Origin of the sequence: Rheinheimera mesophila (assembly GCF_000986865.1) — a bacterium.
GTDB lineage: Bacteria > Pseudomonadota > Gammaproteobacteria > Enterobacterales > Alteromonadaceae > Pararheinheimera > Pararheinheimera mesophila.
This window is the reverse complement of record NZ_LAVS01000002.1, coordinates 1-115,104: the sequence shown is the minus strand read 5'-3', so window position 1 is coordinate 115,104 and position 115,104 is coordinate 1. Positions and strand designations below refer to the sequence as shown.

At 47.9% G+C, this 115,104-nt stretch carries 112 protein-coding genes and 2 pseudogenes; 45 read left to right on the top strand and 69 right to left on the bottom strand.

Annotated features, from left to right (window positions below):
* Positions 1-90 precede the first annotated feature (90 nt).
* The 8 genes from SD53_RS01865 to SD53_RS01830 all read right to left on the bottom strand — a co-directional run bounded on the left by SD53_RS01865 (position 91) and on the right by SD53_RS01830 (position 7,355).
* Positions 91-582 (bottom strand): glutathione peroxidase, encoded by a 492-nt coding sequence (locus SD53_RS01865; protein WP_046518510.1) that lies wholly within the window; start codon positions 580-582, stop codon positions 91-93.
* 144 nt (positions 583-726) lie between these two features.
* Complete coding sequence (locus SD53_RS01860) at positions 727-1,140, bottom strand: ExbD/TolR family protein (RefSeq protein WP_046518509.1); 414 nt, start codon at positions 1,138-1,140, stop codon at positions 727-729.
* The gene (locus tag SD53_RS01855; RefSeq protein WP_046518508.1) at positions 1,141-1,869 is read right to left on the bottom strand and encodes a MotA/TolQ/ExbB proton channel family protein; all 729 of its coding nucleotides are present in this window, start codon (positions 1,867-1,869) and stop codon (positions 1,141-1,143) included.
* A gap of 10 nt (positions 1,870-1,879) precedes the next feature.
* Positions 1,880-2,551 (bottom strand): energy transducer TonB, encoded by a 672-nt coding sequence (locus SD53_RS01850; protein ID WP_052749213.1) that lies wholly within the window; start codon positions 2,549-2,551, stop codon positions 1,880-1,882.
* A complete protein-coding gene (locus SD53_RS01845) occupies positions 2,548-3,228 on the bottom strand; it encodes a Fe2+-dependent dioxygenase (protein ID WP_046518507.1) in 681 nt (226 codons plus the stop codon). The genes SD53_RS01850 and SD53_RS01845 overlap by 4 nt, the downstream gene beginning before the upstream one ends.
* A 53-nt stretch (positions 3,229-3,281) precedes the next feature.
* A complete protein-coding gene (locus tag SD53_RS01840; RefSeq protein WP_046518506.1) occupies positions 3,282-5,630 on the bottom strand; it encodes a catecholate siderophore receptor Fiu in 2,349 nt (782 codons plus the stop codon).
* A 163-nt stretch (positions 5,631-5,793) separates the two neighbouring features.
* A complete protein-coding gene (locus SD53_RS01835; RefSeq protein WP_046518505.1) occupies positions 5,794-6,393 on the bottom strand; it encodes a PepSY domain-containing protein in 600 nt (199 codons plus the stop codon).
* 56 nt (positions 6,394-6,449) lie between these two features.
* On the bottom strand, positions 6,450-7,355 hold the full coding sequence (locus SD53_RS01830) for a diguanylate cyclase domain-containing protein (protein WP_046518504.1): 906 nt from the start codon (positions 7,353-7,355) through the stop codon (positions 6,450-6,452).
* 321 nt (positions 7,356-7,676) lie between these two features.
* Between SD53_RS01830 and cobB the strand changes: the two genes are divergently transcribed.
* From cobB to SD53_RS01805, 5 genes are all read left to right on the top strand, one after another.
* The gene (gene cobB / locus SD53_RS01825) at positions 7,677-8,381 is read left to right on the top strand and encodes a Sir2 family NAD+-dependent deacetylase (protein WP_046518503.1); all 705 of its coding nucleotides are present in this window, start codon (positions 7,677-7,679) and stop codon (positions 8,379-8,381) included.
* Positions 8,382-8,631: 250 nt separating this feature from the next.
* Complete coding sequence (locus SD53_RS01820; RefSeq protein WP_082101749.1) at positions 8,632-10,233, top strand: tyrosinase family protein; 1,602 nt, start codon at positions 8,632-8,634, stop codon at positions 10,231-10,233.
* A gap of 66 nt (positions 10,234-10,299) precedes the next feature.
* The gene (locus SD53_RS01815) at positions 10,300-12,264 is read left to right on the top strand and encodes a multicopper oxidase family protein (RefSeq protein ID WP_046518502.1); all 1,965 of its coding nucleotides are present in this window, start codon (positions 10,300-10,302) and stop codon (positions 12,262-12,264) included.
* Between the two features lie 217 nt (positions 12,265-12,481).
* Positions 12,482-13,024, top strand: coding sequence for an SEL1-like repeat protein (locus SD53_RS01810; RefSeq protein ID WP_046518501.1), 543 nt, complete (start codon positions 12,482-12,484; stop codon positions 13,022-13,024).
* A 167-nt stretch (positions 13,025-13,191) separates the two neighbouring features.
* On the top strand, positions 13,192-15,195 hold the full coding sequence (locus tag SD53_RS01805) for a PhoX family protein (RefSeq protein WP_046518500.1): 2,004 nt from the start codon (positions 13,192-13,194) through the stop codon (positions 15,193-15,195).
* 76 nt (positions 15,196-15,271) lie between these two features.
* On the opposite strand, the gene SD53_RS01800 is transcribed toward SD53_RS01805, so the two are convergent.
* From SD53_RS01800 to SD53_RS01785, 4 genes are all read right to left on the bottom strand, one after another.
* On the bottom strand, positions 15,272-15,622 hold the full coding sequence (locus SD53_RS01800; protein WP_046518499.1) for a putative quinol monooxygenase: 351 nt from the start codon (positions 15,620-15,622) through the stop codon (positions 15,272-15,274).
* Positions 15,622-16,554 (bottom strand): pseudouridine synthase, encoded by a 933-nt coding sequence (locus SD53_RS01795; RefSeq protein ID WP_046518498.1) that lies wholly within the window; start codon positions 16,552-16,554, stop codon positions 15,622-15,624. The genes SD53_RS01800 and SD53_RS01795 overlap by 1 nt, the downstream gene beginning before the upstream one ends.
* A gap of 59 nt (positions 16,555-16,613) precedes the next feature.
* Entirely contained in the window at positions 16,614-17,168 is a 555-nt protein-coding gene (locus SD53_RS01790) for a cytochrome b (protein WP_046518497.1), read from the bottom strand.
* Between the two features lie 88 nt (positions 17,169-17,256).
* A complete protein-coding gene (locus SD53_RS01785) occupies positions 17,257-18,534 on the bottom strand; it encodes an MgtC/SapB family protein (protein WP_046518496.1) in 1,278 nt (425 codons plus the stop codon).
* 203 nt (positions 18,535-18,737) lie between these two features.
* Between SD53_RS01785 and SD53_RS01780 the strand changes: the two genes are divergently transcribed.
* Positions 18,738-19,724, top strand: coding sequence for an LLM class flavin-dependent oxidoreductase (locus tag SD53_RS01780; RefSeq protein ID WP_046518495.1), 987 nt, complete (start codon positions 18,738-18,740; stop codon positions 19,722-19,724).
* A gap of 285 nt (positions 19,725-20,009) precedes the next feature.
* Positions 20,010-21,815: a S8 family serine peptidase gene (locus tag SD53_RS01775; RefSeq protein ID WP_046518494.1), complete on the top strand. Its 1,806-nt coding sequence runs from the start codon at positions 20,010-20,012 to the stop codon at positions 21,813-21,815.
* Positions 21,816-21,848: 33 nt separating this feature from the next.
* Here the strand turns inward: SD53_RS01775 and SD53_RS01770 are convergent, their stop codons facing one another.
* Complete coding sequence (locus tag SD53_RS01770) at positions 21,849-22,835, bottom strand: DUF481 domain-containing protein (protein WP_046518493.1); 987 nt, start codon at positions 22,833-22,835, stop codon at positions 21,849-21,851.
* A gap of 120 nt (positions 22,836-22,955) precedes the next feature.
* Complete coding sequence (locus SD53_RS01765; protein WP_046518492.1) at positions 22,956-23,438, bottom strand: fasciclin domain-containing protein; 483 nt, start codon at positions 23,436-23,438, stop codon at positions 22,956-22,958.
* Positions 23,439-23,731: 293 nt separating this feature from the next.
* Between SD53_RS01765 and SD53_RS01760 the strand changes: the two genes are divergently transcribed.
* Both SD53_RS01760 and SD53_RS01755 read left to right on the top strand, forming a co-directional pair.
* Positions 23,732-24,037, top strand: a complete 306-nt coding sequence (locus tag SD53_RS01760; RefSeq protein WP_106693121.1) for an ArsR/SmtB family transcription factor — start codon at positions 23,732-23,734, stop codon at positions 24,035-24,037.
* Between the two features lie 10 nt (positions 24,038-24,047).
* Positions 24,048-25,103, top strand: coding sequence for an alkene reductase (locus tag SD53_RS01755; protein WP_046518490.1), 1,056 nt, complete (start codon positions 24,048-24,050; stop codon positions 25,101-25,103).
* Positions 25,104-25,197: 94 nt separating this feature from the next.
* Here SD53_RS01755 and SD53_RS01750 read toward each other — a convergent pair whose 3' ends face one another.
* Genes SD53_RS01750 through SD53_RS01740 form a run of 3 tightly spaced genes read right to left on the bottom strand, consistent with a single transcriptional unit; the run spans position 25,198 to position 29,983 of the window.
* Positions 25,198-26,154 (bottom strand): DUF4340 domain-containing protein, encoded by a 957-nt coding sequence (locus SD53_RS01750; protein ID WP_046518489.1) that lies wholly within the window; start codon positions 26,152-26,154, stop codon positions 25,198-25,200.
* A gap of 12 nt (positions 26,155-26,166) precedes the next feature.
* Positions 26,167-29,058: a Gldg family protein gene (locus tag SD53_RS01745; RefSeq protein ID WP_046518488.1), complete on the bottom strand. Its 2,892-nt coding sequence runs from the start codon at positions 29,056-29,058 to the stop codon at positions 26,167-26,169.
* Complete coding sequence (locus SD53_RS01740) at positions 29,048-29,983, bottom strand: ABC transporter ATP-binding protein (protein WP_046518487.1); 936 nt, start codon at positions 29,981-29,983, stop codon at positions 29,048-29,050. The genes SD53_RS01745 and SD53_RS01740 overlap by 11 nt, the downstream gene beginning before the upstream one ends.
* A gap of 463 nt (positions 29,984-30,446) precedes the next feature.
* Between SD53_RS01740 and fusA the strand changes: the two genes are divergently transcribed.
* Positions 30,447-32,552: an elongation factor G gene (gene fusA, locus SD53_RS01735; RefSeq protein ID WP_436197672.1), complete on the top strand. Its 2,106-nt coding sequence runs from the start codon at positions 30,447-30,449 to the stop codon at positions 32,550-32,552.
* A gap of 116 nt (positions 32,553-32,668) precedes the next feature.
* Here the strand turns inward: fusA and SD53_RS01730 are convergent, their stop codons facing one another.
* The 14 genes from SD53_RS01730 to SD53_RS01655 form a co-directional block, all read right to left on the bottom strand.
* Positions 32,669-34,834 carry a TonB-dependent siderophore receptor gene (locus SD53_RS01730; RefSeq protein WP_046518486.1) on the bottom strand — a complete coding sequence of 722 codons (2,166 nt, stop codon included), beginning with the start codon at positions 34,832-34,834 and terminating at the stop codon, positions 32,669-32,671.
* 127 nt (positions 34,835-34,961) lie between these two features.
* Positions 34,962-35,366 (bottom strand): DUF2784 domain-containing protein, encoded by a 405-nt coding sequence (locus SD53_RS01725; protein WP_046518485.1) that lies wholly within the window; start codon positions 35,364-35,366, stop codon positions 34,962-34,964.
* 37 nt (positions 35,367-35,403) lie between these two features.
* On the bottom strand, positions 35,404-35,904 hold the full coding sequence (locus tag SD53_RS01720; protein ID WP_046518484.1) for a DUF2937 family protein: 501 nt from the start codon (positions 35,902-35,904) through the stop codon (positions 35,404-35,406).
* A 325-nt stretch (positions 35,905-36,229) separates the two neighbouring features.
* Complete coding sequence (locus SD53_RS01715) at positions 36,230-36,532, bottom strand: type II toxin-antitoxin system RelE/ParE family toxin (protein WP_046518483.1); 303 nt, start codon at positions 36,530-36,532, stop codon at positions 36,230-36,232.
* On the bottom strand, positions 36,520-36,777 hold the full coding sequence (locus SD53_RS01710; protein ID WP_046518482.1) for a type II toxin-antitoxin system Phd/YefM family antitoxin: 258 nt from the start codon (positions 36,775-36,777) through the stop codon (positions 36,520-36,522). The genes SD53_RS01715 and SD53_RS01710 overlap by 13 nt, the downstream gene beginning before the upstream one ends.
* A 156-nt stretch (positions 36,778-36,933) precedes the next feature.
* Complete coding sequence (locus tag SD53_RS01705) at positions 36,934-37,395, bottom strand: hypothetical protein (protein WP_052749212.1); 462 nt, start codon at positions 37,393-37,395, stop codon at positions 36,934-36,936.
* Between the two features lie 67 nt (positions 37,396-37,462).
* Positions 37,463-37,807 carry a hypothetical protein gene (locus SD53_RS18785; RefSeq protein ID WP_206539882.1) on the bottom strand — a complete coding sequence of 115 codons (345 nt, stop codon included), beginning with the start codon at positions 37,805-37,807 and terminating at the stop codon, positions 37,463-37,465.
* A gap of 15 nt (positions 37,808-37,822) precedes the next feature.
* Positions 37,823-38,317 (bottom strand): DUF6236 family protein, encoded by a 495-nt coding sequence (locus SD53_RS18780; protein ID WP_206539881.1) that lies wholly within the window; start codon positions 38,315-38,317, stop codon positions 37,823-37,825.
* A gap of 67 nt (positions 38,318-38,384) precedes the next feature.
* On the bottom strand, positions 38,385-38,624 hold the full coding sequence (locus SD53_RS01695) for a hypothetical protein (RefSeq protein ID WP_046518481.1): 240 nt from the start codon (positions 38,622-38,624) through the stop codon (positions 38,385-38,387).
* 724 nt (positions 38,625-39,348) lie between these two features.
* Entirely contained in the window at positions 39,349-39,807 is a 459-nt protein-coding gene (locus SD53_RS01680; protein WP_046518478.1) for a nuclear transport factor 2-like protein, read from the bottom strand.
* Positions 39,808-39,913: 106 nt separating this feature from the next.
* Complete coding sequence (locus tag SD53_RS01675; RefSeq protein WP_125060972.1) at positions 39,914-40,192, bottom strand: hypothetical protein; 279 nt, start codon at positions 40,190-40,192, stop codon at positions 39,914-39,916.
* Between the two features lie 488 nt (positions 40,193-40,680).
* Entirely contained in the window at positions 40,681-40,986 is a 306-nt protein-coding gene (locus SD53_RS01665; RefSeq protein ID WP_046518475.1) for a hypothetical protein, read from the bottom strand.
* Positions 40,987-41,086: 100 nt separating this feature from the next.
* Positions 41,087-41,518 carry a hypothetical protein gene (locus tag SD53_RS01660; protein WP_046518474.1) on the bottom strand — a complete coding sequence of 144 codons (432 nt, stop codon included), beginning with the start codon at positions 41,516-41,518 and terminating at the stop codon, positions 41,087-41,089.
* A gap of 84 nt (positions 41,519-41,602) precedes the next feature.
* Positions 41,603-41,962, bottom strand: coding sequence for a hypothetical protein (locus tag SD53_RS01655; protein WP_046518473.1), 360 nt, complete (start codon positions 41,960-41,962; stop codon positions 41,603-41,605).
* Positions 41,963-42,521: 559 nt separating this feature from the next.
* Between SD53_RS01655 and SD53_RS01650 the strand changes: the two genes are divergently transcribed.
* Complete coding sequence (locus SD53_RS01650; protein ID WP_046518472.1) at positions 42,522-43,493, top strand: integron integrase; 972 nt, start codon at positions 42,522-42,524, stop codon at positions 43,491-43,493.
* A gap of 76 nt (positions 43,494-43,569) precedes the next feature.
* Here the strand turns inward: SD53_RS01650 and SD53_RS01645 are convergent, their stop codons facing one another.
* Positions 43,570-45,801: a S46 family peptidase gene (locus SD53_RS01645; protein ID WP_082101748.1), complete on the bottom strand. Its 2,232-nt coding sequence runs from the start codon at positions 45,799-45,801 to the stop codon at positions 43,570-43,572.
* Positions 45,802-46,013: 212 nt separating this feature from the next.
* Here SD53_RS01645 and SD53_RS01640 point away from each other — a divergent pair, with 212 nt between their 5' ends.
* Positions 46,014-47,024, top strand: a complete 1,011-nt coding sequence (locus SD53_RS01640) for a hypothetical protein (protein WP_046518470.1) — start codon at positions 46,014-46,016, stop codon at positions 47,022-47,024.
* A gap of 56 nt (positions 47,025-47,080) precedes the next feature.
* Here SD53_RS01640 and SD53_RS01635 read toward each other — a convergent pair whose 3' ends face one another.
* Positions 47,081-48,673 carry a peptide MFS transporter gene (locus tag SD53_RS01635; protein ID WP_046518469.1) on the bottom strand — a complete coding sequence of 531 codons (1,593 nt, stop codon included), beginning with the start codon at positions 48,671-48,673 and terminating at the stop codon, positions 47,081-47,083.
* Positions 48,674-49,049: 376 nt separating this feature from the next.
* Here SD53_RS01635 and SD53_RS01630 point away from each other — a divergent pair, with 376 nt between their 5' ends.
* Positions 49,050-49,460, top strand: coding sequence for a YccF domain-containing protein (locus tag SD53_RS01630; RefSeq protein ID WP_046518468.1), 411 nt, complete (start codon positions 49,050-49,052; stop codon positions 49,458-49,460).
* A 34-nt stretch (positions 49,461-49,494) separates the two neighbouring features.
* Here the strand turns inward: SD53_RS01630 and SD53_RS01625 are convergent, their stop codons facing one another.
* Positions 49,495-49,668, bottom strand: coding sequence for an oxidoreductase-like domain-containing protein (locus tag SD53_RS01625; RefSeq protein WP_082101751.1), 174 nt, complete (start codon positions 49,666-49,668; stop codon positions 49,495-49,497).
* Positions 49,669-49,739: 71 nt separating this feature from the next.
* On the opposite strand from SD53_RS01625, the gene SD53_RS01620 reads away from it, so the two are divergent.
* Positions 49,740-50,087: an MGMT family protein gene (locus tag SD53_RS01620; RefSeq protein ID WP_046518467.1), complete on the top strand. Its 348-nt coding sequence runs from the start codon at positions 49,740-49,742 to the stop codon at positions 50,085-50,087.
* A gap of 7 nt (positions 50,088-50,094) precedes the next feature.
* Here the strand turns inward: SD53_RS01620 and SD53_RS01615 are convergent, their stop codons facing one another.
* Complete coding sequence (locus tag SD53_RS01615; RefSeq protein ID WP_046518466.1) at positions 50,095-50,976, bottom strand: DMT family transporter; 882 nt, start codon at positions 50,974-50,976, stop codon at positions 50,095-50,097.
* 20 nt (positions 50,977-50,996) lie between these two features.
* Positions 50,997-52,241: an MFS transporter gene (locus SD53_RS01610; RefSeq protein ID WP_082101747.1), complete on the bottom strand. Its 1,245-nt coding sequence runs from the start codon at positions 52,239-52,241 to the stop codon at positions 50,997-50,999.
* A gap of 116 nt (positions 52,242-52,357) precedes the next feature.
* Here SD53_RS01610 and imuA point away from each other — a divergent pair, with 116 nt between their 5' ends.
* The 5 genes from imuA (at position 52,358) to SD53_RS01585 (ending at position 58,925) form a co-directional block, all read left to right on the top strand.
* On the top strand, positions 52,358-53,041 hold the full coding sequence (imuA, locus tag SD53_RS01605; RefSeq protein WP_046518465.1) for a translesion DNA synthesis-associated protein ImuA: 684 nt from the start codon (positions 52,358-52,360) through the stop codon (positions 53,039-53,041).
* A gap of 11 nt (positions 53,042-53,052) precedes the next feature.
* A complete protein-coding gene (locus SD53_RS01600; protein WP_052749211.1) occupies positions 53,053-54,522 on the top strand; it encodes a Y-family DNA polymerase in 1,470 nt (489 codons plus the stop codon).
* Positions 54,522-57,629, top strand: a complete 3,108-nt coding sequence (locus SD53_RS01595) for an error-prone DNA polymerase (protein ID WP_046518464.1) — start codon at positions 54,522-54,524, stop codon at positions 57,627-57,629. Before SD53_RS01600 ends, SD53_RS01595 begins: the two co-directional genes overlap by 1 nt.
* An 18-nt stretch (positions 57,630-57,647) precedes the next feature.
* Positions 57,648-58,046: a hypothetical protein gene (locus SD53_RS01590; protein WP_046518463.1), complete on the top strand. Its 399-nt coding sequence runs from the start codon at positions 57,648-57,650 to the stop codon at positions 58,044-58,046.
* A 78-nt stretch (positions 58,047-58,124) separates the two neighbouring features.
* Complete coding sequence (locus tag SD53_RS01585) at positions 58,125-58,925, top strand: ion transporter (protein ID WP_046518462.1); 801 nt, start codon at positions 58,125-58,127, stop codon at positions 58,923-58,925.
* 41 nt (positions 58,926-58,966) lie between these two features.
* On the opposite strand, the gene SD53_RS17880 is transcribed toward SD53_RS01585, so the two are convergent.
* The 4 genes from SD53_RS17880 to SD53_RS01565 all read right to left on the bottom strand — a co-directional run bounded on the left by SD53_RS17880 (position 58,967) and on the right by SD53_RS01565 (position 63,011).
* The gene (locus SD53_RS17880; protein ID WP_052749210.1) at positions 58,967-59,701 is read right to left on the bottom strand and encodes a helix-turn-helix domain-containing protein; all 735 of its coding nucleotides are present in this window, start codon (positions 59,699-59,701) and stop codon (positions 58,967-58,969) included.
* A gap of 106 nt (positions 59,702-59,807) precedes the next feature.
* The gene (locus SD53_RS01575) at positions 59,808-60,398 is read right to left on the bottom strand and encodes an HAD family hydrolase (protein ID WP_046518461.1); all 591 of its coding nucleotides are present in this window, start codon (positions 60,396-60,398) and stop codon (positions 59,808-59,810) included.
* Positions 60,391-61,863: a high affinity choline transporter 1 gene (locus SD53_RS01570; protein WP_046518460.1), complete on the bottom strand. Its 1,473-nt coding sequence runs from the start codon at positions 61,861-61,863 to the stop codon at positions 60,391-60,393. Before SD53_RS01570 ends, SD53_RS01575 begins: the two co-directional genes overlap by 8 nt.
* A gap of 221 nt (positions 61,864-62,084) precedes the next feature.
* Complete coding sequence (locus SD53_RS01565) at positions 62,085-63,011, bottom strand: LysR family transcriptional regulator (RefSeq protein ID WP_046518459.1); 927 nt, start codon at positions 63,009-63,011, stop codon at positions 62,085-62,087.
* Positions 63,012-63,192: 181 nt separating this feature from the next.
* On the opposite strand from SD53_RS01565, the gene SD53_RS01560 reads away from it, so the two are divergent.
* Positions 63,193-63,639, top strand: coding sequence for a DoxX family protein (locus SD53_RS01560; protein WP_046518458.1), 447 nt, complete (start codon positions 63,193-63,195; stop codon positions 63,637-63,639).
* An 88-nt stretch (positions 63,640-63,727) separates the two neighbouring features.
* A complete protein-coding gene (locus SD53_RS01555; protein ID WP_046518457.1) occupies positions 63,728-64,420 on the top strand; it encodes a pirin family protein in 693 nt (230 codons plus the stop codon).
* 176 nt (positions 64,421-64,596) lie between these two features.
* Here the strand turns inward: SD53_RS01555 and SD53_RS19040 are convergent.
* From SD53_RS19040 to SD53_RS01545, 3 genes and pseudogenes are all read right to left on the bottom strand, one after another.
* Positions 64,597-64,825: pseudogene (locus SD53_RS19040) on the bottom strand (methyl-accepting chemotaxis protein); the annotation flags it as partial.
* 321 nt (positions 64,826-65,146) lie between these two features.
* Positions 65,147-66,241 (bottom strand): annotated as a pseudogene (locus tag SD53_RS19035) (PAS domain-containing protein); the annotation flags it as partial.
* A gap of 146 nt (positions 66,242-66,387) precedes the next feature.
* Positions 66,388-67,230 carry an alpha/beta hydrolase gene (locus SD53_RS01545; RefSeq protein WP_046518455.1) on the bottom strand — a complete coding sequence of 281 codons (843 nt, stop codon included), beginning with the start codon at positions 67,228-67,230 and terminating at the stop codon, positions 66,388-66,390.
* Between the two features lie 163 nt (positions 67,231-67,393).
* Between SD53_RS01545 and SD53_RS01540 the strand changes: the two genes are divergently transcribed.
* Positions 67,394-68,260, top strand: coding sequence for a DMT family transporter (locus SD53_RS01540; protein WP_046518454.1), 867 nt, complete (start codon positions 67,394-67,396; stop codon positions 68,258-68,260).
* Between the two features lie 21 nt (positions 68,261-68,281).
* Here the strand turns inward: SD53_RS01540 and SD53_RS01535 are convergent, their stop codons facing one another.
* Both SD53_RS01535 and SD53_RS17875 read right to left on the bottom strand, forming a co-directional pair.
* Positions 68,282-68,668, bottom strand: a complete 387-nt coding sequence (locus tag SD53_RS01535) for a hypothetical protein (protein WP_046518453.1) — start codon at positions 68,666-68,668, stop codon at positions 68,282-68,284.
* 3 nt (positions 68,669-68,671) lie between these two features.
* Positions 68,672-69,301: a DUF2799 domain-containing protein gene (locus tag SD53_RS17875; RefSeq protein WP_052749209.1), complete on the bottom strand. Its 630-nt coding sequence runs from the start codon at positions 69,299-69,301 to the stop codon at positions 68,672-68,674.
* Between the two features lie 91 nt (positions 69,302-69,392).
* Between SD53_RS17875 and SD53_RS01525 the strand changes: the two genes are divergently transcribed.
* Positions 69,393-70,043, top strand: a complete 651-nt coding sequence (locus tag SD53_RS01525; protein ID WP_046518452.1) for an acyl carrier protein phosphodiesterase — start codon at positions 69,393-69,395, stop codon at positions 70,041-70,043.
* Here the strand turns inward: SD53_RS01525 and sixA are convergent.
* Complete coding sequence (gene sixA, locus SD53_RS01520; RefSeq protein ID WP_046518451.1) at positions 69,998-70,468, bottom strand: phosphohistidine phosphatase SixA; 471 nt, start codon at positions 70,466-70,468, stop codon at positions 69,998-70,000. The genes SD53_RS01525 and sixA overlap by 46 nt on opposite strands.
* Positions 70,469-70,474: 6 nt before the next feature.
* Positions 70,475-71,029: a hypothetical protein gene (locus SD53_RS01515; RefSeq protein ID WP_046518450.1), complete on the bottom strand. Its 555-nt coding sequence runs from the start codon at positions 71,027-71,029 to the stop codon at positions 70,475-70,477.
* Between the two features lie 170 nt (positions 71,030-71,199).
* On the opposite strand from SD53_RS01515, the gene SD53_RS01510 reads away from it, so the two are divergent.
* From SD53_RS01510 to SD53_RS01485, 6 genes are all read left to right on the top strand, one after another.
* Complete coding sequence (locus SD53_RS01510; protein ID WP_046518449.1) at positions 71,200-71,592, top strand: ribonuclease E inhibitor RraB; 393 nt, start codon at positions 71,200-71,202, stop codon at positions 71,590-71,592.
* Positions 71,593-71,623: 31 nt separating this feature from the next.
* Complete coding sequence (locus tag SD53_RS01505) at positions 71,624-72,325, top strand: YebC/PmpR family DNA-binding transcriptional regulator (RefSeq protein WP_046518448.1); 702 nt, start codon at positions 71,624-71,626, stop codon at positions 72,323-72,325.
* 73 nt (positions 72,326-72,398) lie between these two features.
* A complete protein-coding gene (yjjX, locus tag SD53_RS01500) occupies positions 72,399-72,908 on the top strand; it encodes an inosine/xanthosine triphosphatase (protein ID WP_046518447.1) in 510 nt (169 codons plus the stop codon).
* 65 nt (positions 72,909-72,973) lie between these two features.
* Complete coding sequence (locus SD53_RS01495; protein WP_046518446.1) at positions 72,974-73,522, top strand: NADPH-dependent FMN reductase; 549 nt, start codon at positions 72,974-72,976, stop codon at positions 73,520-73,522.
* Positions 73,523-73,673: 151 nt separating this feature from the next.
* Positions 73,674-74,642 (top strand): GGDEF domain-containing protein, encoded by a 969-nt coding sequence (locus SD53_RS01490; protein ID WP_241481738.1) that lies wholly within the window; start codon positions 73,674-73,676, stop codon positions 74,640-74,642.
* Between the two features lie 89 nt (positions 74,643-74,731).
* Entirely contained in the window at positions 74,732-75,127 is a 396-nt protein-coding gene (locus tag SD53_RS01485; protein ID WP_046518444.1) for a hypothetical protein, read from the top strand.
* Positions 75,128-75,130: 3 nt separating this feature from the next.
* Here SD53_RS01485 and SD53_RS01480 read toward each other — a convergent pair whose 3' ends face one another.
* The 3 genes from SD53_RS01480 to ahpC form a co-directional block, all read right to left on the bottom strand.
* On the bottom strand, positions 75,131-75,733 hold the full coding sequence (locus tag SD53_RS01480; RefSeq protein WP_046518443.1) for an excalibur calcium-binding domain-containing protein: 603 nt from the start codon (positions 75,731-75,733) through the stop codon (positions 75,131-75,133).
* A gap of 116 nt (positions 75,734-75,849) precedes the next feature.
* A complete protein-coding gene (gene ahpF / locus SD53_RS01475) occupies positions 75,850-77,394 on the bottom strand; it encodes an alkyl hydroperoxide reductase subunit F (protein ID WP_046518442.1) in 1,545 nt (514 codons plus the stop codon).
* A 164-nt stretch (positions 77,395-77,558) separates the two neighbouring features.
* Positions 77,559-78,125, bottom strand: coding sequence for an alkyl hydroperoxide reductase subunit C (gene ahpC, locus SD53_RS01470; RefSeq protein WP_046518441.1), 567 nt, complete (start codon positions 78,123-78,125; stop codon positions 77,559-77,561).
* Positions 78,126-78,411: 286 nt separating this feature from the next.
* Here ahpC and SD53_RS01465 point away from each other — a divergent pair, with 286 nt between their 5' ends.
* Together SD53_RS01465 and SD53_RS01460 are read left to right on the top strand one after the other, a co-directional pair.
* Positions 78,412-79,026 carry a lytic transglycosylase domain-containing protein gene (locus SD53_RS01465; RefSeq protein WP_241481734.1) on the top strand — a complete coding sequence of 205 codons (615 nt, stop codon included), beginning with the start codon at positions 78,412-78,414 and terminating at the stop codon, positions 79,024-79,026.
* Between the two features lie 144 nt (positions 79,027-79,170).
* On the top strand, positions 79,171-79,935 hold the full coding sequence (locus SD53_RS01460) for a DUF4097 family beta strand repeat-containing protein (RefSeq protein WP_046518439.1): 765 nt from the start codon (positions 79,171-79,173) through the stop codon (positions 79,933-79,935).
* Positions 79,936-79,957: 22 nt separating this feature from the next.
* Here SD53_RS01460 and SD53_RS01455 read toward each other — a convergent pair whose 3' ends face one another.
* Both SD53_RS01455 and SD53_RS01450 read right to left on the bottom strand, forming a co-directional pair.
* Entirely contained in the window at positions 79,958-80,578 is a 621-nt protein-coding gene (locus SD53_RS01455) for a DUF2238 domain-containing protein (RefSeq protein WP_046518438.1), read from the bottom strand.
* Between the two features lie 367 nt (positions 80,579-80,945).
* The gene (locus SD53_RS01450) at positions 80,946-81,827 is read right to left on the bottom strand and encodes a tRNA/rRNA methyltransferase (protein ID WP_046518437.1); all 882 of its coding nucleotides are present in this window, start codon (positions 81,825-81,827) and stop codon (positions 80,946-80,948) included.
* A gap of 169 nt (positions 81,828-81,996) precedes the next feature.
* On the opposite strand from SD53_RS01450, the gene SD53_RS01445 reads away from it, so the two are divergent.
* Entirely contained in the window at positions 81,997-82,839 is an 843-nt protein-coding gene (locus tag SD53_RS01445; protein ID WP_046518436.1) for a 23S rRNA (adenine(2030)-N(6))-methyltransferase RlmJ, read from the top strand.
* An 11-nt stretch (positions 82,840-82,850) separates the two neighbouring features.
* Positions 82,851-83,639: a S1/P1 nuclease gene (locus SD53_RS01440; RefSeq protein ID WP_046518435.1), complete on the top strand. Its 789-nt coding sequence runs from the start codon at positions 82,851-82,853 to the stop codon at positions 83,637-83,639.
* Here SD53_RS01440 and SD53_RS01435 read toward each other — a convergent pair.
* Together SD53_RS01435 and SD53_RS01430 are read right to left on the bottom strand one after the other, a co-directional pair.
* Complete coding sequence (locus SD53_RS01435) at positions 83,626-85,179, bottom strand: response regulator (protein ID WP_125060971.1); 1,554 nt, start codon at positions 85,177-85,179, stop codon at positions 83,626-83,628. The two genes, SD53_RS01440 and SD53_RS01435, sit on opposite strands and share 14 nt — an antisense overlap.
* Positions 85,180-85,315: 136 nt before the next feature.
* Entirely contained in the window at positions 85,316-85,648 is a 333-nt protein-coding gene (locus SD53_RS01430) for a DUF440 family protein (protein WP_046518548.1), read from the bottom strand.
* Positions 85,649-85,803: 155 nt separating this feature from the next.
* Here SD53_RS01430 and SD53_RS01425 point away from each other — a divergent pair, with 155 nt between their 5' ends.
* Positions 85,804-86,190, top strand: coding sequence for a VOC family protein (locus SD53_RS01425; RefSeq protein WP_046518433.1), 387 nt, complete (start codon positions 85,804-85,806; stop codon positions 86,188-86,190).
* A 14-nt stretch (positions 86,191-86,204) separates the two neighbouring features.
* Positions 86,205-87,011 (top strand): 23S rRNA (guanine(745)-N(1))-methyltransferase, encoded by an 807-nt coding sequence (rlmA, locus tag SD53_RS01420; protein ID WP_046518432.1) that lies wholly within the window; start codon positions 86,205-86,207, stop codon positions 87,009-87,011.
* Positions 87,012-87,043: 32 nt separating this feature from the next.
* On the opposite strand, the gene SD53_RS01415 is transcribed toward rlmA, so the two are convergent.
* The 5 genes from SD53_RS01415 to SD53_RS01395 all read right to left on the bottom strand — a co-directional run bounded on the left by SD53_RS01415 (position 87,044) and on the right by SD53_RS01395 (position 92,169).
* The gene (locus SD53_RS01415) at positions 87,044-87,925 is read right to left on the bottom strand and encodes a hypothetical protein (RefSeq protein WP_046518431.1); all 882 of its coding nucleotides are present in this window, start codon (positions 87,923-87,925) and stop codon (positions 87,044-87,046) included.
* A 536-nt stretch (positions 87,926-88,461) separates the two neighbouring features.
* Positions 88,462-89,931 carry a hypothetical protein gene (locus SD53_RS01410; protein ID WP_046518430.1) on the bottom strand — a complete coding sequence of 490 codons (1,470 nt, stop codon included), beginning with the start codon at positions 89,929-89,931 and terminating at the stop codon, positions 88,462-88,464.
* A gap of 78 nt (positions 89,932-90,009) precedes the next feature.
* The gene (locus tag SD53_RS01405; protein WP_052749208.1) at positions 90,010-91,227 is read right to left on the bottom strand and encodes a serine hydrolase domain-containing protein; all 1,218 of its coding nucleotides are present in this window, start codon (positions 91,225-91,227) and stop codon (positions 90,010-90,012) included.
* A gap of 4 nt (positions 91,228-91,231) precedes the next feature.
* On the bottom strand, positions 91,232-91,732 hold the full coding sequence (locus SD53_RS01400) for a gamma-glutamylcyclotransferase family protein (RefSeq protein WP_046518428.1): 501 nt from the start codon (positions 91,730-91,732) through the stop codon (positions 91,232-91,234).
* The gene (locus tag SD53_RS01395; protein ID WP_241481733.1) at positions 91,729-92,169 is read right to left on the bottom strand and encodes a M48 metallopeptidase family protein; all 441 of its coding nucleotides are present in this window, start codon (positions 92,167-92,169) and stop codon (positions 91,729-91,731) included. The genes SD53_RS01400 and SD53_RS01395 overlap by 4 nt, the downstream gene beginning before the upstream one ends.
* Positions 92,170-92,390: 221 nt before the next feature.
* Between SD53_RS01395 and SD53_RS01390 the strand changes: the two genes are divergently transcribed.
* Together SD53_RS01390 and SD53_RS01385 are read left to right on the top strand one after the other, a co-directional pair.
* The gene (locus SD53_RS01390) at positions 92,391-92,915 is read left to right on the top strand and encodes a SixA phosphatase family protein (RefSeq protein ID WP_052749207.1); all 525 of its coding nucleotides are present in this window, start codon (positions 92,391-92,393) and stop codon (positions 92,913-92,915) included.
* A 106-nt stretch (positions 92,916-93,021) separates the two neighbouring features.
* The gene (locus SD53_RS01385; RefSeq protein ID WP_046518427.1) at positions 93,022-95,244 is read left to right on the top strand and encodes a GspE/PulE family protein; all 2,223 of its coding nucleotides are present in this window, start codon (positions 93,022-93,024) and stop codon (positions 95,242-95,244) included.
* Between the two features lie 34 nt (positions 95,245-95,278).
* Here SD53_RS01385 and SD53_RS01380 read toward each other — a convergent pair whose 3' ends face one another.
* From SD53_RS01380 to SD53_RS01370, 3 genes are all read right to left on the bottom strand, one after another.
* The gene (locus SD53_RS01380; RefSeq protein ID WP_046518426.1) at positions 95,279-96,847 is read right to left on the bottom strand and encodes a methyl-accepting chemotaxis protein; all 1,569 of its coding nucleotides are present in this window, start codon (positions 96,845-96,847) and stop codon (positions 95,279-95,281) included.
* Between the two features lie 147 nt (positions 96,848-96,994).
* Entirely contained in the window at positions 96,995-98,131 is a 1,137-nt protein-coding gene (gene rlmC / locus SD53_RS01375) for a 23S rRNA (uracil(747)-C(5))-methyltransferase RlmC (RefSeq protein ID WP_046518425.1), read from the bottom strand.
* An 82-nt stretch (positions 98,132-98,213) separates the two neighbouring features.
* Entirely contained in the window at positions 98,214-98,996 is a 783-nt protein-coding gene (locus SD53_RS01370) for a dienelactone hydrolase family protein (protein ID WP_241481732.1), read from the bottom strand.
* Between the two features lie 119 nt (positions 98,997-99,115).
* Between SD53_RS01370 and SD53_RS01365 the strand changes: the two genes are divergently transcribed.
* Together SD53_RS01365 and SD53_RS01360 are read left to right on the top strand one after the other, a co-directional pair.
* The gene (locus SD53_RS01365) at positions 99,116-99,823 is read left to right on the top strand and encodes an SIMPL domain-containing protein (RefSeq protein ID WP_046518424.1); all 708 of its coding nucleotides are present in this window, start codon (positions 99,116-99,118) and stop codon (positions 99,821-99,823) included.
* A gap of 15 nt (positions 99,824-99,838) precedes the next feature.
* Positions 99,839-100,072 carry a YajG family lipoprotein gene (locus SD53_RS01360; protein ID WP_046518423.1) on the top strand — a complete coding sequence of 78 codons (234 nt, stop codon included), beginning with the start codon at positions 99,839-99,841 and terminating at the stop codon, positions 100,070-100,072.
* A 357-nt stretch (positions 100,073-100,429) separates the two neighbouring features.
* On the opposite strand, the gene SD53_RS01350 is transcribed toward SD53_RS01360, so the two are convergent.
* The 3 genes from SD53_RS01350 to SD53_RS01340 are packed head-to-tail and all read right to left on the bottom strand — an operon-like array spanning position 100,430 to position 106,470.
* Positions 100,430-102,307 (bottom strand): phytase, encoded by a 1,878-nt coding sequence (locus SD53_RS01350; protein WP_046518421.1) that lies wholly within the window; start codon positions 102,305-102,307, stop codon positions 100,430-100,432.
* Positions 102,304-103,692 carry a purple acid phosphatase family protein gene (locus tag SD53_RS01345; RefSeq protein WP_052749206.1) on the bottom strand — a complete coding sequence of 463 codons (1,389 nt, stop codon included), beginning with the start codon at positions 103,690-103,692 and terminating at the stop codon, positions 102,304-102,306. Before SD53_RS01345 ends, SD53_RS01350 begins: the two co-directional genes overlap by 4 nt.
* Before the next feature lie 9 nt (positions 103,693-103,701).
* Complete coding sequence (locus SD53_RS01340; protein WP_046518420.1) at positions 103,702-106,470, bottom strand: TonB-dependent receptor; 2,769 nt, start codon at positions 106,468-106,470, stop codon at positions 103,702-103,704.
* 215 nt (positions 106,471-106,685) lie between these two features.
* Between SD53_RS01340 and SD53_RS01335 the strand changes: the two genes are divergently transcribed.
* From SD53_RS01335 to SD53_RS01325, 3 genes are all read left to right on the top strand, one after another.
* Entirely contained in the window at positions 106,686-107,585 is a 900-nt protein-coding gene (locus SD53_RS01335; RefSeq protein ID WP_046518419.1) for a GGDEF domain-containing protein, read from the top strand.
* Positions 107,582-108,595, top strand: coding sequence for a helix-turn-helix transcriptional regulator (locus SD53_RS01330; RefSeq protein WP_046518543.1), 1,014 nt, complete (start codon positions 107,582-107,584; stop codon positions 108,593-108,595). The genes SD53_RS01335 and SD53_RS01330 overlap by 4 nt, the downstream gene beginning before the upstream one ends.
* 98 nt (positions 108,596-108,693) lie before the next feature.
* Entirely contained in the window at positions 108,694-109,086 is a 393-nt protein-coding gene (locus SD53_RS01325; protein WP_046518418.1) for a response regulator, read from the top strand.
* On the opposite strand, the gene SD53_RS01320 is transcribed toward SD53_RS01325, so the two are convergent.
* Positions 109,083-109,433 carry a HopJ type III effector protein gene (locus SD53_RS01320; RefSeq protein ID WP_046518417.1) on the bottom strand — a complete coding sequence of 117 codons (351 nt, stop codon included), beginning with the start codon at positions 109,431-109,433 and terminating at the stop codon, positions 109,083-109,085. The two genes, SD53_RS01325 and SD53_RS01320, sit on opposite strands and share 4 nt — an antisense overlap.
* 72 nt (positions 109,434-109,505) lie before the next feature.
* Between SD53_RS01320 and SD53_RS17870 the strand changes: the two genes are divergently transcribed.
* Positions 109,506-110,513 (top strand): SPM autocatalytic domain-containing protein, encoded by a 1,008-nt coding sequence (locus SD53_RS17870; RefSeq protein ID WP_052749204.1) that lies wholly within the window; start codon positions 109,506-109,508, stop codon positions 110,511-110,513.
* A gap of 86 nt (positions 110,514-110,599) precedes the next feature.
* Here SD53_RS17870 and SD53_RS01310 read toward each other — a convergent pair whose 3' ends face one another.
* From SD53_RS01310 to SD53_RS01300, 3 genes are all read right to left on the bottom strand, one after another.
* A complete protein-coding gene (locus SD53_RS01310) occupies positions 110,600-111,061 on the bottom strand; it encodes a VOC family protein (protein ID WP_046518416.1) in 462 nt (153 codons plus the stop codon).
* 68 nt (positions 111,062-111,129) lie between these two features.
* Positions 111,130-111,621, bottom strand: coding sequence for an STAS domain-containing protein (locus SD53_RS01305; protein ID WP_046518415.1), 492 nt, complete (start codon positions 111,619-111,621; stop codon positions 111,130-111,132).
* Between the two features lie 7 nt (positions 111,622-111,628).
* Complete coding sequence (locus SD53_RS01300) at positions 111,629-112,978, bottom strand: PP2C family protein-serine/threonine phosphatase (RefSeq protein ID WP_052749203.1); 1,350 nt, start codon at positions 112,976-112,978, stop codon at positions 111,629-111,631.
* 205 nt (positions 112,979-113,183) lie between these two features.
* Here SD53_RS01300 and SD53_RS01295 point away from each other — a divergent pair, with 205 nt between their 5' ends.
* A complete protein-coding gene (locus tag SD53_RS01295; protein WP_046518414.1) occupies positions 113,184-114,587 on the top strand; it encodes an AlkA N-terminal domain-containing protein in 1,404 nt (467 codons plus the stop codon).
* Positions 114,584-115,075, top strand: a complete 492-nt coding sequence (locus SD53_RS01290) for a methylated-DNA--[protein]-cysteine S-methyltransferase (RefSeq protein WP_046518413.1) — start codon at positions 114,584-114,586, stop codon at positions 115,073-115,075. Before SD53_RS01295 ends, SD53_RS01290 begins: the two co-directional genes overlap by 4 nt.
* Positions 115,076-115,104 lie beyond the last annotated feature (29 nt).

Sequence of the window (115,104 nt, the reverse complement as noted above, 5' to 3'; positions counted from 1 at the left end):
CTGGCGTTTTTTTTGAACGCTAAATGGGTTTGTGTGCGAAAACGGGCGACCATAGAGGTCGCCCCACAATTTTACGTTCATCCACAGCACTTATTTTGCCGCTAAAGCCTGTTGGATTTCAGCTTCTAAAGCTTCAGGTTTGGTCAGTGGCGCTGCACGTAAAATCACTTTACCGTCGCGTCCAACCAGAAACTTTGTGAAGTTCCATTTAATAGATTCTGAGCCTAATAAACCTGGTTTTTGTTGTTTCAGGCTTTTAAATAATGGTGACGCGTCCGGGCCATTGACATCAACTTTGGCAAACATCGGGAAAGACACCCCATAGTTCAGTTCGCAAAACTCGCTGATTTCGCTTTCATTGCCCTGCTCCTGCTTACCAAACTGGTTGCAGGGAAAACCTAAAATCTCCAGGCCCTGATCTTTGTATTTCTGGTACAGCTCTTCTAAACCTTTGTATTGCGGCGTAAAACCACATTTGCTGGCAGTGTTGACAATCAACAGCACTTTGCCCTGATAGTCTTTTAAATCCACTTGCTGGCCTTTAATGTTGGTCACTGCTAAATCAAAAATTGGGTTTGACATAAAGAGTTCCTCTGTTGCGCTCTGCTAATGGGGCTGCAGTAATAAACTGAAAGTGCAAACATAATGCCCAACAATTAAATTGCACGCAATTTAAATTTATCGATAAAGCTGATGCAAAAAAACGAACAACACTATCTAAACGGCCTAAGCGGCAGGCTCGCTGATAAAGCCTAATTTCAGCAAACCGGCTTGCTGCACAGCCGCCATAGTTTTTAATACATGCTGATAAGGCGCTGCTTTGTCACCACGGATATGCACTTCAGGCTGTGGCTGTTTTTGTGCCTGTCCAGCCAGTTTGAGCTCAAGTGCAGTAGCGTCAATAGCCAGATCATCCCAAAATACAGCACCATCGGCTTTGACTGTCAAAGTGATAGTTTGCGGCTTAATGTCCTGCTTTTCATTGCTGACCCGGGGTAAATCCACCTTCACACTATGCGTCAGCACCGGCACTGTGATAATAAAAATAATCAGCAGCACCAGCATCACATCGACCAGCGGTGTCATGTTAATTTCGCTCATTACTTCATTGTCTGAATCGAGTCCGCCACCAAAAGCCATTTATTTTGCCTCCTTCAAAGGCACGACCACTTTGCTGCTTTTCGGCGCAGCACCGGTCAAAAAATAGGCGTGCAACTGATGCGCAAAACGGTGCATCTTGTTCAAAACATTTTTATTGCCCCGTTGCAAAGCGTTGTAACCAAGCACGGCCGGAATAGCCACAGCCAAACCAAAAGCTGTCATGATCAGGGCTTCGCCAACAGGACCTGCCACTTTGTCGATACTTGCTTGCCCTGAGACGCCTATCCCCACCAATGCGTGATAAATGCCCCAGACGGTGCCAAATAAGCCAACAAAAGGCGCGGTGGAGCCAACAGAGGCCAGAACAGCCAGGCCCTTTTGCATCTGCTCCGCACTTTCATCTATAGCCCCCCGTAAACAAGAGGTCAGCCACTCAGCTAAAGGTAAATTGCCGTGTAAATCCTGCTGGTGACTTTGGTGATGATCCAAAGCCGCCTGACCTTCATCGGCCATATAACGGAACGGATTCATAGGCCCGCTAGCTGAATCGGCCGAACTTAAAATCCGCAACCCTTCAGTAAAACTGTGGGCATGCCAGAAATCATTACTGGCTCTGCTGATCCGTTTTAAACGCCACAAACTGACAGCACGGATCAGGATCACAGACCAGCTCGCGACAGACATCAACAGCAGCATCAGGGCCACCGCTTTGATCACAAAGTCACCTTGTGCCCAGAGGGCGGCAATACCATAGGGATTTTCTTGCATGATTTACTCGCTAATGAATTGAATTTAAATTAAAAACCACAGGCTGCACAAACCAGAAATCTATCGGCTGGCCAAGCTTGAGCGCAGGCTGATAGGTCCAGCCGCGCACAGCATTCAGGGCCGCTTGATCCAGCCGGGCAAAACCCGAACTTTGTTTTAGTTTTAACTGCCCTACTTTGCCGTTTTTTAACACCAGCACTTCTACATACACTGTGCCCTGCTCTTTTAACCGGCGCGATAACATCGGATACAAAGGCGCTTTATTCAGAGCTTTATTGGCTGAGGCCACAGGCGGAGTTGCCGCAGGTTCTGGCTCTACAGCTTTGGCTGCGGCTTTGGTTTTTGCGGTTTCGGCGACAGCTTCTGGTGCACTGACGGCTTTAGGAGATTCTTCTGCCACGGGAGCAAGTTTTACCGGAGCGGGTTCTGGCTTAGCCACGGCTTTTTTGGCTTCAGCTTTTTGTGTCTGCGGTTTAGGCTTTGGCTTTTTCACCACGTCAGGCTGAACAGCTTTTGGTTTAGGTTTTTCTGGCTGAGGGGCGACCGGAACCGGAATAATGACCCCTTCAATAGCTTTTTCGACCGCTTTGGCTTGAGGTTCACTGGTCTGACTGACCACAGCCGCAATTAAACTTAAATGCAGCATCAGTACCAGCACAAACAGCGGGGCAGATCGGTTCACAGCTCAGCCCATAAACGCACTAAGTTATGGTAATGCCCGGTCAGCGCCAGCACTTCTGCCGTGTCGCCATGCTGTGAGCGTAGCTGTTGTATGGTTTGATCCAGTTCAAATAACATAGAACGCTGCTGATCGTTACGCACCATACTCTGGGTCCAGAAAAAGCTGCAGACCCGCTCGCCACTGGTCACAGGCAAGACCTGATGCAAACTGCTGGACGGGTATAAAATCAAATCTCCGGCAGGCAGTTTTATTTCATGCAAACCAAAGGTATCCATGATTTGTAGCTCGCCGCCTTGATAGTCCTCAGGCTCAGATAAAAATAAGGTCGAAGACAAATCGGTTCTTAAACTCAAACCAGAACCAGGTAAACCACGGATAGCACCATCCACATGCAAACCATAATGTTCGCCGCCCTGATAGCTGTTAAATAAAGGTGGAACTGTGCGCAGCGGAATAGCAGCGGCCATAAAAAGCGGATGCTGATACAAGGCTTGTAAAATGACAGCACCCAACTGTTTCGCCAGTGGGGATTCAATGGGTAACTGCTTGTTTTGTTTTACCAAAGCACCTTGTGGCCCCACGGTCGCCCGGCCATCAGTCCAGTCGGCAGCGTCCAGCAACTGCCTGAAGTGTGCCACCTGGGCCTTAGTTAAAACTTCCGGAACATGGATTAACATAAAAAATCCTGTATCAAAGGCCTCATTGCTGAGGCCTTGTAGCAGTCAGAACCTCAGAATTGAACATTCACACCCAAACGGAACGAACGGGGTGTGCCCAGGTAATACCTTGAACCACCGTTGTTCAGAGCCGACATATAGTCTTCATCCAGCAGGTTATAGACGTTTAGCTGCACATCAACATAAGGAGTGACAGGATATGAAGCCATAGCATCCACCACCCAGTATTCCGGCACTTCCACCACTGAGGTTTTGGCCAGATTTAAGATAGTGCTGCTGGAACGGGACACCGTATCGACATAACGCACACCGCCACCTAAAGTCAGCCCCACCGGCAATTCATAGCTATTCCACAAGGTGAAGGTGACTTCCGGAGTCCACTGGATCACCCCACCATCTGTCAGGTTAGTGCCAGAGCGATTGCCTCTGGTGATTTCTGAGTCCATGTAAGCCGCACCAGCACTAATCTGCCAGGCAGAGGTGATAGCTCCGACCAGACCTAACTCGACGCCCTGCACTTCGCGCTCTCCCACTTGCACTGCAGTGCCGTCCGGGTCTGTGGCAATTTCATTTTCGTTGGTGCTTTTAAACACCGCAGCTGTCAGTGCCAGTTTTTCATTCAGCAGATCCCATTTGGTACCTAACTCTAAGTTGGTGCCTTTTTGTGGATCAAGATTTGGATTGTTAATGTTGCCTGCAGTTTCGCTTAAGGTGAAGTTAGAACCACCTGGTGGTAACTGGCTGGTGGCATAGGACAAATATACACTGCCGTTGCTGGCTGGTTTATACAAAGCACCCAGCTTGTAACTGGCCAGATTGTCTGAGGCTTCCACTGAAGATCCGAGCTTAGTGCCTACCGGAATTATTTGTGGTGTGGCGGTGCCCTGAATAGTCACTATATCGGTTTCGGTTTTATAGTGTTCAAAACGGGCACTGGCGTTGAATTGCCACTGCTCGTTTAAATGAATAGTGTCAAGTAAGTAGATACCCGAAGTTAAAGTGCTGCCATCAGTGCTGGCTCCGGTGTGAACCGGATTAACAAAAATATCGTCTGTGCTGGGGTTATATAAGTTAGCCGCCACCTGGGTGCTGCCAGTTGGTAAAGCTAAAGTATTGTTACGCTGACTTTCATAAATAAACTCGATCCCAGAGCTGATATCGTGGGTCAGACCCGCTACTTCAACAGAGCTATTTAACTGAGTCTGGTTAGTTAAGATCTGGTTTTGCTGATCTTTACCCTGACGGCTGCGGGCAATAGTCCAGTTGGCCGGATCGGCAATAGCTACCGCATCAGCGCCAGTACCTGTTGTTGTCGTAATAGCATTGACCCCTGTCAATACATAATCCTGGCTGGATTGACCAAAACGTGAAGTGTTGCGGATAGTGGTTTTGTCACTCAGGTCATGTTCAATTTTGGCGGTCACCATAGTGGCTTTAACATCGTCAAAGTCATTTTTTGAACCATAAAAATTGCTGCTATCCACTGGCGCCAGCGTTTTACCAGCGTTAGGACCACCATTAGGAAAAGTGCCACTTGGGTCGGCATCAAAAGCTGCGTTGTAATAACCTTCCAGACCCACAGTGGGAATACCACCATCCGGCAGATTAGTTTGATCAACATAAAACAGATTTAAATAAGTACGGGTGGCGGTCCCTAAACCTAAAGCGAAAGAAGTGGCTATACCAGTTTTATTGTCTTCCACTTCATCACGGTCGACCACGCCTGAATCCTGTTTTAACAGGTTCACCCGAATGGCAGAGGTATCAGACAACTGACGGTTTAAATCGACAGTGGCTCTTTTGTGCGAACCAGAACCTAAAGTCAGATTGCCTGTTGTGAATTCTTCTTGTGTGGCTTGTTTACTGGATAAGTTGATATAACCGGAAGAGGAACCACGGCCATTGTCAGCACCGGCGGGGCCTTTGGCGATTTCCACTTGTTCGGTATTAAAGGTATCGCGGCTGATGGTGCCTAAATCACGGATCCCATCGACAAAAATGCTGCCCTGGGTATCAAAACCACGCATAAAAATGGAATCACCTGTGGCTGTGTTGCCGTTTTCACCCATCAGCATCGTAATGCCTGGTGTGTTGCGTAAAGTGTCAGACAAGGTGGTTGCTGCCTGCTGTTGGAACAATTCCTTTTTCACTACAACCAGAGTTTGTGGTGTGTTGACTAAAGGCTGGGTCAGCTTGGTTGAACTGGCTTTTTCAGCTTTGTATTTTGCTTCCACTGCATCAGCGGTTACAACTACAGCATCCAGTTGAGTGTCATTTTTTGATGCAGCATCCTGCTGATCAGCAGTTGCTGTTGCCGGTAACGCCAAAGCGAAAGCTGAAGCTAACAAAGTGGTATTAAAACGGGCCACCTGCTGATGTTTTTTAGCGGTGATAAAAGCCATTGAATAAAGTCCTTCTATGAAAATAGAGTGTTAACAAGTAGTTTTTCGGCATCGGCGCAGATCCTGCTGCGCATGCTATCGAGAATCATTCTTATTTGCAAACAATTTTCATAAAGAAGGAACTTTTTTCTAATCTCCTTTTAGAAAAGCCGGAGCCAGTCCCTTAACGGCGTCGCAGCAACAAACGCATGCCCACTACTGTGGTTAGCATCAGCGCTATTAATCCAACTACACCCAATAGCTGGTCCACTGTCTTTTGCCCTGTCCATTGCAGGTAATGAGCTTTGTATAAATTGTTAATTAATTCAGTGTCTTTGCCTTGTTGTGACAAAGTTAAACTGGCCCAGTCTAGTTGGATCTGCACTCCGGTTTCGGTGATAAAACCTTGTGCTGTGGCTTGGAGCTGCTTACCATAACGCCCTGCATCCTGCGGCATCGCATCGAGGATCAAAAGCTCAAGTTCGGTATTGGAGGGTTCAGCACGCACGCTCATATCAGCAGGGTTCAGTTGCTGCCAACCTTCAGCGGTTTTCACTAATAAATGCAACCCCAGCACAGTTTGCAGCAGTTTAATTTCCTGCCACTGCGCCTGTGGCTTGATGTGAATGGGCTGACTGACAGGATAAGTTTTCACGCTCAGGGAAGCAAAGGCACCCTGATAACCAGGTTTAATAAAGAACACCAGACCAGTTAAAGCCCAGACCAGAAAGGGCACAATTAAAAACCAGCCGATGCTGCGATGGATACGACGGGACAAGGACATAAAATACGTTGCTCAACTAACGAAAAAACAATAGTTTAGCAGTCGAATGAGCAAAATTATCCGTAATTTTTTCCTGCGTCCTGCAGTAGCTCTGTAGCGATACAAAGCCTGTTGCCCCCTGCCTGTTTTGCCTTATACATGGCCATATCTGCTGCAGCTAGCAAGCTGGCCTGGTCCTGACCATCAGCAGGAAATAAAGCAATGCCAATACTGGCACAGATCTGTAGCGCCTGTTGCTTAAACATAAAGGGTTGCTGAATTTTCGCTAACAACTGATGCAAAGCAGAAAATACCGCCACTTCATCCGTTATAGCATCCATGACTAAGACAAATTCATCCCCCCCTAATCGCGCCACTGTGTCGGTTTCACGAATCGCCCCAAGTAAACGCTGAGCAACGGTCTGGAGGCAGGCATCCCCGGCAGCATGGCCGTACTGATCATTGATTTCTTTAAATTTATCCAGGTCAACAAAACATAACGCCAGTTGACTCAACTCTCTTCTGGCCCGTGCCAGCGACTGCTGCAACCTGTCTTCGAATAAAGCCCTGTTGGGAAGTTGGGTGAGCGGATCATAAAAGGCAATATGCTGTAATTGCTGTAATAACTGTTTATGCTTGGTGATATCACGGGCAACTGCCACCCGCACTTTTTGATCTTCAGACCAGCGTGCAGACCACTGAATATGAGCAATTTGCCCATCTTTGCGGATATAACGATTTTCAAAATCGATTTTATGCTCCCCAGCCATAATCTCACTGGCTGCAAGCAAAGTGCGCTCCCTGTCTTCTGGGTGCACCAGTTCAATCATGGGGCGGCCGATCATCTCTTCACTTTTGTAACCAAAGATCCGCTCACATCCTGAACTCAGGTAGACAAAACGGCCCTGCGCATCCACCACACAAATAGCTTCAAGTAACTGATCAATATAATCACTTAACGAGGTTAAGGACCGGCTTGGCATACCACTCCTGTTTGGCCTATTGAACAGCACCACAGGGTGCTTTTACACGTTCAGCCAAATGAACTGAAGGCCTTGTCACTATAGGCCAACTTTTATTCTGATAGTGATGAAAATAACAGAGTAGCGCGGAAGAAACAATCAATATGATAAAAGTGATACATTTTTCCAGCTAAGTGATGGTTCCTCACTGCACTCAGAGCAAAGCTCTCTGCCCCTGATACAAAAACGCCCCAGCCAACGAGGCTCTGTCTGCTCTGGTTCTTCACTTCGGTTGGCAGTAGGATATGAGCTCTGAGTAGGATAAACATAAGGCGCTGATTGATGCGATTTCACCATATTGTAGTGCTGACCGGGGCTGGTATCTCGGCTGAATCTGGCATCAAAACCTTTCGGGATCACAATGGCCTATGGGAAAACCATCGCATCGAAGATGTGGCGACTCCAGAAGGTTTTGCCCGTGATCCTGCTCTGGTGCATCAGTTTTATAATCAGCGCCGCGCTCAACTGTTAGACCCCAAATTAAAACCTAATGCGGCTCATCTGGCTCTGGCTCGGTTTGAACAACAGCACAAAGCCAAAGGCGGCCGCTTTTTACTGATCAGCCAAAATGTCGATAACCTGCATCAAAGAGCAGGCTCGGAGTCTGTGATTGCAATGCACGGCCAGTTACAAAAAATAAAATGTCCTGTGACAGGTAAAAATCAGAGCTGGTTAAAAGATTTAACAGCAGCGGATTTATGCCACTGCTGCAAAACTGCACAACCACTGCGGCCCGACATTGTCTGGTTTGGTGAAATGCCTTATCAGATGGATGAGTGTGTCGATGCGCTGATGCAGGCGGACTTATTTATCTCCATAGGCACTTCAGGCCAGGTTTATCCGGCTGCTGGTTTTGTGCAAATAGCGGCAGAGTCTGGTGCTCATACCGTAGAACTGAATATGGAACCGACCCGGGGTGATTTCGCCGAGGGCTATTACGGCCCTGCAGCAAAAATTGTCCCCGCTTATCTTTCTAAGTTAAGTTGAGCTGATTCTTCAGCGCTGCTCTGACAGTCTGTCGCAACACTGCAATCCGCTGTTGCACTGTGACTCGCTTCCCCCATCTTTTGGTGTAGTTGTGCAGTTCATCCTGCGATGACGTGGCTGTGCTATCGCAAAATAAATGTGCTGGCCGTTGATTTATCCAAAAAAGGGACTATGGTTGTGTAGCTTGTTCCAATAAATATCCAAATCAGAAACTACAACCTGTTGTCCAGACTACAAAAAGGATCCTTGTATGCCAGCCATTTTGTTAAAAAAATCGCTCCCTGTTGCAAAAACACTGACGCTCACTTTGTCTTTACTGCTATGCAGTGGCCTAGCGTTGGCCGAGGGCTCTTACCGTATTAGTGTAAAAGACTTTGCTTCCGATCCCGCCAGAGTAAAAGCCCTGCAACAAGGCATAGAGCGGATGAAAGCCAACAGCAAGGCGAATCCCATGTCAGCCGATTTTCGTACCAGCTTCGCGTATTGGTCCAATACCCATGGTTTCTTTGGTACGGGTAAAAACGCCACCAATCTGAAAGCCTATATAGCCTACCGGATGCCGGGCTGTTTAGAAGTGCTGGACAAAGCCACCTGCGATGCCTACTACCAACATATGAGTAACTCCACTGTGCCTCAGGATGGCTTTACCGACACTGTTTGGGGAACCTGCCAGCATGGCAACCTGAACTTTTTACCCTGGCACCGGATGTTTTTATATTTTTATGAAAAAACCTTAAGAAAACATGTCGGTGATCCACAGTTCTCTTTACCCTATTGGGACTATTTTCAGGAGCGTAGCCCAGACGGTAAAGGCTTAGCTTTACCGCAACTCGTCAGAGGACCCGCAGCAGGTTCACTGTACGATCAGTTCCGCACCCCCGGCCTGAATGACAATAAAACCGCCATAGATCCAGACAGTGCAAGTGCGGCTCAGGCGTTTGCGTTTACAGATTTCACTCACTTCTCCAACCAGCTCCAGGGACAGCCGCATGGAGCTATGCACTGCGCCGTTGGCACGGGCTGCGCCACACCTAATATGGGATTTGTCCCTATCGCAGGTTTAGACCCGGTGTTTTATATGCACCATGCCAATATAGACCGCCTGTGGCAGTGCTGGCTGAACAAAAAAGCGGCGGGGAAAACCATCGATCTGGCCTGGGCTAAAGCGAACCTTGGTATGCCGGATAGCTGGTATCAAACCAGTTACAGCTTTGCTGATGAAAATGGCAATCAGGCAACCATGACCATAGCGGATGTATTCACTCCGGGCAAAATTCCAGTGCGTTACAGCAACGAAATCGCCTGCGATATCCCAAAGGCAGCACCACAACCACTGGCACAAGCTCAAACCGGACCCAAAATGACCAAATTTAAAACTCATGCTCCGGTCAGCAGTAATAAAACTGTGGATTTACGCGGCACAACCACCAAAGTGGCATTGGATCCGCAACTTCCGGCCCAGCTAAAAGCCTCAGACAAAGTTGAGCTGCTGGCACAAGCCACAGGCGATACCTATCTGATTTTGCAGGACGTGAAAATGGTCGGAGCCCCGGCCACCACTTATAAAATTTATCTGAGCACTGAACAACACCCAGAGCAAAGGTTGTATATCGCGACTCTGAACTACTTTGGTGTCACCGACCATGCACATGCAGGTCATCAACCGGGAGATATGGGCGATCTGGTCTATAAAGTCACTGATTTAGCCCAACAGCTTGGTCATGCTGCTGCCGCTGACTTGATGGTGCACTTTGTGCCAACCAATTTGACCACAACAGAAGTAGCGGAAAAAACCAGCCAAAGCGGTATTACTGTAGGCCAAATCCGACTGGAAACAGCCCCGGCTCAATGAGGAAAGGACCAGACAACACCCGCACTGTTGCGGGTGTTGTGCCATGAGTACAACTGAGGAGTTTCTATGTCTGACACCACCTTTCGTTATCTGTCTCCACTGCCGCTGCTCTGTATCGCTGCAGGCAGTTTTGCCACGCTGGCAGAGCAACCCCGTCCCTTACAAGACCCCCCGTTGCTGGAGATAAACAGGACGCGACATGCGCCATTGACCAAAAGTCAACAACAAGCCGGAGCGCCACAACCGGATGAGGCCAGCCTGAACTGGACTGTTACTTTTACCCGCAGCCAGTTGTGGAATCCCACTATCGGCCGTTGGGACGCGGTCAATTTACGCAGCTACCAGGGCAGTCATGTTGACCCTAAAGCACCTTATGTTGCGCCGACGCTGCGGGTATTTCCTGGGGAAACCATCAGAGCGACTTTAGAGAACAAACTACCCACCGATCCGAGCTGCAGCAGTCATACTGCAGCAGTGAACAGCCCACACTGTTTCAACGGCACCAATATGCATACCCATGGTTTGTGGATCAATCCGGCTGGTAATAGTGACAACGTACTGATTTCTATCAATCCTACAGTGTCTTTTCAGTATGAATACAACATCCCGGCTGACCACCCGGCCGGCACTTTCTGGTATCACCCGCACCGTCATGGTTCTACCGCTATTCAGGTGGCCAGTGGTATGGCTGGCGCTTTAATTATTCAGGGCACACGGCAACCCACTAAAGATCAGCCCGGAGATCTCGATCTGCTGCTGACCAGTTCGGCCAATCAGACCTTTAAAGAGCGAACCATGGTGTTTCAACAAATTCAGTATGGCTGTTACACCAAACCAACCAAACCGGGTGAAAAGCCTGTGCTGAAAATGGATGCCAATGGTACTTATCTCTGCGATCCGGGTGATGTCGGCGAAATACTGGATTACTCAGGCTTTGGTCCGGGTGGCTGGAGTAAATCCGGCCGTTACACCAGCATCAACGGTGCAGTGCAGCCATTTTTTGCCGATGCCAAAGCAGGCCAAATCGAACGCTGGCGTATGGTGCACGCCGGGGTACGCGACAGTATCAACCTGAAAGTTGTTCAGTTAAAAGGTCAGCCGCTGCAAGGCCCGATTTTAGCAGCCGATGAGCAAAAGTTATTACAAAACGCCTGCACAGGGGCCATAGTGCCGCAGCATCAGATTGCGGCTGATGGCTTAACTCTCGCTGCAATCGACACTACAGAAGTGAGTGTATTTCAGCCAGGTTACCGCTGGGATACGCTCATGATGTTTCCTGAGGGCGGGCAGTATTGTGTCATAGATGATGCAGCAGCAGCTTCGGCCAACGTCGATCAAACCCCATCTGAACCCCAACTGCTGGGTATAGTGCAAGTGGCTGATGCTGCCGGTCCGGTGACATCTACGCTAGCGCAGCAACTGATCCAAAGCGCAAAAGTGAATATCAGTCCGGACATGCAAAATGCAGTGATCTCAGACTTACAAGCTGGGCTTAGATTACGTCACTTTGTGCCTCATCAGGACCTGCCAGAGACACCGAATAAGCAGTACCTGGAGTTTAATATTGATACCAGCGCCAGCCCTGTCCGCTTTGAAATTGATGGTGAACCTTATCAGCCGGGTCGTATTGACAGAGAATTGATTTTAGGCAACACCGACGAATGGATTCTAACCTCAAAACTGGCCAGCCATCCGTTTCATATTCATGTAAACCCGTTTCAGGTGGTGGCGGTATTGGATCCAAATGGCAAAGATGTCAGCACCTATGATGCCGTCGATGATTTTGACACCACGAAAAAATTCCCAGACCCACAATACAGGGGCCTGAAAGGCAAATGGAAGGACACCTTATGGGTGAAGAATGCACTGGGCAAATCCTACAAAGTCATAGTGCGGACTAAGTATCAACGTTACATCGGCGATTTTGTCTTGCACTGCCATATTCTGGATCATGAAGACCAGGGCATGATGCAAAATGTCCGCATCAGCCTGCCCGATGGCCAGGGAGGCGTCAGCAAGAGTCATCATTAAAACCCAGAGCGCAATGCAGAGCCTCTGCCTTGCGCTGTCAGCCCCCGCCAACCTTGGCAGCTCGGTCACCACACCCGAGCCGGATCGAGACAAAACCGCGGTCACTTTGAAATGAAAAGCGACATAGATGTTTACAATTTGTAACGACAGATGGGGGGAAATCTGCGACGAGTTCATTTATGCTCCAAACACTACATGAACCAGAAGGATGGACCTGATGAAAAAACTGACTCTGATGATAGCTGCGGCAAGCCTGTCACTGTTATCGACTCAAAGCATAGCCGCTGAAGGAAAAGTGGTGACGATGAATGAACTTGAATACGACACCAAGCTGGAGCTGGCGCTAAGAAATGCTCAGCAAAAAGATTATGAAAGTGCTTTTCCTGTGCTGCTGCAATATGCCAAGTACGGCGACAAGTTAGCCCAGAACATCGTAGGTACCTATATGCTGGCCGGAGTGGGCACCAAGGAAAATATAGCTGAAGGCCTGACCTGGCTAGGCCTGGCCATAGAACAGGAAGATCAAACCTGGATCAAACATTACAAGTCGCTGACTAAAAATCTCAGCCCTGAACATAAAAAAATGCTGGAAGAGCAAACCGAGCAATACAGAGCTAAATACGGTTATCGTGCTCAGTTTATGGCGTGTCGCCAGGAAGCAAAACAATTAGGTTCTAACTTAAAAACGCATCGCTGCAGAAAAATCAAAGACACAGAACGTCAGGTCAAAGTGAGAGTTTTTGACGACGCAAACTCCTGAAATCAGCCCACAGAATGAGGACGCCCCTCATTCTGTGATTGTCCGCTTTTGTCACAGAAATGTCGAATAGTCGTCTTTATTTTATCAACAAATAGTAACCTTACTGAAACAAGTAACAGCTCTAATGTCGCGTGCAGATTTTTAATTCAACCGACATCGGAGTCAAAATGCAGAACAACAATTTCCAGATCGACAATTCGGGTATAGATCCACAAACCAACTTTTCAGATAACCCTGATTTTCAATCTGTTCTGGCGTCCCGTCGCAGCTTCTTAAAAGGTTCATTAGGCGCAGCCATAGCAACCATTATGGGGACATCTTTAGTAGCTTGCAGTAGCGATACTGCAGAGCCAGTGACGGGCCCTGAAGCAGTAAAACCTGAACCTGCACCGGTTTTATTAGGTTTCACCGCGATAGCAGCCAACCGTTTAGATACAGTGACAGTTCCAGCGGGTTATACGGCACGCCCATTTTTACCTATGGGTACACCACTTTTGGGCAGCTACCCTGCTTATCTGGCTGATGGCAGCAACAGTGGTTCGGACATGGAACAGCAAGTGGGCGCGCATCATGATGGCATGCATTTTTTCCCTTTGGATGCCCGCAGCAGCAATACAAACAGCGATGAAGGTGTGCTGGTATTTAACCACGAATATCTGGATGCCAATGTATTGCATCCTATGGGGCCGACAGGTTTACCACGTCCGGCAGATGAAGTACGTAAAGAAGTGGCCGCACACGGCGTGACTGTGGCTCATATCAAAAAAGATGCGCAAGGTCAGTTCCAACTGGTTCAGGGTAGCCCACTGAATCGTCGTATTACCGGTGCTACGCCTATGGATATCACTGGTCCTGTGCGTGGTGATGCCAAAGTCGTGACTAAATATAGTCAGGACGGCACGCGCACCCGTGGCACTTTAAATAACTGTGGCAATGGTTTTACCCCCTGGGGCACCTATTTAACCTGCGAGGAAAACTGGGCAGGTTATTTTATGAATGCCGACGCCACTCAACCGCGTGAACATCAACGTTATGGTGTAGGTCGTACAAATGGCCGTTATTATTGGGAGACAGCAGATTCAGGCGCTGACCACTATCAACGTTTTAATGCATCGAGTTTAGGGGCGGACGCCAGCGAGGATTATCGTAACGAACCCAATACCTTTGGCTGGATAGTGGAAATAGATCCTTTTAACCCGGACAGCGTGCCACAAAAGCGCACCGCTTTAGGTCGTTTTGGTCATGAGGGTGTGATCTTTGCGCCTGTCGTCGAAGGCCAACCTATCACTGTCTATTCAGGCGACGATTCCACCTTTGAGTACATCTACAAGTATGTCTCCAAAGCCGCTTACTTTAAAGCCACAGCAGGAGGCCACTTACTCAATGACGGTACCTTGTATGTCGCTAAATTTAATGCCGATGGTTCAGGCGAATGGCTGGCACTGGATATCAATAATCAGGATCTGATGGCGAAAGCGGCTTTAGCTGGCGTTAGTTTCGACAGTCAGGCCGACCTGTTAATCAATACCAGATTAGCCGCAGATATTGCCGGAGCCACTAAAATGGACAGACCTGAATGGGGTGCAGTGCATCCGGTAACGGGAGAGGTCTATTTTACCCTGACCAATAACACCAGCCGCAAACCTGAGCAGATTGATGCTGCCAACCCAAGAGCGAGCAACGCTACGGGTCATATTATTCGCTGGAAAGAAAATGCTGCGACTCAGGGCCTGAGTTTTAACTGGGATATCTTTTTGTTGGCAGGTGATGTAGGAACAACAACACCGGGGACCAACCTGACCCTGACCGCAGATAACCATATGGCAAGCCCGGATGGTTTATGTTTTAGCGCCAACGGTTTGCTGTGGATCCAAACCGACATGAGTGGTTCACAACAAGGTGAAGGCCCTTATGGTAATAACCAGATGTTGGTTGCAGACCCAGTCAGTCGCACTATCAGACGCTTTTTTGTCGGACCAGTGGATGCCGAAGTCACAGGTTTAGCTTTTACCCCGGATTTAAAAACCATGTTTGTTAATGTGCAGCATCCGGGCGATCGTTCAACCCCCACCCAGTTTACCAGTCACTGGCCAGCCAACGACGGTAGCAGCAGACCCCGCTCAGCCACAGTGATCATCACTAAAGATGATGGCGGTGTGATAGGTTCTTAATACACTCTGCCTGAATAAAAAACGCCGGTATCAAAGCCGGCGTTGTTCTGGATACAACCTGAATTGTCACAAGCCGCTACTGTAATCTGGGTGCATCAAAATTTTCTGGCTCGTCGCTGTAAATACACACATTCCAGTCTGCAGCCAGTCCAGTGTCTGCCAGACAATACGTCTGGAAGAATTGGCTAATTTCATGGCGTTGACAATGCGCTTCAAAACTTGGCAGATCCGCCCAAATTTCGTTAAAAACGATGGGAAAACTATTACCCTCAGCAAAAGGGCTGGCGATTTGACGCGTGACTCTGTACTGCAAACACCCATCTTCACGCAAGGTATTTGCCTCTAAACTTTGCAACACTTTAAAAAGCTCTGCTTCTTTACCCGGCTTGGGTAAAAACTGAGCAATACAATACACTTTCTTCGACATTAATACTCCTTAGTTCCATCACTCACAGGCCAGCTCAATAACTGACGCTCTGATTCAAATTGATGCTTTAGTCCGGTTACAGGATCGGTAAAGCCTAACCCTCTGGCCACTAATTGCAGAGGCTGTGTGAAATCCAGTGGCTGATCAGACTGTTTTGGTAATAAATCCGGATAGTATTTATCAAACAGTATTGGACAGCCCAAAGACAGCATATGCAAACGCAACTGATGGGTTTTCCCTGTGTGCGGGCTTAATTCAAATAACCCAAGATCCGCTCTTTTATCGACCAGGCTCAGGCTGGAAAACGCATTCGCCTGCCCTTCCACCTGTTGCATTAAAAACGCCGGACTCGATTTTTCCAGACGGTTTTTTACCTGCCAGTGCTGAGGTAATTCCAGTTGCTGTAGCGTTTCAGACAGAGTAGCGACCGCACTATAGGTTTTCTGAACCAGACCATCCGCAAACAACTGATAATACAAAGGACGGCTTTGGCTATTGACCGAAAACAACACTAAACCTGCGGTTTCTTTGTCTAGTCTGTGTACCGCCACCACATCCTGCAATCCGGTATCCCGCTTTACCCGTTCCAGCAGGCATTCATTCACAAAGTCTCCGCCCGGTGTGACAGGTAAAAAATGTGGTTTGCAGGCCACCAGGATATGGTCGTCCTGATAAATCATCTGATGGGCAAAAGGAATTAAAGGTTCGGCCTCTACTTCGCGGTAATAACACACCCTGCGGCTGGGTAAAAAGGCAGTGTTGGCATGGATCTCTTCGCCACCAAACCAAAACACTTTGCCCTCTGCGACTCGTTGTCGCCAAATAGCAGCGTCGATGCGGTGAAATTTTTCAATCAAAAAATTCAGTACAGTGCCCCAGCCCAGATCTTTGGGCGGCAAGGTGATTTCAGAAGCTTGTTTTGCTTTACTCATAGGCCCTCACTCAAGAGGGCTCAGAGTTAAAACCTTTCGGGGATCCGCGTCAACCGCTTTTAGCCTTCAGCTTTAAATAATCCGGGCAACATGCGTTTTAAGGTGTTGTCTTTGAATCTGTAGTGATGAGCCAGTGCACCCAGGGTATGAACGGCAATCAACAGATAACCAGCCTTGCCCACTAATTCGTGAATTTCTTTAATGGAAGACGCCAGATCAGGATCCGGTCCTATCAAAGCTGGTAGTTGAAAGCCCCAGAACGGTATCACTTTATCGCCCGCACTTAATATCAGCCATCCAAGTAATGGCATCAGCAGTAAAAAGCCATAAAGTGCCAGATGCATCAGTGCTGATATTTTTAATGCTGTAGCTGAAGGCGCCGGTACTATGGGCGGTATAGGGCTAAAACGCCTGACCACAAGGCGCAGCAAGGTAATAAACCATACACTTAACCCCAACACAAAATGCACTTCTTTGATTAGATCACGCTCTGCGGTACCTTTTTCAAAAATGCCTCTGAATTCAATACTGGCGTAAATAGTGATCATCAGCAGCACGGTCAGCCAGTGCAAAGATACCATCCAGTTGCTGTAATTTTGTTGTGAAGCAGGCATAACAACCTCTGTTTTTGGTTTCTTTTTTAAATTCTGCCAGCAAAAACTTAAGGCAAGCTGAGCTGGTACAGGCTCAGTTTGACTTGTGTTAATTCAGGCTAAATAACAACAGACCAGCTAAACCCAAACCGAGTGTTGCCGCACTGATACGCAGCGCCAGAGTCCGGGTTCCTGCCACCCATACCATAGCTGTTTTCACCACTGAATTACTTAAGATGGCAATACCAAGAGCTGTGGCGGCCAGATCAAGAGCCTGACTGCGCGCCGCATAATCGGCTAAAGACAAACTAATGGCATCAACATCTGTTAAACCTGCCAGAGCAGCTAACCAATACAACCCCTGACCCGGCGCATAATGCTCCGCCAGTTTGACCAGCAGCAACACCAGCGCAAATAACAAAGCAAACTGAATAGCGGACCATAAGCTAAAAGGATTTTTTACCGGCAGCTCGGTGGCGGCAGACGCAGCTTGCAGCCTGTGTCCCAGCAGAAAAAATACGCTGCTCAAGGCGGCAGTTAACAATGCCAGCCCCAGCAAAGGCCAAAGTAATTGTTGCATTAGAGGCAGAGAAACAGCGGTGACAATTAATAAAACCCGGCCAAACATCACCAGCCAGGACAGTAAAATGCCAGCCACTAACCTGTTGGCTGCACCGCTGTCCGTTTCTGTTTTACTGCTGCGGGCAAAACTTAAAGTCATAGCGGTAGACGACACCAGCCCACCTGTCAGAGCCGTGATCATGGTTCCTTTTACTGATCCGAAGAAACGCACAGCTATATAACCAACCAGGGACAATCCAGAGATTAAAATCACCAGCAGCCAGAGTTTATAAGGATTCAGCGCCTGCCAGGGATCAACGCTATGGTTCGGCAACAAAGGCAACACAATAAAACTGGCAATCAAAAGTTTCAGGCCAGCATATAAATCGTCCGCCCCTATTTTATTAACCAGGCCATGCAACGGCTCACGAAACGCTAAAATGGCGGAGGTTAAAATAGCAAGAGATACGGCTATTTCGGCAAAGCCAAAGATGACAGCGCCACCTAATAAACAAACCGTCATCGCAGACAATTCGCTGGTTAAACCCAAAGCCACAGCTTTGGTTTTGTTTTCCAGATAATAGGAGCTCAGCACTATCACCGATACGGCCAGCAAAGCTGCGATAAAAAGCCAGGCTGTTTGTAAATATACCGACAACCAGGCACTGACAGCGCCAAGCTGAGCAAACAAAATATAGGTACGCACTCCGGCAAAAGAGCCGGGATGGTCATTGTTTTTATGCTTTTCCCGCTCAATTCCGACTAAAGCGCCAATCAGCAGCGCAATCAGAAAATTTTGCGCCAGGGTTACGTCAAATCCAGCCATTATTCATTGTCTTTGGTGTTTTTCTCAGCATAGCCGAATTTCAGCTTCGTCCCTTGATCCATCGCAAAAAACGCTGCGCTCAACGGTAAAATCCGCCGAAATACAACACAGCTCTTGAATCTGTCAAAGCCCGCACCCATTGCACATATAGTTTTATACCAGACGGTATTAAATGCCGATATGTATCTACCGACGGAGCCCTCATGATCCCTTTGTCTATTTTAGATTTAGCACCAGTCTCTGCAGGCCATAGCATCAGTGATAGTTTTGCCAGCAGTAAAGCTTTGGCGCAGCACGCTGATCGGCTGGGTTATCATCGTTACTGGCTGGCTGAGCATCATAATATGCCCGGTATTGCCAGTGCAGCAACTTCTTTGTTGATCAGCCACTTAGCCGCTGCCACCTCACGTATTCGGCTGGGAGCCGGCGGTATTATGCTGCCCAATCACTCCCCTTTGGTCATCGCTGAACAATTTGGTACTTTAGCGACTTTGTATCCACATCGGATTGACTTAGGCTTGGGTCGTGCGCCGGGCAGCGATCAGCAAACGGCACGGGCATTGCGGCGCAACCGGATGGAAAGCGAGGATCAGTTCCTAAGCGATATCATTGAGTTACAGCAGTATTTTGGCGAAGTACAACCGAATCAAAAGGTCCAAGCTGTACCAGGGCAAAGTCTGCAGGTGCCCTTGTGGATCTTGGGTTCGAGTTTATATGGAGCGCAACTGGCTGCTCATCTGGGGTTGCCTTATGCCTTTGCCTCACATTTTGCGCCTGCCATGATGGAACAGGCCGCAGCTTTGTATCGCAAGGAATTTAAACCCTCTGCTCAACTGGATAAACCCTACCTGATGCTGGCGCTGAATGTCTTTGCGGCCGATACCACTGCTGAAGCTCAACGCCTTTTCAGTTCGCTTCAGCAGCAGTTTGTCAACTTAGTCAGAGGTGTACCGGGTTTGTTGCCCGCACCAGTCGACGCTATGGATCAGATATGGCAACCTCATGAAAAAGCCTATGTCGACAAGGCATTAGCCTGCTCAGTCGTTGGCAACCCAACCGAGGTACAACAAGGCATAATAAATTTTATCGCGGCATACCAACCCGATGAATTGATGTTAACCAGCATGATGCACAACCCCGAAGCCAGACAACATTCCTTTCAAATTGCCGCCGGGTTGATTGCCCGTTAGAGCAACTGCTGCATTTTTTTTCTTCTGTCAGATCGCTTGACTTTAACCAGTCTACGCGGTCTGCAGTCATATTTCGTACAAATTGGTGTACAGCCCACCGCTTACATTTAATTACATTTGAAAACAAAATTTAATAAATTAATTGCTTTTCCCAGACAAAAAATGGCATTAAGGAGACGCTGATCTACAGCAAAAATGCGACAAGACTCCACCCTGGCGCGACAAAAGCACACAAGATGCAGAAGCCTGGTGGAGAATATAATAATAAGCAATGGGAACAACTCAATGAAAATCAGTAAGTTAAATAAAATCTCACTCGCCACTGTGATGGCTTTAGGCTGTACCACCGCAACTGCAGCGGATCGGGTCATCATTCAGGTCGATAATGCCAACAAAGGTATAGTGACCGCCTTAACAAAACAGCTCGGTGGCGAAGTGAAAGTCGATGCAGATGGTTTTATCGCTGCTCAGTTCAATGGTAAATCTGTTGATGAAATCAAAGGTATTCTGAAAAACCCTCATATCAAACTGATTGAAGAAGATTTAGTACGTAAACCAATGGCGTTATTTAACGACGACGCTGGTGATCCAATGCAACAACAAATCACCCCCTATGCTGTGTATCAATCTCAGGCCAATCAGGTGCAATTTAACCCTGGCGCAGGTATTAAAGTCTGTGTCATTGACTCAGGTTTAGACCAGTCTAACCCCGATTTTAACTGGGGCAGCATCACGGGTGACAACGACTCAGGCACAGGCAACTGGAACGTCAATGGTGGCCCACACGGCACTCACGTCGCCGGCACCATAGGAGCGGCAGACAACGGTTTTGGTGTAATAGGTATGGCCCCTGGCGTAGCTATGCACATTATCAAAGTATTTAACGCTGAAGGTTGGGGTTATTCGTCAGATCTGGCCTATGCCGCACAAAAATGTAAAAACGCAGGTTCCGACATTATCAGCATGAGCTTAGGCGGTGGTGGTGCCAATACCACTGAATCCAACGCCTTTAAAACCTTTACCGACGCTGGTGGTTTAGTTATAGCCGCAGCAGGGAACGACGGCAATAATGTGCGCTCTTATCCTGCTGGTTACCCTTCTGTCATGATGATAGGAGCCAACGACAATAACAACAATATCGCAGACTTCTCGCAATTCCCAAGCTGTACAGCCAACGGCAAAACAGACGAAACCATTTGTGTGGAAGCCACTGCAGGTGGTGTCGATACCTTATCCACCTACCCTGCCGATATGGCAACCAGCGCCACCTTAAGTGCCAATGGTACTGCTTATGCCACCTCTGCGATGGAAAACCCGGGTTCAGCCAGCGCTGCCACCTTTTTTATGGGCACAGCGGAAACTGTCAATTCAGGCGCAGCCGGTAAAATCTGTATGATTGACCGTGGTGTGATTTCTTTCCATGACAAAGTGAAAAACTGCCAAAACTCTGGTGGTGTAGGTGCTGTTATCATCAACAATACCGCAGGTATGTTGTACGGTACCCTAGGTGAAGGTTCAGCCAACACCACATCTATTCCTGCCGTAGGTGCGGCTTTTGAAGACAGAACTGCGCTGTTGGCCGCTACTACTGCATCCATCAACATCGGTACCAGCGATTATGGTCTGATGAGCGGTACTTCGATGGCAACACCGGCCGTATCAGGTATTGCTGCTCTGGTCTGGTCAAATCACCCAAGCTGTACTGGTACTCAAATCCGTAATGCGTTAAAAGCGACGGCAAAAGACGCAGGTGCTGCAGGCAAAGATGTCTACTTCGGTTACGGTATTGTGCAGGCCGCGGCTGCACATCAATACCTGACCACTAACGGTTGTGGTGGCGGCACAACCACTCCGGGTATCAGTCTGACCTTGCAAGGCGTCTCCAGCAAAGGCAAGCGTTATGTGGATCTAAGCTGGGCCAGTGCAACCACCAGTACCGTCGATCTGTACCGTAACAATGTGAAAATTCTGACCACGACCAACGACGGCAGCCATCGTGATGGTCCGTTAAACCGTGGCAGCTACAGTTACAAGGTATGTGAAGCCGCCAGCACCACCAAATGCAGTGCTAGCACTGCGATTAACCTGTAATAACTCGGGGGCTGAGTCTACTCAGCCCCACTTTTAAAACCTGGCGCCTAAGCTGAGTTTTTGATGCAAGTCGCGGCTATCGGCCGAAAGCCCCTGATAACCGGGTAAAACCACATCAATTTTTGACCAGTCTAAATCCACAGAAAACGATAACCGGATCTGCTCCGTCAAGTAATAGTGCACACCAGAGCTCAGATTTATTTCTTGTCTGAACTCGATGTACTGCACCGGCTGATTCACAGGTTTCAGATAACTGCCTTCGCTAAATACCTCAAAGCGGCTAGCAGGCCATAGATACCTTAGATCCCACTCCAGTTGTATATGCCGGAAATCCAACTGCTGTCTGTCACCAAGAAACAACTCCAGTCCTGCAGTTTCTTTAAAATGAGTACGCTTTAAACCCGCTAACGCAATCAGCTCCACCCGAAGTTCAGCAGTATCATAAAAGCTGTAGCCCAGGCCTGAGCTCAAGTCGATATTTCTGTAGTCGGATGCAAGAAAGTCCTGGGCGTAATCTACTTTGTTGCGCCAAAAAAGTTGTGGCTGGAAAAAATAGTCAGCGCCCGGATTGAGCAGATACTTATGGGTTTTCTTTAAGGAGCTGCTGGTCTCGTAATCGTATTTACCGTCAAAAGTCAGTCGCAGGTTGTTGTCGCGCTGCTCAAAGGAGCCTTTAAATCCAACGTTGTCTGTACTGCTGCTACTGCGTTTTTTTCCTGCAGTTAAATCCACGCTGTAGTGCCGTATCGGCTGGTTTTGAACGACAGCGCTGTGCGGTTCAGCGGTCAATTCGGGCACAGCAGTCAGCAGCTTTTGCTGCTCTATACGGTCGATCTGAGTTCGGGGGAGTTGTACCTGACCAGAATACGGTAGATTCAAAAAAACAATATCCTTGTCTTGCTGAGTGATAGCACCTGTTAATCTGTCTCCATTTTTCATCCAGACTACAACATGCTGCTCTGACGACGCATCAGAAAAAAAACAACAGAACAAAGCAACCAGCATCAGTGTTTTAGCCACAGGCACAGTCCTTAAAAACAGACCATCAAAGCGAATTACTGCAGTTTAACAGCGGATGAATGTATAAAGAATGGATAAAAGAAAAGGAGCACAAGGCTCCTTTTCTCTGACTACAAACGATTATTTAGGCAAGACAACAGAATCAATCACATGAATGACGCCGTTACTGGTTTCAATATCTGTGCTTATGACCTTAGCACCATCGACATAGACCACACCATCTTTCACGGCAATCTTTAAGTCCTGTCCCTGTACTGTTTTGGCAGATGTTAACTTCACCACATCAGAGGCCATCACTTTACCCGCCACTACGTGGTAGGTCAGTACCTTGCCAAGTGCCGCTTTATCTTTTAACAGCGCCTCTAAGTCGGCTGCAGGCACCTTAGCAAAAGCAGCGTCATTGGGTGCAAACACAGTAAATGGACCTGGGCCTTTTAAGGTATCGACCAGATCAGCGGCTTTCACTGCAGTTACCAGTGTATTAAAACTACCTGCAGCTACGGCTGTATCGACGATATCTGCTTTGGCAGAAGCATAAGATGCAGCGGAGACGGCTAAAGCTGCAGAGAACACGGTCAAATTCAATAATGAGCGAAATTTCATTCTGATTTCCTTTTAGTTGAACATAAAACCCGCAGTAAAAAACGCAGCGCACCGGTAAAAAGATCAAAAGTATATTTGTTTATTTTTTCTGAACCTGACGAAAAAATCACCGTATTACGTGCCGTAACCTTATTAGTTTTTTAGCTGTGAACATGCGATTTCCCGCTGCTGTTTCGTTCTTTTTACGGCTGTGCGCCTGACTAATGTACCGACCAGAATAAAATAAAAGTTGCATATCGCGATATGGCGATATATATTTCGCCATATCGCGATATATGGATATAAATGAAACTATGAGCTCTGCAGAACTCGACGAGATGATCAAAGCCCTGTCCCACCCGGTACGGCGGGACATTTTAAACTGGCTGAAACAACCTGAAGTTTATTTTGCCGATCAGGAACACCCGCTGAGTATTGGGGTTTGTGCCGGCAAAATTGACCAGAAGACCGGGTTGTCTCAGTCAACCGTATCTGCCCACCTGGCTACTTTGCAACGTGCTGGTTTTATCAGCAGTAAAAAAGTAGGTCAGTGGAATTTTTATTCGCGCAATGAAGCTGTGATTCAACAATTTCTGGCGCGCTTAGCCGATCAACTTTAAGGAGTTACAGATGCCAACTTTATTTGATGCCATCACGCTGGGTGATTTAACCCTGAAAAACCGTATTGTGATGGCGCCTTTAACCCGCTGCCGTGCTGACGAGGGCCGTGTGCCTAACGCCATGATGGCAGAGTATTACCGCCAACGCAGCAGCGCAGGTTTAATTTTGTCCGAAGCCACGTCCGTCACTCCGATGGGTGTCGGTTATCCCGATACACCGGGGATTTGGTCTGAAGCTCAGGTTGAGGGCTGGAAATTAGTCACAGAGGCGGTACACAAAGCGGGCAGTCGTATTTTCTTGCAACTCTGGCACGTAGGCCGTATTTCTGACCCGCTGTACTTAAATGGCGAAAAACCAGTAGCTCCAAGTGCTGTGCGTCCGGCTGGTCATGTCAGTCTGGTTCGTCCAATGAAAAACTTTGAAGAGCCACGGGCGTTAAGCTTAAACGAAATCAAAGAGGTAGTTGCAGCTTATCGCCAGGGTGCAATCAATGCCAAAGCCGCAGGGTTTGACGGTGTACACATACACGGAGCGAACGGCTATTTGCTCGATCAGTTCCTGCAGGACAGCACTAACTTACGGGATGACGAATACGGTGGCTCTTTGGAAAACCGTGCCCGTTTAATGCTGGAAGTGACCGATGCTTGTATTGAAGTCTGGGGCAAAGACAGAGTAGCGATGCACTTGGCGCCTCGTATGGATGCCCACGATATGGGCGACTCGAACCGCACGGCCACCTTTGGTTATGTTGCAACTGAACTGGGCAAACGTGGTATTGCCTTTATCTCTACCCGCGAACATCCGGCAGACGACAGCATTACGCCACTGATTAAACAGTTATTTGGTGGCCCTGTGATTGCGAATGAAAAATTCAGCAAAGCAGAAGCGAATCAATGGCTGGCCGAAGGCAAAGCTGACGCTATCGCCTTTGGTATTCCTTTTATCGCCAACCCGGATTTACCAAAACGTCTGGAGACAGATGCACCGTTAAATCAGCCACGCCCAGAACTGTTTTATGGCAAAGGCCCGGTAGGCTACACCGACTACCCGACTCTGGCCTCATAGGACTGATGAGATATGACAAAGGGCCTGACGGCCCTTTGTGTTATTTATGCAGTTTCCGGCAAACCGGACACTGAGTCGCGGACCAAAGCCCGGCTTAGTTCAACTCAGAGCGGCCCTCAGCTTGAACCTCACTTGCACTGGGCTTTTCGTTGCTGTTGCTTTGTCCTGACTGTTTAGCCAGCAGCTTTTCCGGCTCAAGTTCAAATAACTGCTTCGCTTGTTCTGCAGCCAGCGGGTACCAGACGGCCCTGTCATCGCGTTTGATCAAATAGTTGTCCTGCTGTTTTTGGAGCTGGTAACTATGTTTGGCACTCAAACTCTGAACCTCCACCTGAAGTTGTTGCTCAGGCTGTTTCAAAGCCAGCGGCTTGACTGGCGGACCACTGACCTGCAATGCGCTGAACAGTTGCTGCAATTGACCAGCCAGGGCCTTGTCTGCTATTTGCGTTTCTCCTTGAGCCGCGCGTACCTGCCATTGGCCAGCCTCTTTTTCTAGCTCTAGTTGCGGCAGTTTGATCCGGTTCACCTGGCTGATCTGCAGCAGGTTGCGGTCAAACCACTGCTCAGGCTCTGTGCTCCAATCCATAGTGCTGATCTGCTGCTGATAAATTTCCGTTTCTTTGTCACGTCGCAGATACAACTGTTTGAAGGCCGGACTGGAGCCCAGATAAATCAGTTGCTGTTGCTCGCCAGCCGCTAACGTTAGCTTCCACTGATATTTATCCTCTGCCACTTCAAATCTGGCCTGACTGGCAGTGGTTTCTGCCACTGGCCACTGCAAACGGGCTTTCTCCAGCTCAGTTAACAATGCGGTGACTTTGGCGGGTCGGGCTGGCTCATGCTGTAACGCAGGCAAGCGCCAGGCGCCATCCTGATACACCAGTTGCAGAGTCTTACCCTGATGTTCCAGCTTAATCTCTGTGAGCTGTTTTGGATGAAGCGCAAGCAAAGCACTCGCCTCTGGCTGCTGCTGATCTTGCCACCATAATGCCCCTGCCAGCAGCAATTGCGCCGCTGCAACCACAGATAATCCAATCGTCAGTGTTTTCATCAGCGTGCCTCCTTATTGTGCTGCCACTACTCGATACAGTTGCTGCAAACGGCGACGTTGCAGCCAGCGCTGAATCAGTGCAATACACAGAATCAATGCCAGCACCAGCGCATAATTCAGGTACTCCAAAAACTGCTGCTCAGCTCTGTCCAGCGGCGGTAAAGTGCGATTAAACTGACCACGAGCCCGGATATCTAACAAGGCAGGATCGGCCGTCGCCCAATCCACTGTATTGGCCAGTAACTGCAGGTTGTTCAGATACTCTGAGCCCTGTGCACCGCCAACCAACTGACTGACCGCATCACTGAACATATCGTTGGAGCCAAATAATATTAAACGGGCTCCGGCATTAGCCTGTTCGAGTACAGGATAAAGTTCAGTGCTGGTGTTGCTTTGCTCAGGCGCTGCGTTTTTAGCCTCGTCTTTTGCTTCATTCGTTTTCTGGGCCTGTAACGGTGAAGCTTTGCCACTAAACCAGGACTTAAACTGACCTTCCAGCATCACCGCCAGGGTCTGCGCCCCGCTGGTATCACCGGATGGGTAACTCACCTGCCCTGAGCTATCCAGAGTCGGCATCACAGTGCTTTGTGCCGTTAACCAACTACCTTTGGACGACTGCAGCAACGGTGTCGCTTTGATATGTTCTTTAGTTTGAATATCAAAGGGACTGGCCCAGGGCACCACCAACTGGGGCAACTGACTGAATAATGGCAGCTCTGCCATACCGTCCTGCCGGATGTCGGCAAACCATGGATAATCCAGCAGTCTCATATCCTGAAAGGTAAAACCACCGGCCTGACGTGTGACTGGTACAGGTAAAGCGGCATGCTGCGGATCCAAAAGCAGAGTGGAATTCTGCTGTACGCCATACTGCTCCAGCCACTGGTTCAGACCACTCTGATAAGGCCGCACCGCTAAGTTCTCTCTGCTTAAACTGGCTTTGAAAGGTGACGTAGCCATCAGTACTGTACCGCCCTGCATCAAAAACTGATCCACGGCAAAAAGTTGTGTCTGGGATAAATTCTCTGGCGCCATCACAAACAGCACATCGGCTTTAGCACTGACCTTACCGTCCGTTAAATCCTCCGGCTCGACGTTGAAATTATCGGCCAATAAAGCATTCAAACCGCTGAACTCATTGGCCGGATAACCATAACCACCGCTCCCCTGCGGCGTCACCAGCGCCACTGTTTTTGTGCCATGACCAGACAAACGCGATATACCGGCTTTGAGCTGACGCTCAAAACTTTCGACACTAAAATCATCCAGAGTCAGCGCTAATTGCTGTGAGCCCTGCTGCAACTGCATACTGAACCAGAAGCCCTCTGCGGCAAAAGGATCCAGCTTGACCTTACTCAACCCCAACTCTTGCTGCAGATTGTCTTTTAATGCGCTGTCTGCATCGGGGTCCAGTCGCTGCACACTAAACTTGCCTTCGGCTGTTTTAGCCAGTTGTTCCGCACTTTGCTGTAACTGGGTCGCAAAAGATTTCAGTTCAGCGGGTAACTGCGGATCGTCTGACCAATACAGCTTCAGACTGACAGGCTCGGTGACAGCAGCAAACAGATCATGACCGGCATAATAGTCCTGCTGTACTTTTTTCACCGCCCGGGTGATATCCAGTTCCGGATTTCTTAATAGCACCTCCAGATCATTTTCACCTCTGGATTTCACGTCAATCAGCTCGCGAAACCCCAATACCTGGTACTCAGAACCGTACTGGATCACCAGATTAAAGTAAGAGCTGACAATAGAAGACTGATAGCGGTCGGCAATCTGAAACGGGACAGGCGTGATATTAAAGCGCTGATTAGCCTCCTGTTCCAGCTCAGGCTCTGTGGTCGGGTCAATCCACTCTACTCTGACTTTGTTACCACCACTGATTTGATACTCTTTTAACAAATCCTGCAATTGGGGGACTAAGGGTGCCAATAACGGATGGGTTTGCCCGGAAAAATAGCCACGGATCAACAAAGGCTCCGTCAGGCTTTGCAGTTGCTGCTGGGTGGCTTCAGACAAGGAGTATTGTTTACCTGCCGTGCTGTCATAACGCAACTGAGTCAATTGCCCAAGCCATAGATTCGCCAACAACAGGTTCAGCACGGCTACTGTGCTGAGCCATTGCCACTGCCGGGCACTGTTGGATAAACGGCTTGAAAAACGTTCTTTTTCTAGAACATAAACATTTAACACTAAAAAGGTCAGCACCAGCGCCAGGTAATAATACAGATCACGAAAATCCAGTACTCCTCGGGTGATCGCATCAAAACGCGACCCTGTGCCGATGAAATTCAGGTAAGAGGCGACAGACTGACTGAATAAGCCCGTGATCAGCGGATGCCCAACCAAATAGAGTGCACCGCACACAGCGATACTCAGCAGCAAACTGACAATCTGATTATCCGAGCGGGCTGACACAAACAGGCCTATGGCCAGATAACAACTACCCAACAGCACTGAAGCCAGATACCCCGCCATTACAGGCCCCCAATCCAGTTCAGCCAGCAAGGCTACGGTCACAGGCAAAGGCAAGGTGATCAGTAAGGCCAGCAGAAGCAAAACAAAACAGCCCAAAAACTTACCGAGCACAAAATGCCAGACCGGAGAACCTTGAGTCAGCACAGCTTCCAAAGTACCACTGCGGCGTTCTTCACTCCAGACTTTCATCGTCAGCGCTGAGGTTAAAAACAGCAACAACAGCGGCATCCAGCTAAACAGCGGCCGGACATCGGCGATATTGCGGGCAAAAAAAGCTTCACCCCAGAAAAATACAAACAGCTCAACAGCGGCAAAACTGGCTAAAAATAACCAGGCCACAGGCGAGGCAAAAAATAAGGTCAATTCTTTACGCGCCACAGACCAGATTAAATGACGGGTCTTTGTTGCATTCACATCAGGCTGCATCTTTCACCTCCGTTTTCTGGTGATGTGAACTAAATAAGCTTTGTAAATCCTGTTGCTGCAGGTGGAGCTGATACAAGGCATGGCCTGCATTAACCAGACGCTGAGCCACTTGAGCGCACAAGGCTTTGTGATCACTATCGGCAGCCAGCTCCAGTCTGAAGCAGTGTTCGCTTTGCGGCTTCACCGCCAGCACCTGCGGCATGTCACAGAGTAGCTGTTTTAGTGCCTCAAGGGGGATGTCGCAGCCCAACTGCAGCACACTATCCGGTGTCAAAGCATCCAAAGCCCGGTCCAGTACCAGACGTCCTTGCTGGATCAGCAAGACTCTGCTGCACAACGCCTGCACTTCCTGCATGATATGGGTAGAGAGGATCACTGTTGCATCCTGTGCGATCTGCTGGATCAGCTCGCGCATCTGCAAGGTCTGGCTTGGGTCCAACCCATTGGTTGGCTCATCGAGGATCAACAGCCGTGGTTTACCCAAAATAGCCTGAGCCACACTTAAACGCTGTTTATAACCACGGGATAAGGTTTCTATCTTTGCTTCGAGTTTGTCCTGCAACATGGTTGCAGCCACCACCCTGCGGATCTCCGCAGCACGACTTTCACTGCTCAATGCCTTCAGGCTGGCGGCATAATCCAGATAATCCAGCACTGTCATGTCCGGATACAGCGGTAAGTGTTCAGGTAAATAGCCTAACTGCTGCTGAATTAACCGCCTTTGCTGCTGAATGTCGAGACCATCCAGCAGAATTTGACCGCTGTCAGCCTCAAGATAGCCGCTCAGCATCTTCATGATGGTGGTTTTCCCTGCGCCATTGTGGCCAAGCAAACCAATAATCTCGCCTTTTTTAATAGTAAAACTGACATCATCTACCGCCAGATGGCTGCCATACCGACGACTGATGTTCTGAACCTGCAACATGTTCAATATCCTCCCCTGATGAACTGCAAGTGCATAACGGAACGAGTGAACCGGGAAGGCATCCGCAAGCCGAGCATTCTGAGAAGGACCTCAGTCGTACAAAACTTGTTCTTAACCCGACTTGTGTTCGATAAGTCCGGGGGCAGGATGCCGGATAAATTCCCGTAAAAACAAAGTGTCAGACGATTGACAAAGCAAAATATAGGGGCAGTTTTTTTAATCCCAAGGGGGATATGCGACACAAAAGCGCGACGACGAAGTGCAGGCATGATCAGGACAACAGCAGACGGCTAAATTGCCAAAAAACGCCGTTCAAAGCACTCTGACATGGATTTCAGCTCCGGTCTTGCTGACTGTTCAACAGGAGATAAAAAATTCATAAAGGCAGTTGATTTTTTTTCGGGCAAATTAAAATAAATTCCTGTATATTGTCGCCCTATTTTATAACCACTAGCTAATCGAGATGACTATGTCAGCAGATTTATCCTTATATAGAAACATTGGTATCTTCGCCCACGTTGATGCCGGCAAAACCACTACCACCGAACGTATCCTGAAACTGACTGGTAAAATCCACAAGTTGGGTGAGGTTCACGAAGGTGAATCAACCACAGACTTCATGGAACAGGAAGCTGAACGTGGTATTACTATTCAGTCAGCGGCAGTTAGCTGCTACTGGAAAGGTCACCGCTTCAACGTGATCGATACACCAGGTCACGTTGACTTCACGGTAGAAGTGTATCGTTCTCTGAAAGTATTAGATGGTGGTATCGGTGTATTCTGTGGATCTGGTGGTGTTGAACCTCAATCAGAAACCAACTGGCGTTATGCCAACGACGCAAAAGTATCGCGTCTGATTTTCGTAAACAAACTGGACCGTATCGGTGCTGACTTCCTGCGCGTAACAGAACAAGTGAAAAAAGTTCTGGGTGCAAACCCGCTGATCATGGTTCTGCCAATCGGCCGTGAAGACACCTTCGTCGGTGTAGTTGACCTGTTAACTAAAAAAGCTTACGTGTGGGATGAAACTGGTCTGCCAGAAAACTACACAGTGACTGACATCCCGGCTGACATGGTTGATGATGTTGAAATGTACCGTCAACAACTGATCGAAACTGCATTAGAGCAGGACGATGACCTGTTAATGGCGTACATGGAAGGCGAGGAGCCATCTATCGAAGACATCAAACGCTGTATCCGTAAAGGTACACGTGACCTGGCTTTCTTCCCAACTTTCTGTGGTTCAGCCTTTAAAAACAAAGGTATGCAGTTAGTACTGGACGGCGTTGTTGATTACTTACCATCTCCAACTGAAGTAAATCCACAGCCGCTGACTGACGAAGAAGGTAACGAGACGGGCGAATACGCTATCGTTTCTGCTGACGAGCCGTTCCGCGCTTTAGCATTCAAGATCATGGACGACCGTTTCGGCGCCCTGACCTTTATCCGTATTTACTCTGGTGTACTGAACAAAGGCGACACAGTTCTGAACTCTTACACCGGTAAAACAGAACGTATCGGCCGTATGGTTGAGATGCACGCCAATGACCGTACTGACCTGACCACAGCTCAGGCCGGTGACATCATCGCGCTGGTTGGTCTGAAAAACAACACCCAAACTGGTCACACCTTATGTGATCCTAAAGCCCCATGTACTTTAGAACCAATGGTATTCCCAGAGCCAGTAATCTCTATCTCTGTCACACCAAAAGACAAAGGTTCTGTTGAGAAGATGGGTATCGCTATCGGTAAGATGGTGGCAGAAGATCCAACCTTCCGCGTTGAAACTGACGTAGACTCAGGCGAAACTATCCTCAAGGGTATGGGTGAGCTGCACTTAGATATCAAAGTAGATATCTTAAAACGTACTTACGGTGTTGAGTTAGTCGTAGGTCAGCCGCAGGTTGCTTACCGCGAAACTATCACTCGTGAAGTAGAAGACAGCTATACGCACAAGAAGCAGTCTGGTGGTTCAGGTCAATACGGTAAAATCGACTACCGCATTCGTCCGGGCGAGCCAAATTCAGGCTTCAAGTTCGTTTCTACTGTAGTGGGTGGTAGCGTTCCGAAAGAATTCTTCCCAGCGATTGAGAAAGGCTTCGCCTCTATGATGTCAACCGGTACTCTGGCTGGCTTCCCTGTGTTAGACGTAGAAGTTGAACTGTTCGACGGTGGTTTCCACGCCGTTGACTCATCAGCTATCGCGTTCGAAATCGCTGCCAAAGGTGCATTCCGTCAAACTATGCCTAAAGCTGGCGCTCAGTTGTTAGAGCCAATCATGAAAGTTGACGTGTTCACACCAGAAGACCACGTAGGTGATGTGATCGGTGACTTAAACCGTCGTCGTGGCATGATCTCTGGTCAGGAAGCTGGTGTCACTGGCGTTCGTATCAAAGGCGACGTACCACTGTCTGAGATGTTCGGTTACATCTCTACTCTGCGTACTATGACGTCTGGTCGTGGTCAGTTCTCTATGGAATTCTCTCACTACTCACCATGTCCACAAAACGTGGCTGATGCAGTGATTGCAAAAGAGAAAGAAAAGAAAGCTGCCGCTGCTAAGAACTAATTAGCCGCTCAGATAAAAAGCCCCGCTGGTGCAAACCGCGGGGCTTTTTTTATCTGGCAAAATAAAACCCCGGTTCTATCCGGGGTTTTGCACAGTAACTCATCTGAGTGTTTTGATCAGAACTTATAACGTAAGTTAGCGCTGACAGAACGGCGCTGACCATAGAAACAGTCACCCCGCACCAGACAGGAGGTGATCACTGTTTTGTCGGTCAGGTTTTGCACCTGCAGGCTTAGATCGTAATCGCCCAGCTCATAGCCCAGCATGGCGTCGAACAAGGTGTAAGACGGAGTGAGCAGCGGGTCGTTCAGCACCACACCATTCATCGCGACATAAGCGCTGCCATCTGAGGTTTTGCCTACATGGCGCACACCACCACCCAGTTTCAGACCATCCAGCATCGCCAAACGCCAGGTCGCCCAGACTGAGGCTTGTTGCTCCGGCACTGCAGATAACGCAGCCCCCTTTTCGCCTAATGTATTACTTTGGCTGACATAAGCGTCGGTGTAGGCATAGCTGGCATAAACATCCAATTGCTGCCACGCCAGTTGAGCTTCCAGCTCTACCCCTTTGGCTGTGACTTCCCCACCCTGAATTTGACCATTAGGGTTAATCAGATCCGGGTCATTCAATTGATCGGCCGCTAAAGTGGTAGTACGGTTTTGCTCTTTAATCTGATAGACAGCCGCAGTTAACAAATGCTCAGTGTTGTCAGGCTGGTATTTTACACCCGCTTCCCACTGCTCACCTGTTTTAGGTTGAAACGCTTTGCCATAGGCATCAGAACCCAGCAGCGGCTCAAAAGACTCGCTATAGCTAATATAAGGTGAAACACCGCCCTCCATCAGATACATCAAGCCTAAGCGTCCGGTCGTGGCATACTGCAACTGGGCATCAGCCCGCTCTGTGCGACTGACAGTGCGGTCACGGCGCAAAGCTGCTGACAGCATCCAGGTGTCAGCAATTTTCATAGTGTCCTGCAGATACAAACCACTCTGGTACACCTTAGTGGCCGCATAGTCCACTGCATCAGCATCCGTTGGCAAATCTGTCACCTGACCATACACAGGGTTGTATAAATCCAGCAAACCGCCGCCGGTTGGCGAATAAAAGGAATCATTGTCGGTATAGGCGTTCTGGTAATCAAAACCCATTACCAGTTGATGCTCGACTACGCCGGTTTGCAGGTTGCCATGCAGTTGCGCATCGCTGGTGATAGCCCGGGCATCGGCGTTACTGACATAAGCCACACGCGAAATAGTGCGGTTATCCGCCTGCAACACCGGCGGCCAGCCATACATAGTGTCGTAATCGGCATGACTGTCACTGTAACGACTGGCGACACGTAAATCCCAGTCATCCGTCAGACTATGCTCAATAATCACAGTAGCGGCCTGTTGTTCTGTGTCATAGCGGTCAAAACCTGGTTCAGACACAAAACGGTTGCTTGGGATCTGACCAAATTCGTTGGGTAAAATAGTGCCCTTATGTGGGAAAAACTGCGTACTGGAGCCGGATTCTTTTTCCTGCCAGTTGCCAAGCACTGTCACTTTAGTATCGTCACTGGCCTGCCAGCTAAAAGACGGCGCTAAAGCCTTGCTGTTATCTGGCACAAAATCTGTCTGAGTATCACTGTCGCGCCAGACGCCGACTAAACGGCCTTGCAGTGTTTCATCCTCAGTTAATGACCCTGTGATATCGCCCGCCAGTTGTTTACGTGAATAATTCCCCAACTGCGCCCATAACTGACCGCTGGTAGCCGCTTCAGGTTTTTTACTGACTAAATTAACGATACCGCCAATAGAACCCTGTCCATACAGCACAGAGCTTGGGCCTTTGAGTATTTCAATTTGCGACAGGCCAAAGGGCTCGGTGCGCACGTTGTTGTAATAACCAAACAAAGATTTCAGACCATCCAGATACTGCACCGGCGATACACCACGGATCACCGACCAGTCACCCCTGGTGTCCAAACCATAAGGGCCATTGTACAAACCCGACACATAACCCAAGGCATCCTGCACCGTCAGCGCGCCTAAATCGGCAATACGCTCTTCGGTCAGCACAGACACAGACAACGGAGTTTCAATAATGGGCGTGTCTGACTTGGCGCCTGAAGCACTGACATAAGAAATTAAACCACTTGTACTTTTGACCGTGATCACCTCAATTTCTTCTTCAGCTTTGGCTTTGCTGTCATCGGCCAACAGGCTTGTAGAATAACAACCTGTGGCTACAGCCAGCGCAACTAAGGACATTTTATGGAGCTTAAACAACGACATGGCACTTTCCTCTGAATACAGTGCCACAATTTTAAATGAAAATTGATCTCAATTGCAAAGCAATTAGCAACTATTCTCGTTTGTGTTTAAGCAGATTTAGACGAAGACAACCAAAGGAGTTTGTCTACTAACGTGACCACGAGCCTGGGCGAACCACAAACCAGCTCGCCAGCACTAACAGGCCAAAAGCACTATACAACAGCATAAAAGCCCAATCCGGCGCGCTGTAATACAATAATTGATGTAACCAATGCTGAATAAAAGAACCAGCATACGTACCTGCACCAGCTTGTTTTCTTAATGCCATCTCCCAGACAGTTAATGGGCAAATCATACCAAGCCATGATTGCACTACGACTATGCCGATAGCGACCAAATGCAGCAACCTGAACCGAAGATTACGAACCCATTGCCAGCTCAGCGCATAGCCCAGATAGATAGCCAGCAGGCCAAACACAACAAAGCAGACAAAAAGCACATGCACAACCAAAATTGCATCCGCCAGCAGTAACAACACAGAGGCCCTGGACATGATCCTTCTCCGTCAGACTGAACTAGTAGCTGTGTCTCTAACGCTGTTCAGCCAAAGGACGCGCCCTGAATAGCCTGAACGGCAACATAATGAGAGCATTCAGTAAAAGAGCACAGAGCACGGCAAAAACCAGACCACCGGCATCGAGCGGAATACCGGGTTTGAAGTTCTGAACAACATCTTTGAGCAGATGAATTCGGTTCGGCTGAAGCATAAAGCCCATTTTTTCCAGTAAATTGCCTGTGGCAAAAATATCCATCCCCACACCAAGCTCAGCAAGCAGACTTATCGTTGCCAGCTTTTGCTCCGCATCAGAGCGCACGCTGGCGTCAGCGTTGTTCTGATGATGCTTGATCATGGCCTGAGCGTCAGCAAACTGATGAGCTTTGGCTGTCGCTTCATAACCGTCCACTTGTTGCTCAGTCGCCTGATACCAGCCGGATAAATACTGATGATAATGATCAACCAACAGCGGCGCTTGCAGCGCCAGGATAAGCGCTGTCGCAAAAACTAATTTATCAAATAATTTTCCAATCAAAATAAACCGTCCTGTTCAATTCAGCGTGACCAACTTTGCTACAGTGTCTGGTATGGTGACTAGTTTTTTCTCTTGATTGCTCAGACTATTCCTACTTGATATCTCATAAAAATCATCACGCTCTAAACCCGCTAAAGTGGCAAGTACCAGCCGTCCCTGATGCTGCTCTTGATATAGCTCGAAACTGGCTGATATCAACATAACCAAAACGACTAAAAAATTATATATCTCGCCAATTAATGTTTCCTGAGAAAGCTAACGCCCCGAGCATGCGCGCGAACTTGTGAGCGTCGCTGGGGCCACAGGCCACGAGTGACGCGGATTGTTAGCTGTGTCCAAGCATGAATGCACGAAGCTGTCGCTCCTCTCGCATGACAAAGAGGATCAAAACCCGCTGCTCATCCTCACGATAAAAAATGCGACAGAGTGGAACCAGCATCTCCCTGTATACCGAATCTGGCAGCTCAGGAGGAATCCGACCGGATTTGGGGAAAGTTTCCAAACGTTCTGTCTTATCGAAAACTGCCTTCACGAGGTCGCTTGCAGCAGCAGGATTGTCCAAAGCAATATATTCCGCAATGGCATCCAGTTCTTGAAGGGCTGGCTCTGTCCAGATTACTTCAGCCATTTACTCATTTTTTCTTTGGCCTCATTTTGGCTATAGGTTCTTCCCTCAAGTACAGCACGCTCTCCCCGGGCAAGCCCCTCAAGCAGCTCAAGCCGACGCTGCATGAATTCATAATCCTGCACATCAACAAGGTATGCGGATGGCTGGCCATGCTCCGTAATCAGTACAGGTTCTTTCGACAAGTGCAGATCTGCCAGAATCTTTGTCGCCTGACGCTTGAGGTTCGTAACTAGTTCAACTTTCATGGGTTCCCCCTGATGCACACTTCAAGTGATACTATAGTATCACTTTACAGGTAAGGCAATCCCAGCTAACGCTTTGCTAATTGGCTGCCGCAGCGTAGCGTAGGCAGTCCAGTGGAGGCCACGCTTTTTGTGGCCGGAACGAAATTAAGCAACTTGTTAGTACTCTTTACGCCAAAGGTCATGTCGTTTTGGCCATAACTCAGAATACATTTTGTACGTACCGTATGGCATGAATATAAACATCAAAAGCGTCAATATAGCCATGAAATCCGAACCGATTTGAGCGGAGTATATTTCAAATAGTCCGTCTTCAGATGTACCCAAAATTGCTTCTCTTTTGTCATCTAGAAACAAAATTTTATAAGTGCTGCCTTCTGACAGCTTAAACCTAAAGCTTTGGATGATTTTTTGACCATCAACATTCAAATTGTAGTAATAACTGTTGCCGCCTTTTGCTGAGCCGCTGACATGATCTAAGCTCAAAACCACTGCAGTAGTTTCTCTACCATTTTTCCAAAACGCATAACTACTATTGCCCAAAGAAAATGCTGACCAGAAAATGGCACCAATACCAAAGGTCAAGAAAGCGATAACAAAATAGCTAAGTAATTTCTTCATAGAGTACTAACGTCCAACTCAGCGGGCAATTGGAGCGGAGCGTAAATTGATCCGCTGCAGTTGTTTGTTATACAAGTTCATTTCGGATAGCTGACAAGTACGCGAAATGTCGAAACTCATCTGGTATAGACTTGCCTACTGATAGTTCTTGGTATGCAAATTTCAGAGCGCAAGCACCTAAAGCAGCAACATTCAACCCTTGAACATATGGTTGATAATTTTCAGGGAGGTAATCTTTTACTAGCGCACCAGCCCCCGCAACTCCAAACCAAGGATCTGTTGCAACAGATGTAAGTGAACGCTTAACACGCTGAAATTTAGTCTCTTTCATGACCCTGTTGAAATCGTTCAAATCACGATGCAGTTTATTAAGTGCTTTGTTTTTTCTTTTTGGTATATCTTGCGATGACATTATTTGATCCACTATTTAGTCCATTGAGTCACGCAACGCGAGTAATTCAGCATTCCTACGTATTTTGAACTCGACAACTTCTGGAAGTGGGACATCAGCCGTTGGAATTTGCACAGCGTTATACAGCTCGAACTCAAGACAACCTTGTCTTTTCGAGTATTCTTGAGGAACGATTAGCCTTTCTGTAGGTTGAGCAATGCTCCATTCTTTATCTTTGGATTGATTGTTCTGTTCAAAAGCAACCATTTGGGAAGCGAGAAATAATAACCCATTTTCATGTGCTTCCATTCTTTGGAATCTGACCTCGGTAGACGTAGCAATCCCTTCTTGTATTAAAAATTCAATATCAGGCCCGCCGCCGATATGAATCATGTTATTCACGGGATAATCGATTTTATCCCAAAACAACAGATACTTGCGAAGGTTTACAGCTTCAACACCACCCGCTAGCCGAAGGCCGCCACCATCCAGTACTTTATAATTTGGTGTGATAATTATGCCGCGCTCCATAATGCCTCTTCACTTGTATAACGCCAAAAGCAGCCGCGCGCTGTTAAGCGTCGGCTGACTTTTTTTGTTATGTTTTTTTGTGTCGTATTTTTTTCCACAATGCTCTCAGGTTAATACCGAACCCCATAAAGTTTGGTTTTAATTCTACTATTTCTTCTTCAAGCTTAGGTTTTTCGGGATTTACTCCTGCCTCGTTACCTTTAGCTTTAAAGCCTTCAACATTTTTAATCTTAGCTAGGGTCTCTTTTGAGGTTTTATTGTTTTCTAAATCAACATCTTTTGAATCTTCTATATCGAACATTGGCATACGCTACCCTCTACCATTCAAGTACTCTATATACCATCTGACTATTTTTGCACCAACAGATAGACTGAACGATGTGTTCGTTTGGCTAGCATCATCTGTACAGTTGGAGGCTTTTAATCCTCTAACTCTTCTAGCCTTTACCCCTGTATTAACATTCAAAAATCTTGCGCCCGTGATTTGAATATCATCACTATCAGAAACATCAATACCGGTTCTAAGGCCAGAGAATCCGCAATCAATTATTTTTGCGCCCCTACAGTTGTCAATTTTTATCCCAGTCGACACCGGTCTCTCCTTAAAACATAACGCAAAGCTTTGTGGCGGCTGGAGCGCAGCGTAAGCCGTCCAAGCCGCACTAGCGGCGATAATAGCGCCTTGTTATGTGTTTGATAAAGCATTGAACTTTTTGATTATGTAGAAAACCACAGCAATATTTACAGTACCCACAATTGCTAGAAGCTTAACTAAAATGCCAATTTCTGGCGCTTGAGCATACACAAGACCAATTACAAAAAATGATATAGCCACGAGGCAAAATGCCAAAACAACCAACATTTTGAAATCCGATTTTGCATTCCGTAACCTAACCACATTTAAGACGTTTGACATTAAACTAATACCTCTGAAAACACATAACGCCCAAATTTAGCGCGGAAAGCCGCGCAGCGGATTTACGTCGCAGCCAGTGCTTTTTGCTGGCGATAAAATTTGATTGTTATGTGAATTATTCACTGTATTGACGGATAACGGAGACTTTACCGTTTTCAAGCTCAAGTACATCCAGCGCTACTTTACTGTAACTAAAGTCTGACCCATCTGCCCTTTTACCTTTCCCTGAATACTTACGCTTGATAGTAATTGCGTTATGACCGTATTGGTAGTCAATAAGCTCTGACAGATATTCCGTATGAGCACCGAGATAATGAGTCATTCCCTTACGCATCATGGCCTTGCCATTTGGTTCACGCGTATCATCAGGCGCATTCGGAAAATGTTGGTATCCAATGTCCTCAGTCAGAAAAGACAAATAATGCTCAACATCTTCTTTTGTTGCGTTCGGTTGCTGAGTCATCACCTGTGCATGGTAATAAGCTTTAACGAAAGCATCGTAGTCAAATTCTTCAGCCAAAACATTAGAGCTGAAAAATACAAAACCCATCAGGGCGATAAATAGTTTTTTCACACGAACTCCTTTCTAAAAGATTCACATAACGCCCGCCACAAACGCGAGCAACTTGTTGCGAGTCGAGCGCCCAACGGGCGCGTTTTTGATGGCGTTTGTTATACATTTATAAGGATGCTGCATAAAAAATAGTACCGATGCCGCACAAAGCTGATGCAAAACCTAGAATACGAATCCGATTATTAAAAATATCCTGATCTACAGAAAAGCGCTCAGTGCGCTGCAGCCCCACGACAAAAAGCAAAATTGACAGCGCTAATAGCCCAAACATGGCAAACGGAGCTTTATCAAAAAGTGCTACATAGCTTGCTAAAGCAACCAAAACTGACAGTGACATCCATAGCGCAGCGAAGAAAATGCTTTTGGGTGGCTTTACAGAACTCAAACTAAACTCTCCTAAATGTATAACTATCGCCTAAACGGCGAGCAACTTGTTGCGAGTCCAGCGGCCGCAGGCCGCGATGTTTAAGGCGCTTGTTAGGCATTTGTGCCACGTTTAGTTTTGGGCTTTGTTAAAACCACTGCCAATAGAAAAATGCAAAAAAGCAAAGTAAAAAATGCGGTACCATTTCCCCAGACTGAGTGGACTAGAAAATCGTAAGTTGGCGAAGATATATGTATAAGCACCCAAAACATTGCGTTTTTGCCTGCTACGTAATTTACCAGTACAAGTAACTCACCAAATTTTGGATGAAAGAAACCAATTGCTCCGCGAAGAATTAATAGATACGACGCGACAATGGCTATAACCAAAAGCGATCTTTTAAATAATGACTGGCTTCGAGTCAGCATTTGTAACTGCCTAATCGCCCCGCGCATGCGCGCGAACTTGTGAGCGTCGCAGGGGCCGCAGGCCCCGAATGCCGTGGTTTGTTATGTGTTTGGGTAGTAAACAATTGAGCTACCCTCGTTTAATGCTTCTTCGTAGAAACCAGTAAAACCGCGAAAACTGTCTGTATTCAGTACATCAACCTTTAGCGGCTTACCAGTGAGATTTTTCAAGTTGGCAAAGCCAAACTTTGAGCATTCCGTAGTCGCGAATTCAAAATCCGGATTTTCATTGTCCTGAGCCAAAAATAATATGCATTTATGGACATGATGCAATTCAGGATGGTTGTAATCGTATTCATTACCACCTACAAACTGACCTTCAAATCCGTATAAAACTACGGTCTTCACGAAGCATCCTTACACATAACTACCAAATTTAGCGCGGGAAAACGCGCATGCGTTTTGCCGTCGCAGCCCATGCGTAGCGTGGGCGATTAACATTTGCTTGTTAGGCATTAGTTGATGCACTGCTGCCCCTCGCTGACCTTAACAATTTTCGATGTTTGAGACTTATTCCAGCCTTGATACCTGCGAATAGCACTCCAAGCAAAGAAATGTATTCGAATACCAGAAATTGAAGCGGTCGAATAGGCTCCGGTTCAGCTCCCAAATACGATAGTGAAAACGCCAATAGTGCAGATGCGACTTCATCGCTAAGCAAAAGAGCAAGAAGCGTATGAGCGACAGGATACTGATCTGTTCTGTAAGTGATGTGAGCAAAGATAGCCATGTACACGAGCAGCATGATGCAATGATTCAGAAAGTAATTGAACAACACCGCATCAGGAGAAAATGATGATGGATGAAATTCAAAGATGCCGGAAGCGATACCGGCCATCAGTAACAGAAGAGCGTGGATAACAATAATCTTCCAGTTCAATAATGGCTCCTTACTGCCTAACGACAAGGTAATGGGCAAAGTGCACAGCACTTTGTCCAGCCGTAGGCGCCATTGACCGCCTTGTTAGGTGTGTTTTTCGTGACTTTCATACTTTTGCTTCAATGATTGTGCAGCCTTAATAGCCGCACTATGCCATGCGTTCTCAACCTCTGCGATTTTTACATCTTCTCTTTGCAGTGCAGATTGCGCCCAACGCTGACGCTCTTGGCCTGCCGGAAGATGAGCACTATCAGAGTCGATATCCCGAAAAACCTTAAAGTCTTGATCATCTTCTGCGCGTAACCAAAACGCTAACTTACACATTTCGCGAGCACAGACAATTACACCGATTCGGTTTTCTTCTAAGTCCCGGGCACGCGCCACGACCTTTTTGCAAGTCTTTATCCACGATGCTTCATTCGTTACCCAATCTGGCTTATCCATGCGACCTATTTCACACACCTAACGTCCCGCGCAAGCGCGCGAACATGTGAGCGTCGCCGCAGCCGAAGGCTGCAAATGACGCGGCTTGTTATGTTTTATGGTGTAGTTCACAAACGATTACCCTTTGCTAAAGATTTTAGTAAGCGCCACTTTGGTACAAGGAAAAATGGCTGTAAAAAAACGAATGTAAACAACCAGACCTTAAACGAGACCCAAAGATCGTACTTAAACAAATGGATTACGCCTAAAAACAGACATAAAACAAAAGGGGTCATTTCAATCCAAATCAAAGCTTGGAAAAACTGTTTGCTAAACAATGGCCCCTCTCAAACATAACAATTTAATAGAAGGTTTTCTGCCCGCAAGTCGAACATTTTTCTGCCTTCTTTCCTGATTTTTACTCATACCAAACTAACGCTGATGTATCTCTATTTCAACAACTTTTTCTAAAATCCATAAATTTATCCCCGACAAAATCTATACAGCCTGTACGCTAGTTGGTGGATTTTTTACTCAAACTGAACCACTGTTTATTTAAACAGTTATTCAGGAGGAAAAAATGGCATCGCCTTTTTTGGATTACGTCAGAGAGTTTATGGTGTCGCGGCGTTATGCCAAGCGTACAGTGGAAACCTATTTGTATTGGATTCGGTTCTACATTTTGTTTCATCACAAGCAGCACCCGAATCAGCTATCTGATACCGATGTAGAAAACTTCCTATCTTACCTCTCCAATCAACGCACTGTGGCTATTAAAACTCAGGCTACTGCTTTAAATGCACTGAGTTTTTTATACCGGCATATTATTTTGCGGCCACTGTCGCTAAACCTTAATTTTAATAAAGCCCAAGTTGCACAAAAACTGCCTGTAGTACTAACCCGCGTTGAGGTTCAGCAGTTACTTGCTTTGATTGAGCCCAAATACAAGTTATTAGCGCAACTGATGTATGGCAGTGGCTTGCGTTTAATGGAAGCAGTTCGGCTGCGGGTGCAGGATATTGATTTTGATTATTTGTCTGTGCTGGTGTGGCAGGGTAAAGGTAATAAAAACCGCAGAGTTACCTTAGCGCCTGAGCTTATTCCTGCTTTGAAACTGCAAATAGAACATGTAAAACAGCATTTTCAGACTGATCTGCACAACCCATCTTATGCCGGAGTCTGGCTGCCTTTTGCTTTGGCCAGAAAATATCCGGCAGCACCAAAAGAAATTGGCTGGCACTATTTATTTCCGTCCAACCAGCTTAGCCTTGATCCCGAATCTAAACTTATCCGTCGGCATCATCTGGATGAAACTACGGTGCGCAGGGCTATAAAAGTGGCGGCTCGATTGGCGAAAGTATCAAAGAATGTGACGTGCCATACATTAAGGCACTCGTTCGCCACCCACCTCTTAGAGTCCGGTACTGATATTCGTACAGTACAAGAACAACTCGGTCATAGCGATGTGAAGACCACACAAATTTATACCCATGTATTAAATCGAGGTGGTAATGCGGTGAAAAGTCCGTTGTCTTTGTTGCTGAATGGGTGAAGGTTCTGATGGTTATGCGTGAATATGAAACGGGAGGGCATAAAGCCCTCCCCTACAGTAAATATGGTTCTGATCCTTAGCGGACTATTTCCATCTCCGCCAATAAATTATCAGCGTTATCAACGTATTGCATCATCCACAATACGTAGCGAATATCGACATGGATAGCGCGGGTGATTTCCGGATTGAAGTACCAGTCTTTGGTGATGGACTCATAAGTAGAATCGAAGTTTAAGCCGACTAATTCGCCTTTGCCGTTCATTACTGCTGAGCCTGAGTTGCCGCCTGTGGTATCGGCACTGGATAAAAAGTTGACCGGTACTGAGTTAAAGGCTTTAACATCGGTTTTTGGACAGTTAAAAATGCCGCAAAACCACGGCTCTTTGCTTTGGGCTGCCAGGTCGGCATAAAAATAACCTGCAGTTTTACCAGACTGATAGGCATCCACTAAGTTTTGTGGTGCGTTAAAGGGGTAATCTGCCTGGCGTTTGGCGATTAAGCCTTTGACCGAAGTAAATGGCGTTTTATACACACCGTCTTTGGCCGGATAACCGTCGACTGTGCCATAGGTAATACGCAAAGTGCTGTTGGCATCCGGATACACTGGTTTTCCCTGCGCTTTGTTGTAAGCAATAATGGCCTGCATATACGCCGGGCGTACCTGGGATAATTGGCCTTTTAACTCTTTCTCCTGTGCCTCTAATGCCAGGTTTTTGTCAGAAATAGCCACTGCAATACGAATAAAGGGGTCTGCACTTTGGGCAAAATCGGCCGGAGCTTTACCCAGCCAGGCTTTACGGCCTTCGGTGCTGGTTAAACTGCTTTGTGGGTACAGCGCTGTAATTTTTTCTGCCACCTGTGCTTGCGTCATGCCAGCAGTTAATCCTAAAACGGCGTCTAATTCGGCAACACGTACTGCATCAGGCTGAGCTAAATACTCGGCTAACTGTTCGGACCAAATGGCGATATCCATAGTAGGGTGGAAACTTTTTTCCATCCGGGCTAAACGGCCTTCAATCATTTTTAAATCACGTTGCTGAAAGCCCATCTCGCGTTTCGCGTCCGGCTTTTGGTTTTCCTGTGCTAAGCGGTACAGCAATAGAGCGGCTTGTAATACATCACTGCGTTTGGCGGCTTCAAAGTAATAAGTTTGTTGGGTAAAAGCCTGTTCGGCGTCTATCACCTGCTTTAATGCCTCAATACTTTGCTGGTAAGGCGCACGCGCTGCATCCGCTTTAATCCAGTGCACTAAAGCGTTTTCCTGAGTTTCTTTAATGGCCTGAATATCTGTTGCTTTAAAACCGTCCAATAAGCCTTGTAGCTTCTTCATGCGGTTGTTATGACCTTTGACAGTGGAGGCATATTTCACTTTTAAATCGCCGTCAGCCGCGCTTAAGCGGTCTATGGTGTTGATCATTTGTTGATAGGTTTTTACCTGAGCCGGGTATTGCCAGTCGGCGGCAAAAGAGATTTCATCGGCTAGACGATAACGGCTAGTCTGGCCAGGGTAACCGGCCAATAAAATACCATCGCCCTGGCGTACACCACTGGCATTTACTTTTAGGAAGTTTTTGCTCTGGTAAGGTACGTTATCCACTGAATAAGGCGCAGGTTTGCCGTCTTTGCCGACATAACCACGGATAAAGGTGTAATCCCCAGTGTGACGTGGGTATTCGAAGTTGTCGATATCGCCGCCGTAGTTGCCGACTGATTCAGACGGCGCATAGACCAAACGCACATCCTGCAACATTAACTGTTTTATTTGAAAGTATTCCATACCATGGTGAAAACTCACCACAGAGCAGCGGTAGTTGGCATCGCTTTCACAGTCTTTAATCAAGGCTTTGCGGTTGGCTTCTATCGCTTCATACCGCTCTTTACCGGATAAATCTGCAGATAGAGAGCCTATCACTTGTGCCGTTACATCGGTTACAGCTTCGGTGATATACAACCGTTCCTGTGGCCCTGCTGGTAATTCTTCCGCCATAGTCTTGGCTAAAAAGCCTTTCTCTATCAGGTTATTGTCTTTAGTCGAGTTGTTCTGTATCGCGTTGTAGGCACAGTGATGGTTGGTCACTACCAGGCCTTTGGGCGACACAAAAGAGGCCGAACAATAACCCAGGCTAACAATGGCGTTCATAGGGTACTGGCTTAAATCAGCCAGTTGTTTGCCTGGTATTTCAATACCTTTGGCGGTTAATTCATTTTGTAATTCAGATAGTTGATGCGGTTGCCATTGGCCTTCGTCGGCCAGAGTGGCGAAACTAATGGCCAGCGTTAAGCTGCTGAGCAAATAAACTGATTTCATAGGATCCCTTGGTTTTTTTGTTGTAGTTTTCATTGGTGCTGCACCGAGGCGTTAAATTATCCATGGAAAGTGCCTTGGTGCAACCTTGTTAAGTCCAGTGTGGGAAATTTAAGCCAGGTGGCATGGCCTGTTCTTTTGTCAGACAGATTGAGCAAAAAGTGGTAGCGTGCTAACAATAGTGGCATAAAAACAACACGATGGATCAACTACTTATGCAAGCATGGAATGAACGTTTTCCCCGTTTAGCACAGCTACATGTTGCCCAGTGGGGTTATTTGCTGGCCACAGTATTTTTTCTGCTGTTTTTGTTATTGGGTGCGGACAACAGCGTTTTGGCGAAAACAGGGGCGGTATTGTTACTGTTTGCGACAGCAAAAGAGATGTGGCAACGCTTTGCCATCTGGTGGCACAGCTTGCTGGGCAAAGCCTGTATCCTGACCTTTTACGCTATTGTGTTGAATTTTTCTTTTGCCTATGCCGAATCTATTGTCAACGGTGTGATTGGGGTAAGGCCCGACAGAGTGCCTTACAGCGTCAACTTAGCGGCTTTATTGCTAGCCCCGGCCTGGACCTTACTAGGCAGTATGCTGACCTTGCAGTTTTACTCCATGCTGCATTTGATTAAAGTTATGCTGTTATTGATGCTGCGGCCTTTTGGTCTTCCTTCGAAACACCTGCTGGATAACGAAGTCTTTCCGGTCTGGACTTTAGCCGCCCGTATCATTTATCTGCCCGTGGTCACTATCATTTTAACCTTCACTTTAGCCAGTTATTTCAGCGGCCATCCTGAAGAGTTTCTGAGCTGGGGAGAAACCACAGCGCAACATCAGGATTTAGCTGAGCAAGAGCTGGAAAAACTTAAACAACAAAGTGAGGCTTCAGTTGAAGAGCCCAGGCAAGGCCCACAAACCAAAGTGCCTGAATTTCAGGTATTTATTGACGAGAGAGGCTTTAAACTCCCCACTATGCTGTGGTTAAACAAGCTAGTGGCGGCTTTTAACTACCATATCGAAAGCCTTGGCGCCTCCAGTTGCAAACTCACCCCACCTGAGCATCTGGTGCATATCAACGACTATGAAGTGCTGGTGATCACACCCGATCCGGCTCAGCCGTTGGGTTACAGCTACAAAGTACGGGTCTGTGACTCACCCGCTTTTCCTGCAGGCGTGACAGGCCGGGTTGTGGTTCAGCCCAGTCAAACTGCAACGCCAGAGCAGAAATAATCAGAAACACAAAGGCCGGAGTGAAATCCGGCCTTTGTCTGTACGCTTAGTCTGAATCATCCGTGGTTTTGTGCCTGCCGAATTTGTTTATTCAAAACTGGCGTTAAGGCAAACATAAAAATGGCACAGCCCACCCCAACCCAGCCTAAAATGGCAAATACATCGGCATAAATAGCCAGGGCAGTGCCTGTATCTGTGCCTGCAGGCATTGACGCTAAGGTACCAAAACGACCTGCTAACATTTCACCAAAGGCCGAAGCTAAAAACCAGACGCCCATCATTAAGCTGACGACACGACCAACGGATAAAGTAGTCACCGCAGATAACCCTATGGGAGATAACACCATCTCCCCTATTTCCAGCACCAGATACGCCAGAATAAACCACCAAAAACCAGCTAAGCCATTGGCCTCCGGGTTCAGTGCCGCGTATTGCAATACAAAGTGCGCCAGACCTGCGAACAATAAACCAAAACCAAATTTGGCCGGAGCAGACGGGTTCCAGCCTTTTTTATCCAGCACAGGCCAAAGCCAGGCAAAAGGAATAGCCAGAGCAAAAATAAACAAGGCGCCCACCGAAGTTAATTGTGACGCGTTGGGGGTAAAGTCGCTGACCAGCAGGTTGAAGGTGTAGCTATTCATCACGCGGTCGGAAAACGCCAGCCAGGTGCCATAGGTTTGTTCGTACAAGCCCCAGAACACAGCAGAGATGCCAATCAGCACCATCAGCACTATCATGTTGGCGCGTTCCACTTGGCTACATTCAACAAAAATAAACTTAAACCACCAAATCAGCAGGGCGATAGTCATCAGAATAGCTACTACTTCAGTGGCGGTAATTTCAGTACCTTCCGCCAAACCTAACAGAGCCGCCAAAGCACCAAAGTCAAAACGGGTTTGCAGAATTTGCTGGACCACCACAACACCAAGCAAAGCACCCAGATAAATCAGTATTTCACGGCGAATGCCAAAACGTTTTTCTTCTAAAAGTTCGGGGCGACCAGGTTCAGCCTGGCCCTGCAAATGTTTGGTTTGAGTAACAAACACTAACCAGCCTAAAATCAGGCCTATACCGGCCGACCCAAAACCATATTCCCAGCCGTATTCAATGCCAACCCAGCCGACAAACAAACTGGAGATAAAGGCGCCCATATTGATGCCCATGTAAAAGATGGTAAAAGCCGAGTCGCGGCGCGGGTCATTCTCCTCGTACAAACGCCCTACTATGGTGGAAATATTCGGCTTTAAAAAACCTACCCCTACAGCCACCAGCGCCAGTGACAAATACATAATTTGCACCGCCACCTGATCAAAGCCCATCTGCGGAGTTGCGGCATGACCGCGATAGGCCATGCCGAGCATACCCAAAGCCATTAAAGCACCACCAAAGGTAACAGCTTTGCGCATACCGAGGTATTTATCCGCCAGCAAGCCACCCACCACAGGCAAGGCATAGGCTAAACCGGCATAAGTACCAAGCAGGATATAACCATCGTCATCGGAGAATAAATGGTGTTTGGTCAGGTATAAAAACAGCAGGGCTTTTAAGCCGTAGAAAGCAAAACGTTCCCACATTTCGGTGAAAAAGCACACATAAAGGCCGATGGGATGGCCAAGCAACTGTCGCTGCACTGGAAGAGTTGTTGTCATAGGGATCCGCGAATGTTGTAGTTATTATCCCCTTCTTACTTGAAGCTGCAGCTTTGTTGACTTCCTGCCCTCGCCCCAGTCACATAGGTGAACTATGCTCCTGGGGTCTCGTGCACTTGTCACCGCGCTGCAACTCCAATTAATTTGGGTATTAGTCTTAGAGTCTTAAAACCGCACTATTAAAGCTGTTGTGTCTTGTTGCAGCAAGCTTTTCCTGTGAGTGGTTCAGTCTGGTCAGCGGCGAAATTCACTATTAAATGGTAATTTTCACGGCTGAAATTTTGCACATTAAATTTATCTATATGATTTATATAAAAATTAATATTGGCCTTAATCTTGTAACCCTTTTGTCAGAACTGAAAAAAGGAGAATGATCATGGCTGCGTTACGACTGATATTTAATCTGTTATGGTTTGTGATGGGTGGCTTTTTAATGGGGCTGGCCTGGTGGTGTATTGGTTTATTGTGTTTTTTAAGTATTGTGTTTATTCCGTTTGGCCGCGCCTGCTTTGTCATTGGTGAAATGGCGTTTTGGCCTTTTGGTAACGAGCATGTCAACCGTGAGCGCCTCAATCGCATCTCTGATATTGGCACAGGTCCACTGGGATTTGTCGGTAACGTGATTTGGTTTGTGTTTGCTGGTTTCTGGCTAGCCTTGGGGCATTTAGTTCATGCTGTAGCCTGTTTTGTCACTATCATCGGCATTCCATTTGGTTTAGCCCACTTAAAACTGGCGACTTTAAGCCTGGCCCCTATAGGCCGCACTGTGGTCAATAAAGCCTATTAAGCGGATTGTAGAGTAAGAGTCATGAAGCAGACTCTTACTCCTGTTGTTGCTCTTGCTCTTTTTGTGCCAGCCAGGCTTTTTGCTCTGCCCGGTAATAATCCCAGACACAAGGGCAACAACTACCGCTGCCACAGCAATCACTGCTTTCTGGTGCAACAGGCTCGGTGGTGGGAATACGCAGCCGAATCCCGTCAATGGTAGTAAACATAAAAAACTCCGGCAAAAAAGGCGACGGCATTGTAGCATTGTCCACAGAAAAACAAGGATAGATCTCCGGCTATGTCCCAACAAACGCCCTCTAAACAACACAAGATCTGGCAAACGGTATTACAAATTCCGGCCGGAAAAATTGCCAGTTATGGCCAGATAGCCGACTTAGCAGGTTTACCCGGTCGTGCCCGCTTAGTAGGAAAAACACTGGGTTTAGCACCGGATGAACTGCAACTGCCCTGGTACAGAGTCATGCGTGCTGGTGGCCAACTGGCTTTTGCTGCAGGTACACCTCAAGCCCTGGCACAACAACAATTGCTACTGGCTGAAGGTGTGATAGTGCGTAATGGCCGTGTCGCCAAAGACTTCTGGTGGCAACCGGATTTAACGGAGCTGCTGTTTAAACTGCAGTACTAAAGACCCATCAGGTGAACGCTTTGGAGCGCAGTAACCAGCGCAGCGGTAACTGAGACACCAACATGCCCAACAGCATCAGGCCACAACCTGTTAAGGCTCTGCTGCCCAACTCTTCTCCCAACAGCCAAACCCCACCCAGAGCGGCAAATACAGTTTCTAAACTTAAAATAATGGCCGCATGAGCCGGATGAGCATGTTTTTGCGCCATCACTTGTAAGGTATAAGCGATCCCTACTGAGACTACACCCGCATAAAGTACCGACTTCCAGGCCAAGAAAGCATTGCTGACCGTGGGGGTTTCTATACTAAAAGCCACTCCCATACTCAAAGCACCACAAACCACAAATTGCAGGCAAGCCAATAAAATAGGCGGTACTTTTTTGCTGTAGTGATCAATAGTCAGTAAATGTGCAGCCCAGAAAAACGCCCCTATCAGTTGCAATAAATCGCCAAAATTGACAGAAAAGTTGTCGCCTACGCTCAACACATACAAACCCGAAACTGCAATAGCACAGCCGAGCCAGATATTGCCGCTGATTTTATGCCTGAGGAAAATGCCCAATAGCGGCACCAGTACGATATAAAGCCCAGTAATAAAGCCTGCGTTGGCGGCAGTGGTATACAAAAGTCCCACCTGTTGCAGTGATGCGGCGATAAAGAGTAAAACACCAACAGGCACAGCACCCCATAACAACAGTTTCCAGTCAACCTGCTGTAATTTACCCTGACGTTGATACCACCAGATCAGAGGCAATAAACTCAAAGCGCCGATAAAAAAACGTAAACCATTAAAAGAATAAGGCCCTAAATGCTCCATACCCAACCGCTGGGCAACAAAACCTAAGCCCCAGATTGCAGCGGCCAGTAATAACATCAGATTGGCTTGCATGATGGATTCCCCGTAAAAACTTAGTGAAATTTCGAGCTGTAAAGCGCCGGATTAAAACGTGTCGCCATCGCCATCAGAAGCACGGCTATAGCGGCTAACACTAACCAGCTAATGCTAAAGCTTTGGCTAAAGTCACGGATAAAACCAGCTATCAGCGGTGAAAAAGCTGCCAGTGTATAACCAATCCCCTGCACAAAAGCGGTCAGGCTGGCAGCAGCAGAAGGCTGATGCAGATGATCCATAGAGACAATTAAAGACAAGGGAAATAACCCTCCTATACCTAAGCCTAACAGGGAAGCCCAGACTAAACCCAATTGCGGCGCTATCACCAGACCGGCAAAACCTGTCGCCATCAGGACCAGAAGCAGTTGTATAACAAGGCGACGATCGGCTTTACGACTGGCCAGCCAAGGGCTGACAAAACCTGAGACCACCTCCATGCACAGCAACAACCCCAGCAGCAAACCACTTTTTTGTTCACTCCAGCCCTGCTCGACATAATAAGCCGGCAACCAGGCCAGCACGCAGGTAAAAGCACAAGTGACCAGACCAAAAAACATCGCTAAAGTCCAGGCTCTACCGTATTTGCGAAAACTCAGAGGTTGTTGTGGCGACTGTGCCACTGGCAAATTTTCAATCGCTTTTTTCTGTGAACACCACAACAGCAAGGCCACGACAGATAACAGCACCCAGCCAGATAAAGCCACTCGCCAGCTTTGAGCCCAGTTGGCCCAAAACGCCGCTAATGAGGCCGTTAACGCAGCACCGGCAATAATGGCCGATATATACCAGCCCATGACTAAGGGCGCCTTGCTGCTGAATTTTTGTTTAATCACACCAGGTACCACGGCCTGCACCATGGCAATACCTAAACCTGCCACTATGGCACTGAGCGTTAAATCCAATGCACCTGTGGCCCAATAACGCTGCGCTGTGGCTGCGGCTATAGCGATGGAAGCCCAGAAAATCACCTGATAAGAACCAAACCATACCGCGAGCTGATGGGCAAAAAAGATCCCCAGGCCCATCGCCAGTACAGGCAACATCGTCAGCAAGGATGCCTGTGTAAAAGACAGATGCAGCTCAGGTTGCATCAAAGGCAATAAAGGCCCGATAGAGGCCATAGAAGGCCGTAAAGTCAGCGCGATCAGCACTAAACTCAGGATCAAAATCCAGGTTTTCGCGGTAAATGTGGTGGTTTCAGTCATATAAGTACCAAGATGATGCAACGCCAGAGGACGCTGGAAGGCCGCGCAGATTAACATAATTCTTACGCCTTGATCGACCATAAGCAAAAGATCAGAAAACTCTGAGTTTAGTCTTGCGATCCAAACCAGATCTTTTATACTGTTTTTATATACAGTATTTTGAGGTGAACATCATGAATGCTCTGCTGCAACAGCTTCAGGACAAACAACTGATCTGGTTGGCGAATCAAACTGAAGCACCGTATGAACATTGCCAAAGTACAGGTTTTCCCGCTTTGGATCAGTTGCTGGGCGGCGGCTGGCCACAGCATAACGTTGTTGAGTTACAAAGCCATGGCGCTTGTGCTGAACTGCAATTGATCTCAAAAGCGCTGAACCACTCAGGATCAGAGCTGCTGCAAGTCTGGATTAATCCGCCAGCCCATCTGTGTGCTGAATACCTGTTGCAACAAAAACGGCCTTTGCATCAGCTTATACAACTGAATACACACCGCGCTGCGGATGCACTCTGGGCCGCGGAGCTCTGCTTAAAAAGTGGCTGTTGTATCGATGTGCTCTTGTGGCAAAACAGCTTACAACTGACGCAACTGAAACGCTTGCAATTAGCCGCCGCACAAGGCCAGAGCCAGTTGTATCTGTTTCGTCCACTACAAACCGGTCAACAGCTATTGCCCTGGACTTTAAGTTTACAACTAATGCCGGCGAGCACTGGATTACAGATCCGTATTTTGAAACGTAAAGGCGGTTGGCAACAGCAGGACTTACTGCTGCCATGGGCTGAGCTGTATCCGCAGTTTATCAAGCCGGAATTACAGCAAAGGCACTCTTCTTATCCGCCTTTATCCAGGGTTAGCTGAGGCAGCTACAGATGTCTGCTCAAATGGAATTCTGGTTGTATTTATATTTCCCGCAATTGCAGTTGGATAAGTTGCTATTGCTGCAACACAACATGCCTGCCGGGAACGACACCACATCACTGGATTTAACTGCCCCTCTGGCGATAGTAGGCGCTGACCATCAGTTGCTGCAGTTAAATCCGGCCGCCAGACAAGCAGGTTTAACTTTAGGCATGGGATTAGCCTCTGCGGCGGCTTTATGCCACCAATTACAACTACTCCCGCATAACGCCGAACAAGAACAGCAGCAACTGCAGCAGTTGTCTCAACTGTTGTATCAATACTGTGCTGATATAGCGCTGCAGCCAGACTCTGGTTTAGTGCTGAAACTAAGCCCTATGCTGGCCTTGTATGGCGGAGCTATGCAATTCTGGCAGCAACTGCAACAGGTACTGCAGCAAGCCGGTTATCAGTATCACTTTGCCACAGCGCAACAGCCCTTAGTGGCACGCTTACTGGCGCAGCAGCGCTGGGATCAGTTTTTACTGCAACCGGATAAAATTCAGCAGCAACTCCGGGCTTTACCACTGCAGCATGCCCAATTGCCAGCCAAACAACAGGAGCAATTACAACGGCTTGGTTTGAGCCAACTGGGCGATCTACTCACGATCCCACAAGCTGAACTGGTGCGGCGTTTTGGTGTAGATATGCTGCAGTATTTACAACAACTGACAGGAACTAAACCTGCGCTGTTGCAGTTTATTCAACCTGCCGAACAGTTTGAGCAGCAGTTGGAACTGCTGTATGAAATGGAACGCAGCGACCAGTTGCTTGCCCCTTTGCAGCATTTGTTTGGCTTATTGCAGTTGTATTTACAACAAAGAGACCAACTGGCGTATCAGTTAGAACTTGGCCTGCTACAGCGGCAACAGCAGCAACAACAGTTGCAACTGCATTCAGCTCAGGGCGAGTATCAAAGCAAAGAATGGCTCAAACTCTGTCAATTGCAGTTGGAAGGGTTAACGCTGAAAAAGCCAGTGATCCAGCTCAAGCTGATACTCCGCCGGGCAGGGCCGCGTTACGCTCAGTACAAGACTCTGTTTGCCGGAAAACAGCAGCTATATTCTGCTTTGCAGCTATTGTCGTTATTACAGGCTCGTTTAGGTAAAACACAGATCAAAAGTCCTTGCCTGCAGAACGATCTGTTGCCTGAGCGGGCCAACTGCTACGCCGCAGCTTTAGAGCCACAAGTAAGCATTGAAGGCAAGGTAGCTGCAGTGCGCCCGGCATTTTTAGTCGACCCGCCTCTGGTGTTAGATGCCGAGCAACAGCAACAGTTACACCTTTGTTATGGCCCAGAACGTTTAAGCAGTGGCTGGTGGCAACACCAGAGCCAACACCGCGACTACTACGTTGGCCAGAATGCGCAAGGCCAGTGGTTGTGGTTATTTCGTGATTTACAACAGCCGGAGCTGCTGTATCTGCAGGGGTATTTCAGCTAATGCAGACCCCGACTACCAACAAATACTCTCGTTACGCTGAATTAGTCTGCCAGAGTCACTTTTCGTTTTTACAAGGCGCGTCCAGCCCGGCTGAATTAGTACAACAAGCCGCAGCTTTAGGCTACCAAGCTCTGGCCATCACGGATGAATGCTCACTGGCAGGCGTAGTACGCGCTCACCATCAGATCCGGCAAAAACAACTGCCCCTGAAACTGATTATCGGCTCTTTGATGGTACTAAACCCACAGTTACGGCTGGTATTACTCTGTCCGGATAAAGCCGCTTATAGCGAGTTATGCCGTATTATCACTCAGGCCAGACGCCGCGCCGAAAAAGGCCGCTATCAGCTCGCCGAATGGGATATTCAGCGTATTGCGCATTGTCAGATCCTCTGGCTACCCAGCGGCGATCAACAAACGGATCAGTACTGGGGCCACTGGTTAATGCAACATCATGCTGAACACTTATGGCTGGGAGCCAGCCGCAAATTACAAAGCCAGGATCAGTTTTATTTGCCCTATTGCCAGCAACTGGCTCAGGAGCTGCAACTGCCCTGCTGCGCGGTAGGTGAAGTGTTGATGCATCAGGCCAGTCGTTTGCCTTTGCAGCATGCCTTAAGTGCCATTAAAGCGGGTAAAGCTGTGTCTGAGATGGCGCGCCAGCTATTAAGTAACGCCGAACAGAGCTTAAGGCCGATTAAAAAATTGCAGCAGCTATTTCCGGCTGAGCTTTTGGACAATAGCCAGAAACTGGCGGATTTATGCCATTTTTCGCTGGATGAATTAAGTTACCAATACCCGACAGAACTGGTGCCCAAAGGCAAAACTGCCATGCAGCATTTACGGGATTTGGTCAAAGCCGGCGAGAAGCAACGTTTCCCTGAAGGGGTGCCTGCAGACATTCAGCAGACCATCAACAAAGAGCTGGATTTAATAGAGCAGCTCAATTACCCCTACTACTTTTTAACGATCCACGATTTAGTTGTTTTTGCGCAAAAACAGCAGATTTTATATCAGGGCCGCGGCTCAGCGGCTAACTCAGTGGTTTGTTATTGCCTGGCGATCACTGCTGTGGATCCACGTCAGATTAATGTCTTGATTGAACGTTTTATCTCGATAGAACGGGCTGAACCGCCGGATATAGATGTCGATTTTGAACATGAACGCCGTGAAGAAGTCATTCAGTATATTTATCAGAAATACGGCCGCGAGCGGGCTGCTTTAGCCGCTACTGTGATTTGTTATCGCTTTAAAAGTGCCTTTCGTGATATCAGCAAAGCTTTGGGGTTTGAGCTGCATCAGGTGGAGTTTTTCTTAAAAAACCTGCACAGGCGGGATAAAAGCCAGCACTGGAGCAGCCAACTGACTCAACTGGGGTTGGACCCTCAAGCCAAACAAGCACAGTTGTTGGTGCAACTGGTACAGCAATTGGTGGGCATGCCACGGCATTTATCCCAGCATATCGGAGGTTTTGTGATATCCCAGGGGCCTTTGTACGAACTGGTGCCGGTGGAAAATGCAGCCATGGCTGATCGCACCGTGATCCAGTGGGATAAAGATGATCTGGAATCGTTAAAACTACTAAAAGTTGATGTGTTGGCTTTGGGTATGCTAAGTGCCATTCGTAAAACCTTTGATTTAGTCCGGCGTTATCAGAATAACGAGTTAAGCATAGCGGCCATCACCAAAGCAGGTGACGACCCCAAGGTGTATCAAGCCATTCAAAAAGCCGACACTGTAGGTTTATTTCAGATTGAATCAAGAGCACAAATGTCCATGTTGCCGCGGCTTCGCCCGGCCAGCTATTACGATTTAGTGATCCAAATCGCCATAGTACGGCCCGGCCCTATTCAGGGAGATATGGTGCATCCTTATTTAAAACGCCGCCATGGTGAAGAAGCAGTGTCTTACCCTTCCGCTGCTGTACAACAAGTGCTGGAACGTACTTTAGGTGTGCCCATTTTTCAGGAGCAGGTGATTAAACTGGCGATGGTCGCCGCTGGTTTTACAGGGGGTGAAGCCGATCAGCTCCGCCGCGCTATGGCCAGTTGGAAAAAAACCGGCGAATTGATCCAATTTAAACAAAAACTGATCGATGGCATGTTAAGCAGAGGCTATCAGTTAGAATTTGCCGAACGGATTTACCAGCAAATTTGTGGTTTTGGCGAATATGGTTTTCCTGAATCACATTCCGCCAGTTTTGCCGTGCTGGCTTATGTCTCGGCTTATTTAAAACATTATTACCCTGTGGCTTTTTATGTGGCCTTATTAAACAGTCAGCCCATGGGTTTTTATGCACCCAGCCAACTGATTCAGGATGCCAGGCAACATGATGTGCAAGTGCTGCCGGTTTGTGTCAATCACTCAGATTGGGATCATTTAATGGTCCCCGCCACAGCTCACTCTGGTTTTGCCATTCGTTTAGGATTACGACTGGTCAAAGGCTTAAGTCAACAAGGGGCCCGGCTTTTGATAGAACACAGGCCAGAGCGCGGTTACCAGCAACTCTCTGCCATAGCGCAGTCTGGCCTGAGTGATGCTGATTTAACCGCTCTTGCCAGTGCCAATGCCTTGCAACAACTGTCCGGACAACGCTATCAGGCCCGCTGGCAACTGTTAGACCAGCAGCATAAATTACCTTTATTGGCATCTGAGCCTTATCAGACTCAGTATCAATTACCTTTGCCTTCTGAACTGACAGAAGTGGTGGAAGATTATCAAAGTACCGGTCTGAGCTTACGGACTCATCCGGTGCAGTTATTAAAACAACAAGGGGTGTTGGGTAAGTTTGTGCAGGCGGCAGAGCTTAGCGCACTGAACCATAAATCGGTGGTCACTGTAATAGGTTTAGTGACAGCCAGACAAAGCCCTGGTACAGCCTCAGGCGTGACTTTTATTACACTGGAAGATGGTACAGGCTTTAGCAATTTAGTGGTCTGGGCGGCTACAGCTTCAGCGCAGCGCCAAGCTTATTTAAAAGCTAAACTATTGAAAGTGAATGGCATTCTTGAGAAAAAAGATGGTGTCATTCATATTATCGCCGGACGTTTAACCGATCTGACGCCACTACTTGGCTCGTTGAAATCCTATTCCAGAGAGTTTCACTAAGAGTAAAGAATACAGACAATGTGGACACCCAAAAGCAATAAAAGAAACAAACCCTACAGGGTGAAAAAAACCGGCATAAAAGATGAAAACATCGACCGGCAGATTCTGGTACTGCATAAGGCTATTGCCGCCAAATTACTGACAGAGCCTACTTTATTGGAGCAAGTCAAAGCCAAACTGGAAGAGCGACGTGATAACGGCCAACTGAGTTATGGCGCTTACATGCACTGGGTCTCAGTACTGGAGCTGTATCAGCAGCCTGAACAATTCTGTGCAGGTATTACCGAAGATAGTGCCTATTTACGTAAATTACGCCGTCGCACACCTTTTGTCGGCATTTTAACTGAACAGGAAAGACAACAGGCTTTACAACAAGATGCAATGGGCGATCTGCACCAGGTTCTGGTTGATTTTTAGTACCAGAGTAAACAGCACATCTTGCTAAATCAGTCGCTTGCCCGGACAATCAGGCATAGTCTTTTTTCTTGGTGTGTTATGCACGATCAACCTCTGCTGGACAAACTGCGCTCCCGTCTGGCGCATCAGCTCGACCCGGTGTTGTATTCAGGTAAAGGCATGTCGCCGCTGAATATCGCTATTGCTGTTGTCATTCTGGCGGGTATCTTACTGGCCATTATCCAGACTGAACCCAGCATACGCCAGGGTCGCGAATCATGGTTTCGCGCCACTGAGCTGACGTTGGGTTCATTGTTTTTACTGGAATACCTGGCAAGGCTTTGGACCTGCATTGAAAATGATTCAGTTAAAAGCCGCGTTCAGCATTTCTTTTCCTTTTTTGCCCTGGCCGATCTATTGGCTATTCTGGTCGCCTTTTCGCTTTATCTGGGCAATGGCGGCGTGATTCTCCGTTTGGTGTTACTGATCCGGGTAGTGCGTTTAGCGCGGCTGGGCCGGTTTTCTACCGCATTGGAATGTATAGCTGAAGCTGTCCGTAGCCGCACCTATGAGCTATTGGTCAGTGCCATTTTTGGGGTGATTATTCTGCTGTTTGCCGCCACCTGTCTGTATTTAGTTGAAGGCGATATTCAGCCCGAAGCCTTTGGCTCTATTCCACGCGCCACCTGGTGGGCTGTAGCGACCTTAACCACTGTTGGTTATGGCGATGTTTATCCTATTACTGTACTGGGCCGAATTCTGGCAGGTATTACCGCTGTTACAGGGATCTGTATGATCGCAGTTCCAACCGGTATTCTGGCCTCGGCTTTTAGTGATGCGATAAAAGAAGCCAAAGAAAAACATCGCCGTCTGCCTAAAGTGCTGGACAAGGAGCTTTAGAGGCCATAACAGGGCCGCTAATGGCTCTGTTATGTACCAACTCAAAACCGTAGTAATGCCTTGCGACCCAGACTTAATACGGCGCTGAACACCATCAAAAATAGCCCGAGTAGTTGTAATATCGTGTTGCCAGTACGACTGACCCAATTAGCCCCCTTGTATTCAAAAGTGCGGCTGCCCCCCTCTACAGTACGAATGTAATATTCGCCTCTATGTTCAAAACTCTGTTCTGTCAACTGGGCTAAACGCTGATACATCTGCTGTGCTTTTTCAGCCCTTTTTTTCATCGATTGCCGCATATCTTCACCTGAGTCAGTACGGATTGGAAAGTGTTGATCCCAATCTTTAAATACAAAGGCGGACTCACCCGGTAATACAACGCCCAGAGACTCATACTGATAAACACGTTCAGAAAAACATAAAGCCTGAACACCGGCATAAAAACAGGCAGCCCCCAAAGCGAAAATAAAACTCAGGCTCAGCACCAACCGGGCAGAATGGTGTTGCAGCTTGTTATTCTGTTGTTTCAGATAAAATTCAATATCAGCTATCGCGCTTAGCTGTTGTTGCTCCTGTATAGAAAATGCAGCAATAAAATCAGCCAAAGGTACGTTCAAAGCAGCCAGTAGCCGACGAAAAACTTCGTTGGATGGCAAAGATTTATCGTTTTCAAGTTTGGATAAATAAGACTGTTCTATGCCAATTTGTTCTGCCAGTTGAGGTTGGCTTAACTGCATAGAGGCTCGTTTGTCTTTAATGTATTCGCCTAAGGTCATCACTTTTCCTTATGTATTGAAGTCCTGACTATGCTTATGAATTCCTTGAAAAATAGGAAGCAGAATAATAAAGAATATGAGGAATATCAGCGTCTTACTCAAAGCATTAAGGCAGGTGTTTTAACAAATCCAATAAATCATCAACCACCAGATCCGCTTGCTCTGCGTAAATATGGTTGTCGCCATACCGGTATAAGCAGCAGTAGGAGCCCGCATTGCGGGCGGTTTGGATATCAAACAGATAATCGCCGACGTACAGAATTTCATCAGGCTGCACGCCTAGATGGTCGGCAATCAGCCATAAACCTTCAGGCTGAGGTTTAGCCGGTGCATCGTCCCGGGTCAGCACCAGGTCGATAGGTATACTCAATGCCTGCATGCAAAGCTCTGTGGCCTGACGCATATTGCGCGTTAAAATCGCCATCGGCATTTGCCGGTGATTAAGCTGCTGCAGTAACAGATCAGCATTGGGCATCCAGCAGGCTTTGCGCGCCCCTTCGAGCTCAAAGTCGACAATAATCTGTGCCGCCTGTTGTTTTTCAACGGCACAGCTTAAGGTGGCTAAATGCTCCAGGATCAACGTCTGCTCAGGCCAGCCCAAACGACGACGCAGCTCGGTAAAATCAAGCTGTGAATCGACCAAGGTGCCATCTAAATCAAAAACAACAGCTTTAATTCCCGCCAGAAAATCAGCCATGCTGCGGGCCTGTGTGTGCCATTTCCCCACGATGTAACTTGTCATGCACTTCATGGTCATGCTCAAGGTACTGCGGCATCAGCGACCCCAGCAACATACCGGCAATACTGGCCAATAAGCCAGCAAACTGCGCAGGTACATAAGGGTCTTCAGGGCCGAAAAAGATAATACCCAGCCAGGTGCTGACGCCAAAAGCTATCGCCATTAAAGCGCCCTGATTGGTGGCTTTACGCCAGTACACACCAAAAGCCAGCGGCACAAAAGCAGCGACTAAAGTCACCTGATAGGCATCTTCCACCATACCAAAAATAGTGGATTCGCTATTGAGCGCATAAGCCAGAGTACAAGCAGCAAACACTAGCGTCACCGCCTGCATCAGTCGTAATAACTGTTTGTCCTGCATCGGCGGTAACAAAGGTTTCAGAATATTTTCTGCAAAAGACACTGACGGAGCCAACAAGGTGGCTGACGCACAGCCCTTAATGGCGGACAACAAAGCACCAAAGAAAACAACCTGCGCAATCAATGGCATATGCTGCAACACCAACTGTGGCAAAATCAGTTGAGAGTCAGAAGCCATCAGATTTTTCACCATCTCCGGTGCAACCAGAGTGGCGGCATAACCAATAAACAGTGGGATAAAAGCGAACAGAAAGTACAAAGAACCGCCCAGAATGGAGCCCCAGACGGCGATTCTTTCTGACTTCGCCGATTGCACCCGTTGAAACACATCCTGCTGCGGCATAGAGCCCAGCATCATGGTACAGGCTGCCGCCATAAAAGCGATAATGGCTTTCAGATCTGCCTCTGGCCAGAACTCCAGTTTGCCAGCGGCTGCCGCGTGATCAACGACCACAGACACACCACCGACCATCTCTGACACTTCGCCACCTATGTACAACAGCCCAAGCACTATCACTATCATCTGTACCAGATCGGTAATAGCCACAGCCCACATACCGCCAAACAGGGTATAAATCAGAATACTGCCGGCGCCAATCCACATTCCCGCCGTCATGCTGATAGCACCGTCGGAGACCACATTAAACACCAGACCTAAAGCCATTAACTGAGCGCCAACCCAGCCTAAATAAGACAAAACTATGGCTAAAGTCGTCAGCACTTCAACAGAGCGGCCGTAACGCCTTTTATAAAAATCACCTATGGTCAGCAATTTCATCCGGTACAAAGGCGCGGCAAAAAACACCCCAACCAGAATAAGGCAAAGGGCGGCGCCAAAGGGATCGGCCACTATGTCACCTAAACTACCATCGATAAAAGTAGCGGGAATACCCAATACCGCCTCGCTGCCAAACCATGTAGCAAAGACTGTGGCTGTTACCATATAAAATGGCAAATGCCGGCCTGCGACAGCAAAATCACGGGTGTTTTTTACTCTCAGTGCAGCCCATAAACCCAGCGCTACAGAAAACACCCAATAACAAATGACTAAGGTTAATAACATAAGGCGGTAACCCTTTTGACCAGGCTATAAAATTGGCGCTACTTTAACCAATCAATCTATTGAAATACAGCAAAAATCTGCTGTTTTGGCTGAAGTTTTTTCACTCTTTTTAATCCCCAAAGTAATTGATGCTGCAGCAAGGCGACAAGGGCGTGAGACCCTGGGAGCATAGCTTACCTATGTGACCAGGGCGAGCGCACGCCGTCAACAAAGCTGCAGCTTCAAGTACGAAGGGGATTTTCGGACCAAACAGCGGCCCAGCTATATTGACTAAAAGCCTCACTAAACCATTGCAGCGCTTTACCCTGACCTTGTTTTTGCCAGGCCAGATACAGCATAGATTTATCCCGGGGAATACTGGTTTTTTTAGCTATTAATAAACCTCTGGCCAGTTCGTCCCGGATCAAATGTTTAGGCAAAAACCCGACGCCCACCCCCTGCACCTGAGCGGCAATTTTCGCCTGCATAGAGCTGACCCTGAGCACCCGCCGGGTAGCAAATAAACCTGTACTGCGTTTTGGAGCATCCAAAGCAGAGTCTGATACGACTATCGCCGTTTCTTGCTCAACATCAGCCAACTCAATCTGGCGGTTAATATTCGCCAGCTCATGCAAAGGCGATAAGGCAAACACAAACTCCACCTCACCTATAGGCACCAGCTCATATTTGCCTTTGGGCATATCGGCCGACACCCCAATTGCAATTTGGGCGCGGCCAGTCTCCAGCGCTTCCCAGCCTCCGCCCAGTACTTCTTCACGAATGCTGACTTCGGTCATCTTACCAAGCTGCATAAATTCATTGATTAAACTCAACACAGGCGGATAAGGCACTATGCTGTCTTTGGCTATCACAAACTGAGTTTCCCAGCCGGTATCGACTTGTTTAATCGCATCCTGTAACCGACTGGCGGCTTGCAATAGCTCACGGCCCTGCTGTAATAACAACTGGCCTGCCGGAGTTAGTTGTGCTTTTTGTTTTGAGCGATCAAAGAGTTGTACATCCAGATCAGACTCCAGCTTCGCTATGGTATAGCTCAAGGCCGAAGGCACTTTGTATAAGTGTTCGGCCGCCGCAGCAAAGCTGCCTTTACGGTCGATAGCGTCCATGGCGCGTAAAGCGTCCAACGTCAGAATAGGATGATTAGCCATACAAACCTTAGTGTAAAAACACAGACAAAATTACATTCAAATATTTTGAACAATCAACTCAGTTTATTCCGCTTTTTTAAAAAGGCAAGTCCATCTAAAGTACACACATCGGAACTGAGAAGCGGTTTAAAGCAGTCTGACAACCCTAATTAATTGACTTACGTGACACAAGGTGAAAGAAATGAACAAAGCAACTTTACAACAAATTTTTAGTACAAACGCAGGTTTTTCCGCTTTAGCTTTACGAGTTCCAGTCGGTATTATTTTTGCTGCTCACGGTGCTCAGAAATTATTTGGCTGGTTTGGTGGCTACGGCTTAGAGGGTACTGGTGGCTGGATGGAGAGCATAGGTCTGGCACCGGGTGTACTGATGGCGTTTTTAGCCGGTGCGGCGGAGTTTTTTGGTGGTCTGGCCTTGGTGTTTGGTGTGTTAACCCGCCCTGCCGCTGTGACTTTAATCATCGCCATGTTAGTGGCCATCTTTAAAGTGCACTTCGCCAACGGCCTGTTTATGAGCAATAACGGTTACGAATTTGGTTTAGCTCTGTTAGCCGCCAGCGTCTCACTGCTGCTGAGCGGCGCAGGTAAAGCCTCTATCGATGCCATTATCGCGAAAAAACTGAACTAATAATCCGGCTCAAATGACTCTCTCTCCAATAGAGAGAGTCTTCCCAAAAGTGGCCTATTCGGCTACTGCTTCAAGTACGAGGGATATCATGATTGAACTAAGACGCTCTGCAGATCGTGGCATAGCCAGTTTCGGTTGGTTAAAAAGTAAACACAGCTTCTCTTTTGGCCGTTATTACGACCCGGCGCATATGGGGTTTTCAGCGCTTCGGGTGATTAATGATGACGAAGTCGATGCAGCGGCAGGCTTTGATACGCATGGCCATCAGGACATGGAAATCATCAGCTATGTGCTGGAAGGGCAAATTGCTCACAGAGATTCAGCAGGGAATGTCAAAACTTTACCTGCCGGTGAATTTCAGCTAATGAGTGCGGGCAAAGGCATTTACCACAGCGAATTTAATGCCAGTGAGAAAGACCAGCTTAAGTTTCTGCAGATCTGGATCCAACCGAATCAATTTGGTGGTGAACCGGGTTATCAGCAAAAAGAGTTTAAAGCTGAACCGGGTTTAACGCTGGTGATCTCACCTGATGGTCGGGACGGCACACTGCAGATCAAACAGGATGCCTATTTATCACAACTGTTGTTAAGCGAACATGATGTGATTGAAATGCCTGTTACAGCCAAACGTAACTTCTACCTGCATTTAATTACCGGTGAATTGGAGTTAAACGGCACAGTGATGCAAGCAGGTGATGGTGCAAAGATCAGTAAACAAACTGAACTGAAAGCCATAGCCACCCAAGGTCCGGTCAAAGCCTTGTGGTTTGATTTACCATAACCAAAAACCGCAAGGGAGCTACTGGCTCCCTTGCGGTTTTTGATGATAGATGCCTGTATCAGCACAGGCTTACTCCCGTCTATTTAACTTATTTAAGGTGGCAGATAGGCTATGGAGCAACGACTGATTTTTCCCTACCACCGAATTAATTTCACTGGCTGAAGCACTGGCTTTGGACGCCAGACTGCGCACCTCATCGGCGACGACAGAAAAACCCCGTCCCGCTTCACCTGCCCGTGCGGCTTCAATAGCGGCATTGAGTGCCAGCAGGTTGGTTTGATCGGCGATAGAATTAATCGAAGACACCATATTGTTGATACTCTGACCTGAACTCACCAGCTCAGACATTACGGAATCACTGGTTTGCACCACCAATAGACGCTCTGAAATATCGGCACCAAACATAATAATTTTTTGCAATTCACCATAGGTATCCCGAACCGCACAGAAGGTAGCGGCAATTCCAAGCTGTTTGCCATTGACCTGAATATGAATATCCGTCACCACGCTCTGCCCTGCCAGTACTTTGGCCGCCTGATCCTGATTCAGAAAACTGCGCCAGTCCGCCACTGCACGGCTGAATTGCTCGTTATCCAGTTTAAATTGCCGCTGTGGATAATCATTGATATCCATCAGTTGGCCAAGGTTGTTCCACTCCAGCATCAGATTCGATTGGCTAATCGCCTGAAAGCGGATTTGATATTCCAAAGCTGAAGATTTTACCTTGCTGATATCAGCCAGAATGGCAATGTAATGGCTGTGTTGCCCCTGTTCATCATAAACAGGGTTACTGGTCACTGAAATCCACAACGACGAACCATCTTTGCGATGAATTTCAATTTCATCATAAAACGCCCGTGGTGCGCTTAGTTCGGCCTCAATCCGCTCTTTAGTCACAGGATCTGTTTTAGGCCCGACCAAAAACTCTCTGGCAATATGGCCCAACACTTCATGCTGGCCATATCCTGTCATCTGACTAAAACCTTTATTGACGTATTGGATCCGTCTGTCGGCCGAGGAGATCAACACCGCGTTGTCTGTCTCGTTGGCCACCATAGAAAGTAACCTGAACTCTTTTTTTTGCGCCACTTCATGGCTGATATCGCTGGCAAATTTGACGATTTTCAGTACTTTACCATCAGGTCCTTTGATCGGGTTGTAGGTGGCATGGATCCACACCTCCTGACCAGTTTTAGTCAATCTTTTGTATTCTGCGGTCTGATACTGCCCCTCTTTTAAACGTCGCCAGAAATCGCTGTAACTGCCGGATGCAGCCTCTTTCGGATCGACAAAAATACGATGATGCTGGCCTGTGACTTCTTTCAGGCTATAGCCCATTAAATGAAGGAAATTCGCATTAGCGAACAGAATTTTGCCATCCAGATCAAATTCAATCACCGCCTGGGCTCTGTGAATGGCTTGTAACTGTGACTCAAAATTGGCCTGTTTTGCCACTTGCTCTGTTACATCAGATGCAAACTTAATCACCTTATGCACTTTGCCATTTTTGATGATGGGTGTGTAAGAGGCCCGGATCCAAACCTCTCTGCCACTTTTTGCAATACGTTTAAATTCTGCAGTTTGCGATTTACCTGCCCGTAAATCTGCCCAAAACTGCTGATAAGCCGAAGAATTGGCGGTACCCGGCTCCACAAAAATACTATGATGCTTGCCCTGCACCTCATGCAACTGATACCCCATCAGGTCTAAAAAGTTACTGTTGGCCTCTTCAATACGACCATCCAGTGAAAACTGAATGACAGCCTGAGTCGCATTAATGGCCTTGACTATATTGTCCGAATTGGAATTAAAACCAAACATAACCACACTCCGTTGCCGTGGATCTACTGTGGATCAGTATTGTGTTAACTATAGGCAGGTGATTGATTTAGTACAGAAAAATTACAAAATTTTATCTGGCAGACTAAGGTTTGCTGTTTTAGTCTGCCGACACTGAAAAAGCCTTGTTATGTGTTGTCGTTAAACAACCATAACACAGCGGTTTTGAATTCATTTCGCCATGCCGCTTCGTTATGTTCCGCTTGCGCAACCAGATGATACCGGGTGCGCTCCGGCGCATGGCCTGTGCTCAGCACAGCCTGATAAAGTCTGGCCATATCCGGCACCATCGGACCTCCCTCCTTTGCTCCCATATAAAAATACAGTCGGGCATCCGCAGCAACAGGCTGTTGCTCAAACCAGTGGATCTGTTCGCCGAGCGCCCAATAAGAAGGTGAGAAAATCCCTGCTTTTCCAAATACCTGCGGAAATTGCAGTATCGCATAATGACTGATCAGCCCCCCCATGGAGCTGCCCATAATAGCTGTATGCTGCACATCGGGCAGAGTGCGATAATGCCGGTCGATATAAGGTTTTACTGTATTGGCAATAAATTCCAGATACGCTTTGCCTTCGGCTTTACCAAATTCAGCGTGATCCACGGGGTTGAGCTCTGTCATGCGCTTTTCAGCGCCATTATCAATGCCGACCAGAATCAACTCAAGCTGCCCGGTCGCTGCCAGTTCGTCCAGAATTTCATCTGCCCCCCATTCACCGGCATAAGCTGTGGCCTCATCAAACAGGTTTTGGCCGTCATGCATGTAAAGCACAGGGTAACGTTTTGCTGAATTCTCATAGCCAGGCGGCAGGTACAACCGCACTTGCCTGCTGCGGTTCAGGCCGGGCATCAGAAAGCTTTCACTCAAGACCGTCACTTGCGCTGAGGCGGTAGAGGCTTTACTTTGCCCTGCAGGTTCAGTGCAACCGAGCAACAGCAGGACCAGACTAAAACAAAATAGAAGTTGACGCATCAACGGGCTCCTTAAGCCGATAGCGGATCTGACTACCTAGCCTAAATCTTCTGTGGAGCAACACCAAATAAAAAGTGTTACAGAATACTGTCCGGCGGCTCCTCTTGAATTAGCGACACCTGGCAGCTACAGTGGCCGCCTTCTCCCCCGGTTTGGTTGTGGTATGCGCGTCTCGTCTTACCGTTATATTTATCTGGCCGCTTTGGCTGCTATGATGATGGGTACTATAGGTGTCATAGCCAGATACAGTCAGGTCGATCCGGCCAGTCTGACGTTTTACCGTTTGGGTTTAGGAGCCGTTATTCTGGCTTTTTATTTGGCGTTGACAGGACAACTCAAATTCATCGCAGCACGCCCGCCAGCACTGGTTCTGTTAAACGGTGTATTGCTGGCCAGTTTTATCTTGTGTTTTTTATCCGCCATTCAGAGCATTTCACTGACGCTGGCTATTTTACTGGTGTATCTGGCACCGGCCCTATCGGCCATCCTCGCCCATTTTTTGTTTGCAGAGCGCCTGACTGGGCGAACTTTATTATTGATCCTACTGGCGTTTTTTGGTTTTGCGATGTTACAGCAATTTCAGATCGACAGCCGCCTGGAGCAACAGCAAGGCCTTTGGTATGCACTGGCCTCTTTGCTCACCTACACCGCCTTTATTTTGCTGAACAAAAAACTACCAGACACAGTGCCTCTGTATCATAAAAGTTTTTATCAGTTGTTGGTGGGCGCTTTGTGTGTTTTACCTCTGATGGCCAGCCACCCCTGGCCTGATGCAGACCAATGGGTCTGGCTGGTCCTTGCTGGTTTATTCCCGGGATTTCTCGCCTTGGTCTGTGCTTTACAAGCGATTCAACATTTACCAACCCGGCTCTTTGGAACTCTTGCTTATCTCGAACCTGTTGTTGTTATTGTTGCTGCGTGGTTACTTTTTTCAGAACCTATGTCATGGCTGCAATGGCTGGGCGCTTTGTTGATCCTGACTTCGGGGGTAGCTCAGGCTTGGCTGACTCAGGATACTGAAATCAGCTAAACGAAAGTCGGGGGCAGCAGGTTATTCGGTTACGTCTAAAGATAATCTGTTGCGCAACACCACTTCCTCTCCGGGACTGAACAAGTTGGTGTTATGTAAATACAACTCCAGCCTCATTCCCGGGGTGATACGTACAGGACGCTTCAGCAGATAACCTTTAGTACAAGGTAAACTCAGCAGTAACTCTTGCTGTAACCAGAGCTCTAACTGGCAGTTTACCCCCTGCGGTAACACCCCCGTCATACCATAAGCAATCAGATCGGCCTGTTTTGCTGGCCATTGAGGCGTATGTGGCAAACGACTTTGTTGCCCGGCGATCAATAATTTTTCACTGGTCCAGAGTAAATCCAAAGGCGCAGCCTGCGTGAAAAGCGACACAGTGCAGAGCAAGCCACAGATCAATCTCATGGCTTAGCCACCTTGCTGGATCAAACTAAACTGCAGTTCAGCCTGCTTTAAATCAGCTTGCAACTGACCTTGCATTTGGTTTAACTGACGCAGCTCTTGCTGCAAATTGCGGTTTTCATCCAGCACTTGTTGTTTCTGCTGCTTGTCTTTGAGCACACTCAGTTGTTTAGAATTATCGTCAATGCGTTGTTCAAGTCGCTCTATGGTGTCGGCGTTTTGCTGCAAGGTTTTCTGTAAATTGAATAAGGCAGATTCAGCCTGATACCAGGCCCGGCCCCGGTCATAACCTAAACGAAATTGCGGCTCCAGTGCACCGGTACAGACTTTATTATAGCTGCCCCCACTTTGGCCTAACTCGCGCCCCTCGTCATAAGTACAATACAACAATACCCCTTCAGCATGACCCCGCTGATAGGCCTGAAAATCTGAGCTTACCCCATGCTCGGCGCAGTCTTTTTGATAACTGCGAAACTTACTGCTGGCAATTCCCTGCTGACCATCCGTTTTGCCGATAGCAAACCAGTCTCCCACCTGACATTCCTCTGGACTAATGCTGCTACATCCGCTAAGTGCCAGTACAGCGATCAGCACAACCCCTTGTTTCATCAGACCTGTTCCTTTGTATTTTTTCATTATAAGACACCTACTTATAGCGGATAAGCGCAGCAAATACATCTTTTTTACCTTAGACTACAGCTAGTTTTTACTGAAAATCCCAGGTGCAATGAATTATTTAGCCCATCTGCTATTGGCTCAACCCAATACCCACTCCCGTATCGGCAATTTATTGGGCGATTTCTATCGGGGCACCAGGCTGGAGCTGCTGCCCCCTGCGGTAGCAGCGGGTTTGTATAATCACAGAGCTGTGGACTGGTTTACCGATCATCATCCGCACGTCAGAGCAGCCCGTTTGCTGTTTAGTTCAGCAATGCGACGCTTTGCACCTATAGCTTTGGATATGTTATTTGACTTTTGCCTGATCAAACACTGGCGGCTGTTTTATGATTCAGATTTTACAGACTACAAACACCAGTTGTACTGCAAGCTGCACCATGATCTGCCACAGATGCCGGAGGCAATGGCCAGAACCTGTAAAGCTGTGACTGAGCAAGATTGGTTTGGCAGCTACGCGCAGCTTGCAGGGATCCAGTATTCGCTACGTCGCATGGCTTTAGCTGGTCGCTTTACCGCACCTTTTGCTGCAGTGGCTGATGAATTGCCAGCATTGCAACGACCGGCAGAACAGGTATTTTTAAGTTTTTTCCCACAGCTACAGCAATTTATTCAGCAGGCAGCGATAGAACAGCAGCCAGTTTTGGCACTGGAGCGTTACAACAAAGCTACAGGCAAAGACCAAAGTAATACAGCGTGTTGAGGCTGAATATCAATAGCAGTAATCGAGGCTTTTTTAATGTAAAAATGTCCGGCCTCGCTGCGAAGCAGCAAAGCCAGCAGAGCGGAGATATCAGGTTCATGCCCAACACAGCAGAGGGTGCCTACCCCTCGCTGCATCAGATCCGTTAATGCCTTCAGTTGGACCTCCGGCAAAGTGTCGATAATAAGCCAGGCCTGTTTTTGCGGTGCTGGCCAGTGGGCATGCTGATGCAACAACATGGCCGTTTGCTCAGCCCTGACCAGAGGACTGGTCAACACCAGCTCAGGTGCTTGTAATTGTTGTTGACAAAACTCGGCCAGCTTCAGACTTTGTTTAATGCCTTTGTCCACCAGATGACGACTGGGATCCGGCAATCCTAACCTTCGGTCCTGTGCTGTGGCATGGCGCACCAGATAAAGCAACATCAGCAGTTACTTCGCTTGAGGTGCAAAGTCAGCACGTTCAAAATACAAAGGCTCAACTGCCTTGCCTTTTGCCTGATATGAAATTTCATCCACATCGCCCTCGCCTTTGATCGGATTGACCAGCAGTTCGCCGCCAGGCAAAGCAATACGATAAGGCTGATGCCGCGCGGACACTGAACCTACAGCTTGATCCAGTAGTTTTCGCTGCACTGACACCTTCACGTCTCCCAGTGCCTGACCACCACGCTCAAAATGACCAAGATAGAGTTTGGCATTAAAACTTGTCAGCTTACCTTGCTGCAAATCTTGCAGCGCAAAAGCTTCCGGCTCCAGTGTCACTAAATTTTTTTGCTGCAATGCCAACCGGATCTCGGCGGGCAGTTCAGCGCTGATCTGAAGCACAATCTGATGGGCATGTTTGCCAAAAGGCAAAGGCAGATGAGAGGCAATCAACTGATGATCTACCTGCAACACCACCATGCCGTGAACGCCATGACTGGCATGCACACAAGCCGACAAGGGGGCACTGAGACCCAACAACAGAAACCAGAGTATTTTCATTTTTAAAATTTTGCACGTGATGAAAAGCTGAGTCTGCAACTATCTGTCGGAGGGGTCAAGTTCAACACCAGATTGCCATACCCAGACGCCAGAAAATATTGCTATAATCCGGCCACTTGCCGCACTGGGCCTACCGGGTCGGCCTATTAACCTGATGTGGAGAGCGGACCATGCAATTTCCTGATGACGGCAATGGCGATATGCTGCGTGCCTTAATGGACGCCGGAATAGATTTAACTGAGCCTCTGGCCATAGATTTTTATCTGGTATTTAAAAACAAAGATCAGGCTGAAAAAGCCATGGCTGCTTTAGTTGCATCTGAACAACAGGGTGAGGTAGAGCTGCACTTTAATGATCTGGAACAGTGGGAGCTGATCGTCAATCAGACCATGGTGCCAGAGCATGCAGCCATTACAGCACGTGAAGCTGAACTGGATAAGTTTGCCAAAAAATTTGGTGGCCATAACGATGGCTGGGGCGTGATGCAACATCAGGACGGCGATGACGATTTTGATGATGAACACGGCGAAGATTGTGACCATGACTGTGGTCACCCGCATTAATTTTTACTGATACAGATACGAGAGAGAAGCAATGGGTGCTCAATGGAAAGCCAAACATAAAGCCGACGCATCGGCTGCCAAAGGCCGTATTTTTACTAAATTAGCGAAAGAAATCATGGTGGCAGCCCGTAATGGCGCCGACCCGGATATGAACTCCAAATTACGTGTTGCGGTAGAAGCAGCGAAAAAAGCCTCGATGCCGAAGGACACACTGGAGCGTGCTATCAAAAAAGGTGCAGGTTTACTGGATGGCCCGGCCAACTATGAAACTGTGGTGTATGAAGGTTTTGCCCCGCATCAGGTACCGGTGATTGTTGAATGTTTAACAGACAACAAAAACCGTTCAGCTCAGAGTATCCGTGTACTGTTCCGCAAAGGTCAGTTAGGCAGTTCAGGTTCTGTGTCCTGGGACTTTAAATATTTAGGTGAAATTGTAGCCCATGCGGTCACGCCGGACGCTGATCTGGAAGTAGCCGCTATTGAAGCTGGTGCTCAGGACTTTGAAGAAGGCGAAGAAGGTGATTGCATCTTCCTGACGGAACCTACCGACCTGGACGCTGTCAGCAAAGCCTTACCGGCTTTTGGTTTTAATGTCACCTCAGCCAGACTGGTTTATCGTCCAAACAACCCTGTGACGCTGGATGACGCCGCCCGCGCTGAAGTGGAAGCCTTTTTGGAAGCCATAGACGCCGATGATGACGTACAACATGTATACGTCGGTTTAGCAGGTTAATACTGCATACTGAATATAAAGGCGGCTGTGGCCGCCTTTGTTGTATCTGAGCGTTTGATAAACAGAGGTGCTGATGTTAGTCATAAAAGTAGCTTCCGCCAATCCGGCAAAAATCAAAGCTGTGGCTTCAGCTTTTGCCGAGGTTTTTCCTGATCAGGCACTGGATGTACAAGGGATCGCTGTACCCAGTGGTGTAGCAGATCAGCCGATGAGCAGTGATGAAACCTTATTGGGTGCGATAAACCGCGTGGCAGAACTGGCAAAGCTTGAAGCCGATTATCGGGTTGCTATTGAAGCCGGATTAGATGGTGATTTTACTTTTGCCTGGATGGTGATAGAACATCAGGGCAAGATTGGCAAAGCCCGCTCTGCCAGTTTAATGTTGCCACCTGCCGCCTTAGTGCAACTGCAACAAGGCAAAGAACTGGGGGATGTGATGGACACTATGTTCGAGCAAAACAATATCAAACAAAAAGGCGGCGCTATCGGCTTGCTGACTCAAAACAAACTCAGCCGCAGCTCTGTGTACCACCAGGCCTTGATTCTGGCGATGATCCCCTTTTTAAATCCGGATTTGTTTTAAATCAGGTTGTCATCTATCCGATTCAGCCTTAGTGTAGAGTGCAAACTCACACCAAGGAGAATCTCATGTCCGGACTAAAAGTACTGGCTCTGTGCGGCAGCTTAAGAGCGAAATCCACCAACAAAGCTTTATTGGAGTATGCAATAGCTCATGCACCAGAAGGCATGCAGATTGAACTGGCAGATCTGACTGATGTACCTTTTTACAACTCGGATCTGCTCACTAAACCCGCCGCTTTAGAGCGTCTGCTGGCTCAATTTGCCAAAGCTGATGCTTTTTTATTGGCCTGCCCTGAATACAATTACTCTATAGCTCCGGCGCTGAAAAATGCACTGGATTGGGCGTCGCGTGAAGCCAGCAACGCTTTAATGGCAGGTAAAGTGGCCGCTATTCTTGGTTCTGGCGGTGGTATGGGTACCTCAAGAGCGCAGTATCATTTACGTCAGGTGTGTGTGTTTCTGGATTTGCATCTGGTGAACAAGCCAGAAGTTTTTTGTAATGCCTTTGCCAACACCTTCGATGCGGACAACACACTGATAGATGAACGGATCCAGGGCTTGATAGTGCAGCAATTGCACGCTTTACAACAACTGGCGGCGCGTTTTAAACGCTGACGGCCTGGTGCGGTTCAGAACCGAAAAAAAGCAGAGAAAACAATAAGGTTGTTTTCATCTGCTTTCTTTGTCAGAGTAAAGCCATTCGTCAGTATCGCGACGCCAGAGGTACATTTTGTTACAACGCCTGAAGCATGATTTCCATTTGTTAATGATTACTCTGGTGGGTTTGATTGCCAGTTGTACTTTATTGCCATATGCGTTGTACCGTATTGCAACAGCAAGCTATCTGGTGGGTATTGTAGATTTGCTGATGATAGCGGTCAGCACGGCTTCGGTCTGGATGGCATGGCGCACTGGCGACACAGAGAAGCCTGGTTTTTTAATGGCCAGCGTATTTTGTTTTGGTGCTGTGCTGGTATGCATGAAACTGGGGCAGGATGTACTGTTCTGGATTTATCCTCTGATGGTCTTTATCTTTTTTTTGGTGGCGCCCATCAAGGCCTTATTGCTGTTGTTACTGATGGTTTGCGCTATTGTCTCACTGCACTTCTCCGAGCACTCCACAATCTTCAGTACCAATTTTCAGTTACTGGCCTTTATCACCACCACTTTAGTCACCAGTATTTTTGCTTACATCTTTGCTTATCGCACCCATCTGCAACGGCAGGAACTGAGGCGTTTGGCAACGACAGATCCGTTAACCGGAGCTGCAACCCGGCATTCGCTGACCGACGAGTTAAGCAGTGCTATTGAGCAATATCAGCATAAAGCGGTAGTCAGTGGTTTAATGCTGCTGGATTTGGATCATTTCAAACGGATCAATGACAATTTTGGTCATCACGCTGGCGATCAAATTCTGAGTCAACTGGTGCCATTGTTAAAGCAAATGATCCGTCAGCAGGACTCGGTATTTCGTTATGGCGGCGAGGAGTTTGTATTGCTGATCAAAGACATTCAACTGGCCGATTTACATCGTTTAGCAGAGAAAATCCGGCATGCCGTTTGGCATCAGTTGGCCTTGCCGGATGGCTCAGCACTGACCACCTCTATCGGTATCGCCACAGTGCAGCATGCCCATGATTGGGAAAGCTGGTTGCAAAGCGCTGATGTGGCTTTGTATCAGGCCAAACACAATGGCCGGAATCAGGTGGTGATTGCAGCAACTGCTGCGCAGTAAACGTCCGCAGCAGCTTAGACTTAAGTCGAAGCGCCATTTTATCCACAATACTTTAAGCTGGTATTCTTTCTGTTGTGCAGGTGTGATCCATGTTGCCTTTTATCATCAGCCGATTTTTTGCTATTCAGCTCCTGGTTTTGCTGGCCTTAGCTTTGGCGAACTACTTTTCGGCCATTAAATTAGGCTTTGTTCAGGACGTACTACTGCTTCCGGCACTGACAGTGTTTCTGGTGTACCAGTACAGTAAAAAGCAAAATGCAGCCTTTACTGCGGAGCAAAATCAACAGGTGATTTATGCACTGATCCTCAGCGATGCACTGATCCAGGCTGCGTTAACCTTCAGCAGCCCCACTGGCATTATCGCAATTGAACACTTCACTGAAGCGGCCTTAACTTACGCTGCCGTGATGGTGTTTCACAGTCTGATGATTTACTTTGCCGTGGGCTACAGCAAAAGCTTATTTGAAAAACGTCAGATCAGCTAAGCGCTAAAAATCACCGCGGCCACAGTGTTGCCGCTCGCACGGGACACCGTCTTTATTGCCGTCAAGCATCACATCTGGGCAGTTGTTCAAATAAAACTTTGCCTCTTCGCAAGAGCGCATTTCAGAGCAATAGCGCTTGCCTTCGCATTGAAATTCAACATCAGAGCGGGGCAGCACCGGCGGCCACACCGGATTGTCGGCTAAAACAGTGGGATTGGGCAGTTCAGAGCTCTGCTGCAAGGCTACCGCAGGCAAAGAGGCCTCGGCTCTGAACAAATACAACGACTGGTAACCTAGCCAGGCCAGAATAGACAAAGTCACTAAAACCGACAATAAACGCTGCATAGGCAAAGACAAAAGAGTCGGCTTTTTTAATTCCGGAGCCGGCGCAAAATGCTGCCCTGCTTTGTAGGCAGCTACCGCCCGCAGCTTACCGTCGGAGTCGACTTCAATCTGAAAAAAAATACTATCGCCATCGTTCAGCACTGCAGGTTTTTTTCGAAAACCGCTGCTGCTGATACTGATATCAGGCCCGGCTTTATCACGCTGAATAAAACCGCGGCCTTGGGTGGAACTCCAATCTTTTAGCTTTCCCTGATGTAACATACCAACATCCTGTTGTATCTATTTTAAAAACATCTTATTTAACCTAAATCCTGGTTATTTTACAAGCATAAAAAAACCACTTCACGATGAAGTGGTTTTTTCCGCGCTCTGTGCTGTTAGTTACGGATCAGATAATCGAAGGCCCCCAAGGCTGCTGTGGCGCCACTGCCCATTGCAATAATGATTTGCTTGTACGGAGTATTGGTGGCATCACCGGCTGCAAACACACCTTTTAATGAGGTTTGGCCATGGCTGTCGACCATAATCTCGCCCCGTGGGGTTAGTTCCACCGCGCCCCTTAACCACTCGGTATTCGGCACTAAACCAATCTGGACAAAGATACCAGCCAGTTCTACAGTTTTGCTTTCACCATTGGTACGGTCTGTGTACTTCAGCCCAACCACACGCTGACCATCACCCAGCACTTCAGTGGTTTGTGCTTGCGTGATAATAGTGATGTTGCCCATAGACTCAGCTTTTTTAATCAGTACCGCATCTGCACGCAGCTTGCTGTCAAACTCCAGTACTGTCACGTGCTGCACTATACCTGCCAGATCTATCGCTGCCTCAATACCTGAGTTACCGCCACCAATCACTGCCACTCTCTTACCTTTAAATAAAGGGCCGTCACAGTGTGGGCAATAGGCTACCCCTTTACCGCGGTATTCTTTTTCACCCGGTACGTTCATCTCTCTCCAGCGTGCGCCAGTAGATAACACCACGCTTTTACTTTTCAGCACAGCACCGTTTTCAAGCGTGACTTCGAACAACTCATTTTTATTCAACTTCACTGCTTTTTGGCTATTCATAATATCGACTTCGTAATGACGAACGTGCGACTCTAAGTTAGCAACCAGTTTTGGACCTTCGGTTTCTTTGACAGAAATAAAGTTCTCAATGCCAACAGTATCCGCCACCTGACCACCAAAACGTTCAGCAATAACGCCGGTATTCAGACCTTTACGGGCAGCATAAATGGCAGCAGCAGAACCCGCCGGGCCACCACCGACGATCAGCATGTCAAAGGTGTCTTTGTTTTTCAGCGCTTCGGCCTGACGTGCCGCCGCACCTGTGTCGATTTTATTCAGAATATTAGTCAGCGTAATAGCGCCCTGAGAGAACTGCTGACCGTTTAAATACACAGTCGGCACTGCCATGATGTTACGTTTGCTGACTTCGTCCTGGAACACAGCACCATCGATCATCGTGGTTTTGATCGCTGGATTCACCGCAGCCATTAAATTCAGTGCCTGAACAACTTCAGGACATGTCTGACAGCTTAAGGACACAAAAATTTCAAAGTTAAATTCCCCCTGCAATGCGGCAATTTGCTCCAGCACAGCAGCTTCTTCTTTGATGGTATGGCCGCCTGAATGCAGCAACGCCAAAACAAGCGAGGTAAACTCGTGGCCCATAGGCACACCAGCAAACCGAATTTGCGTATTTTTTGCAGTGGAGCGTACCAGCATAGATGGCTTCATCACCGCAGGGTCTGTCTCGTGTTTTAACTGGATCAGCGAACTTAAACTGGCAATATCTTCAGCCAGACTTTTTAACTCGGCCGCTTTATCACTGCCGTCTAACGCCACTATCAGCTCCACCGGGCTTTTCAGGTTTTGCAAATAGGTTTTTAATTGGTTCTTTAAATTGGTATCTAACATATTTGGCCCCTTTCTTATAGCCACAGTCACGGCCACCCTGAGGTGGATTGCCACTGCCCTTTTGGACAAAGCTTCGCCGTACCAGAACAGTCTGGTGAGCAAAACTTAACAATTCGTTTGAAAACAGAGGGCTGAGGATCAGCCCTCGCTGTCTTGTAACAGACTTAGATCTTACCAACCAGGTCTAAAGATGGAGCTAAAGTCGCTTCACCCGGAGTCCATTTAGCTGGACATACTTCACCGTCGTGGTTCGCAACGTATTGTGCAGCCTGAACTTTACGGAACAGTTCTGCAGCGCTGCGGCCGATACCTAAGTCGTGAATTTCAGCAACTTTGATTTCGCCTTGTGGGTTGATCACGAAAGTACCACGTAAGGCTAAACCTTCTTCCTCGATCATCACACCGAAGTTGCGAGTGATAGTGCCTGTTGGGTCACCGATCATCGGGTAGTTAATTTTCTTGATAGTTTCAGAAGCATCGTGCCACGCTTTGTGAGTGAAGTGTGTGTCAGTAGACACTGAGTACACTTCAACACCGATTTCCTGGAACTTAGGATAGAAATCAGCCAGATCGCCTAATTCAGTTGGGCAGACGAACGTGAAGTCAGCTGGGTAGAATACAACGACTGACCATTTGCCTAACAGGTCTTGTTCAGTGACTGGAACAAATTTACCGTGATGGAAGGCAGTCGCTTTAAATGGCTTGATAGTGCTGTTGATAATTGAAGACATTGTCTTACTCCATGTTGGTTGATTACTAAAATTGAACTCGCTTCGATGGCACAAAGAATACCTGTTCCACACGATTTGAGATAACGAATTAAATCTATAAAGTTAATCTGTTTTTGTGATTGAAAAGCTGGACTATTTATCTATTTATCCGCTTTAATTCAGAACCTCAGTATGACAACACAAAAAAGAACAGGTTCTGAACTCCCGTTGTTCCTTACTGGTCAGGCTCACACCACGCTAAAGAATGACTATGCTTGATAGACTCAATACAAGGTGGGGGCATAAATTGAAACTTCAAGCAGCTAAAGCCCTGACAGCCTGTGTTTTTTTCCTACTGATCACAACAGCCTCAGCAGCAGAACCGCCCGTGTATCGTTACCAGCAAGCCAACGGGATCACCGCCTTTTCTGACAGAGCACCAAAAGACCGGCCTTATCAGCGGCTTCGTTTTGATTGTTTTGCCTGCAGTTCATACAGTACTGAGAACTGGCATACGACCCCTTTGTTTTTGCAACAGTATCAACAGGAAATCAGCAGAGCAGCCACAGAATATCAGTTGGACCCGGCGTTACTAAGAGCAGTGATCCATGCTGAGTCGGCCTTTAACCCCAAAGCGTTATCCAAAAGTGGCGCCGCAGGTTTAATGCAACTGATGCCGGATACAGCCACTGAAGTGGGAGTCACCAATGTCTGGCACCAACAGCAAAATATTCAGGGCGGTGCATCCTATTTATCCTCTTTACTGCAACGTTATAAAGGCGATATCAAACTGGCAATGGCCGCTTATAACGCCGGGCCTGGCGCTGTGGACAAACATCAGGGCATTCCACCCTATACTGAAACTCAGGTCTACGTAGAGCGGGTGTTGTTGCTCTGGTCGCGTTATCAAAAAGCCAGCTAACCCGGCTGAACCGTCTAAACACAAAGAGTAACAATTTATAAGGCATTGTTTTTGAACAACTTTAAGGCCATCCATTCTTTTGCAATTCCCAGAGCCAACAGGCAGACTAACTGCAGTATCAAGGGAGATTTTTAAGGATTTATCATGAAAAAATTAATCGCGGTCTGTCTGCCCACATTATTGCTCAGTGCCTGTGTGATCCACCTAGGTCATAGTGCTGCCGCAGAAGATCTGAACCATGAAGAGCGCCAGTTACAGTTAAATGCTGCTGGTTTAACTGAATTAAAAGCTGAAACCGAAGCAGGCGATTTAAAGATTATTGGTGTCAAAGGGCTAAACCAGATTGAAGTCAGTGCGGATCTATATTCCAGCGAAGACAGACCCTTTACTTTATCTCTGGAAAAGCAAGGCTCTGCCGCTGTGCTGAAAGCGATTGGAGGGCCGTGCACAGGTATTTGCACCGGCTCATCAGCTTATGCCGACCTGATTGTCAAAGTACCGGCAGAACTGGCTTTAACTCTGCAAGATGGCTCAGGTGACATCCAGATTGAAGGCCTCAGCGCCGATCTGGTGATTGAAGATGGCTCTGGTAATCTAACTCTGCAAGGGGGCAATAACCTGGTGCTGGAAGATGGTTCAGGCAATGCCAGTCTGACACAGCTAACGGGTAACCTGAGCGTCGAAGATGGCTCGGGGGATTTGTTTATTCAGCAGGTTGCAGGCACTGTTCTGGTGGAAGATGGCTCTGGTGGTGTTGATATTCGGCAGGTCAAGGGCATGGTGAGCGTCAGTGACGGCTCAGGTGATATCCGCGTGCAACAAGCCGGTGGTTTTAGCTTGCTGGACGATGGCTCAGGTGAACTGAACATGGAGCAGATCAACGGTCCTGTCAGCTTAGATAAAGACTAAAGGCCATAAGGCCAGCGCTGGATCAGCTCTGGCCTTTGTCCGCGTTTGCGCGCAATTGCCGCAATTGTTGATCATGTAAAGTTTTGAGCGTAAACCAGCCGATTAAAGCGCCAGTTAAAGCCCAGGCCATATCCGACTGGGTATCCCAGACATAACCCTGAGTGCCTAAAAAGGCGGCTGCATCTTCACCGGACAACAGAGCAACCCACCATTCAATCAATTCGTAAAAAGCGCTGAAGGCTAAACAGAAACAAATACTAAAGAAACACTGCCAGCTTTGACCAAAAATTAAACCTTTGCGTAAAATCAGTTCACGGCAAATGATCACCGGGATAAAACCCTGCGCAAAATGCCCTACTTTGTCGTAATTATTACGGTCGCCTCCGGTCCAGTCACGGATCCAATCAAACAGCGGCACTTCGGCATAAGTGTAATGGCCGCCCACCATCAAAATAATGCAGTGCAGTAAAATAAGGCCATACAACAAAGGGGTTAACGGAAAACGACTTTTTGTCACAGCCAATACCAGCAAACCAATCAAGGCAGGTAACACCTCAAGAAACCAGGTAAATGGATCCTTTGGTTCAATACCAGACCAGATCAATACACTAAAAAATACCGCCAACCACACCCCTTGTTTCATCCTGAGCTCACCTTTCCCACATAGTTAAGGCTATCAAACCAATAAAGCGGGAAAAACACAAGACCAGACTGCTGTAGCAAAGAGCAACACGAGCATCACCTTCTGTCCCCTTCAATCGCCGCTTATCACTTTTTCGCAAACAACGGCCACCAGCTACAGCAAAATGGCGCCCAGACTGAAACGGAGACGAAGACGATGGACAAGAACAAACAAGGCTTTAGCGGATTTTTACTCAGTTTTATTTGCCTGAGTTTGATTCTGGCGACAGGCCCCTATTTAACGCTCAAAACGGCTCCTGCTCTGGGCACTTTTCTCCGGTTAATGCCCTGAGCAGATGTCCGCCTTAAGCTCAGGCGCTTTTGCCAATTTACTGCTGCTGACGATACCATTCGCCCAAAATCAAACTGGCTGCCACGCTGACGTTTAACGACTCCACTTTGCCCGTGCCTGGAATTTGTAAGGCGATATCGGCAGATTTAGCCACAGACTGAGACACACCAAACATCTCTTCCCCAAAGACAATCACCACTTTGGCTGGTAACTGGCTGCCGTACAGCGAAACGCCGCCATGGCTTGAGGTAGTCACCAGGGTATAACCTGCCTGTTTACACAGCTGCAATGCCAATGGCAGATTGTCACAACTTAAGCCTTCGACAAACTCAACACCACCCTCGGCAGTGCGGGCTGCAGCGCCATGCGCCAGCAACTCCGGATCTTTCATCACTATGCCACTGATGCCAAAATGAGCACAGCTACGGGCTATAGCACCTAAATTATGTGGATTACCCACACCATCCAACGCCAGTAAACAATCCTGCTTTTTACGGCTGTTGTGGGTTAAATAGCTGGCCAGAGACAGCACAGCTTTGCGTTTGGCCAACAACACCACACCACCGTGATGCTGACTGCCTGCTACTTTTTCCAGTTCAGCTTCAGACACCACATGGTAAGCTTTTTTATGGGCTGCCAGATATTTCATCAGATCGGCAAACTTAGGCGCCATTTGCTCGCTTAAATACAAACGGACCAAAGCTTCAGGACGCTGCAAAAACGCCACGCGGCAGGCATTTTCACCATAAATTTTGGCTTCTTCCTGTCGGTTTTGTTTCAGCACTTTGGCCGACACCGTTTTAGGCGCCGCAGTTCTTATTTCAGCCGTTTTGGCCGATGCTGGTTTTGTTTTAGTCCAGGGTTTTTGCAGCTCAGTTTGCGTTTTTTTATGCAATGGTGCCGGAGTTTTACGATTCAAGGGAGGTCCTGTAGGTGCAGTATCGCGAATAGAAAAGATTTTACCACCGCCCGGTGCAGAAGCCCAAACAACTTCTGGTTCACAGAATACTTGCCTTTCTGCTCTGGCGCAGTATGCTTGCGCTTTTCATCCGCTATCAACGCGAACAGAGTTTCTACAGAGTGGGTTTATGCTGAGTTATCGTCACAGTTACCATGCAGGCAATCACGCTGATGTGATTAAACATCTGGTGCAGGTGTGTATCCTGAATTACTTAAAACGCAAAGAGAAACCTTTTTGCTATCACGATACTCATGCTGGCGCCGGTTTATACAGTCTGCAGAGTGAACAAGCGCAAAAAACAGCGGAATATCAGACAGGCATAGGCAAAGTCTGGAACTACACAGGCGACAATGCCGAGATTAAAGCTTATGTCGACGCAGTTCGACGGCTGAACCAGGGTGAGGATTTAGCTTTTTATCCGGGCTCGCCTAAAATTGCCGATTTACTTTGCCGGGCAACAGACAGCATTCAGGCAACGGAGCTCCACCCTGGCGATTATCCGATCCTGGCCAGTCAGTTTCAGCGTCGTAAACACTGCCGTATTGAAAAAATGGATGCCTGGGCGGGCATACGCGCTATGTTACCGCCTTTAGCCAAACGGGGTCTGGTGCTGATTGACCCGCCTTATGAGTTAAAAACCGAATATCAGGATCTGATCAAAGGTCTGCAGCAGGCGATACAACGTTTTCCGCAAGGCACCTACGCTATTTGGTATCCGGTGATCGAACGCAAGGCCGTCGAGAGTTTTATTGATGCGATTGTCGATACACAAATCCGTAACCAGTTACGGATAGAATATTGCCCACTGCCAGACGCTGAAGGTTTTGGCATGACAGGCAGCGGTATGCTGGTGATCAACCCGCCCTATACCCTGAAACAGGATATGGAGAACTGTTTAAAAGAATTGTCGCCGCTACTGTCCCAAAGCCCGGCAGCCCACTGGCAAGTCACTCAACTTGTAGATGAATAAGGACATACTTTATGCGTAGTCTGGTGTTAGCTCTGGCGTTATTTTGTAGCCCTTTGTTCGCTTTTGGTGAGTTAGGTCATCAGATGGTCTGCTCTATGGCTTATCAGTTGTTAAGCCCGGTCAGCCAGCAAAAAGTGCAGCAACTGATGCAATTGCATGAACAAAAAGAGTTTAGCAAAGCCTGTTCCTGGCCGGATCAGGTACGTTCGTTACCGGAATATCAGCACACCAAAGTCTGGCACTACGTCAATATTCAGCGCACTGATACCACACTGACCATGCAGCACTGTCCTGCCGAAGGTTGTGTCTTGTCTGCGATTGAACAGCAGCGGCTCAAACTGACGCCTTTTGCCCCGTCAAAAGCTCAACTGGAGGCGTTGCTTTTTGTCGGTCATTTTATTGCCGACTTACATCAGCCGTTGCATGCAGGTTATGCTGATGATTTAGGTGGGAATAAAACGGCGGTGTATTTCGAAGGCGAGCCGTCCAATTTACATGGCGTCTGGGACAGCAGACTTCTGGAAGCCGCCTCTTACCAGCAGGAAACAAAACAACAGGCCTTGTATCAGGCGCTCAGGGCCAAACAACAAGAGTGGCAAAATGCCAGTGTATTAGACTGGGCCAATGAGTCCGTGATGCTGGTGAAACTGATTTATCAGGGCTATAAGCCTGGTATGTTGATAGACAAGGCATATCAGCAACAGCATCTGCCAGCACTGGAGCAGCGTCTGCAGCAAGCGGCTGTGCGTCTTGCTCTGGTCCTGGAGCAAAGCTTTAATCCGGCAGCTAACGCTGGTTAAACTCGTCCAGCACAAAGGTTTTAAACTTGCTCAGCTTTAACTGGTTGAGCAGCCTGGCTAAATGTTCCTGATGAGCCACATAGCCGGGTTCAGCCAGATACGCCTGATAATACATTTGAGCCGCAGGGCGCAGTTCAGCCTCTTTTTCATGCCGCAAGCCCATGTCAGCGTAAATTTGTCCACGGTCTGCTGGCGGATAAATCCCATACAAGGTCTGCTGATGCACACAGGCAGCATAGACTTTGTGTATGCTGTGTGGCATGAGGTTTAAGGCTTTATTCGCCAGATAGATTAAATCGAAAGCTGCATTTATTTTGCCAAGACTGGCCATCAGGCTGGCACCATGACATTGGCTGGATACAGACATCTGCATTGCGGACAGATGTTGTTTTTGTTTTTCCAAAAAGGTGATAGCGGCCTCTTTGCCATCAGTCTGCGCGAGCAGACTGCCCTGCAGCCAGATGATATCAGCCGCAAACTGACTGGCCTCTTTGTCCGCAATCAGTTGGCGGAAGCATTGTTGCAGCAGAGGTTGAAGCTGTGCAGCCTGTGGTTCCGCCGCGGGCTGCGCCATGAATAACACCAACAACTTGCACAAGCTTACAGTCAAAGCACAGAACTGATAACCGCTGCTGGCAAGGCGTCTTTTGCGTTCTATCAGTTCAATCGCCTGCTCCGCTTTCCCTGACAGCATCATCACCAGTTGGACCAGTTGTGTGATCTGGGTAGACATGCCAGCCGCGGGAAATTTCGTGGCCACATCATAAGCCGCCGTATAATCTTCGTTTTGAAGCGCAAGATAAATTTGCCAGACTTCCTTTCGTTCCTGATAGGCCAGTAATTCTTCACTGTGGCTTGCTAAAAAATGACGACAAGACTCCAGTTCCCCCTGTTCGTAATCGAGTAGGAATTGCAACCACAAAGCCCAGTGTTGTTGTTTAGCACAAGCTGCTTTAATTAACGCGGAAGCGGCGTCGCACACACCAAGCTCTAGCAACAGTTGTGCTTTGAGCTGCAACAGCACAACAGGTGTGTCAGCACCGGCTTTTTGTTGCAGCTCACCAATCAGCTTAAAAGCGTCGACATATCGACGTTTATGCACCAGAGGCAAGATCTGAGTCATAAAGGGCTGCAAACGGACATGCAACTTTAACTGCTCGTCGATATGGAATTTGTTACAGGGTCTGTCGAGAAAATCAACCTGATGAAAAGGGTAATCAACCGCGTATTTTTGTCGCTCTGACGCGCTTGATAACACCACCAGACGGCACAAAGGACTAACGATGTGTTTGTGCAACAATAACTCAATCAGATCGGCACCAGCTAACGAAGGCTCGGCGTCATAATCCAGAAAAATCAGATCATAAGCCGCTGCCCCTTCGCCGCTGAACAGTGTCTGAGGTGTGCGGCTAAGCTCCAGCTTTTTGATGCCAAGGCTGGTCAGAATTTGTTTTAACTGATGACCAGACGCAGGATCAGACTCAATCACTAACACATTGAGATCAAATAACTTACTAAAATCAAATCGGGTAAGACTCAAACCTTTGCCTCGTTTTTCTCTGATCCGGGATCCAGCCACTGACTGTCCTTTAGTGTAGGCGCAAGATAGTCAGAGGCAAACAAAAAAACCGAAAAAATGATATGAAATCCGAGGCTTGGCTACTTTTATGCCCGATTTACTCTTGTCCACGCCAACGGGCATGACACAAAGTTTCAAACTTCTCTTTACTCAGCAAAATTCTGGCAAGCACAATTTCTGCAACATGATTGACCTCAGCAAGACCAATATGAGCCTCTACATGCAATTCAGGGTCAATATCCATAGCAATGATATCCACCCAGTCTTCCGACGCCGGCACTAAATCCACGTAAGCAGCAGTTGCTGCATGTTGTTGGTACAACGCATAATCTTCTGCAGATAAATTCTCTTCTGCTAACTCTTCAAAAATAGCAAAGGCGTGATCGCACAACTCATCTAAAGTCCAGAGTTCAAGTTCTGAGTCAGACATATTTTCTCCATCTTCATCCGGTAAAACTGGCAGTATACCAATGCTGTTGTTGCTGTGCCCAGCGAAAGGCCTGCTAACTACCACTATTTGCTGGCATCCGGGGCGCTGGCCCGGTAGCATAGCGGCACTTTTTAGTCTGCACCCTGGTAGACATGATGAAACAATATGTAGGTCTGATAAGTCTGTTGGTCGCAGACTATGATGAGGCGATAGAGTTTTATACCCAAAAACTTGGTTTTGACTTGCTGGAGGATAGTCCGCAAGGTGAAAAAAGATGGGTGGTAGTAAGGCCCAAAGGTGCTGTAGAGACCGCAATTTTATTGGCCAAAGCCAGTAACGAACAACAAAAACAACAGATTGGTCATCAATCTGGCGGCCGGGTGTTTTTGTTTTTAAATACAGATGATTTCTGGCGTGATCACCAAAGGATGCAACAACAAGGGATAAAGTTTCTCGAAACACCACGCCAAGAAGCTTACGGCACTGTGGCTGTGTTTGAAGACTTGTACGGCACCCGCTGGGACCTGCTGCAATTAAATTGAGAGGAGACCGCCGGATGTACCGTTGCCCGCTTTGCCAACTCAGCCTGATCCATCAGCAAAACAGCTTTGTTTGTGCGTCAAACCATAGTTTTGATCTGGCCAAAGAAGGCTATCTGCACTTATTACCGGTACAACAAAAAAATTCCAAAGTACCGGGCGACTCACCATTGATGATGCAAAGCCGTCGTGACTTTTTAAATGCAGGTTATTACCAGCCGTTGTCTGAGGCAGTGAATCAGTGTTTTGCCGCAGTGCTACCACAACAGAGTGTGGTGCTCGATCTCGGCTGTGGTGAAGGCTATTACAGCAACAGGCTAATGCAGGCTTTGGCAGACAAAGAACTAAGACTGTATGGTGTGGATATTGCCAAAACAGCTATCAAAAAAGCCGCTAAAAGCTACCCTGCTATCAAATTTTGTGTCGCCAGCGCCTGGCATCTGCCTTTTGCCGATCAGAGCTTTGATGCTGCTTTAAAGCTTTGTGCACCTTGCGAACCGCAAGAACTGGCGAGGGTATTAAAAACGGATGGACTGCTGCTGACCGTGACTCCTGCACCAGAGCATCTACTGGAAATTAAACAGCAGGTTTACCATTCAGTGCGTTTACACAGCGATCAGGTTGAAGCCATTTTGGGTTTTGCGCATCAGCAGCGGCAGGAACTCAAACTGCAACTGACGGACTTACCGGCGGACATGATCGCGAACCTGCTGGAGATGACCCCTTTGGCCTGGAAATTCAAGCCAGAACAAAAACGGCTGTTTGCCGCCAGTTCACCGACAATCAGCCTGAATTTTTATCTGGATCTGTACAAAAAAGCCTGAGTTAATCAGGCCTTTTGACATAGAGTTAAGAATCAGTAAGGGCTACACGTAAGAACAATAGTGCAAGTGTTTTTTGAACAACTCATTCTTTGTGAGCATGACATGGGCCTATTACGCAGATAATTGTCATATAAAAAGTTATTTAGAGAGTTATTGAAGTCAGGACCTAAATTATGTCTTAGTTCTGCTTCAAGATAGGTTTCTGTATCTAACACACTACCTTCAAGCTTTTCACATTTTGATTCCGCATTGATGTAACACACTGTATCTAATGTATCGGTCTCTTTCACCATAACTATAGAGGTAGGTGTAGTCTCATTAGACTTCAATTTAGGTGCTACTTCTTTACCTTCTTTGGCTAATGCTATGCTGTTCGCAAAAATCCCAGTAATAGCGTCCCACTTAGTCAATTTTTTATCTGTAGTTGAGGCGCTTTGGGTTGAGACATCAAGAGCATTCGTTTCAGTTGCGTGCTCTGGTGATAGAGGGGTACCACCAATTCCTGGCTCTGCGTTTACTTCATAACATGTTAGTCTTGTGCAACATGACTCATAGTTCGGATCACAGGCTCTTTGCTTGGTATAAAGCGAATCTGTACCTATAGCGTTTTTCCAATCCCATAAATATCTGTTCATCACTGCGGTGTTATCAGAGCAGTTAGTGATACAGTTCACCACAAAATCGTAATCTACATGCAGCAAAGCCGAATTACTTTTCTGAACAATTCGTTTAGCAAAAAACTTCTGCTCTACACCATAGGCATCTTTAAAATAAACAGTGAGTTTATCGTAAACATAATTTTGGTTACACGCCGTATTACCATTGCTGTCATAGTCTAAACAAACATTCGCTTCAGCTTGAGTTCCCCACAAAGCAACGAATACAAATAACAACTTAGACAGATATTTCATCATCAAAATTTCCTTATTTTTGGATATACACTCCTTATTTTCAGTAAGAAAATAAGGTACAGGAAAAATAATACCGATGAAAGGTAATGTCAACCTGCATATTCCAACAAAATTTTTACTTATCCGCATCATTTTTAAACAACAGCACTGTCCAGACTCCAATCGAATTGGGAATGAGGCGAACATTAATTTTCATGTTTAAAATTAATGACTTAAACATAAAATCGAGCTGTGCTCGTTACAGCCTTATCAGATAAATCGATAGGGGCTATTTAGTTAAAGCATTATCTTTGCGCGGGCTGTGGCTTTATGCTGGGCACCAGTCAAGCCAAGCTTAGTCCTGAACCAATAGCAGAAATGATGGTCCATTGAGTTAGGTAGGTTTTTATCGGCATCAAGGCTGCAGAATTGCAGTCACTGCGAAGATTGATGCCACCATGTGTTCTAGCGCAAGCGGTTTTGATTCATCTCCCTGAACCGCTGTTTTTCGCCCGGCAACCCAGCCGGGCTTTTTTATGTAGGTTGACACTGCAGGAGCATCAGTTCTGAATAGTGGTCACTTTGTTCCACAAATTCTGGTTTTTACTGTAGGAGAAATACTCATCAGGAAACCAGCATTTAGGAATTAACTCCATATTTTTGCGTTCTTCGAAATTGGACACCAGTTTACTCAGTATTTCCAGCAGCCGCTCTTCGCTCATTTTTTCCAGCTTTTTGCGTGCCGTTGGAAAATACAGATTATTGTCCACACTGACCACCACATTAGTGCCAGTATTGCTAAAGGTCATACTGCGGGTCACCACTCTGCATATCGGCATATCTGTCGCTGGCGGATACAAAGACACCACCAGCGCATATTCGTATCTGTCCAAATCGCGTTTGTCGGAATCTTTTGGAATATAAGTCACCCCATAACCTTGTGGAAACAGGCCGGTGATTTTGATCAGCGCATCCACGGCGGCTTTGTGGTAATACCCCCGCTCAACCCCACTTTGCAGTACCAGCGCAGCTTTGGGTAACGACTCATAACTGTGATTTAACTTGGTCGATAACACCACTGAGGTATAAATTTGAGGGATTTTCAGCAGGTTACCCACTCCGCCCTCTGGCTTAATAGCGTTTTTCAGCAGAGTGTATACAAAGTTCAGCTTATCCTGCTCGTTCTGATTAAACAGCTCCCGCTCTTCTTTTGAATTTCCCACATAACGATCACAAGCCAGTCCTTTGGTAACGTAGCTCAGGGTTTCCTGATAGTTAATTTTTAACAGTGCCACCCGACTCTCATCATCCAGCACCCGAAACTCGTCCAAATCACCATCCGGCCCTTTCAGAATAGCCAGAGCGTCGGGATGGTAAGTACCAATGTCCTGCAAGATAGCAGCCATTAATAATGGCAGTTGCACATCGTCACGAAAAGGCGAATAGTCGGCTTTATAAGCGGCATCCGGATTATCCAAACGCTCTTTAGCAGCCCGCACTTTGGCCTGCACGTAGTTATTGTTTAACTCATCATCCAGCAGCAGACGGTCGAGCAGGCGCAAACTTAAAATGCCTTTGTATAAATGCTTAAACTTTTGATTTACAGCCGCGACATACTTGCCATTGCTGGGAGCCAACAACTGGATAGTGCCCAAAAACTTGGAAGACATCTGGACCGTCTCTTCAAAGCTCTCACCTTCTGTCAGTTGCAACACTTGCAGACATAGGGCTTTTAACGCTCTGTAGCGTTCCAAACGACTGTCATCCAACATGCGAACATAAAGTTTCAAAGCGGACTGGGCTTCAGCCAGTTGCTTTTGCTCAGTCGAAGAGGGGTCTGACTTGCTTTCCAGCTTCCTGACTTGTAACTGTAATTGTTGCAGTTTTTCCTCTTGCTGCCTGGCATGGCGGAAATAATCAGTAGCCACCTCATAAACTGAATCATTCAGTGCGGTGGCATCATGAATTTTGCTCAGGATAGTTTTTACGGTTTTACTGTACGAAGACTGACTTATGGTTCCCATCGACATATCGGGCATCTATCCTTTTCTGCGGGCCACTAACATTTCACCAAAATGAGTATAGCAGTGCTTTGTATCTGTCCAGAATCAGTCTGCCAGCAGCGGAGCCTGCCACTCCACCTCTTCATCCATCTCCAGTTGCCACTCCTGTTGCATCTGTGCTGCAAGACGTTTCTTTTTCTGCGGTTTGACAGCCAGTAGATTCGACCAGAACCAGGTAGACAAATCGCCAACCAGATTGGTTTCAGCATTGATCAAGACCACAAGACCGACGCCTTTTTGTTTCGAGTAGGCCATTTCGGTGCGATAGCCTTTCACCCAACCACCGTGGTAGTACATTTCATGGCCGCCAAAATTAAAGATACGTACACCTAAACCATAATGCGAAGTGGTGACATACTGGCCCCAGGTACGGCCCCCCAAATCATCAGCGACTTTTACTCTTTTGGTGCGCACATCCTGTAACATAGCAGGACTCAACACGGCCGGATAATGGCCTAACTGCGCGATTAACCACTGGCTCATATCCATCACGCTGGCGTTCACTCCAGCAGCCGGACTGACTCTGTAATAGCTCGGATTCACCTTCGTTTCAGCCCAGCCGCGTTTTACCCTGATATGCGGCATAGCACGATTTTTCGACGCTAAAAAGGCTGAATAGCCCACAGAAGCTGTTGGCATTTTTAAGGGTTTAAACAGTTTCTGTTCCATCAGACTTTCAAAGCTGCTGCCGGTGGTTTTTTCCATCACGGGCCGGATCAGACTAAACAAAACATTCTGATAGCCATAACATTTGCCCGGTGCACAACGAGGATTTAAATAACGGAATTTGGGCAAAATTTGTGCAGGTGTCTGATTAGCTTCAATTAAATCGTCATAGGTATTTGGCACTAAACCTGCACTTTGGGATAACAAATGCTCTACTTTTAACGCGCCGGTATGTCGTGGACTTTTAAATGAAAAAGATGGCACATAACGGGTGACAGGATCATCCCACTGAAAACGGCCCTGATGCACCAGCAAAGAGGACAATTGACCCGAAAAGGTTTTAGAGACCGACGCCAACCGGAACACAGTGTAAGCATCAATATTCGCTTTGGTACCAACCGACCGCACGCCATAAGCCCCTACTTTTACCACTCTGTTGTCTTTGACAATAGCGTAGGCAGCGCCCGGAATATTGTTCTTTTTCAGTGTCTGGCGAAAATGCCAGTCAAAATTGGTAGCCAGTTCATCAACGTTAGCCGCCAGTAACTGGGGGGAAAGGACGAAGAATGCGCCCACCAGTAATTGGATTAATTTCAATATGTTAGTCCTCAGACAAAGGGGATGCCTTTGCTTTTGTGCCGCAACGGCCATGTAAGTTATGATAAGTCGTTAACATCGACGGTATCAACTGCGTAATCAAATACTTTTTCTGTTGTTCGCTCACCTGCTGCAAAGACCACTCGCCAGCCAGATAAGGCAGTAAAGCCGGCCCAGCGGTATAACACCAGGCATCCAGCCATACTCCTTGCGACTGAACTCTGACCTTTTGGCGCAGATACAAGCCTGAATCCAGCTCTTCAAAAAAGTCCAGCTTATCCAGCTCCGGCGCTAAAACATCCAACAACACTTGTCCATGCTGCAGATGTCCGGGACAGTCGGTTAACGCTGGGACTGGCGTATCTCCCGGTTGCTGACTTAAGCCGTAGCTTTTGTAATCAGCCAGACTGGCTGGCCGCATGCTATAGCGCTGACCCGTAATGGCATGTACCACTTCAGGTAAGGTCAATAACCCGTAAACAAAGACGGCATCCCCAGCGCTCATAAAGCTTTCCCTTCCAGCAGTCTTAAGGTTAAAAACAGGCGTAAATCAAACTCCAGTTGATGATACTGGGGTTCCATATGCTGACACAATTGATAAAAGGCTTTGTTGTGATCTTTTTCGCGTAAGTGCGCCAATTCATGCACAACCACCATCTTTAACAGAGGAAAAGGCAGTTGTTTAAATAAAGCAGAAATACGAATTTCCTGTTTGGCTTTTAGTTTTCCGCCTTGCACCCTGCTGACAAAACTATGCAAACCTAAGCTGTTATCCAGATGAATTTTGCTGTCAAAACAGACTTTACTGACCGGCGGGCTGGATTTAACAAAACGTTGTTTCAGCTCCTGAGTAAACTGATACAGGCTTTTGTCATTCTGAATCTCATGTAAGGGTTCAGGGTAACGCTTGGCCAGCACCTCAGCCAAACGCCCTTGTGCCACAAGAGATTGCACCTGAGCTTTTATCGCTTCGGGATATGAACTCAAAAAAGTGAATACAGGTTCCACTGCAAACCATCCGGAACGAAACAAAAGCCTAGTGTAAAAAATAAAAGCTGCGCCGTGAACCTTTCTTTTCAGCCGTTGCTGGTAGAGCTGAACTGGATCTGGCATGCTCGGTAGGCAGTTTGCTCAGATCACGCAGTAGTCACAGGAGGCCCACTTTGCTCAAGATAGTAGCAGCTTCTGCTGTAGCCATACTCACGGCCTCTTGGCTGTTGACTGCGAATGCCGCCCCAGCCGAGATTTATCTGGTACGCCATGCTGAAAAACTTAAATCAGCAGACCAGGATCCGCCATTGAGTCCCTGTGGTCTGGCACAAGCTGAGGCGATGGCTGCACTGCTACCGGCTTCGTTGTCCGACATCTACCACACTGACTATCAACGCACCCGACAAACCGCACAACAGGTGAAGCGCACGCAATCCGCGGCAACATTACGCTCTTATAACGCCGCAGATTTAGCGCCCCTTGCGACAACCATTCTGCAGCAGGACAACACCGTACTGGTGGTTGGACACAGCAATACAACACCTGCACTGATCCAACTATTAGGCCTGAGCCCGGCTCCGGCAATCAGCGAACACGACTATGGTGTGTTGTATCAGTTGAAACAGTCAGGTCCTGGTTACGTGCTGCAGACTTATAGGATAAAACAACCTGGGCTTTGCGCCGCATCTGCCCAGTAGATCAATCACTTAGCTTAGTAAGCTCACAGCAAAACTTATCCCCTGTGCTAGACTGACAACAAGCTTTTTGCTGGTTTGCGCAGCCACAGTCTGCTGCAGGGGCTATATGACCTTTTATCAGAAATTGTTAGAACTGTTTCAGTCCATCCACAACTCTGAACGTTTTCTGGATATATTTCCTGAACTGGAAGCAGAGATACTGCAGCTATTTTGCGCCGAACGAATCACTATTTATCAGCGCAGTTATCACAGTCAGGACATTTATTCGCGGTTTAAAACCGGCTCTGAGCTGACAGAAATCCGGGTACCTATAGGTCCACAGTCCATCGCAGGTTATGTGGCTTTAAGTAAAAAATCAGTGCTGATTAAAGACGCCTATGATGAAAAAGAACTTCAGAGTATTCACCCTAAGTTGAGTTTCGCCCGCCAGTTTGATCAGAAATCAGGTTTTCGTACCCGCTCAGTGTTAGCTGTGCCTATTACCGAACAAAACGTATTGTTGGGTGTGATCCAACTGATCAATGCCAAAGCAGCGGTCGCTTTTAGTCAGGACGACCTCGACAAAGCCACCCAACTGGCGCAAGTACTGGGGCAGAAATTTCGTTATGAATTAGGAGCAACCCGCGGACCTTTTGATGATCTACATCACCGCAATTTACTCTCAGCCAGTCAATTACAGCAGTTAAATCAGCCCCCACAGGATTTTACTGCTCAAGTGAATAAACTCATCACGGACTACCACATCAGTAAAGAGCAGTTAGGCCTGTCGCTGGAAGCCTTTTATCAGGTCAGCTTTATCGGCTTTGAACCTGACAAATACCAGCTACATGCATTAAACAACAAACTGAATCGCTCTTATCTGCTGAAAAATCATCTGGTGATCCTCGACGATCAATCCGGCAAAGCCATCATAGTGCTGACCAATCCAAATCAGGCTGATACCCTGATGGAAGTCGAGCGGGCCACAGGCTTATTAAACTACGATATTCATGTCGCCCTACCTGATGATATTGACCGTTACATTACAGGCCACCAAGACAACAACTTAACTGAACTGGGAGATCTGTTAAACGAGGCTGACGATGACCTCAAACTGGAGAGTTTTCAGCCACAAGACGAGGGAATATCTGAAGACACTCCTGTGGTGGTAAAGCTGGTCAACCGGATTTTAATGGATGCCCAGCGCCTCAACGCCTCTGATATTCATATTGAATCCGGCAAAGCCAAAAGCTCCTGTCGGGTACGTTTACGCGTTGATGGTGAGTGTCGTGAGCTGATCCAAATTCCGCCAGCTTTTATGCCAGCCGTAGTCTCCCGCATCAAAATTATGGCCAGACTGGATATAGCGGAAAAACGTTTACCGCAGGATGGTAAATTCAGTATCAAATTGGCGAATAACATCATAGAAGTGAGGGTGGCCACTTTGCCTACAGTCTTTGGTGAAGGCGTGGTGATGCGGATTTTAGCCAGTGGTGAAGCCTTGCCCTTCGATAAGTTACAACTGAGTCCACGTAATTATCAGATGATGTCACAGATGATCAAACACCCTCACGGTGTGCTATTGGTTGTGGGTCCAACAGGATCAGGTAAAACCACCACTTTGCATGCTATTTTAGGCCAGTTGAATACGCCGGATAAAAAGATTTGGACAGCAGAAGACCCGGTGGAAATTACCCAACCAGGGCTGCAACAGGTTCAGATGAACAATAAATCCGGCTTAACCTTTGCGGTCGCGTTACGGGCTTTTTTAAGGGCTGACCCTGATATTATTCTGATCGGGGAAATGCGTGATAAAGAAACGGCACACGCTGGGATTGAAGCCTCTTTAACCGGGCATCTGGTGTTATCCACTTTGCATACCAATTCAGCGCCTGAAACCATTACCCGTCTGATTGATATCGGCATTGACCCGATAAATTTCGCGGACGCCTGCATTGGTATTCTGGCACAGCGGCTGATCCGTACTTTATGTACAAGATGCAAAGCAGCTTATCAGCCCGATCGCGCAGAGCAAGACTATCTGCAACGACACTATGGTCTTGGTTTTGCGTCCGAACTTGAACTAAAAAACCCACTGACCTTGTATAAAGCCAAAGGCTGTCAGAACTGCGATCAGACAGGCTACAAAGGTCGGGTGGGTGTGCATGAATTATTGCCTGTCACCGCCAAAGTACGGCAACTGATTTATCATAAAGCCAGTATCGAACAGATACAGCAGCAAGCCATCACAGAGGGTATGCGTACTTTGGTACAGGACGGTATTCTGAAGGTAGTGGCCGGCATCACTGACTTTAAACAACTGCAGGCCATTTCAGTGTTTGAAGACTAAAGTCGCGGCTGCGACCTTAGTCTGTGGTCACAACTCAGACTTTACGGAAACGCTCCACCAGTTCATGCAACTGCTCTGAGGTATTCTGTAAATCTTTGCCACTCTCGCTGACCGCTGTGCCCTGATGTAACGACTTGCCTGCCAGATCAGAGATGCTGACAATCTGCTGATTAATATCCTCAGCCACATGCGCCTGCTCTTCTACCGCAGCCGCCATTTGTCCTGCCATAGCGGCAATACTGCTGACGGCAACACTGATGCCTTCAAGCGCCTTTTCTGCTTCAGCCACCTGAGTTACCCCCAATTCAGCATCCTTACGGCCATTTTCCGCAACCAGTACAGAGGCTTTAGCTTTCGCTGACAATTGTTGAATAATCTCGTAAATCTCTTTGGTCGATGCCGTAGTACGGGAGGCCAGTTGTCGCACCTCATCTGCGACCACAGCAAAGCCCCGGCCCTGATCACCAGCCCGCGCGGCTTCGATAGCCGCATTCAGTGCCAGTAAGTTGGTTTGTTCTGCGATTTGCTCAATAATTTGCGCCGCGCCCACTATCTTATTGGTTTGCTCCGCTAAATCAGCCACAGACTGACTAATATCATTGACGGTTTTTTGCAGTTGTTGTATGGCCCCCCGGGTTTGCCCTGCAACGGCTGAACCTGAACGTGCTAAAGCATCGGCATCATCGGCTTTAGTCGCGGTATCCTGCACATGAGACGACACTTCTGCGATAGTGGTGGTCATCTCATTCATCGCTGTGGCGACCTGCTCTGTTTGTATTTGCTGCTTGCGAATACTGTCGGCGGCATCAACAGATAAATGCCTCACCTGTTCCGCCTGCACTGCAACTTTAGTGGAGGCGTCTTCAATCCGGGTGAGGACTGTATTTAAATGGGCCGACTCAGCCAACAACGCCACTTCCAACTGGCCTAACCGCCCCTGATGTTTGGCATAAGAGGCAACCGCCAGCGGATCCGTAAAAGGAGTAGGTAACAACTCCACCAACCCATTTAACGACTGTTTCAAACGATACACACCTAAGATGTAACTTAATAAGGCCGTAACAATAAAAGCGACGGCTGCAGCAACAGGTCCAATTGCCCACCATAATACAAAAGACGCCATCACCGCCAACAGAGGGATCAATGCCCAGCGTAAATCCGCCGCCAAATCCGATGCTGCGTTCTCGGTCTTTTTCCCGGTGTTAATAGCTTTGTACAACTGCTCAGCATGCGCTATTTGCTCCCGGCTGGGCACAGTGCGTACCGACTCATACCCCACAACCCGGCCGTGCTCAGTCACTGGGGTCACATAGGCATTCACCCAGTAATAATCGCCATTTTTACAGCGGTTTTTCACCAGTCCCATCCAGGGTTTGCCTTGCTGTAAATAACTCCACATGGTTTTAAAAGCCGCTTCTGGCATATCTGGATGCCGCACTATATTATGGGGTTTACCCACCAGCTCTTCTCTGCTGAAACCACTGATTGAGACAAAAGCATCGTTACAATGCAAAATTGTGCCCTTGATATCAGTGGAGGAAATTAGTTGCTGTTCTTTCGGAAAAGTCCGTTCTTTTTCGGTGACAGGCAGGTTCTTACGCATCGACAACACTCTCCTTAGCATGTCCACGGCAACATGGTACGCCCTGGACATCAATGAACACGGGTAAATGATAATACTGATAAAAAACTAGCAGCAGATTTAAATCTTGGACAGAGCAAATTAAAAAAATATAAATTGTTGAGTCACTTAGAGCGAGCGTTTTTGTAATAAGGTCAGTACCTCAGCGTGTTCGGTGTGAGGAAACATATCAAACAGTTGTACTTTTAATAGCCGATAATCTGCGTTTAGCCAGGCCAAATCTCTGGCCAGCGTATCCGGATTACAGCTTGAATACATCAGCCAGGCCGGTTGTAATGTCATTACAGACTGGCAAAGTGCTGCACCTAAACCTCGTCTGGGCGGATTGACCACCAATAAATCAGGCGCTTGTACTGAAGCCTTGGCAAAGGCAGCAGCATCCAGCGCCTGAAAACTTACCCTGCTCAGGCCCAGCTCTGAGGCTGAACGTGTCGCGCTGGCAATCGCCTTCGGAGCGATTTCAATGCCTGTAAGCTGCCATCGGCCAGCTCGTGCCAGATGCAAACCAAAACCGCCAACGCCACAAAATAAATCCCAGAGTCTTTGTCCCGGAATTGCCTCTGCCCACTGCTCTGCTGTGGCGTACAGCGCAGCGGCTACCGCGGTATTGGTCTGAAAAAAACTTTGTGGGGTTAGATACAAAGGGATGCCATTTAACTCTTCCCGTAACAATTCTTCTGAGGTGAGCAGTATCTCTTCCGGTCCCTCCAGTACAGCCATATGTACAGGCTGCAGATTGACAGAGCAGACCGCCAACTCTGGCCATTGCTGCTGCAACCAGGGCAAATGCTTTTGAATAGAGGCCAGACAGTTTTTAGAGCGCAGTACAAAACGCAACATAACACGACCGGAGGCCTGGCTTTGGCTCAGTAAAATAAGCTTCAGCTCACCTTGTTTTTGCTCTACCTGATACGGAGTTAAAGCCGCACGTTGAATAAAACCTTTGAGCAGGCTAAAAGCGGGCGCAAAAGCAGCGGGATACAAAGGACAAGCAGATAAGTCGACAGCAACGCCGTCATTGAGAATACCCAACACAGGCTGCTCTTTACTGCCGGACACGACCATTTTGGCTTTAGTGCGAAAGCCGTCTTCACGACTTGCAACCGCAGGCAATAACTGAGCCTCTGCAAAAGGCGCCATTAAAGTGGCTAATTGCTGTTGTTTTTTCGCCAGTTGCTCTGGGTAAGGCACAGAGAGCTGGTTACAGGAATGACAACGTCCGGCTAAAAATTCAACACAATTCATCGTCTGTCCACTGCGCTCGCCGGTTTTGCTATTGAGGCCGTCATTTTACGGCCTAACTGAGCGGCAACGCCAGTAAAACCAGCTACATCTGACGGAATAAGGCGATAGCCTGCTGGTAATTCTGCAGCGCTAATGCAGCGTCGTAACGCTCGCCTTCATCACGCATAAAGGCATGTTGCGCATTGTATTCATGCCAGCTAAAGCGCACGTTAGCTGCAGTGAGATGCTGGTACACTTTCTGCCGTCCTTCAGCCGATACGTGCGGGTCTTGCTTGCCCCAGACCAGTACCAGCTCGCCCTGAATATCTGCAGCGCGGCTTAACGTTTGCTGACCTTCGCCACAAGGTAAAGTGTCACTGTGTAAATCTGTGGCGTATAAACAATAAGTTGCTTTGATGGCCGGATTCAGTGCAGCCCGAAACGCCAGATGGCCACCGATACACACCCCCATAGCCCCCACCTCAGGCCGGACATAAGACAAGGTTTTTAAATAATCCAGCATGGCCACATTGTCACTGTCATAGCTTTCCAACGGTTTAGTCCATTTATCCTGATTGCCCTTGTCTTTACCTGCATCGTCGTAAGCAAGCACAGTGCCCAGCGGATTGAGCTCGTGAAAAATTTCCGGCACCAGCACCACAAAGCCATGGCTGGCCAGCAGAGCGGCACTGCGGGCTATTGGCGCGGTTTGCTGGAAAATTTCTGAATAAAACAAAATGGCCGGATAGGTTTTGCCTGATGTGGCTGCGGCTAAAGGCTGATACTGATACACCGCCATAGGCCCTGTCGGCGTGGTTAAACGAAGCTGAAGCTGTTCAATTTGCATCTGAAAATCGTCTGAAGTAGAAGTCTGGACAGCTATCATAAAGGGCCATTGCCAAAGGCACCAGCCCAGGTTGCTGTTTATCTGATCAGACTCAAAGTATTAATCAGCCATTCAGCTACTCTGCATACACTTGGTTTATCTGGATTTAAGGAGTTTTTATGCAACAGTCCCGCACATGGGTCGCCGCCGCCATAGTGGCCGCAGCTATGGTCGCAGCCAGCGCCATCTTAGCCAATAGCCTGATTGCATTCAGAGCGATGGAGCGTGTGGTTCAGGTCAAAGGTTTGTCGGAGCGCGAAGTCGCCGCAGACACTGTGATTTGGCCCATTAAATTTAATGAGGTCGACAATAATCTGACCACTTTGGTGGCTAATCTGGAGCGTAAAAACGAGCAAATTCAGGCGTTTTTAAAGCTGCAGGGCTTTAGCCAAAAAGAAATCACTGTGGCTGTGCCACAAATTGTTGATCGTCAGGCAGGTTTCTACGACCCGAACGCCAATCAGTTACGCTACACCGCCAGCTCTACTGTGACTGTGTACAGCAGCAATGTCGATTTAGTGCATCAGGCCATGGCGAAGTTACTCGAGCTGAGTAAAACAGGCATCGCTATCGCAGGGCAGGATTATGACAGTAAACCCGAATTTATCTTTAGCGGGTTAAATGAATTAAAGCCCGACATGATTGAAGAAGCGACCCGAAATGCACGGGAGGTAGCCACTAAGTTTGCAGCAGACTCAGACAGCAAACTGGGCAAAATCAAAATGGCAAGCCAGGGCCAGTTCAGTATTACCGATCGCGACAGTAATACGCCTTACATCAAAAAAGTCAGAGTGGTAGCGACAGTTGACTACTACCTGTCAGATTAACAGACGGAGCTTATGATGAAAAAAGCATTGTTGATGACCACATCTATTGCTGCACTGCTGACATTAACCGGTTGTGCAGTGCGTGGCCCTACGGTTTGGGTCGAACCACCGGCTTACTATGGTCCGGCTGTTATAGTCGAGCCCAGACCCAGCGTGATAGTGGTTGAAGAACGCCATTACTACCAGGACAGGCACTATCATAAAAAGCACAAAAAGCATAAACGCCATTATCATCGCCACCATGACTGATCGGATTGACGTTTTAGATTGTACAAGTGCTGGAATTAGTTCTAAGCTAAACAGGTCAGTTTAAATAAAAGGGAAAAAAATGCGGATTTATTCAGCTTTAGCTGTTGCAGTAGTCATGATGTCAGGCTTAACAGGCTGTGCAGTCAGAGGTCCTAGCGTCACCGTAGAACCCCCTAAAGTTCTGGTGCCAGGCGTAATAGTCGAAGGTCAGGGTCAAGGCAAACACTGCCCACCTGGACAAGCGAAAAAAGGCAGATGTTAAGTTGTAGTTTTTGGTTTTTATTCTAATCTGGCAGGACGTGTGTAAAAGGCCGGTGTTAGTTAAACACCGGCCTTTTGTTTAGTGGTGTTGTTATTTTAGTCCGCTGGCAATAATTCCAGCAGTTGCTGTAAAGGCACCAGCTTCAGGTTTTGGCCCTGCTCCGGCATCCGATTGCGGCCATCCTGCACTATCACAGCCCCTTGCTCAAAGCCCTTACCTAAAGACAAAGTGGTCAGCTCCAGACCATCGGTTTCCGAGCTGCCATCTATGCCAAGCTCTGCATTCAAGCGAATACGAAAGCGCGCTACGGCTTGGTAAGGGGCACTGGTTTGGAACAATACATAACTGTCATTGCCCTGACTGGAGGCCAACAAATAAGCCGGTTTGCCATCTTTCTCCGGTAACAACGCTAAACCTTCGACATCAGCCACCAGCACATCGCCATCGGCTTTAATCACCAGCTCACCCTGGGTATCTGCGTTAGCATCAGCCGCAAAACGCCAAATGCCAACATCTTCTTCGCCCAGAAACAGCAGGTCATTTTGATCATCAGTCACACAACCTTCAGGCTGACTTGGCACTTTTAAGCGTCGTACTTCCTGAGCGCTCCAGCTCTGACCATCGGAGCTGATCTGGTACTGCAGCACTGTGCCATCTTTATCATTGGCAAACACATAGGTCTGACCGCTGCGTTTGGACTGATACAAACACAAACCATAAATATCCGAAAAAGGCGTAGCAAACTTCAGCGCTGTTTTTACCTGTCCCTCTGCATCTATCGCAAAAAGTTGCACCGAGTTATCGGCTCTTAAAGTGGCTGCAGCTATATCCTGTGTTTTACCCTGATATTTAAGGCCATAACGCAGATCGATATTATTCACCCGGCCTACCTGTAAAAACTGTACCTGCTCGCCTTTCATGTTGTACACAGCCACACCGGCTCTTTTGTCTGTGGCTAAAATACGGCTCTGATCTGGACTTTTTGCATTCTGCCAAACCGCAGGATCGTCTATCGCATCCCCTCTGTAACTGACGGCCACGGTTTCCAGAGTTGGGCTTAGTTGCTGCATTGGTAAGGTGGAACGCTCTGGCAATACGGCAGTTGGCATCTGGTAGGCTGTGTCTTTTAACTGCAAAAGCTGCCCCTCTTCACTGACCATAGACAAGATGCCTGCAGACAGGCCTAACTGCTCTGCGGATTCCAATGCGGAGATGGCTTTACTCTGTTGCCACACCAAAGTATCCCCCTGAGTTTGATAACGTTGCAGTAAAGCCGGCTCTTCTTGCAACGCCAATAAAGTGTTACCCGCAGTGAACTCCAATGCCTTTATTTCACCACTGAGTTTGCCCAAAGGTGCCCGCACATCAATCAATTTCCGGCCTTCGTCGGCCTCTACTTCGGCATTGTACGACCAAAGCGCTGTAGCCCCTTCCGCCAGATAAAGTCTGCCTTTGTGCTGATCGACAGCACAGGCGGTGGCATCTGTGGGCAGATTTAAATGACTGATGGATAAAGGCGCCGCTAAAAACTTGCCATCCTGCGCCAGCAGCCACTGCTCACCTAAACCTCTGTCGCCTATTAAAAACAGGCTAAGTTGTTTGTTCTGGGCACTTTGATACCAGCATACATCGTCCACCACCAGTTGGGTGACCCACTGCTTGCCAGAGCGCTGTACTCTGTTGCCGTTAAGTTGCCACCAATGCAACTGGTTGCTTTCGGTTTCAATGGCGGCCACTAGCACTGAGCCATCGGCCTGAGGCAAAGCTTTTAACCGGCGAAATACACCGGGCCATTGCTGGAGCACTGCCCCTTTATGATCCCGCCAGACTAAAGACGTAGCGGAGCTTTGAAATGGCCCTGCCGTGGTGTTTAATTCAGCATAAATTGCGGTAGTGCTGCCATTCTGGCTTTGTGCCTGACAAGAGAGCAGCATGCTTACTGACACTAAAGTTGCGATAAAAGAGTAATTCATTGGTTCTCCGAAGCGCTTTGTGCAGCGCTGAATTCTGTACCTTGCCAGCATTTGTTGTCTGCAATGGTTTTGTTGCTGCAATGGGCCACTTTGGCTTTGAAGTGTTGCTGCAACAGGTTCGAACCATTGCTCTGGCGCTGTAAGCTAAAGCTGTCGTACAACCGGCCTGTTACTGTGATGGCTTTGACTGTGAGTTGGGATTCACTTATCTCAAGGTGTTGAAATAACTGCGTATCTTCGCCGACCTGAGCCATGTTGGCGCGTGCCTGTTTCGACACCAAATACATTTTCGGCCCCGCCACAGACACCATATAGACCGGACCTTTGTTCTCTGGCTGATAACGGCCATAGACATGGTCGTGGCCCTGCAATACCAAATCGACTTTGTACTGTTCGAACAACGGCTGCCAATACTGGCGCAGTCGTGGATTATCCCGGCCCAAAGACACCGAAAACATCGGATGATGATAAATGGCGATAGTCCAGCGGTTTGGATTGTTCGACAGCACCTGCTTTAACCAGTCGGCCTGCACTTTGGCAAGAGCCTCATCTTCCACTGCTGCAGTGGAATTGAGTACCACAAAGCGCACGCCCTGATAGTCGTGATAAAACACTGTGTCCTGCAAAGACGCCGGACCGTTGTTCAGGCTCTGAAACTGCGCGGTAAATTGTGCAGCCAGCACACGACGTTCTTCGCCCTTGGCATTGGTGCTTTTCAGGTATTCATGGTTACCAGCGGCAATCAGCTGCGGTGTCATAGCACCCACCCAGCCGATCGCATCAAACCACTCGCCCCATTCGTGATCCAAAATACCGTAACGGGAATTGACCAAATCTCCTGCATGTAGCACCAGTTTCGCCTGCGGCACCTGCTGCTGAGCACTACGCACCAAACGGGAGAAATGCGCTTTTAAGTTATTTTGCGCATCACCAAAATACAGCAAACTAAAAGGCTCAAACTCAGGCTTGGCGGTGCGAAATTGCAACCACTCGCTCCAGTTGCCTTCGCCTTTGACTCGGTAGGCGTACAAAGTATCGCTTTGTAAGCCAGGCATAGTCGCCTTATAAAAATAAGCCGGGCCATTGTCGGTTTGCACCAAGGTGCCTTTGACATCCAGCGTCTTTGCGTCCAGCTCCAGCGCCGGACCATCAATAGCTTTGGCCCATTGCAACTGGCTTTGCGCTATGCTGCTGCGCCAGCCGACCGCCTGACTGCTGGCCGCATGGGTTGCAGGTAACAGCACAATTCGATCCGCCACGCTGCTGGCCTGATAGCGGCTTTGTCCTTCCGGCACTGAGGTATTGCTGGCAAAAGCCATACCGCTTAGTACCAGCAGCAGGCCAGTCACTGGCCTGTACATTTGTTTATATCTTTGAGTGCTCATCAGACGCCCTTACCAGTTGGTTAACTGAATACCAACAGCAAAAGTACGGCCATATTCTTCATACTGAGCATTAAAGGCACTGCTGCCTGTGTAGTTGTAATAAGGCTCGTCTGTTAAGTTCACCGCATTAAAGTACAACTGCACAGCAGGGTCGATTTTCCATTTGGCGCTGAAATCCCATTGCAACTGACTGTCGCTGAATAAGTCATAAGCCGGATCGTCAAACTCACTGACTTCCACCAGATAATCCGACTTATAATTCGCAGCTAAACGTAAGCTCCAGCTATTGTCTTCATAGCCAATGGCCATATTGGCGGTTTTGTCCGACTGACTGGGTAAATCTATATCACGGGTTTGCAACTCACCGTCATCAAACCAACTGATTTGCGCATCTGAGCGGCTTAAGGTTAAGTTGGCGGAGACTAACCAGTGATCCCAAAACTCGCTGACCCCCTGCAGTTGCTGCACATAATTCAGCTCCAGACCGTACAAAGTGGCATCATCACCATTGATAAAGGTTTCGGCGTGATTAAAATCCTGGTATTCGCCCTGACCTGCTAAGTCTGTAGCGTAGATAAAGTCTTTAATGTCTTTATAAAACAACATGGCCGACATCACGCCTAACTTGTCCGGGTAATACTCCACCCCTAGATCCAGATTGGTGGAGGTTAAAGCCTCAAGTGCCGGATTACCAAAGCTGGCCTCGATATCACCCTCATCTTCCTCCAGTACAAAAGCCGGCGCTAATTGCGCGAAGCTTGGCCGCACTAAAGAGCTGGTGATGGCGGCTCGTACCTGAGTTTGCTCCGATAGGCTGTAACGGCTGATCAGAGCTGGTAACCAGTGCGATTCTGAGCCGCTGTAGAGTTGTGGGCTGAATTCTTCTATTGTCGCGTCGTATTTACTACCCACAGCGTCGCGTTGGTCGTGCTCAAAACGGCTACCAGCTATCACCTGCCAGTTTTCTCCTTGCCAGTTGCCTTGCAAATAAGCGGCTTTAATTTCTTCATCGACGCGGAAATCGTTAATTTGCGATTCGACCGGGTCCAGATAATCATCTCTGTCTAAAGTGCTTAATTCGGACAATAACAAACCAGGATTAATGGCAGGTCCAAACCGGCCCAAGCCGTAATCTGCATTGCCCATAGGGTAATCCGCCAGAGTGAGTTTACTCAGACCTGCATCTTCTAAATCCTCATACAGCCACAGGCTTTCATCTGCAGTTTTGCTTCTGTCACTCCATTTCACACCAGTTTTGAGTTCCAGCGAGCCCCAGCTTTGCAGCAATTCGCGGCTTAAATCAAATTTGGCGTTTTTCTCTTTTTCTTCCGTGAAGGTATCCGCCACCTCCACTTCATCCAGCTCGTAGTCTTGTGCGCTGTAAGCTGACTCTGGTGCCAGTAACTGCAGCTTATCTGTACCAGTAAAACTTAAACCTTGATCAAACTCTTGCTTAAACTGACCATCAGCCAGACTAAAAGGTGTTTTTTCATCGGCTTTGCTGGCCCCCACTTCGGCTTTCCATTGCCATTCAGCCCGTTGTTGCTCCATACCCAGCACAAAAGCGCTGATGGTTTGAGTTTCCTCGCGGGCCTTAATCCCCCGCACCAGCTCACCTGCTGCATCAGCCCCAGCCTGCACTGGTTCTACAAATTCAGTCAGTAAACTCTGGCGCACTTCATCGTCAGTAAACTTGCTGTACAAAGTACGCAGGTAGTAGTCGGTATCACCTTCAGGGCGGTAATCTACATTCAGCGCTAAGCCCATACGCTGGCGGCTGATTTGATACTGACGCTGCTCAAACTCTTCCAGTGCCTGCTCTTCAATATCCCAGTTGCCACCGGTCTCAACGTTGTCTGAACCAAATTTACGATCGGCATAGCTGGCGGAAAGTGCCACCCCTAAAGCGTCTTTATCGCCCGCTATATCAAAAATACTGCTGTATAGGCCTGAGACTTTTGGACTGGTTTCGTTTTGTTGCTGGTTATAACTGCCTTCGGCGCTGAAGCTGTAAAAGTCTGAGCTGCGGTCAAACGCAGAAATACTTTTGATATCGACAGTGCCACCTAAAGAACCTGCAGCTTGCTCTGGCGCTATGGTTTTGGTCACTTCCACCGAAGACAATAAATCAGAAGGGATCACATCCAACGCCACAGCTCGACGGCCAGATTCTGGCGCAGCCAACTGGGTGCCGTTGTAAGTCACCGTATTGTAATCCGGCGCTAAACCCCGCACCCGGATAAAGCGGCCTTCGCCCTGATCCGGCTCCACCGACAAACCCGCTAAACGGGCTAAAGACTCACTGACGTTTTTATCCGGAAATTGCCCCAGCTCATCCGTGGTGGCCACACTGACAATACCACTGGCAAAACGTTGCTGACTTAACGCCTTACCGGCGGATGCCAACTGGCCCTGCACTTCCAGCTTGTCGATACCGGATTCCACTTTGGCCAGGGTAATATCACCCAGCGCCTGATTGGACGTTAAGCTGACGTCAGATTTTTGCTGCGGCACACCGGCATAACTAAATTGCAGTTGGTACTGGCCTTCTGGCAAATTAGAAAACGCAAAACGGCCATCGTGGCCTGTCACTTTACTGATTTTTAACGCCGGAATGCTAACCTGCACACCAGACAACAACACCTGGCGGCTATCCACCACCCGGCCTGATAATTCTGCAGCCTGTGCTGACAGCACCGAGGCACAAATCAGACTGATGCTGCTGGCCAATACAGCGCGACGAAATTGTTTCCTTGTTTGTACCGTCTGTGTTTGCATAAAAGAAAACCCCAATTCCTGAGTAAGTTAAAACTGTGATGTGAATGGGGATTTATTCTGCGGCGGTTTTGTGACAACTCAGCGTGTTAAAGCCTGAGTGCCTGAGCTAACCTGACCCGGGGTCTGCTTAGCTCTTCTGCACTTATTTCTGTCATGGAATTGTCATCTGAAAGGCTCAGACTGACCACTCAGGTTATTGTTTGCGGAAACTTTTTATGGGATTTAGCTCGCAGCATCCGGCTAAACTCGCTTTGACGCTGTTGCTGTTTGTGCTGTGCATTTTGCTGGCAGTCAATTATGGCGAGTTAAAACCAGCAGCCGAGATCGACTGGATGGATATTCTGGGCGAAGGCAGTAGCCTTGCGGTCGTCATCGCCTGGTTATTGCTGGTGCTCTACAGCAGACCGGCAGGCCCAGTCACCAATTGCCTTTATGTCGGCTCTTTGTTGTTGGTGCTGTCTTATCAGTTGAACTTACTGGACGAGTTTTTCCACTACCCGGCCAGTCACAGACTACTAAGCTGGCTTGAGTCCATCCCAGCCCCTGTCGGTATGTTGATTTTAACCCTGGGCCTGCTTGGCTGGCATAAAGAGCAGCGTTTTATTAACAGACAACTTGCCAGCCGTGAGCTGCATTTACGTCATTACCAGTTACTTGACCCATTAACCCAACTGTATCAACCAGAGTATTTATTGGCTGTACTAAAACGCGAGCTGGAGCTGCAACAACAGCACCAGCAACCTTTTTGTCTGGCCCTCATCGATATCAGCCAGTTTGGCCGTTTTAACAGAGAACAAGGCATGGCCGCAGCAGATTTGCTGTTGCAACAGCTCAGTGAACTGACGTTGCTGCAATTCAGACCCGGTGACTTAGTTTGCCGTTATAGCGGTGATAAATTTGTCATTCTGATGCCACAAAGCAATCAGGCCGTGGCCCAGAGCTTAGTGCAAAATGCGCTGAGGGAACTCAGTTTGTATTTACCGACGCAATTGCACTGGACCATCACAGAAATCACAGCAGCACAGCAGCTCAATCAGCCGCAGCGCCTGTTATCCCAACTGTGGCACCAATTGCAAAAGCAAAAGCAGCAGCAAACTCAGTGGAGTCTGGTGTGAGCAAAGCCCTACTGAGCTTTGACGACAAAGCCCTGCTGCTTAGCGCCACAGCTTTGGATATGATTTTATTATGCCAGCGCCGTGGTTTTGCTTTGGATACCTTACTCAAAGGCTCAAAGTTATTTGAGCAAGACCTACGCAAAGCCACCACAAAAATCAGCCCCCAGCAGTATCTGCAACTGGTCGGTAATTGTCAGAAAGCCTTGCCCGGGCCTGAGCTGGCTTATTTAACAGCCCAAAGCTGGTTGCATCACAACCATTCCCCTTTGCTGCTGATGCTAAGATACAGCGCCAATTTACAGCAGGCGCTGCTGAGTTTTTACCGCTACCGCTCCCAACTTTTGCCTTTGCTGTACCTGAGGCTGCAACGGCTGCAGGGTCAGTTGCGGCTGGTTGTACGGCCTTCTTTTGCACTGGACAAACAACAAAGCTTCGTCGAACAAGTGCTGTTTCATTATCTGTTGGGTTTGATCAAACAACAACTGGGAACTACTGCTGGCCTGAGTCTGACCACAACTGTGGTCGATCAGCACTGTAACTGGCTGATGCAGCATCATTGGCAACTGCAGCCGGGTCATGCATTACAAAGCAGCCTGATCTTGCCATCGGCCTTACTCAAACCACCTTTTGCCGAAGCAAACCCACAACTTTGGCAGCAGCAGCATAATTGGTGCCTGTACCTGCAGCAGTCAGTGCCAGATAAAACCAGCTTTACTGAGCAACTGGAACAATGGCTTTTCGCTAATTTACGCCACGCCCCGTCACAAGAGGCAGCAGCACAGCATTGGGGCTTAAGTTTAAGCAGTTTTAAACGTTTGTTAGCGCAGCATCACACCAGTTATCAGCAGTTGCAGGATCAGGTCAAAGCCTGCGCAGCCCAACACGCTTTATTACAGCAAGGCATGTCGAATAAAGAGCTGGCCAGCAGGTTGGGTTATTCGGATGAACATAATTTCCGCCGCGCTTTTAAACGCTGGACAGGTTTACTGCCCAGTCAACTGCGCTCTTAATCCCGCTTTCTCGCAAGAATATCGTTTATTTATTGCGCTTTTCGTCGGATCACTTCATGCTTGATGCAAGTAAAATGCCTCAAGCAAGGATGTTGTGCATGACTCTGGAGCAATCCTCTATTCTGATCGTTGATGACGTCAGTTCAGTTCGTTACTTTTTAAATCAAAATCTACGCATTATGGGTGCTGAAAAAGTGGCAGAAGCCAGTACAGGTCAACAAGCCTTGAGCGCGATAAGTACTGAGCACCCGGACGTTGTTTTTTTGGATATTGAACTGCCAGACAGCAATGGCCACGAATTATTAAGCCGCATCAAAGCTTTGGATCCGAAGTGCCATGTGGTGATTATGTCAGCACACAGCACAGTGGAAAATGTTAAACGTAGTGTCGAAGGCGGAGCCAGCGGTTTTATGGCTAAACCTTTTACACCACAAAAGATCCAGGCCACTATGAATCGTATCTGCAACCTGAGGCAAGTAAAATCAGCTTAAGCCGATTTTGGGCTCAATGCCTGCCCTTCAAATTCAATACCATCCCAGCCGTATTGCATAAATTGCCTGATATTGGCGTGGTCAGCCCCTGCGGGGCTGAGCAGCACATCTTTACGGTAATAGTCACCGAACATCTGCAAAGTTTGTGGCTCAGACAAACGATGTAACAGCGCAAAGGCAAAAATTTTACAGGAACCGTTATTCTCACCCGCTGCATTGTGTTTAGTACCGTTTCGAAAAGCCGTTTCAGTAAACTGATATAAGCTTTCGATCAGCTCTATGCTTTGCGAAAAGCTAATGCTGTCTGGCTCTGTCGTTAGCTGACGGAAAAAATTTTCTAGCATCATCGCGTTCCTGGTTAAAGTTTGTACAATTATGACCGATACAGTCGTTAAGCCTAAGTCAGAGAGGGAGCTATCATGCAAATCCTCAACATCAAGCAACAACAGACCTCTGCTAATCAGCAGCTATTTTATTCGGGCCGCAGCCTGAGTCCAGAGCGAAACGACAACTCAACTGTAACAAAGGATAACAGAAGTTTAACTCAGACTGCTCTGCTGCCTTTAGCTACCGCTCATTCTGCTGAAACTACGCCTGACGCAACTGACGCAGAAAACAGCCATACGAGTGACGACGGTTTTTATAATGCGGTCTATTCCATTGGTACTATCAAGCGTTTATTAGAGCAACTGACAGGTGAAGAGTTGCAAGGCTGGGTCGATCCGGCAGAATTAAACCGCGCTTTAAAGGGCTCAAACCAGGGTGCTTTACCAGAGCAAACCGAAAATCTGAATGCGACCGGTGTGACTATTCGTGAATGGTCTTATCGTTATGAGGCCGTCAGCGCCGACTTTTCCGGCTCTGTGGCTCTGGAGGACGGCAGCAGCTTTAGCTGGTCGCTGCAATTTGCCATGAGCTACCAAGAATTCAGCTACAGCGAACGTACAGAGCAACCGATGAAAGACCCGCTGGTGATGAGCTTTAATGGCCGTCCGGTAGAGCTGAGCGGCCAAAGTTTCGCTTTTAATCTAAGCGAAAACGCTCAGCGTATTCAGCAACTTGCACAAGGTCAGTATTATCTGGCTAAAGACACTAATAACAACGGCGCTGTCGATTCAGGCCAGGAATTATTTGGCCCCGGCACAGGCCAGGGTTTTGCTGAACTCGCTTCTTATGATCAAGACCAAAACGGCCTGATCGATCAACAAGACCCAATCTGGCAAAGTTTATGGTTATGGCGCCCGGAACACAAAGGCCTGTATAGCGTAAAAGAGATGGGCGTGATGGCATTGAGTGTTGATTCAGTCGCCACCCCTTTTAACTTGCGGCACAACCACGAAATACAAGGCAGGCTGGAACGCAGCTCTGTTTTTATCACCGACGATAAAGACGTCGGCTTATTACAGCAAATTGATGTAAAAGTATAAGCTGATGCACAGAACAAGTTTCGCGGCAGGTACTTACCGACAAGCGACGTTACGCACGTCTTTTCTCTGCCGCTGCAAACCCAGCGCTAGCCAAACATCTGCGCCGCTCGTTTTGCCATTTCTTCCTCAGACACATCTTCAATATGAGTCGAAATCATCCAGTTGTGACCAAAAGGGTCTTGCAAACAACCGCTGCGATCGCCCCAGAATTGGTCTGACACCGGCATAGTGATAATGGCACCTGCAGCCTCGGCGCGCGCAACAAAAGCATCCACATCAGGTACATACAGCATCAGTGTCACCGGGCTTGCGCCCAGCATATCCGGGCTTTTGGTGCCCCAGTCATCACTTTGCTCGCTGAACATAAAAGTTGCGTTGCCGATGCGCATTTCGGCATGCATGACAGCGCCGGATGGCATATTCATCCGAAGTGTAGTTTCGGCACCAAAGGCCTTTTGGTAAAAATCGAACGCAGCGGCCGCATTTTTGATCACCAGATAAGGCAATACAGCGGCAAAACCCGCAGGAACAACCTGAACCTCAGCCATACTTTTCTCCTTGTTGTCTTGTTGTTGAAGTTAAAAAAACGCTATCAGTATAGTCAGAGATCGTCGGCTCATTCGCCTAACTGCTGTTTTAGTAGCTCCACCACAGGCTGAAATTCGGTCTTATTTTTTTCATTCAGCGCAATCAGAGCTTCATGCGCCTGCAGGATCATCCGGCCTTTTTGCTGATCACTGTAGGGCGCAGCCTGCACTGAACTGAGCTCCACCGCATGATCGGTAGGCTGCTGTACTATCTCAAAGGCCTGATCCAGGCATAAACTGAACAACAGCTCATTCACCGCAGGTACAGTGCAAAACAACACAGGTTTAGGCAAAGCCTGCTGCTGACAATAGCGCGCTAAACTCGCCAGCAAACCAATATAAGTACTGTCCATAAAACTGGCTTGGTTTAAATCTACCACCAGTTGCCGGCACTGAATTTTCGCACTGACAAGCCTGTCGATCAGATCGTCCATACCCGTTGCGTTGGTGTAACGCAGTTCACCTGACAATTTGAAATAACAGCACTGCTGCACACAAGCGAATAGAATTTGCTCCGTCATCACATCCTCACTCGGGCCCTGTCTGTCGGGTTAACTTCAATATAGTTAAATCGTCCGGCAAGCGCTGTTGCGGATCTATGCCTAAAGCCTGCAATAAATCGGCAATGTCTTTGTGCTGGTCACTTTGCTGCCATAAGTACTGCAGTTTTTGCTCAGTGTTTTGCTGCGGCAGTAAATCCAAAATACCGTCTGAGCACAGCACTACACTGCTGTTGGGCTGCAAGATTAAATGCTGATTGTGGTAACTGGCGAAGTCAAACATACCCACAGGGGTACTTTTTAATTCCAGGTAATGCTGCTGTTGTTGCTGTTGTGGTTGTAGCAGTAAGGGCCAGGGAAAAGCCCCGGCATTGGCATAGGTTAATTCAGCGCTTTGGGTATCCAGCACTGCATAAAACAGTGCTATATGTTTGCCTATTTTATCTTTTAGCAGCTCTTTATTCAGTTGGGTTAATACGGCGGCCGGGTCCACCACAGTCGCCAAATTGTCGCGCTGATAACGCTCCAGCCAGGAACTGATAAAACGTTTCAGATAGACAGTGACAAAAGCCGAAGCCACGCCATGGCCTGAGACATCAGCGATATAAAACACCACTTTATGCTCATCCACATTAAAATAATCAACAAAGTCGCCGCTCATAAATTCGGACGGATACAGCACATGACTAAACTGGTACTCGCCGTAATTAAAAATAGCAGGCGGTAACATTTGAAACTGCACTTGTTTACCGGCTTTTTCGCCCGCTTCCAGCTCTGCCAGAGAATGCTGTAGCTGCTGATTGGTGCTTTGCAACTGCTCTGTCCGGCTTTGTATTTGTTGCTCCAGATGTTCATTCAAATCAGCCAGTTGCCTGATGGCGATATAAGAGCGCAATGCCGACACCACACTGGTGGTCAGACGCTGCACTGTCAGCTCAGTTTTGGCACGGTAGTCGTTGATGTCATAGTCCAGTACGATGCGATGCTCAGGTGCTTGCCCAGGTTGACCGGTGCGTAAAATAATGCGCACCAGCTTGTTTTGCAGTTGCTCGCGGATGTAACGCACTAACACCAGACCTGCATCGTCCGTCTCCATCACCACATCCAATAAGATCAGTGCTATCTCGTGGTTATGCTGAAGAATATGCCGGGCTTCGGCCGCGCTGTAGGCGCTGATAAACTTCAGTTTGTGCTGCATAAAACTAAAATCACGCAGTGCCAGTAAGGTAATTTGATGGATTTCAGCTTCATCATCCACGATCAGTACAGTCCAACAGCCTTGCTGCTGTTCAGTCGTTTCGGCCGCAGCATCAGCAGCAAATAAAACCCGGTCATCGTCTGGCTCTGTCAGTGGCGGGGCATTAAAGTGTTGTTCCATACGGCCTTCCTTCACATTAATGTCAGGGGGACAGCGTTACGCAGCAGTCAAGCTGTGATCCAACTATAGCTGTCTGTGCTCAGGCTGCATCGCATCTGCGGTGAAAGCAACGGAAAAATTGCTCCGTTTCAGTGCCGGATCCGGCCAGATTTTTTTCGTTACTCAAGGTACACTCTGGTTAATTTAATGCAAAAGAGCCCGAGCCATGCTGGACCCTGTAGTCTGCCAACAAGCCCGATTATCGCGCGACAGCCGTTTTGATGGCCTGTTTTTTATCGCGGTAAAAAGCACTGGTATTTATTGCCGCACTATTTGTCCGGCTAAATCTCCGGCTGAACATCAGGTGACTTATTTTTCCTGCGCTGCCGCTGCAGCCTCTGCCGGTTACCGGCCTTGTTTGCGCTGTCGCCCCGACAGTGCGCCCCAATCCCCCGCCTGGCTCGGAGTAGAGACCAGTGTCAGACGAGCTTTAAAACTGATTGCCGAAGGGGCTTTAGTGCATGGTGATCAAGCCGCTTTGGCCGCTCGTCTTGGTATAAGTGAGCGTTATTTACGAAAGCTGTTTCAACAGCATTTAGGCGTTGCACCGAAACAATATGCTTTGTACCAGCAAGTGTTACTCGCCAAACAGTTGCTGCATCAAAGCAGTTTGCCCGTGCATCAGATTGCCGCTTTGTGTGGTTTTCACAGCATCCGGCGTTTTAACGACGCCTTCAAACAGCAATTGTTATTAAGCCCAAGCCAAATCCGGCGTAAAAAAGCAACAGGACCGTCCTCCGTGATTGAATTACAACTGAGTTACCGCCCACCGCTGAACTGGCAAGGGCAACTGGATTTCTGGCGTCAGCGTACACTGGATGGCATGGAATGGGTCAGTGGCGATGCCTACGGCCGAACCTTTAGCTGGCCTACTCCACAAGGTGTTGTGCACGGCTGGTTTGAATTAAGCCCGCTCAAAGCTGGAGTAATGCGGTTAAAGCTGCATTGGCCCAGCCAGCAGGAGCTTACTTCTGTGCTGCAACGTATCCGCCAACTGGCCGATTTAGATGCCAATATGCTGCAGATAGAGCAACAACTTGCAGCAGTGTTTGGCGATAGCCTGGAATCTGGTTTACGTTTGCCTGGCTTATGGAGCCCGTTTGAAGCGGCCGTAAGGGCTATTTTAGGCCAGCAAGTCAGTGTGCAGGGAGCTCGCACTCAGCTCAATCGTTTACTCGCTGAATTGGCAGAACCTTTGCCTGATGATCCACAGAAAAAGCTGTTTCCAACAGCAGAAGCTATCAGTCACAACGAGTTGTTGATGCTCAAAGTACCACAGGCCAGACGCGACACGTTAAAACAATTGGCAGCGACAGTGATCGCAGAGCCAGAAAGCACACCGGATGACTGGCTCCAACTTAAAGGTATAGGGCCCTGGACTGTGGCCTATAGCAAAATGCGTGGACTTGCCGATCCGGATATTTGGTTGGGCGGTGATTTAGGCGTACAAAAAGCCTTGAAACGCCATGCTGATATCACCCCAGAGCAACTGGCCCCCTGGCGCAGTTATGCGACCTTTCAGCTCTGGTTTAGTTTATCCCGTCCCGCGTTAAAGGAGACAACCGAATGAAACAACTGCAATTTGCCACCCCTCTGGGGCCTCTGGTGGTGACGGCCAATGCTAAAGGCATAGAGTCGGTGTTATTCAGAGACAACAGCGAGGCACCGGATCAGAGCAATGACACTCTGCTGCTCGATTGCAAAGCTCAGTTTGATGCTTATTTTGCAGGCAGCCTGCAGCAATTTGATTTACCGCTAGCCGCTCAGGGTACCGAATTTCAGCAAGCCGTCTGGCAGCAACTGAGCAAAATCCCTTTTGCCCAGCTTCGCAGTTACAGCCATATAGCCCAGGCGCTGAATAACCCTAAAGCAGTGCGGGCCGTAGGGGCGGCCAATGGCCGTAATCCGCTGACTATTATCGTGCCCTGCCACAGAGTGATAGGCGCCAATGGCACTTTAACGGGCTACGCTGGCGGCTTAGAGCGTAAAGACTGGTTGCTTAAACATGAGCAAAATACGGCTTTGGCCCTGGGTTTATTTAAGCTGGAGGCCCATTAATCCGTCGGGGCGAACTTTAGAATCACCCC

Coding starts and splice junctions, on each gene's coding strand:
- SD53_RS01410 (WP_046518430.1), bottom strand. CDS start 89,931: ATGTCGATGGGAACCATAAGTCAGTCTTCGTACAGTAAAACCGTAAAA.
- rlmA (WP_046518432.1), top strand. CDS start 86,205: ATGTACCGTTGCCCGCTTTGCCAACTCAGCCTGATCCATCAGCAAAAC.
- SD53_RS18780 (WP_206539881.1), bottom strand. CDS start 38,317: ATGGAGCGCGGCATAATTATCACACCAAATTATAAAGTACTGGATGGT.
- SD53_RS01840 (WP_046518506.1), bottom strand. CDS start 5,630: ATGGCTTTTATCACCGCTAAAAAACATCAGCAGGTGGCCCGTTTTAAT.
- SD53_RS01585 (WP_046518462.1), top strand. CDS start 58,125: ATGCACGATCAACCTCTGCTGGACAAACTGCGCTCCCGTCTGGCGCAT.
- SD53_RS01625 (WP_082101751.1), bottom strand. CDS start 49,668: ATGTTTACTACCATTGACGGGATTCGGCTGCGTATTCCCACCACCGAG.
- SD53_RS01560 (WP_046518458.1), top strand. CDS start 63,193: ATGAACAAAGCAACTTTACAACAAATTTTTAGTACAAACGCAGGTTTT.
- SD53_RS01780 (WP_046518495.1), top strand. CDS start 18,738: ATGATCCCTTTGTCTATTTTAGATTTAGCACCAGTCTCTGCAGGCCAT.
- SD53_RS01305 (WP_046518415.1), bottom strand. CDS start 111,621: ATGACGGAGCAAATTCTATTCGCTTGTGTGCAGCAGTGCTGTTATTTC.
- SD53_RS01760 (WP_106693121.1), top strand. CDS start 23,732: ATGAGCTCTGCAGAACTCGACGAGATGATCAAAGCCCTGTCCCACCCG.
- SD53_RS01555 (WP_046518457.1), top strand. CDS start 63,728: ATGATTGAACTAAGACGCTCTGCAGATCGTGGCATAGCCAGTTTCGGT.
- SD53_RS01350 (WP_046518421.1), bottom strand. CDS start 102,307: ATGAATTACTCTTTTATCGCAACTTTAGTGTCAGTAAGCATGCTGCTC.
- ahpF (WP_046518442.1), bottom strand. CDS start 77,394: ATGTTAGATACCAATTTAAAGAACCAATTAAAAACCTATTTGCAAAAC.
- SD53_RS01845 (WP_046518507.1), bottom strand. CDS start 3,228: ATGTTAATCCATGTTCCGGAAGTTTTAACTAAGGCCCAGGTGGCACAC.
- SD53_RS01425 (WP_046518433.1), top strand. CDS start 85,804: ATGAAACAATATGTAGGTCTGATAAGTCTGTTGGTCGCAGACTATGAT.
- SD53_RS01570 (WP_046518460.1), bottom strand. CDS start 61,863: ATGTTATTAACCTTAGTCATTTGTTATTGGGTGTTTTCTGTAGCGCTG.
- SD53_RS01485 (WP_046518444.1), top strand. CDS start 74,732: ATGTTGCCTTTTATCATCAGCCGATTTTTTGCTATTCAGCTCCTGGTT.
- SD53_RS01835 (WP_046518505.1), bottom strand. CDS start 6,393: ATGTCCTTGTCCCGTCGTATCCATCGCAGCATCGGCTGGTTTTTAATT.
- imuA (WP_046518465.1), top strand. CDS start 52,358: ATGAATGCTCTGCTGCAACAGCTTCAGGACAAACAACTGATCTGGTTG.
- SD53_RS01370 (WP_241481732.1), bottom strand. CDS start 98,996: ATGATAGCTGTCCAGACTTCTACTTCAGACGATTTTCAGATGCAAATT.
- SD53_RS01615 (WP_046518466.1), bottom strand. CDS start 50,976: ATGCAAGCCAATCTGATGTTATTACTGGCCGCTGCAATCTGGGGCTTA.
- SD53_RS01590 (WP_046518463.1), top strand. CDS start 57,648: ATGTGGACACCCAAAAGCAATAAAAGAAACAAACCCTACAGGGTGAAA.
- SD53_RS01860 (WP_046518509.1), bottom strand. CDS start 1,140: ATGGCTTTTGGTGGCGGACTCGATTCAGACAATGAAGTAATGAGCGAA.
- SD53_RS01635 (WP_046518469.1), bottom strand. CDS start 48,673: ATGACAACAACTCTTCCAGTGCAGCGACAGTTGCTTGGCCATCCCATC.
- rlmC (WP_046518425.1), bottom strand. CDS start 98,131: ATGAATTGTGTTGAATTTTTAGCCGGACGTTGTCATTCCTGTAACCAG.
- SD53_RS01865 (WP_046518510.1), bottom strand. CDS start 582: ATGTCAAACCCAATTTTTGATTTAGCAGTGACCAACATTAAAGGCCAG.
- SD53_RS01855 (WP_046518508.1), bottom strand. CDS start 1,869: ATGCAAGAAAATCCCTATGGTATTGCCGCCCTCTGGGCACAAGGTGAC.
- SD53_RS01740 (WP_046518487.1), bottom strand. CDS start 29,983: ATGTTGCAGGTTCAGAACATCAGTCGTCGGTATGGCAGCCATCTGGCG.
- SD53_RS01510 (WP_046518449.1), top strand. CDS start 71,200: ATGCAATTTCCTGATGACGGCAATGGCGATATGCTGCGTGCCTTAATG.
- SD53_RS01820 (WP_082101749.1), top strand. CDS start 8,632: ATGCCAGCCATTTTGTTAAAAAAATCGCTCCCTGTTGCAAAAACACTG.
- SD53_RS01545 (WP_046518455.1), bottom strand. CDS start 67,230: ATGCGTCAACTTCTATTTTGTTTTAGTCTGGTCCTGCTGTTGCTCGGT.
- SD53_RS01765 (WP_046518492.1), bottom strand. CDS start 23,438: ATGAAATTTCGCTCATTATTGAATTTGACCGTGTTCTCTGCAGCTTTA.
- SD53_RS01795 (WP_046518498.1), bottom strand. CDS start 16,554: ATGAGTAAAGCAAAACAAGCTTCTGAAATCACCTTGCCGCCCAAAGAT.
- SD53_RS01535 (WP_046518453.1), bottom strand. CDS start 68,668: ATGAGATTGATCTGTGGCTTGCTCTGCACTGTGTCGCTTTTCACGCAG.
- SD53_RS01310 (WP_046518416.1), bottom strand. CDS start 111,061: ATGGCTGAGGTTCAGGTTGTTCCTGCGGGTTTTGCCGCTGTATTGCCT.
- SD53_RS01455 (WP_046518438.1), bottom strand. CDS start 80,578: ATGAAACAAGGGGTGTGGTTGGCGGTATTTTTTAGTGTATTGATCTGG.
- SD53_RS01480 (WP_046518443.1), bottom strand. CDS start 75,733: ATGTTACATCAGGGAAAGCTAAAAGATTGGAGTTCCACCCAAGGCCGC.
- SD53_RS01345 (WP_052749206.1), bottom strand. CDS start 103,692: ATGAGCACTCAAAGATATAAACAAATGTACAGGCCAGTGACTGGCCTG.
- SD53_RS01805 (WP_046518500.1), top strand. CDS start 13,192: ATGCAGAACAACAATTTCCAGATCGACAATTCGGGTATAGATCCACAA.
- SD53_RS01565 (WP_046518459.1), bottom strand. CDS start 63,011: ATGGCTAATCATCCTATTCTGACGTTGGACGCTTTACGCGCCATGGAC.
- SD53_RS01300 (WP_052749203.1), bottom strand. CDS start 112,978: ATGGAACAACACTTTAATGCCCCGCCACTGACAGAGCCAGACGATGAC.
- SD53_RS17880 (WP_052749210.1), bottom strand. CDS start 59,701: ATGACCTTAGGCGAATACATTAAAGACAAACGAGCCTCTATGCAGTTA.
- SD53_RS01755 (WP_046518490.1), top strand. CDS start 24,048: ATGCCAACTTTATTTGATGCCATCACGCTGGGTGATTTAACCCTGAAA.
- sixA (WP_046518451.1), bottom strand. CDS start 70,468: ATGTTGCTTTATCTGGTGCGCCATGCCACAGCACAGGACCGAAGGTTA.
- SD53_RS01775 (WP_046518494.1), top strand. CDS start 20,010: ATGAAAATCAGTAAGTTAAATAAAATCTCACTCGCCACTGTGATGGCT.
- SD53_RS01340 (WP_046518420.1), bottom strand. CDS start 106,470: ATGCAAACACAGACGGTACAAACAAGGAAACAATTTCGTCGCGCTGTA.
- SD53_RS01800 (WP_046518499.1), bottom strand. CDS start 15,622: ATGTCGAAGAAAGTGTATTGTATTGCTCAGTTTTTACCCAAGCCGGGT.
- SD53_RS01290 (WP_046518413.1), top strand. CDS start 114,584: ATGAAACAACTGCAATTTGCCACCCCTCTGGGGCCTCTGGTGGTGACG.
- SD53_RS01705 (WP_052749212.1), bottom strand. CDS start 37,395: ATGAAGAAATTACTTAGCTATTTTGTTATCGCTTTCTTGACCTTTGGT.
- SD53_RS01575 (WP_046518461.1), bottom strand. CDS start 60,398: ATGGCTGATTTTCTGGCGGGAATTAAAGCTGTTGTTTTTGATTTAGAT.
- SD53_RS01620 (WP_046518467.1), top strand. CDS start 49,740: ATGTCCCAACAAACGCCCTCTAAACAACACAAGATCTGGCAAACGGTA.
- SD53_RS01810 (WP_046518501.1), top strand. CDS start 12,482: ATGAAAAAACTGACTCTGATGATAGCTGCGGCAAGCCTGTCACTGTTA.
- SD53_RS01385 (WP_046518427.1), top strand. CDS start 93,022: ATGACCTTTTATCAGAAATTGTTAGAACTGTTTCAGTCCATCCACAAC.
- SD53_RS01650 (WP_046518472.1), top strand. CDS start 42,522: ATGGCATCGCCTTTTTTGGATTACGTCAGAGAGTTTATGGTGTCGCGG.
- SD53_RS01460 (WP_046518439.1), top strand. CDS start 79,171: ATGAAAAAATTAATCGCGGTCTGTCTGCCCACATTATTGCTCAGTGCC.
- SD53_RS01365 (WP_046518424.1), top strand. CDS start 99,116: ATGCAACAGTCCCGCACATGGGTCGCCGCCGCCATAGTGGCCGCAGCT.
- SD53_RS01360 (WP_046518423.1), top strand. CDS start 99,839: ATGAAAAAAGCATTGTTGATGACCACATCTATTGCTGCACTGCTGACA.
- SD53_RS01655 (WP_046518473.1), bottom strand. CDS start 41,962: ATGGATAAGCCAGATTGGGTAACGAATGAAGCATCGTGGATAAAGACT.
- SD53_RS01815 (WP_046518502.1), top strand. CDS start 10,300: ATGTCTGACACCACCTTTCGTTATCTGTCTCCACTGCCGCTGCTCTGT.
- cobB (WP_046518503.1), top strand. CDS start 7,677: ATGCGATTTCACCATATTGTAGTGCTGACCGGGGCTGGTATCTCGGCT.
- SD53_RS01730 (WP_046518486.1), bottom strand. CDS start 34,834: ATGTCGTTGTTTAAGCTCCATAAAATGTCCTTAGTTGCGCTGGCTGTA.
- SD53_RS01525 (WP_046518452.1), top strand. CDS start 69,393: ATGAATTATTTAGCCCATCTGCTATTGGCTCAACCCAATACCCACTCC.
- SD53_RS01540 (WP_046518454.1), top strand. CDS start 67,394: ATGCGCGTCTCGTCTTACCGTTATATTTATCTGGCCGCTTTGGCTGCT.
- SD53_RS01380 (WP_046518426.1), bottom strand. CDS start 96,847: ATGCGTAAGAACCTGCCTGTCACCGAAAAAGAACGGACTTTTCCGAAA.
- SD53_RS01600 (WP_052749211.1), top strand. CDS start 53,053: ATGTCTGCTCAAATGGAATTCTGGTTGTATTTATATTTCCCGCAATTG.
- SD53_RS17875 (WP_052749209.1), bottom strand. CDS start 69,301: ATGAAAAAATACAAAGGAACAGGTCTGATGAAACAAGGGGTTGTGCTG.
- yjjX (WP_046518447.1), top strand. CDS start 72,399: ATGTTAGTCATAAAAGTAGCTTCCGCCAATCCGGCAAAAATCAAAGCT.
- SD53_RS01745 (WP_046518488.1), bottom strand. CDS start 29,058: ATGCAGCCTGATGTGAATGCAACAAAGACCCGTCATTTAATCTGGTCT.
- SD53_RS01725 (WP_046518485.1), bottom strand. CDS start 35,366: ATGTCCAGGGCCTCTGTGTTGTTACTGCTGGCGGATGCAATTTTGGTT.
- SD53_RS01325 (WP_046518418.1), top strand. CDS start 108,694: ATGACTCTGGAGCAATCCTCTATTCTGATCGTTGATGACGTCAGTTCA.
- SD53_RS01440 (WP_046518435.1), top strand. CDS start 82,851: ATGCGTAGTCTGGTGTTAGCTCTGGCGTTATTTTGTAGCCCTTTGTTC.
- ahpC (WP_046518441.1), bottom strand. CDS start 78,125: ATGTCTTCAATTATCAACAGCACTATCAAGCCATTTAAAGCGACTGCC.
- SD53_RS01595 (WP_046518464.1), top strand. CDS start 54,522: ATGCAGACCCCGACTACCAACAAATACTCTCGTTACGCTGAATTAGTC.
- fusA (WP_436197672.1), top strand. CDS start 30,447: ATGACTATGTCAGCAGATTTATCCTTATATAGAAACATTGGTATCTTC.
- SD53_RS01400 (WP_046518428.1), bottom strand. CDS start 91,732: ATGAGCGCTGGGGATGCCGTCTTTGTTTACGGGTTATTGACCTTACCT.
- SD53_RS01645 (WP_082101748.1), bottom strand. CDS start 45,801: ATGAAATCAGTTTATTTGCTCAGCAGCTTAACGCTGGCCATTAGTTTC.
- SD53_RS01610 (WP_082101747.1), bottom strand. CDS start 52,241: ATGTTAATCTGCGCGGCCTTCCAGCGTCCTCTGGCGTTGCATCATCTT.
- SD53_RS01750 (WP_046518489.1), bottom strand. CDS start 26,154: ATGAAAACACTGACGATTGGATTATCTGTGGTTGCAGCGGCGCAATTG.
- SD53_RS01490 (WP_241481738.1), top strand. CDS start 73,674: ATGATTACTCTGGTGGGTTTGATTGCCAGTTGTACTTTATTGCCATAT.
- SD53_RS01515 (WP_046518450.1), bottom strand. CDS start 71,029: ATGAAAATACTCTGGTTTCTGTTGTTGGGTCTCAGTGCCCCCTTGTCG.
- SD53_RS01295 (WP_046518414.1), top strand. CDS start 113,184: ATGCTGGACCCTGTAGTCTGCCAACAAGCCCGATTATCGCGCGACAGC.
- SD53_RS17870 (WP_052749204.1), top strand. CDS start 109,506: ATGCAAATCCTCAACATCAAGCAACAACAGACCTCTGCTAATCAGCAG.
- SD53_RS01790 (WP_046518497.1), bottom strand. CDS start 17,168: ATGCCTGCTTCACAACAAAATTACAGCAACTGGATGGTATCTTTGCAC.
- SD53_RS01430 (WP_046518548.1), bottom strand. CDS start 85,648: ATGTCTGACTCAGAACTTGAACTCTGGACTTTAGATGAGTTGTGCGAT.
- SD53_RS01445 (WP_046518436.1), top strand. CDS start 81,997: ATGCTGAGTTATCGTCACAGTTACCATGCAGGCAATCACGCTGATGTG.
- SD53_RS01695 (WP_046518481.1), bottom strand. CDS start 38,624: ATGCCAATGTTCGATATAGAAGATTCAAAAGATGTTGATTTAGAAAAC.
- SD53_RS01830 (WP_046518504.1), bottom strand. CDS start 7,355: ATGCCAAGCCGGTCCTTAACCTCGTTAAGTGATTATATTGATCAGTTA.
- SD53_RS01715 (WP_046518483.1), bottom strand. CDS start 36,532: ATGGCTGAAGTAATCTGGACAGAGCCAGCCCTTCAAGAACTGGATGCC.
- SD53_RS01640 (WP_046518470.1), top strand. CDS start 46,014: ATGCAAGCATGGAATGAACGTTTTCCCCGTTTAGCACAGCTACATGTT.
- SD53_RS01630 (WP_046518468.1), top strand. CDS start 49,050: ATGGCTGCGTTACGACTGATATTTAATCTGTTATGGTTTGTGATGGGT.
- SD53_RS01415 (WP_046518431.1), bottom strand. CDS start 87,925: ATGATGAAATATCTGTCTAAGTTGTTATTTGTATTCGTTGCTTTGTGG.
- SD53_RS01785 (WP_046518496.1), bottom strand. CDS start 18,534: ATGGCTGGATTTGACGTAACCCTGGCGCAAAATTTTCTGATTGCGCTG.
- SD53_RS01320 (WP_046518417.1), bottom strand. CDS start 109,433: ATGATGCTAGAAAATTTTTTCCGTCAGCTAACGACAGAGCCAGACAGC.
- SD53_RS01710 (WP_046518482.1), bottom strand. CDS start 36,777: ATGAAAGTTGAACTAGTTACGAACCTCAAGCGTCAGGCGACAAAGATT.
- SD53_RS01495 (WP_046518446.1), top strand. CDS start 72,974: ATGTCCGGACTAAAAGTACTGGCTCTGTGCGGCAGCTTAAGAGCGAAA.
- SD53_RS18785 (WP_206539882.1), bottom strand. CDS start 37,807: ATGTCATCGCAAGATATACCAAAAAGAAAAAACAAAGCACTTAATAAA.
- SD53_RS01335 (WP_046518419.1), top strand. CDS start 106,686: ATGGGATTTAGCTCGCAGCATCCGGCTAAACTCGCTTTGACGCTGTTG.
- SD53_RS01505 (WP_046518448.1), top strand. CDS start 71,624: ATGGGTGCTCAATGGAAAGCCAAACATAAAGCCGACGCATCGGCTGCC.